The organism is Rhodobacter ferrooxidans (genome assembly GCF_000176015.1).
Lineage (GTDB): Bacteria > Pseudomonadota > Alphaproteobacteria > Rhodobacterales > Rhodobacteraceae > Pseudorhodobacter_B > Pseudorhodobacter_B ferrooxidans.
Window position 1 is genome coordinate 1 of record NZ_ACYY01000011.1, and the last position, 111211, is coordinate 111211.

104 protein-coding genes and 1 pseudogene (1 of these 105 cut by a window edge) are annotated in these 111211 nt (G+C 66.4%); 48 read left to right on the forward strand and 57 right to left on the reverse strand.

What is annotated here, in order from left to right:
- The 16 genes from RSW2DRAFT_RS09315 to RSW2DRAFT_RS09385 form a co-directional block, all read right to left on the reverse strand.
- Positions 1-573: lipid-A-disaccharide synthase (locus RSW2DRAFT_RS09315; protein ID WP_008030283.1), on the reverse strand; the 573-nt coding region annotated here is incomplete at its 3' end.
- A complete protein-coding gene (locus tag RSW2DRAFT_RS09320) occupies positions 570-1376 on the reverse strand; it encodes an LpxI family protein (protein WP_008030285.1) in 807 nt (268 codons plus the stop codon). The genes RSW2DRAFT_RS09315 and RSW2DRAFT_RS09320, both read right to left, overlap by 4 nt.
- A complete protein-coding gene (lpxA, locus tag RSW2DRAFT_RS09325) occupies positions 1373-2155 on the reverse strand; it encodes an acyl-ACP--UDP-N-acetylglucosamine O-acyltransferase (protein ID WP_040671932.1) in 783 nt (260 codons plus the stop codon). The genes RSW2DRAFT_RS09320 and lpxA overlap by 4 nt, the downstream gene beginning before the upstream one ends.
- 3 nt (positions 2156-2158) lie before the next feature.
- Entirely contained in the window at positions 2159-2626 is a 468-nt protein-coding gene (fabZ, locus tag RSW2DRAFT_RS09330; RefSeq protein WP_008030292.1) for a 3-hydroxyacyl-ACP dehydratase FabZ, read from the reverse strand.
- 87 nt (positions 2627-2713) lie between these two features.
- Positions 2714-3535, reverse strand: coding sequence for an OmpH family outer membrane protein (locus tag RSW2DRAFT_RS18690; RefSeq protein ID WP_008030294.1), 822 nt, complete (start codon positions 3533-3535; stop codon positions 2714-2716).
- Positions 3535-5928: an outer membrane protein assembly factor BamA gene (bamA, locus tag RSW2DRAFT_RS09340; RefSeq protein WP_008030295.1), complete on the reverse strand. Its 2394-nt coding sequence runs from the start codon at positions 5926-5928 to the stop codon at positions 3535-3537. Before bamA ends, RSW2DRAFT_RS18690 begins: the two co-directional genes overlap by 1 nt.
- Positions 5929-6076: 148 nt before the next feature.
- A complete protein-coding gene (locus RSW2DRAFT_RS18290; protein ID WP_008030298.1) occupies positions 6077-6214 on the reverse strand; it encodes a hypothetical protein in 138 nt (45 codons plus the stop codon).
- An 83-nt stretch (positions 6215-6297) separates the two neighbouring features.
- A complete protein-coding gene (gene rseP / locus RSW2DRAFT_RS09345) occupies positions 6298-7638 on the reverse strand; it encodes an RIP metalloprotease RseP (protein WP_040671922.1) in 1341 nt (446 codons plus the stop codon).
- Between the two features lie 29 nt (positions 7639-7667).
- Positions 7668-8846, reverse strand: coding sequence for a 1-deoxy-D-xylulose-5-phosphate reductoisomerase (gene dxr, locus RSW2DRAFT_RS09350; RefSeq protein WP_008030301.1), 1179 nt, complete (start codon positions 8844-8846; stop codon positions 7668-7670).
- Positions 8847-8849: 3 nt separating this feature from the next.
- The gene (locus tag RSW2DRAFT_RS09355; protein ID WP_008030302.1) at positions 8850-9650 is read right to left on the reverse strand and encodes a phosphatidate cytidylyltransferase; all 801 of its coding nucleotides are present in this window, start codon (positions 9648-9650) and stop codon (positions 8850-8852) included.
- Complete coding sequence (gene uppS, locus RSW2DRAFT_RS09360) at positions 9650-10393, reverse strand: polyprenyl diphosphate synthase (RefSeq protein ID WP_040671935.1); 744 nt, start codon at positions 10391-10393, stop codon at positions 9650-9652. Before uppS ends, RSW2DRAFT_RS09355 begins: the two co-directional genes overlap by 1 nt.
- A gap of 32 nt (positions 10394-10425) precedes the next feature.
- A complete protein-coding gene (frr, locus tag RSW2DRAFT_RS09365; RefSeq protein ID WP_008030306.1) occupies positions 10426-10992 on the reverse strand; it encodes a ribosome recycling factor in 567 nt (188 codons plus the stop codon).
- A gap of 73 nt (positions 10993-11065) precedes the next feature.
- Positions 11066-11800, reverse strand: a complete 735-nt coding sequence (gene pyrH, locus RSW2DRAFT_RS09370; RefSeq protein WP_008030307.1) for a UMP kinase — start codon at positions 11798-11800, stop codon at positions 11066-11068.
- 127 nt (positions 11801-11927) lie between these two features.
- On the reverse strand, positions 11928-12335 hold the full coding sequence (locus tag RSW2DRAFT_RS09375; protein ID WP_008030309.1) for a cytochrome c family protein: 408 nt from the start codon (positions 12333-12335) through the stop codon (positions 11928-11930).
- A 69-nt stretch (positions 12336-12404) separates the two neighbouring features.
- Positions 12405-13082, reverse strand: coding sequence for an ABC transporter ATP-binding protein (locus RSW2DRAFT_RS09380; protein ID WP_008030310.1), 678 nt, complete (start codon positions 13080-13082; stop codon positions 12405-12407).
- Complete coding sequence (locus tag RSW2DRAFT_RS09385; protein ID WP_040671937.1) at positions 13075-14358, reverse strand: lipoprotein-releasing ABC transporter permease subunit; 1284 nt, start codon at positions 14356-14358, stop codon at positions 13075-13077. The genes RSW2DRAFT_RS09380 and RSW2DRAFT_RS09385 overlap by 8 nt, the downstream gene beginning before the upstream one ends.
- Before the next feature lie 155 nt (positions 14359-14513).
- Between RSW2DRAFT_RS09385 and RSW2DRAFT_RS17160 the strand changes: the two genes are divergently transcribed.
- The gene (locus tag RSW2DRAFT_RS17160; RefSeq protein ID WP_008030314.1) at positions 14514-14780 is read left to right on the forward strand and encodes an alcohol dehydrogenase catalytic domain-containing protein; all 267 of its coding nucleotides are present in this window, start codon (positions 14514-14516) and stop codon (positions 14778-14780) included.
- On the forward strand, positions 14777-15031 hold the full coding sequence (locus RSW2DRAFT_RS17165) for an MDR/zinc-dependent alcohol dehydrogenase-like family protein (protein WP_050786796.1): 255 nt from the start codon (positions 14777-14779) through the stop codon (positions 15029-15031). Before RSW2DRAFT_RS17160 ends, RSW2DRAFT_RS17165 begins: the two co-directional genes overlap by 4 nt.
- 135 nt (positions 15032-15166) lie before the next feature.
- Here RSW2DRAFT_RS17165 and proS read toward each other — a convergent pair whose 3' ends face one another.
- On the reverse strand, positions 15167-16504 hold the full coding sequence (proS, locus tag RSW2DRAFT_RS09395) for a proline--tRNA ligase (RefSeq protein ID WP_008030319.1): 1338 nt from the start codon (positions 16502-16504) through the stop codon (positions 15167-15169).
- Between the two features lie 125 nt (positions 16505-16629).
- Between proS and RSW2DRAFT_RS17170 the strand changes: the two genes are divergently transcribed.
- From RSW2DRAFT_RS17170 to RSW2DRAFT_RS09445, 10 genes are all read left to right on the forward strand, one after another.
- Positions 16630-18513, forward strand: coding sequence for a pentapeptide repeat-containing protein (locus RSW2DRAFT_RS17170; RefSeq protein WP_008030320.1), 1884 nt, complete (start codon positions 16630-16632; stop codon positions 18511-18513).
- A 70-nt stretch (positions 18514-18583) separates the two neighbouring features.
- Positions 18584-19678: an AI-2E family transporter gene (locus RSW2DRAFT_RS09405; RefSeq protein ID WP_008030321.1), complete on the forward strand. Its 1095-nt coding sequence runs from the start codon at positions 18584-18586 to the stop codon at positions 19676-19678.
- On the forward strand, positions 19675-20379 hold the full coding sequence (locus tag RSW2DRAFT_RS09410) for a P-loop NTPase family protein (RefSeq protein WP_040671923.1): 705 nt from the start codon (positions 19675-19677) through the stop codon (positions 20377-20379). Before RSW2DRAFT_RS09405 ends, RSW2DRAFT_RS09410 begins: the two co-directional genes overlap by 4 nt.
- An 18-nt stretch (positions 20380-20397) precedes the next feature.
- Positions 20398-22584, forward strand: coding sequence for an RNA degradosome polyphosphate kinase (locus RSW2DRAFT_RS09415; protein WP_008030326.1), 2187 nt, complete (start codon positions 20398-20400; stop codon positions 22582-22584).
- Between the two features lie 69 nt (positions 22585-22653).
- The gene (locus RSW2DRAFT_RS09420; RefSeq protein WP_008030328.1) at positions 22654-24207 is read left to right on the forward strand and encodes a Ppx/GppA family phosphatase; all 1554 of its coding nucleotides are present in this window, start codon (positions 22654-22656) and stop codon (positions 24205-24207) included.
- Complete coding sequence (locus RSW2DRAFT_RS09425) at positions 24207-24821, forward strand: VOC family protein (RefSeq protein WP_008030329.1); 615 nt, start codon at positions 24207-24209, stop codon at positions 24819-24821. Before RSW2DRAFT_RS09420 ends, RSW2DRAFT_RS09425 begins: the two co-directional genes overlap by 1 nt.
- Positions 24818-25306, forward strand: coding sequence for a GNAT family N-acetyltransferase (locus tag RSW2DRAFT_RS09430; protein WP_008030331.1), 489 nt, complete (start codon positions 24818-24820; stop codon positions 25304-25306). The genes RSW2DRAFT_RS09425 and RSW2DRAFT_RS09430 overlap by 4 nt, the downstream gene beginning before the upstream one ends.
- Before the next feature lie 31 nt (positions 25307-25337).
- Complete coding sequence (locus RSW2DRAFT_RS09435) at positions 25338-26021, forward strand: molecular chaperone DjiA (RefSeq protein ID WP_008030333.1); 684 nt, start codon at positions 25338-25340, stop codon at positions 26019-26021.
- Entirely contained in the window at positions 26021-27082 is a 1062-nt protein-coding gene (locus tag RSW2DRAFT_RS09440) for an endonuclease/exonuclease/phosphatase family protein (protein ID WP_008030335.1), read from the forward strand. The genes RSW2DRAFT_RS09435 and RSW2DRAFT_RS09440 overlap by 1 nt, the downstream gene beginning before the upstream one ends.
- Before the next feature lie 37 nt (positions 27083-27119).
- Positions 27120-27458 (forward strand): hypothetical protein, encoded by a 339-nt coding sequence (locus RSW2DRAFT_RS09445; protein WP_008030338.1) that lies wholly within the window; start codon positions 27120-27122, stop codon positions 27456-27458.
- Positions 27459-27673: 215 nt separating this feature from the next.
- Here the strand turns inward: RSW2DRAFT_RS09445 and scpA are convergent, their stop codons facing one another.
- Positions 27674-29803, reverse strand: a complete 2130-nt coding sequence (scpA, locus tag RSW2DRAFT_RS09450) for a methylmalonyl-CoA mutase (RefSeq protein WP_008030340.1) — start codon at positions 29801-29803, stop codon at positions 27674-27676.
- A gap of 92 nt (positions 29804-29895) precedes the next feature.
- On the opposite strand from scpA, the gene RSW2DRAFT_RS09455 reads away from it, so the two are divergent.
- Complete coding sequence (locus tag RSW2DRAFT_RS09455; RefSeq protein ID WP_008030341.1) at positions 29896-30324, forward strand: DUF4174 domain-containing protein; 429 nt, start codon at positions 29896-29898, stop codon at positions 30322-30324.
- Positions 30325-30390: 66 nt separating this feature from the next.
- Here the strand turns inward: RSW2DRAFT_RS09455 and RSW2DRAFT_RS09460 are convergent, their stop codons facing one another.
- The 6 genes from RSW2DRAFT_RS09460 to RSW2DRAFT_RS09485 form a co-directional block, all read right to left on the reverse strand.
- The gene (locus RSW2DRAFT_RS09460) at positions 30391-32394 is read right to left on the reverse strand and encodes an acetyl-CoA carboxylase biotin carboxylase subunit (protein ID WP_008030343.1); all 2004 of its coding nucleotides are present in this window, start codon (positions 32392-32394) and stop codon (positions 30391-30393) included.
- Between the two features lie 138 nt (positions 32395-32532).
- A complete protein-coding gene (locus RSW2DRAFT_RS09465) occupies positions 32533-32739 on the reverse strand; it encodes a hypothetical protein (protein WP_008030345.1) in 207 nt (68 codons plus the stop codon).
- A 343-nt stretch (positions 32740-33082) separates the two neighbouring features.
- Entirely contained in the window at positions 33083-33484 is a 402-nt protein-coding gene (locus RSW2DRAFT_RS09470; protein WP_008030347.1) for a hypothetical protein, read from the reverse strand.
- Between the two features lie 75 nt (positions 33485-33559).
- Entirely contained in the window at positions 33560-33700 is a 141-nt protein-coding gene (locus tag RSW2DRAFT_RS18295) for a hypothetical protein (protein ID WP_008030348.1), read from the reverse strand.
- 214 nt (positions 33701-33914) lie between these two features.
- Entirely contained in the window at positions 33915-34328 is a 414-nt protein-coding gene (locus RSW2DRAFT_RS09480) for a DUF6497 family protein (protein WP_008030350.1), read from the reverse strand.
- Positions 34329-34376: 48 nt separating this feature from the next.
- Positions 34377-35909: an acyl-CoA carboxylase subunit beta gene (locus RSW2DRAFT_RS09485; RefSeq protein WP_008030352.1), complete on the reverse strand. Its 1533-nt coding sequence runs from the start codon at positions 35907-35909 to the stop codon at positions 34377-34379.
- A 174-nt stretch (positions 35910-36083) separates the two neighbouring features.
- On the opposite strand from RSW2DRAFT_RS09485, the gene RSW2DRAFT_RS09490 reads away from it, so the two are divergent.
- Complete coding sequence (locus tag RSW2DRAFT_RS09490) at positions 36084-36437, forward strand: DMT family protein (RefSeq protein ID WP_008030356.1); 354 nt, start codon at positions 36084-36086, stop codon at positions 36435-36437.
- Between the two features lie 80 nt (positions 36438-36517).
- A complete protein-coding gene (locus RSW2DRAFT_RS09495; protein ID WP_008030358.1) occupies positions 36518-37915 on the forward strand; it encodes a helix-turn-helix domain-containing protein in 1398 nt (465 codons plus the stop codon).
- On the opposite strand, the gene RSW2DRAFT_RS09500 is transcribed toward RSW2DRAFT_RS09495, so the two are convergent.
- From RSW2DRAFT_RS09500 to betI, 5 genes are all read right to left on the reverse strand, one after another.
- Positions 37916-38155: a YdcH family protein gene (locus RSW2DRAFT_RS09500; RefSeq protein ID WP_008030360.1), complete on the reverse strand. Its 240-nt coding sequence runs from the start codon at positions 38153-38155 to the stop codon at positions 37916-37918.
- A gap of 88 nt (positions 38156-38243) precedes the next feature.
- A complete protein-coding gene (locus RSW2DRAFT_RS09505) occupies positions 38244-38897 on the reverse strand; it encodes a thermonuclease family protein (protein ID WP_008030361.1) in 654 nt (217 codons plus the stop codon).
- A gap of 63 nt (positions 38898-38960) precedes the next feature.
- On the reverse strand, positions 38961-40610 hold the full coding sequence (gene betA, locus RSW2DRAFT_RS09510; protein ID WP_008030362.1) for a choline dehydrogenase: 1650 nt from the start codon (positions 40608-40610) through the stop codon (positions 38961-38963).
- Positions 40611-40634: 24 nt separating this feature from the next.
- Positions 40635-42080 (reverse strand): betaine-aldehyde dehydrogenase, encoded by a 1446-nt coding sequence (betB, locus tag RSW2DRAFT_RS09515; protein ID WP_008030364.1) that lies wholly within the window; start codon positions 42078-42080, stop codon positions 40635-40637.
- Positions 42080-42661: a transcriptional regulator BetI gene (betI, locus tag RSW2DRAFT_RS09520; RefSeq protein ID WP_008030366.1), complete on the reverse strand. Its 582-nt coding sequence runs from the start codon at positions 42659-42661 to the stop codon at positions 42080-42082. The genes betB and betI overlap by 1 nt, the downstream gene beginning before the upstream one ends.
- Positions 42662-42745: 84 nt before the next feature.
- Here betI and RSW2DRAFT_RS09525 point away from each other — a divergent pair, with 84 nt between their 5' ends.
- From RSW2DRAFT_RS09525 to choV, 3 genes are all read left to right on the forward strand, one after another.
- Positions 42746-43678 carry a choline ABC transporter substrate-binding protein gene (locus tag RSW2DRAFT_RS09525; protein ID WP_008030368.1) on the forward strand — a complete coding sequence of 311 codons (933 nt, stop codon included), beginning with the start codon at positions 42746-42748 and terminating at the stop codon, positions 43676-43678.
- 281 nt (positions 43679-43959) lie between these two features.
- Entirely contained in the window at positions 43960-44790 is an 831-nt protein-coding gene (gene choW / locus RSW2DRAFT_RS09530; RefSeq protein WP_040671927.1) for a choline ABC transporter permease subunit, read from the forward strand.
- Complete coding sequence (gene choV, locus RSW2DRAFT_RS09535; RefSeq protein ID WP_008030371.1) at positions 44787-45827, forward strand: choline ABC transporter ATP-binding protein; 1041 nt, start codon at positions 44787-44789, stop codon at positions 45825-45827. Before choW ends, choV begins: the two co-directional genes overlap by 4 nt.
- Here choV and RSW2DRAFT_RS09540 read toward each other — a convergent pair whose 3' ends face one another.
- The 3 genes and pseudogenes from RSW2DRAFT_RS09540 to dprA all read right to left on the reverse strand — a co-directional run bounded on the left by RSW2DRAFT_RS09540 (position 45828) and on the right by dprA (position 50434).
- Entirely contained in the window at positions 45828-46502 is a 675-nt protein-coding gene (locus tag RSW2DRAFT_RS09540; RefSeq protein ID WP_008030374.1) for a hypothetical protein, read from the reverse strand.
- A gap of 76 nt (positions 46503-46578) precedes the next feature.
- Positions 46579-49214: pseudogene (gene topA, locus RSW2DRAFT_RS09545) on the reverse strand (type I DNA topoisomerase).
- A 113-nt stretch (positions 49215-49327) separates the two neighbouring features.
- Positions 49328-50434, reverse strand: a complete 1107-nt coding sequence (gene dprA / locus RSW2DRAFT_RS09550; RefSeq protein ID WP_040671929.1) for a DNA-processing protein DprA — start codon at positions 50432-50434, stop codon at positions 49328-49330.
- 262 nt (positions 50435-50696) lie between these two features.
- Between dprA and RSW2DRAFT_RS09555 the strand changes: the two genes are divergently transcribed.
- Positions 50697-51185, forward strand: a complete 489-nt coding sequence (locus RSW2DRAFT_RS09555; RefSeq protein ID WP_008030382.1) for a hypothetical protein — start codon at positions 50697-50699, stop codon at positions 51183-51185.
- A 178-nt stretch (positions 51186-51363) separates the two neighbouring features.
- Positions 51364-52641 (forward strand): 4-aminobutyrate--2-oxoglutarate transaminase, encoded by a 1278-nt coding sequence (locus RSW2DRAFT_RS09560; RefSeq protein ID WP_008030384.1) that lies wholly within the window; start codon positions 51364-51366, stop codon positions 52639-52641.
- A gap of 43 nt (positions 52642-52684) precedes the next feature.
- On the opposite strand, the gene nhaA is transcribed toward RSW2DRAFT_RS09560, so the two are convergent.
- A complete protein-coding gene (gene nhaA / locus RSW2DRAFT_RS09565) occupies positions 52685-53869 on the reverse strand; it encodes a Na+/H+ antiporter NhaA (RefSeq protein WP_008030386.1) in 1185 nt (394 codons plus the stop codon).
- A 276-nt stretch (positions 53870-54145) separates the two neighbouring features.
- Between nhaA and RSW2DRAFT_RS09570 the strand changes: the two genes are divergently transcribed.
- The 6 genes from RSW2DRAFT_RS09570 (at position 54146) to RSW2DRAFT_RS09595 (ending at position 61593) form a co-directional block, all read left to right on the forward strand.
- The gene (locus tag RSW2DRAFT_RS09570; protein WP_008030389.1) at positions 54146-54877 is read left to right on the forward strand and encodes an energy-coupling factor ABC transporter ATP-binding protein; all 732 of its coding nucleotides are present in this window, start codon (positions 54146-54148) and stop codon (positions 54875-54877) included.
- Positions 54852-55448, forward strand: coding sequence for an energy-coupling factor transporter transmembrane component T (locus RSW2DRAFT_RS09575; RefSeq protein WP_008030391.1), 597 nt, complete (start codon positions 54852-54854; stop codon positions 55446-55448). Before RSW2DRAFT_RS09570 ends, RSW2DRAFT_RS09575 begins: the two co-directional genes overlap by 26 nt.
- Before the next feature lie 31 nt (positions 55449-55479).
- A complete protein-coding gene (locus tag RSW2DRAFT_RS09580; RefSeq protein WP_008030393.1) occupies positions 55480-56022 on the forward strand; it encodes a biotin transporter BioY in 543 nt (180 codons plus the stop codon).
- Positions 56023-56160: 138 nt separating this feature from the next.
- Positions 56161-58797 (forward strand): beta strand repeat-containing protein, encoded by a 2637-nt coding sequence (locus RSW2DRAFT_RS17940; protein ID WP_008030394.1) that lies wholly within the window; start codon positions 56161-56163, stop codon positions 58795-58797.
- A gap of 80 nt (positions 58798-58877) precedes the next feature.
- Positions 58878-59471 (forward strand): Hint domain-containing protein, encoded by a 594-nt coding sequence (locus tag RSW2DRAFT_RS09590; protein ID WP_050786797.1) that lies wholly within the window; start codon positions 58878-58880, stop codon positions 59469-59471.
- 355 nt (positions 59472-59826) lie between these two features.
- Complete coding sequence (locus RSW2DRAFT_RS09595; protein ID WP_008030398.1) at positions 59827-61593, forward strand: acetolactate synthase 3 large subunit; 1767 nt, start codon at positions 59827-59829, stop codon at positions 61591-61593.
- Between the two features lie 140 nt (positions 61594-61733).
- Here RSW2DRAFT_RS09595 and RSW2DRAFT_RS09600 read toward each other — a convergent pair whose 3' ends face one another.
- Positions 61734-63488, reverse strand: coding sequence for an EF-hand domain-containing protein (locus tag RSW2DRAFT_RS09600; protein WP_008030399.1), 1755 nt, complete (start codon positions 63486-63488; stop codon positions 61734-61736).
- Positions 63489-63655: 167 nt separating this feature from the next.
- Between RSW2DRAFT_RS09600 and ilvN the strand changes: the two genes are divergently transcribed.
- From ilvN to RSW2DRAFT_RS09615, 3 genes are all read left to right on the forward strand, one after another.
- Positions 63656-64216: an acetolactate synthase small subunit gene (gene ilvN / locus RSW2DRAFT_RS09605; protein ID WP_040671947.1), complete on the forward strand. Its 561-nt coding sequence runs from the start codon at positions 63656-63658 to the stop codon at positions 64214-64216.
- 154 nt (positions 64217-64370) lie between these two features.
- Positions 64371-65243, forward strand: coding sequence for an S-methyl-5'-thioadenosine phosphorylase (locus tag RSW2DRAFT_RS09610; RefSeq protein ID WP_008030402.1), 873 nt, complete (start codon positions 64371-64373; stop codon positions 65241-65243).
- A gap of 3 nt (positions 65244-65246) precedes the next feature.
- Entirely contained in the window at positions 65247-65780 is a 534-nt protein-coding gene (locus RSW2DRAFT_RS09615; protein ID WP_008030404.1) for an adenine phosphoribosyltransferase, read from the forward strand.
- A gap of 528 nt (positions 65781-66308) precedes the next feature.
- Here RSW2DRAFT_RS09615 and RSW2DRAFT_RS09620 read toward each other — a convergent pair.
- The 4 genes from RSW2DRAFT_RS09620 to RSW2DRAFT_RS09635 all read right to left on the reverse strand — a co-directional run bounded on the left by RSW2DRAFT_RS09620 (position 66309) and on the right by RSW2DRAFT_RS09635 (position 69919).
- Positions 66309-66917: a nucleoside triphosphate hydrolase gene (locus tag RSW2DRAFT_RS09620; RefSeq protein WP_008030406.1), complete on the reverse strand. Its 609-nt coding sequence runs from the start codon at positions 66915-66917 to the stop codon at positions 66309-66311.
- The gene (locus tag RSW2DRAFT_RS09625) at positions 66914-67690 is read right to left on the reverse strand and encodes an ATP-binding cassette domain-containing protein (protein ID WP_008030407.1); all 777 of its coding nucleotides are present in this window, start codon (positions 67688-67690) and stop codon (positions 66914-66916) included. Before RSW2DRAFT_RS09625 ends, RSW2DRAFT_RS09620 begins: the two co-directional genes overlap by 4 nt.
- Complete coding sequence (locus tag RSW2DRAFT_RS09630; RefSeq protein ID WP_008030408.1) at positions 67690-68763, reverse strand: ABC transporter permease; 1074 nt, start codon at positions 68761-68763, stop codon at positions 67690-67692. The genes RSW2DRAFT_RS09625 and RSW2DRAFT_RS09630 overlap by 1 nt, the downstream gene beginning before the upstream one ends.
- Positions 68764-68902: 139 nt before the next feature.
- Entirely contained in the window at positions 68903-69919 is a 1017-nt protein-coding gene (locus tag RSW2DRAFT_RS09635) for a sugar ABC transporter substrate-binding protein (protein ID WP_008030409.1), read from the reverse strand.
- A 240-nt stretch (positions 69920-70159) separates the two neighbouring features.
- Between RSW2DRAFT_RS09635 and RSW2DRAFT_RS09640 the strand changes: the two genes are divergently transcribed.
- The gene (locus RSW2DRAFT_RS09640) at positions 70160-70591 is read left to right on the forward strand and encodes an RbsD/FucU family protein (RefSeq protein ID WP_008030410.1); all 432 of its coding nucleotides are present in this window, start codon (positions 70160-70162) and stop codon (positions 70589-70591) included.
- A 96-nt stretch (positions 70592-70687) separates the two neighbouring features.
- The gene (locus RSW2DRAFT_RS09645; protein WP_083800667.1) at positions 70688-71836 is read left to right on the forward strand and encodes an ROK family transcriptional regulator; all 1149 of its coding nucleotides are present in this window, start codon (positions 70688-70690) and stop codon (positions 71834-71836) included.
- Positions 71837-71841: 5 nt separating this feature from the next.
- On the opposite strand, the gene nhaD is transcribed toward RSW2DRAFT_RS09645, so the two are convergent.
- Entirely contained in the window at positions 71842-73146 is a 1305-nt protein-coding gene (nhaD, locus tag RSW2DRAFT_RS09650) for a sodium:proton antiporter NhaD (RefSeq protein ID WP_008030412.1), read from the reverse strand.
- 183 nt (positions 73147-73329) lie between these two features.
- Between nhaD and deoC the strand changes: the two genes are divergently transcribed.
- Positions 73330-74319, forward strand: coding sequence for a deoxyribose-phosphate aldolase (gene deoC, locus RSW2DRAFT_RS09655; protein ID WP_008030413.1), 990 nt, complete (start codon positions 73330-73332; stop codon positions 74317-74319).
- 4 nt (positions 74320-74323) lie between these two features.
- Positions 74324-76669 carry an aldehyde dehydrogenase family protein gene (locus RSW2DRAFT_RS09660; RefSeq protein WP_008030414.1) on the forward strand — a complete coding sequence of 782 codons (2346 nt, stop codon included), beginning with the start codon at positions 74324-74326 and terminating at the stop codon, positions 76667-76669.
- A gap of 171 nt (positions 76670-76840) precedes the next feature.
- On the opposite strand, the gene RSW2DRAFT_RS09665 is transcribed toward RSW2DRAFT_RS09660, so the two are convergent.
- Positions 76841-77395 (reverse strand): YqgE/AlgH family protein, encoded by a 555-nt coding sequence (locus RSW2DRAFT_RS09665; protein ID WP_008030415.1) that lies wholly within the window; start codon positions 77393-77395, stop codon positions 76841-76843.
- A 117-nt stretch (positions 77396-77512) separates the two neighbouring features.
- Here RSW2DRAFT_RS09665 and RSW2DRAFT_RS09670 point away from each other — a divergent pair, with 117 nt between their 5' ends.
- Entirely contained in the window at positions 77513-78325 is an 813-nt protein-coding gene (locus RSW2DRAFT_RS09670; RefSeq protein ID WP_040671950.1) for a protein-disulfide reductase DsbD domain-containing protein, read from the forward strand.
- Between the two features lie 69 nt (positions 78326-78394).
- Here the strand turns inward: RSW2DRAFT_RS09670 and RSW2DRAFT_RS09675 are convergent, their stop codons facing one another.
- The 3 genes from RSW2DRAFT_RS09675 to RSW2DRAFT_RS09685 all read right to left on the reverse strand — a co-directional run bounded on the left by RSW2DRAFT_RS09675 (position 78395) and on the right by RSW2DRAFT_RS09685 (position 84200).
- Positions 78395-81724: an efflux RND transporter permease subunit gene (locus RSW2DRAFT_RS09675; protein WP_008030417.1), complete on the reverse strand. Its 3330-nt coding sequence runs from the start codon at positions 81722-81724 to the stop codon at positions 78395-78397.
- Positions 81725-81727: 3 nt separating this feature from the next.
- The gene (locus RSW2DRAFT_RS09680; RefSeq protein WP_008030418.1) at positions 81728-83197 is read right to left on the reverse strand and encodes an efflux RND transporter periplasmic adaptor subunit; all 1470 of its coding nucleotides are present in this window, start codon (positions 83195-83197) and stop codon (positions 81728-81730) included.
- Between the two features lie 214 nt (positions 83198-83411).
- On the reverse strand, positions 83412-84200 hold the full coding sequence (locus RSW2DRAFT_RS09685; RefSeq protein ID WP_008030419.1) for a uracil-DNA glycosylase: 789 nt from the start codon (positions 84198-84200) through the stop codon (positions 83412-83414).
- A gap of 54 nt (positions 84201-84254) precedes the next feature.
- Between RSW2DRAFT_RS09685 and RSW2DRAFT_RS09690 the strand changes: the two genes are divergently transcribed.
- Genes RSW2DRAFT_RS09690 through plsY form a run of 6 tightly spaced genes read left to right on the forward strand, consistent with a single transcriptional unit; the run spans position 84255 to position 89362 of the window.
- Entirely contained in the window at positions 84255-85016 is a 762-nt protein-coding gene (locus RSW2DRAFT_RS09690; RefSeq protein ID WP_008030421.1) for a hypothetical protein, read from the forward strand.
- A 57-nt stretch (positions 85017-85073) separates the two neighbouring features.
- Positions 85074-86036, forward strand: coding sequence for an aspartate carbamoyltransferase catalytic subunit (locus RSW2DRAFT_RS09695; RefSeq protein ID WP_008030422.1), 963 nt, complete (start codon positions 85074-85076; stop codon positions 86034-86036).
- Positions 86029-86490 (forward strand): hypothetical protein, encoded by a 462-nt coding sequence (locus tag RSW2DRAFT_RS17945; RefSeq protein WP_008030424.1) that lies wholly within the window; start codon positions 86029-86031, stop codon positions 86488-86490. Before RSW2DRAFT_RS09695 ends, RSW2DRAFT_RS17945 begins: the two co-directional genes overlap by 8 nt.
- Positions 86487-87482: a DUF4268 domain-containing protein gene (locus tag RSW2DRAFT_RS09705; RefSeq protein WP_008030425.1), complete on the forward strand. Its 996-nt coding sequence runs from the start codon at positions 86487-86489 to the stop codon at positions 87480-87482. The genes RSW2DRAFT_RS17945 and RSW2DRAFT_RS09705 overlap by 4 nt, the downstream gene beginning before the upstream one ends.
- The gene (gene pyrC, locus RSW2DRAFT_RS09710) at positions 87479-88753 is read left to right on the forward strand and encodes a dihydroorotase (RefSeq protein ID WP_008030427.1); all 1275 of its coding nucleotides are present in this window, start codon (positions 87479-87481) and stop codon (positions 88751-88753) included. Before RSW2DRAFT_RS09705 ends, pyrC begins: the two co-directional genes overlap by 4 nt.
- A 3-nt stretch (positions 88754-88756) precedes the next feature.
- Entirely contained in the window at positions 88757-89362 is a 606-nt protein-coding gene (plsY, locus tag RSW2DRAFT_RS09715; RefSeq protein WP_008030429.1) for a glycerol-3-phosphate 1-O-acyltransferase PlsY, read from the forward strand.
- Between the two features lie 77 nt (positions 89363-89439).
- Here the strand turns inward: plsY and RSW2DRAFT_RS09720 are convergent, their stop codons facing one another.
- From RSW2DRAFT_RS09720 to RSW2DRAFT_RS09735, 4 genes are read right to left on the reverse strand one after another with little or no spacing between them, the layout of a single operon-like run.
- Positions 89440-90786 (reverse strand): glutamate--cysteine ligase, encoded by a 1347-nt coding sequence (locus RSW2DRAFT_RS09720; protein WP_008030431.1) that lies wholly within the window; start codon positions 90784-90786, stop codon positions 89440-89442.
- Between the two features lie 48 nt (positions 90787-90834).
- Positions 90835-91416, reverse strand: coding sequence for a hypothetical protein (locus RSW2DRAFT_RS09725; protein ID WP_008030434.1), 582 nt, complete (start codon positions 91414-91416; stop codon positions 90835-90837).
- Positions 91417-91419: 3 nt separating this feature from the next.
- Complete coding sequence (locus RSW2DRAFT_RS09730) at positions 91420-92133, reverse strand: endonuclease NucS domain-containing protein (protein WP_008030436.1); 714 nt, start codon at positions 92131-92133, stop codon at positions 91420-91422.
- On the reverse strand, positions 92130-92867 hold the full coding sequence (locus RSW2DRAFT_RS09735; RefSeq protein ID WP_008030438.1) for a 16S rRNA (uracil(1498)-N(3))-methyltransferase: 738 nt from the start codon (positions 92865-92867) through the stop codon (positions 92130-92132). Before RSW2DRAFT_RS09735 ends, RSW2DRAFT_RS09730 begins: the two co-directional genes overlap by 4 nt.
- Before the next feature lie 12 nt (positions 92868-92879).
- On the opposite strand from RSW2DRAFT_RS09735, the gene ubiA reads away from it, so the two are divergent.
- The 4 genes from ubiA (at position 92880) to RSW2DRAFT_RS09755 (ending at position 96866) form a co-directional block, all read left to right on the forward strand.
- Positions 92880-93854: a 4-hydroxybenzoate octaprenyltransferase gene (gene ubiA / locus RSW2DRAFT_RS09740; protein ID WP_008030440.1), complete on the forward strand. Its 975-nt coding sequence runs from the start codon at positions 92880-92882 to the stop codon at positions 93852-93854.
- Positions 93855-93912: 58 nt separating this feature from the next.
- Positions 93913-95865 (forward strand): OmpA family protein, encoded by a 1953-nt coding sequence (locus tag RSW2DRAFT_RS09745; protein ID WP_008030442.1) that lies wholly within the window; start codon positions 93913-93915, stop codon positions 95863-95865.
- Positions 95866-95891: 26 nt separating this feature from the next.
- On the forward strand, positions 95892-96221 hold the full coding sequence (locus RSW2DRAFT_RS09750; RefSeq protein WP_008030444.1) for a hypothetical protein: 330 nt from the start codon (positions 95892-95894) through the stop codon (positions 96219-96221).
- Between the two features lie 84 nt (positions 96222-96305).
- The gene (locus RSW2DRAFT_RS09755) at positions 96306-96866 is read left to right on the forward strand and encodes a hypothetical protein (protein WP_008030445.1); all 561 of its coding nucleotides are present in this window, start codon (positions 96306-96308) and stop codon (positions 96864-96866) included.
- Here RSW2DRAFT_RS09755 and RSW2DRAFT_RS09760 read toward each other — a convergent pair.
- Positions 96861-97631, reverse strand: coding sequence for an alpha/beta hydrolase (locus RSW2DRAFT_RS09760; protein ID WP_008030446.1), 771 nt, complete (start codon positions 97629-97631; stop codon positions 96861-96863). The genes RSW2DRAFT_RS09755 and RSW2DRAFT_RS09760 overlap by 6 nt on opposite strands.
- A 117-nt stretch (positions 97632-97748) precedes the next feature.
- Between RSW2DRAFT_RS09760 and RSW2DRAFT_RS09765 the strand changes: the two genes are divergently transcribed.
- Complete coding sequence (locus RSW2DRAFT_RS09765; RefSeq protein ID WP_008030448.1) at positions 97749-99227, forward strand: NAD-dependent succinate-semialdehyde dehydrogenase; 1479 nt, start codon at positions 97749-97751, stop codon at positions 99225-99227.
- A gap of 82 nt (positions 99228-99309) precedes the next feature.
- Here RSW2DRAFT_RS09765 and RSW2DRAFT_RS09770 read toward each other — a convergent pair whose 3' ends face one another.
- Positions 99310-100098: a HalD/BesD family halogenase gene (locus RSW2DRAFT_RS09770; RefSeq protein WP_008030450.1), complete on the reverse strand. Its 789-nt coding sequence runs from the start codon at positions 100096-100098 to the stop codon at positions 99310-99312.
- A 250-nt stretch (positions 100099-100348) separates the two neighbouring features.
- Between RSW2DRAFT_RS09770 and RSW2DRAFT_RS09775 the strand changes: the two genes are divergently transcribed.
- Complete coding sequence (locus RSW2DRAFT_RS09775; RefSeq protein WP_008030453.1) at positions 100349-100885, forward strand: RNA polymerase sigma factor; 537 nt, start codon at positions 100349-100351, stop codon at positions 100883-100885.
- Positions 100882-102894 carry a vWA domain-containing protein gene (locus tag RSW2DRAFT_RS09780; RefSeq protein ID WP_008030455.1) on the forward strand — a complete coding sequence of 671 codons (2013 nt, stop codon included), beginning with the start codon at positions 100882-100884 and terminating at the stop codon, positions 102892-102894. Before RSW2DRAFT_RS09775 ends, RSW2DRAFT_RS09780 begins: the two co-directional genes overlap by 4 nt.
- Before the next feature lie 127 nt (positions 102895-103021).
- Here RSW2DRAFT_RS09780 and RSW2DRAFT_RS09785 read toward each other — a convergent pair whose 3' ends face one another.
- From RSW2DRAFT_RS09785 to RSW2DRAFT_RS09815, 7 genes are all read right to left on the reverse strand, one after another.
- Positions 103022-103480: an Hsp20 family protein gene (locus RSW2DRAFT_RS09785; protein ID WP_008030457.1), complete on the reverse strand. Its 459-nt coding sequence runs from the start codon at positions 103478-103480 to the stop codon at positions 103022-103024.
- 116 nt (positions 103481-103596) lie between these two features.
- Positions 103597-104406, reverse strand: coding sequence for a trypsin-like serine peptidase (locus tag RSW2DRAFT_RS09790; protein ID WP_008030459.1), 810 nt, complete (start codon positions 104404-104406; stop codon positions 103597-103599).
- Entirely contained in the window at positions 104403-105203 is an 801-nt protein-coding gene (locus RSW2DRAFT_RS09795) for a trypsin-like serine peptidase (RefSeq protein WP_008030462.1), read from the reverse strand. The genes RSW2DRAFT_RS09790 and RSW2DRAFT_RS09795 overlap by 4 nt, the downstream gene beginning before the upstream one ends.
- 47 nt (positions 105204-105250) lie before the next feature.
- On the reverse strand, positions 105251-106552 hold the full coding sequence (glcF, locus tag RSW2DRAFT_RS09800) for a glycolate oxidase subunit GlcF (protein ID WP_008030464.1): 1302 nt from the start codon (positions 106550-106552) through the stop codon (positions 105251-105253).
- Between the two features lies 1 nt (position 106553).
- Complete coding sequence (locus RSW2DRAFT_RS09805; RefSeq protein WP_008030466.1) at positions 106554-106880, reverse strand: hypothetical protein; 327 nt, start codon at positions 106878-106880, stop codon at positions 106554-106556.
- Between the two features lie 7 nt (positions 106881-106887).
- Complete coding sequence (locus RSW2DRAFT_RS09810) at positions 106888-107982, reverse strand: FAD-binding protein (RefSeq protein WP_008030468.1); 1095 nt, start codon at positions 107980-107982, stop codon at positions 106888-106890.
- Positions 107983-108043: 61 nt separating this feature from the next.
- Entirely contained in the window at positions 108044-109477 is a 1434-nt protein-coding gene (locus RSW2DRAFT_RS09815) for an FAD-linked oxidase C-terminal domain-containing protein (RefSeq protein ID WP_008030469.1), read from the reverse strand.
- Positions 109478-109557: 80 nt separating this feature from the next.
- On the opposite strand from RSW2DRAFT_RS09815, the gene RSW2DRAFT_RS09820 reads away from it, so the two are divergent.
- On the forward strand, positions 109558-110256 hold the full coding sequence (locus RSW2DRAFT_RS09820; protein WP_008030472.1) for a DUF599 domain-containing protein: 699 nt from the start codon (positions 109558-109560) through the stop codon (positions 110254-110256).
- Here the strand turns inward: RSW2DRAFT_RS09820 and RSW2DRAFT_RS09825 are convergent.
- On the reverse strand, positions 110251-111211 hold the 3' portion of the coding sequence (locus RSW2DRAFT_RS09825) for a glutamine amidotransferase (RefSeq protein ID WP_008030473.1). The gene runs 1121 nt beyond the window's last position; the window shows 961 of its 2082 coding nt (coding positions 1122-2082); its start codon lies off the right edge, out of view; its stop codon occupies positions 110251-110253. The genes RSW2DRAFT_RS09820 and RSW2DRAFT_RS09825 overlap by 6 nt on opposite strands.

A 111211-nucleotide genomic window follows, 5' to 3' on the forward strand; every position in this document is an offset into this window, starting at 1 on the left:
GCCGGGCAGCATCAGGATCACCGGCCCGGTGCCCAGGCGCAGCGCCCGCGAGGCCGAGCGCGAGGCCAGCGGTTCAGCCACCACCGGATGCCCGACGAAATCGCAGGTCATCCCCGCGGCGGTCATGTAGGGCGGCTCGAACGGCAACAGCGCCAGCACGTGGTTGATCACCCGGCCCATCTTCAGCGCCCGCCCGGGCCGCCAGGCCCAGACCGAGGGCGCGACATAGTGCATGGTGCGCAGCCGCGGGTTGCCGCGCTTGACCAGCGCCGCCACCCGCAGGCAGAAATCCGGGCTGTCGATGGTGATCAGTGCCGCCGGGCCATAATCCAGCGCCGCCTTGGCCGCCTGGCTGATCCGGCGTTTCAGTGCGAAATATTTGGGCAGCACCTCGGCGATGCCCATCACCGACAATTCCTGCATCGGGAACAGGCTTTGCAGCCCCTCGGCCTGCATCGCGGGGCCACCGACCCCGGCAAATTGCACCCCCGGTGACAGCGCCTTCAGCCCGGCCATCAGCGCCGCCCCCAAGCGGTCCCCGGACGGCTCGCCTGCGATCAGAAAGAATTTCATGGCCGCGCCCACAGAAAAAGCCCCGCCGCTTCGGCAGCGGCCTGCATTGCTGCGGGTTGCAGCACGATGACGCCGCCCGCCTGCCAGACGATCCCCGCCAGCCCCGCCGCCGCCGCCTTTTGCACGGTCTGCACGCCCAGCGTCGGCAGGTCGATGCGCAAATCCTGACCGGGCTTCGGGGCCTTGTAAAGCAGGCCCTTGGCCGCAGCCGGGTTGGGCCGCTGCGCGGTGGCCGCCACAAACTCCAGCATGGCATCGGTGCCGGGCAGGCTTTCCACCGCCAGACACAGGCCCTGCGCCACCACGGCGCCCTGCCCCACGTCCACCGCGCCCAGAGCCGCCACGATCTGCGCCGCCCGTGCGGCATCGCGTTCGTCGGCAGGCGTGGGCTGACCGCAGATCACCCCGGCCCCCGGCACCAGAGCGGGGGCGATATCCGCGGCCCCCAGCACCTGAAACCCGGCCTCCTCGAACACCCCGACCACCGCCCGAAGTGCTGCATCATCGCCGCCCTGCATCGCGCCCAGCAGCCGCGGCACCATCTGCGCCGTCGCCGCATCGAACAGCGCCGGGTCCAGCCTTGGCCGCTGCACGGCTCCGGCAAACACCACCCGCGTCACACCGCTGTCTTCCAGATGCCGCAGCAACGGCACCAGACGCTCCAGCCGGAACACCAGGTCCGGCTCCAGCCCCTCGGGCAGGAAACCGTCCAGCGAGGCCACCAGCGGCGCCTCGTCCAGCGCCGCCACCAGGGCCGCAGGCAGCAAGCCGCGCCCGGCTATGATCGCCAGCCGCCCGGTCATTTCGGCGTCAGGAACGAGCGGTCCGAGGCGGCAAGGATGAAATCGGTCATCTCGCGCACCATCGGGCTGTCGCTTTCCTCGGCCAGCTTGCGGGCGCGGTCCAGAAAGCTGCCCTCGCCCTGCGCCAGCGCCTGATAGGCGGCACGCAACGCGGTGATCTCGGCCCGGCCAACGCCACGCCGCTTCAAGCCGACCAGGTTCAGCCCGTCCAGCTCGCCGCGCGGCGCCTGCACCAACCCATGCGGCATAACGTCATTGGTCACCATGGTGACGGCACCGATGATCGCCCCATGGCCGATCCGCACGAACTGGTGGATGCCGGACAGCCCGCCGATGATCACGTCGTCACCGATCTGGCAATGCCCGGCGATGGCCACCTGATTGGCCAGGATCACCCGGTTGCCCAGGGTGGCATCATGGCCGACATGGGCGCCGGTCATCAGAAGACAGTCATCCCCCACCCGGGTCACGCCGCCGCCACCCTCGGTGCCGATGTTCAGCGTGGCGCCCTCGCGGATGCGGCAACGGGCGCCGATGATCAGCCGCGTGCGCTCGCCCCGGTATTTCAGATCCTGCGGCACCTCGCCAACGCAGGCGAAGGGGAAGATCACCGTGCCGGTCCCGACCTCGGTCCAGCCGGTGACGATGGCATGGCTTTTCACCACCACCCCGGCGGCCAGCGTCACCTCGGGGCCGATCACCGCGAAGGCGCCGATCTTGCAACCGTCCCCGATCACCGCACCGGGCTCCACCAGCGCCGAAGGATGAATTTCGCTCATCATCTATGCCTTCGGAAGGTCCATCATTGCGGTAAATTCACATTCGGCGGCCAACTCGCCCTCGACCGTGGCGCGGGCGTCGAATTTCCACACCTTGCCGCCGCCGCGCTTGACGCTGACATGCAGCTCCAGCACATCGCCCGGCACCACCTTGCGGCGGAACTTTGCGCCGTCGATCGCCATGAAATACACCAGCATGTTGCGATCAGCGAGGTTCATCGACACCCCCGCCACCACCGCGGCAGTCTGCGCCAGCGCCTCGATGATCTGCACGCCGGGGAACACCGGGTTGCCGGGAAAATGGCCCTGGAACTGCGGCTCGTTGAAGGTGACGTTCTTGATGCCGACGCCGCCCTTGCCGGGTTCGATGTCGCGCACCTTGTCCACCAGCAGGAACGGATAGCGGTGCGGAATGATCCGCATGATCAGGTGCAGATCGGCTTGGATCAGCGGGGTGGTCTGGTCGGTCATCCGGAAATTCTCCCACAGCCGGGCATGCGACCCCGGCTTTGGCCCTGACTAGCAACTTGGGCGGCTGCCGACAAGCGTCGGGGCGGTTCAGGGCCTGCGGGCGGGCCGTGGCGCCGGCCGCAGCAGCGGCTCCACCGGTGCCAGAGGCGAGGGGGTCGCGGCAGGCACCGGGAGCGGTGTCGGTTCCGGCGCGGGGGGCGGCGCTGGGGTCGGCGCGGGCGTTGGCGCTGGGGTCGGCGCGACGTTGGCGGTCGGTTCTACGGTCTGCTCGACGGACGGGGTCGCCGCAGGTGTCGGGTCAGGTTCAGGCACTGGCGCAGGCATCACCGGCGTCGGCACCAGAACAGGCGCCGGGACCCGCGGTTTTGTGCCATCGCCCAGCACCGCGTCGATGCGGGCAATTGCGGCATCGGTGATGTCGATCCGGTCGAACGACAGCACGATGGCGGTCTTGTCGAGAATGGCCACCGCACCCTGTTCGGTCATCAGCGCCGCCAGCACCGGCACGGCGGTTTCGAAAAACCGCTTGCGCTCTTCCTCGGTCTTGCGGGTCAGGTCGCGCGCCTTGGCGTCCTGTGCCGATCGGATGCCTTCCACCTTGCGATCGAAGGCATCGGCCAGCGGCCGGAAGTCATCCGGCGCCAGACTGGGGCGGCGCGCGGTCAGGGCCTGCTCCTCCGCCTCCAGATCGGCCTCGATCTGGCGGTTCTCGGCCTGCAACTCCTTGATCAGCGCATCGGCCCGCGCCTGCACCGCCTTGCCAAACAGACTTTCGGCAAACAGCCGGTCTTGCGTCAGGGTCAGCACCGGACTGACCGGCCTTGGCGCATCCTGCGCCACGGCCGCTTGCGACAGCAAACCTGCCAGCACCAAGGCAAGCCAGAGGCTGTCTGCCCGCCGCAACCGCATCAGAACTTGGTCGAGATCGTCAGATCGAAGTTCTGCTCCTGGTCATAGGATTCCTTTTGCAGCGCCTTCGAGAAGTTGAACCGCAGCGGCCCGATCGGGGTTTCCCAGAACAACGAGGCACCGATCGCCGACCGCAACTGCATCGAATCGTCCACCGTGCCACCGCCCGAGCCTGCCACGTTGTCCAGCCCCCAGACCGAGCCGATATCCGCGAACAAACCGCCCCGGATATTGTATTCCTCGGGCAATCCCAGCGGGAAATCGGCCTCGAAACGGGCGACGGCAAAGTAATTGCCGCCCAGCGCATCTTCGTTGTCCGCCAGCAGGTCGCGTGGGCCCAGGCCGTTCGGCTCGAATCCACGGATCTTGCCGGTGCCGAAGAACCGGTTGGTTACCCGGCTGCTGCCGCCGTTGAAGGTGTTCACGGCACCGCCTTCGAAGATCGCCCGCAAGGTGATGTCATCATGATAGACCTTGGTTTCGGCCATGGCCAACGCCGTGGTGGTCATCGAACGCACATCACCGCCGGCACCTGCAAAATCCTGGCTGAACCGCAGCAGATAGCCGCCCTTGGGATTGAGACCGGATTTGCGGCTGTCGAAGGAATAGGTATAGCCAAACGCGCTGGCAATCGGCTTGCCCATGTCTTCTTCGGCCCAAAGGATCTCGGACGACCCGTTGCTGGCTTCGTTTTCCGGTGTGGTCGGGTCGTCGGCGGTCACCCGTTCCACATTGCGGATCTGGTCCTGACGCAGCGAATAGCGCAGTTCCAGCGTGCCATTCTGGCTGACGGGGAATTCGATCGCCGGGCTGATGCCGATCAACTGGGTGTCATACAGCGCGTATTGGTTCGACGTCCGGGTATAGAAGGCGTTGAACTTGAACTTCAGATCCCGCCCCAGGAAGGCCGGTTCGATGAAGGTGACCGACGAGTTCACGTCGGCCGTGCCAGTGGAAAAACTGACGCTGACGTATTGCCCGCGCCCGAGGAAGTTGCTTTCCGACAGGCTGGCGGTGGCGCCAAAACCGGCCGCCACGCCATAGGTCGCACCGAAGCTGAGCGAGCCGGTGGGCTTTTCCTCGACGCCGACCTTGACGACCACCTGATCGGGGCCGCTACCCGGTTGCGCCTCGACCGAGGCGTTGTCAAAGAACCCCAGCGCCCGGATGCGCTCGGCCGATTGGCGGATCTCGCGCGGGTTGAAGGGGTCGCCTTCGACCGTGCGGAATTGCCGCCGCACCACCTGATCCAGCGTGGTGGTGTTGCCTTCGATGTCGATGCGCTCGACAAAGATCTTCTCGCCGCGCGTCAGGGCAAATTCGATATCCAACGTCATGTCGCGCTCGTTGCGGGTGACACGCGGGTCGATGCGAACGAAATTCAGCCCCTTGCGCAGCGCCAGCGCTTCCAGCCGGGCGATGTTGTTTTCGATGATGGCCGGCGAATAGGTGACCCCGGGCCGGATCTTCAGCAGCGCCTGAAATTCCGCGATATCGACGCCTTCAACCTCGCTGACCGCCGAAATCTTGCCAAAGCTGAACTTCTGGCCTTCCTGCACGGTGAAGGTCACGAATTGCGCATCGCGCTCGCGCACGGTTTCGGCGCTGGCGTCCAGCACCTGCATGTCGATATAGCCGCGTGACAGGTAGAAATCGCGCAGCACCTGCTTGTCGGTGTCCAGCCGCTCGGGCACCAGGGTGTCGCGCTGCACCAACTGGCGGAACAGACCGGCCTGCTTGGTTTCCAGCACCTGCCGCAGACGCCGGTCCGAGAACGCCCGGTTGCCGACGAAGGACAGCCGCTCGATCTCGACCACACGGCCTTCGGTCACCTCGAACACCAGATCGACCCGGTTGTCGCTGCGGCGGATGATGCGCGGATCGACGGTGACGGCCAGCCGACCGGACTGGCGATAGGCTTCGGTGATGGCGGCGGCATCGGCCTCGGCCTGCGACGGCGAATAGGCGCGGCGCGACTGCGACTTGGCAATATCGGCCAGCACCTCGTCCTTCAGCTTCTTGTTGCCCTCGAAGTTCACGATGTTGATCATCGGGTATTCCTTGACCCGGATCAAAAGCGTGCCGCCCTGTGGCGAGATTGCCACTTCTTCGAACAGGCCAGAGTTCACGATGCGCTGATAGGCGTCGTTCAACTCGCCCGCAGTGACCGTCTGACCGCGACCGATTCCGGCAAAGCCCAGAATCGATGGCGCATCGACCCGCTGGTTGCCTTCAACCGTGACCTGCGAAAAGCTGTAACTCTGGGCTTCAGCCCGCGTGAGCATCGGGCCGCAAAGCGCCGAAGTCGCAAGAAAAAACGACAATGCGGTGGCACGCAGCAGCGTGTTTCCCGATCCGCCTTGCGCCAAATGCGCGCCTGTCGCCTGATCCATCTCGCCGCCCCGTCAAATACCTGTCAGCAATCTGACTACCGGGAATGGCAGGCCTTGTCAAAAGGCAGAAAAGCAACATTTGCGATGCGGTGCAAAAATCCCCGCAAGGGCTTGTGGATACATTGGAAATCCGGGCCCAGGCCAAGCCTCAGTAGGTCACCAGAACCGAGCCGAGGAACGCCCCGGCCAGCAGGCCGACAACGATGGTTCCAGCACTGAACAGCCAGTCCCAGTTCAGCCCCACCAGCAGCGACAAGCCGCGATATCCGTTCACCATTGTCTGCATGACCACACCCGCCCGATTTTAACACTTTCTTCGGTATAGCGGGCGAATGTGGCAGCAGTTTGGCACTGCCTGGCTGGTTGTTCTCAGGGGCAGAACAGATCGTTCGTGACCGCGAACACCATCAGCAGCAGCAACAGCACCAGACCAGTGGTCATCAGGATGCGCATGGCGCCATCGGACGGCGGCTTGCCGGTGACGGCTTCCCAGACGTGGAACACCAGATGACCGCCATCCAGCACCGGAATCGGAAAGAGGTTCATCAACCCGATGCCAAGCGAGAACATCGCCAGCGTCTGCACGAACATCTCCAGCCCGCCGCGCGCCGCATCGCCCATCGCTTCGGCCATGCCGATCGGGCCGGCCATGTTGCACGAGCTGATGGCGCCGGTGATCATGCTCCAGATCGAGGCCAGCGACACCTTGACGATATACCACACCCGATCGACGGCCAGTGTCAGGGTCTCCCACGGGCCGGGGGTTCTGATCTCGGGGGTGAACATGCCGCCGCCGCCCGACAGGCCGATCAGCCAGCGCGTCTCGAAACCGCCCGCCTCCAGCGGCAGGTCGGCGCGGCGTGGCGTCAGGTCGGCCTCGATTGTGGTGCCATCGCGCCAGATCTGCAGATGCAGGGTCTTGCCGCCCGATTCCCCCACCATGTCGCGCAACTGCTGGAACGCCACCACCGGCGTGCCATCCACCGTTGTCACCACATCACCGACCTTGATGCCCGCCTCCATCGCCGCCGAGCGCGGTTGCACCGCATCGGCAATCGGCGGGAACGGGTGCGGCCCGGTCAGCGTCGTCTCGACGCCCGCCCGCTCGATGCGATAGTCAAAGCTGGCCTGATGCGGCAGCTTTTCTCCCACCGCGACATAGGTTTCAAGGTCAGGCGTCGCCTGCCCGTCCACCGCCAGGATCAGATCGCCCGGTTGCAGGCTTTGCGTGGCCTCGGGCATCGGTTTCAGCGCCCCGACCACCGGCCGGTCGGTGGCGACGCCGTAGGCCAGAAAGAACCCGGCAAACACCAGAATGGCGAAGATGAAGTTGAAGGCCGGCCCCGCCGCCACCGTCGCCGCCCGCGCCCAGAGCGGCGCGCCATGCATGGTGTGGCGGCGTTCCTCGGGCGAAAGCTGGCTGATCAGCGCGCCGTCCTTGCCCGAGGCCGCACTGGAATCGCCCAGAAACCGCACATAGCCGCCGAACGGCAGCGCCGCCAGTTGCCAACGGGTGCCGCGCTTGTCGATGCGTGACCAGATCACCGGGCCAAAACCGATGGAAAACACCTCGGCATGGATGCCGGACCAGCGACCGACGATGTAATGGCCGTATTCATGCACCGCCACGATCACCAGAATTGCGACGATAAAGGCGATGATGGTCCATGCCATTCCGCCAAAACTCGGGACCAGGCCGATAATATCCAACTGCTCACCCTTTTTCTTTGCGTCAGGCTTCAGGCCCGCCGGGCCTGCACCGAGGCCGCAGCCTCTGTCCTTGCCAGATGGTCGGTTTCGAGCACATCCTCAAGGGCTGTCGGGGCATTTCCAAGGCAATTGCGGTGCAAAAGTCGGTCAAGCGTGTCCTCAACCACCACCGCCATGTCGCAAAAGCCGATTGTGCCCGCGATGAAGTGGTCCAGCGCCACTTCCTTGGCGGCATTGAAGGCGGCCCCCGCCATGCCGCGCAGCTCCATCACCTCGCGCGACAGCCGCAGAGCGGGGAACAGCGTCTCATCCGGCGCCCGGAAGGTCAGGCTGCCGATTTTCGCCAGATCAATCCGCTGCACCGGCACCTCGCCACGCCGGGGCCAGTTCAGCGCATAGCCGATGGCGTGGCGCATGTCGGCCGGCCCCAGATGCGCCATGATGCCGCCGTCGCAAAACCCGACCATGGCATGCACGATGGATTGCGGATGCACCAGCACCTCGATCTGTGAAGGCTCAAAGCCGAAGAACTCGCGCGCCTCGATCAGTTCCAGCGCCTTGTTGAACATCGACGCCGAGTCGATGGAAATCCGCTGCCCCATCGACCAGTTGGGATGCGCCACCGCCTGCGCCAGCGTCGCGGCGGCGATCTGCTGGGCATTCCAGTCGCGGAACGGCCCCCCCGAGGCGGTGATGATCACCCGTTCGACCGCGCTGCGTTCCTCGCCCGCAAGCGCCTGAAACACCGCCGAATGTTCGCTGTCCACCGGCACGATGCTGGCGCCATGCCTGGCGGCAGTGGCCATCAGCAGCGGCCCCGCCGTCACCAGACTTTCCTTGTTGGCCAAGGCCAGCGTCGTGCCATGGGCGAGGGCCCGCATCCCCGGCACCAGCCCCGCCGCCCCGACGATGGCCGACATCACCCAGTCGGCAGGCCGGTCGGCAGCCTCGGCAATCGCCTGCGGGCCTGCGGCCACAGCCACGCCGCTGCCCGCCAAGGCCTCGCGCAGCGCGGGCAGGCAGTCTTCATAGGCCGTCACCGCCAGATCGGCGCGCAAGGCCCGCGCCATCTCGGCCAGCCGCGCCACATTGCGCCCGCCGGTCAGCGCCACGGTGTGAAAGGCCTCCGGCCCACCCTGCCGCAGCAAAAGATCAAAGGTCGACTCACCGATCGAGCCGGTGGCCCCGAAAACCGAAATCCGCCGCATGCGTTATTGTCCCCCTATCGGCAGCACCAGCAGCAGGGATGCCGCCAATACCGCCACCACCGCGCCCGCCAGCGCGTCGAACCGGTCCATGAAGCCGCCATGGCCGGGGATCAGGTTCGAGCTGTCCTTGACCCCGGCCCGCCGCTTGATCCAGCTTTCACCGATATCGCCCATCTGCCCGGCAAAGGCCACCAGCGGCGACAGCCACAAAAGGCCCCAGCCGCCCTGCCCCGCCAGCACGAAGCCCAGCCCCACCACCACGGCGCAAAGCCATCCGGCAGCGGTGCCCGACCAGGTTTTCTTCGGGCTGATGCGCGGCCAGAACTTCGGCCCGCCAAGGATGCGCCCGGCGAAATAGCCCGCAAGGTCGGACGCCACCACCACCAGCAGCAGCCACAGGATGATGGCAAGGCCATGGTCGTGGTGCAGCGTCACCAGCCCATAGCCGGTCAGCATCACCACAAAGGCATAGACCACATAGACCGCCTGATCGCGCCGCCCGGACCCGGCTCCCACCAGCGACGGTGCCGCCAGAAACACCAGTGCCGCCAACCCCATGCCGTAATAGAACACCAGCGCCAGACACAGCGCTGCCAAGGCCGCCAGCGGCACCGACACATCCGGCACCTGCAAGGGCCGGGTCATCCGCGCCAGTTCCCAGATCATCAGCGCCGCAATGGCCACCACCAGCGCCTGAAACGCCAGCCCGCCCTGCCAAAGCGCTGCCGCCCCCACCGCAACCATCAGGGTGGCCGAGATCACCCGGGGCCGCAAATCCGCCCAGCGATTTGGTGCGGGGTCCATCATGCGCCCTGCGCCGCGCCGAAACGCCGCTCGCGCTGACCAAAACTGCCGACGATGCGCGCCAGTTCGGCGGGCAGGAAATCCGGCCACATGGTCTGGGTGAATTCGTATTCGGCATAGGCCGCCTGCCAGGGCAGGAAATTCGAGGTCCGGGTCTCGCCGGAGGTGCGGATCACCAGATCGGGGTCGGGGATGCCTGCGGTGTCCAGCCGGGCGGTCAGTTCGGCCTCGTCCACATCGTCGGGGTGCAACCGGCCTGCCGCCACATCAAGCGCCAGACGCGCCGCCGCCCGCACCAACTCGTCGCGCCCGCCGTAGTTGATGGCGATGGTCAGGTTCAGCCGCTTCAGCGGCGCGGTGCGGGTCTCGATGCCCGCCATCAGGCTGCGCAACTTGGGGTCCAGCCGGCTGCGGTCACCGATGAAGCGCATCCGCACGCCTTCGGCGGCCAGCCGGTCGGCCTCGCGCTCGATGTAGCGCGCGAAGATCGACATCAGGCCCAGCACTTCCTCGGTCGAGCGTTTCCAGTTCTCGGTGGAAAAGGCGTAAAGCGTCAGCCAGCTGATCCCCAGATCGGGGGCGCAGCGCACGATCTGCTTGACGCGCTCGGCCCCCTTGCGGTGACCCACCAGCCGCGGCCAGCCGCGTTCGGTGGCCCAGCGGCCGTTGCCATCCATGATGATGGCGACATGATCCGCCACCCTTTGGGGCTGTCCGGAAGTGCGGTTATCCTTGGCGGCCAATTCCTGCCCCTTTAGCACCGGCTGCGCGCAGCCTAGACCTGCATGATTTCCTGCTGCTTCAATTCCAGAGTGCGATCGACGTTGGCAATCGCCTTATCAGTCAAATCCTGCACTTCTTCCGACCACATCTTCTGGTCGTCCTCGGCCATGCCGGCGGCCTTGGCCTTCTTGATCTGGTCCATGCCGTCGCGCCGCACATTGCGGATGGCGACGCGGGCGGTTTCGGCATAATGCGCCGCGACCTTGCTCAGTTGCGCGCGGCGTTCCTCGTTCAGTTCGGGGATCGGCAGGCGGATCAGCGGGCCGTCCACCACCGGGTTGATGCCGATGCCGCTGTCGCGGATCGCGCGTTCGACCTTTTGCACCATCGCCTTGTCCCAGACGTTGATCACCACCATCCGCGGCTCGGGGACGTTGACGGTGCCAAGCTGGTTGATCGGGGTCATCTGACCGTAGGCGTCGACATGGATCGGCTCCAGGATCGAGGCCGAGGCGCGGCCGGTGCGCAAAGACCCGAATTCGGTGCGCAGCGCGTGCAGGGCGCCGTCCATCCGGCGCTGGATCGCGTCAAGGTCGATCGAAAGTTCATCGTGCGACATGGGTGGTCCTCATCATTTCGGCACGGGTGTTTTGCCGCTCTATAGCAGCAAGCCCGCGGGTGTGCATAGGGTGTCAGCCGTGAACCCGGGTATAGGTGCCCTCGCCGCGCAGGATGCCGCGGAAGCCGCCGGGCTCGTCCAGGCTGAAGACGATGATCGGCAGATCGTTGTCGCGGGCCAGAGCGATGGCGCTGGCATCCATCACGCCCAGATGCTTTTGCAGCACTTCGTCATAGCTTACGGTGTCATAACGCTTGGCATCGGGGTGTTTCTTGGGGTCTTTGTCGTAAACCCCATCCACCTTGGTGCCCTTGAAGATCGCCTGACAGGCCATCTCGTTGGCGCGCAGGGTGGCCGCCGTGTCGGTGGTGAAATAGGGGTTGCCGGTGCCTGCGGCAAAGATGCACACCCGCTTTTTCTCCAGGTGGCGCACGGCGCGGCGGCGGATGTAGGGCTCGCAGACCTGATCCATCGGGATGGCAGAGATCACCCGGGTAAACACCCCAAGGCTCTCCAGCGCCGCCTGCATGGCAAGGGCGTTCATCACCGTGGCCAGCATCCCCATATAGTCGGCGGTGGTGCGCTCCATCCCCTGCGCCGAGCCTTGCAGCCCGCGGAAGATGTTGCCACCGCCGATCACCATGCAGATCTCGACCCCCAGATCATGCACCGATTTCACTTCTTCCGCGATGCGCTGCACGGTGGGCGGGTGCAGCCCGTAGCCCTGATCGCCCATCAGCGCCTCGCCCGAGATTTTCAGCATGACGCGGGTATAGGTCACGGCCGTGGGGGTGGCGCTGCTGGTCATGGAAAGCTCCCGCTTCTGGATTTTGCGTGTTTTATCTGCTGCGCCGCAAAATGTCGCAAAACGCGGGCAGGTTCAACGGGGAAGCTTGGGTCTGTTGCCGCATTTTCGGCGGGGCGGCCGCGACGGGCTATTTCTGCAGGGTCTTGAGGTGTTCGGCCAGTTGCACCAGCCGCAGCGGCGTCGGCGTCTGGATGCCGTCACCGGAATCGAACAGCACGAGGTCGGAATCGAGCAGCGGGCTGAACTGCGGCATCACCACGCCGTCCTTCTGCGCATAGCCCCAGATCTTGCTCATCACCCGCGCCATCGGGAATTGGCCACCATTGCGGGCGGCAATCCGGGTCAGGTTGGCGGGGGGTTTGGGCATGGTCGCCGCCACCTCGCCATCGCCCACACCGGTTGTGCCATGGCAGGCGGCACAATAGGCCACGAAATCCTCGGCCCCGGTCGGCAGCGGCGGTTTGGTGCCGGGCAGCACGCAGGCGGCCAGCGCGCCGGTCAGGGCAAGGGCGATAAGCGGATAAATCGGACGCATGGCAGCCTCCTTAAAGTTGAACTCAGCAAACCACGCCGCAATGCGCCGCGCAATGACGCAGCGCAAGGATCAGACGACGCGCCCTGCCGCCAGCCGCACCACCCGGTCCATCCTTGCGGCCAGTTCCATGTTGTGGGTGACGATCAGCGCCGAAAGCCCGGTTTCGCGCACCAGATCCATCAGGGCGGCAAACACCTGATCCGAGGTGGCGGGGTCAAGGTTGCCGGTCGGCTCGTCGGCCAGCAGCAGCCGCGGGCGGTTGGCCAGCGCCCGACAGAACGCCACCCGCTGCTGCTCGCCACCCGAAAGGGCCGCCGGGCGATGCTCGGCCCGGTCACTGATGCCGACACGCGCCAGCAGGTCCATGGCGCGCGCCTTTGCCACGCTGGCACTGGAGCCATTGGCCAGTTGCGGCAGCACGATGTTTTCCAGCGCGCTGAACTCGGGCAGCAGGTGGTGGAACTGGTAGATGAAGCCCACATCGGCCCGCCGCGCCTCGGTGCGGGCACGGTCGCCAAGGCCGACCATATTCACCCCGCCCAGCGCCACGCTGCCGGCATCTGGCGTATCCAGCAGCCCGGCGATATGCAGCAGCGTCGATTTGCCCGCCCCCGAAGGCGCCACCAGCGCCACCACCTCGCCACGCCCCACCGACAGCGTGGCGCCACGCAACACCGTCACCTCGCTCGGCTGGCCGCGGTTGTAGGTCTTCTCGATCCCCGCAAGATCCAGCATCGGGCTATTCATAGCGCAACGCCTCGACCGGGTTCATCCGCGCCGCCCGCCGCGCCGGGAACAGCGTCACGATGAACGACAGCCCCAGCGACAGCGCCACCGCCGAGAATACATCGCCCGGCATCAGCTTGGCGGGAAGATTGTAGATGCCGCGGATCGACGGATCCCAGACCCCGCCGCCCGCGACGTAGTTCACGAAGGAAAAGATCGGGTCGATGTAGATGGCGAACAGGCAGCCCAGCACCACGCCGCACAGCGTGCCGATCAGCCCCGTGGATGCGCCGCAGATGAAGAACACCCGCAGGATCGAGCCCTCGGTCAGCCCCATGGTGCGCAGGATGCCGATGTCGCGGCCCTTGTTCTTCACCAGCATGATCAGCCCCGAGATGATGTTCATCGCGGCAATCAGCACCAGGATCGACAGGATGATGAACATCACGTTGTCCTCGATGCTGAGTGCGCGCAGGAACGACCCCGCACTGTCGCGCCAGGTCCACAGCAGCGCCCCTGCCCCGCCCGCCGCCATCAGCGCCGGGGCATAGCTGTCGGCCGCCTCGGGGTCGGTCAGCATCACCTCGATCTCGTCGGCCATGCCTTCACGGTTGAAATAGCTCTGCGCCTCGGCCAGCGGCATGTAGATGCGGGTGCGGTCGATGTCATAGCGCCCGGCGGTGAAGACATAGACCACCTCGTAGGCGTTGACCCGCGGCGAGGTGCCAAAGGCGGTCTTCACCCCGTTGGGAGAGATCAGCCGCAGCTTGTCGCCCACCATCAGCCCCAGTTCGCGGGCAATGCCCGAGCCTATGGCGATGCCGTGGTCATAGTTGCCCAGATCGCCGTAGGCATCGGCGCCAATGCCGACCCGCGGGATGGTTTTCACATCCTCGAGCCGCATGCCGTAAACCTCGACCCCCAGATTGACGCCATTGGCGGTGGCCATAACCTGCCCCTTGATGATCGGGGCGGCCCGGGTGACACCGGGAATTTCGCGCACCCTGGCGGCCACGGCATCAAAGTCGGCAAAGCCGCGCTGGGTGACGCCCGCGTCATCGACCCTTGCCGCGGAATAGACCGTGACATGGGCGTTGGCGCCCAGAATGGTATCGACAAACTCTGCCCGGAACCCGGCCCGCACCGACAGGGTGGCGATCAGCGCGAACACCGCAAGAGTGATGCCGACAAGGCTGATCCAGGTCATCACCGACACGCCACCCTCGGCGCGGCGGGCGCGCAGATAGCGCCAGGCGATCATCCATTCGAAACCGGCAAAGGGCGGGGTATTGGCCAAGGGCTGCTCTTTCGTTTTGCCCGCGACTCTGCGGTTCCGCGCCGGGAAGGTCAAGGCCACGTGGCAGGGGTGCTGCGTCTTGAACACGGGCCGGTGAGGACCCACGTCTGCCCGACGCCGTTGCAAGGACCGAAACCCTTACAAGGAAAGCCCGGATGCAAGCCGCGATCCTGACGCAGTATGGCACCAGCGGGAATATCCGAATTGTCGAACGTCCCGACCCGGTGCCCGCCGCGGGCGAAGTGCTGGTGCGATTGCACGCGACATCAGTCAATTCCGGCGATGCGCGGATGCGGGCGCTGGACGTGCCGCGCGGCATGGCGCTGGCGATGGGCTGGTCGGCCCCGCGCCAGCCTGTGCTGGGGGGCGAAGGTGCGGGCGTGGTGGTGGGGCCAGCCGGTTCGCGCTGGGCCAACAGGTGATCGTGTTTCCCGGCATCAAGATGGGCTGCCATGCCGAACTGCTGGCCATCGCGGAAACCGGTCGGATCATCGCCAAACCCGCCGCGCTGACCATGGCCGAGGCAGGCTGCATGATGTTCGGTGGCCTGACCGCGCTGGATTTCCTGCGCCGTCAGGCCGGGCTGGCGCAGGGCGAGCGGTTGCCGGTCAACGGCGCTTCCGGCACGGTGGGTTCCGCCGCGGTGCAGGTGGGGCGGCTGCTGGGGGCGTGACCAAAATCCTTCGAAGGATTTTGCAAAAGTTTTCGAAAACTTTTGCGCTCAGACCCCGGAAATCCGCCCGGCTGCATCAGCCGCGCCAAAATCCTTCAAAAGGATTTTGCGAAAAATCTTCTGAAGATTTTTCGCTTAGACCCCGGCGTAGATTTCGACGACCCGCGCCACCGCGTCTTCGGCGCTCATCTCCTCCGACACGCCGCTGCGCCGCGAGGTCAGCTCCACCTTGCCATTGGCCAGCCCGCGCGGCCCGACGGTGATCCGCCAGGGCAGCCCGATCAGGTCCATGGTGGCGAACTTCGCCCCGGCCCGCTCGTCGCGGTCGTCATAAAGCGGGTCCAGCCCACGGGCCTTCAGCGCCTTGTAGATCGCCTCGCAGGCCGCGTCGGTGCCGTTGTCGCCCTGCTTGAGGTTGACGATGCCCACATGGAACGGCGTCACCCCTTCGGGCCAGATGATGCCCTTGTCATCATGGCTGGCCTCGATGATCGCGCCCAGCAGGCGGGAAACCCCGATGCCGTGCGAGCCCATCTGCACCGGCACGCGGGAGCCATCCGGCGTCACCACCGTGGCCCCCATCGCCTCGGAATATTTGGTGCCGAAGAAGAAGATCTGCCCGACCTCGATGCCGCGGGCCGAGCGGCGGCGCTCCTCGGGGATCGCGTTGAACAGGCTTTCGTCATGCGTTTCGTCGGTGCGGGCATAGAGCGAGGTGAACTCCTGCATCACCGCCGCGCATTGCGCCTTGTCGTCATAGTCGATCTCGCGCGCCCCCAGCCGGATGTCGGTCACCGCCGAGTCATAGAACACCTCGGACTCGCCGGTGGCGGCCAGCACCAGAAACTCATGCGTGTCGTCGCCGCCGATCGGCCCGCTATCCGCCCGCATCGGAATCGCCTGCAACCCCATGCGTTCATAGGTGCGCAGATAGCTGACCAGATGCCGGTTGTAGGCGTGCAGCGCGTCTTCCTTGGTCAGATCGAAGTTGTAGCCGTCCTTCATCAGGAACTCGCGCCCCCGCATCACCCCGAAGCGCGGCCGCATCTCGTCGCGGAACTTCCACTGGATGTGATACAGCGTCAGCGGCAGGTCCTTGTAGCTGGTCACATGGCTGCGGAAAATGTCGGTGATCATCTCCTCGTTGGTCGGACCATACAGCAGCTCGCGCTTCTGCCGGTCGGTGATGCGCAGCATTTCCTCGCCGTAGTCGTCATATCGACCGGACTCGCGCCACAGGTCGGCGGGTTGCAGCGTCGGCATCAGCAGGGGGATGTGCCCGGCGCGCTGCTGTTCCTCGTGCACGATCTGCTCGATCCGCCGCAGCACCTTGAACCCCAGCGGCAGCCAGGAATAGATCCCCGCCGCCTGCTGCTTGATCATCCCCGCCCGCAGCATGTAGCGATGCGACACGATCTGCGCCTCGGCGGGGTTTTCCTTCAGGACGGGCAGGAAATAGCGGGTCAGACGCATGGCATTGGCCTCGATGATGTTTCGGCCCCGTAACTAGCGGGTCCATCGGTACCGGGCAAGGTGCGCGCGGCCCCCTTTCCAACTTCCCGCCGAAGTTGCAGGGTGGGGCAAAGAACGAGTGACCCATGACCCCTGATGCAGTGACCGCCATGCCCTTGCCGACCGAGACCGTTGTGGTCGTTATCCTTCTTGTGCTGGCGGTGCTGCTGGCCTTGCCGCTGATCGCCGGGTTTATTGGCGACAAGCGGAAGGCGTGGCGGGACAAGCTACCCGACCGAGTGGTCGATTACATCGGAATCGTCATCGCCGTGTTCTTTGTGGCCGCGTTGGTTGCTGCGGGCTTGGTGCTGGTCGACACCATTAGCAACGCGGTGCCACAACCAAAGGGCGCGACCCCCGGCCCCAACCTCGGCGCCGGGGCGCTGATCGCGGCGCTGCTGGGGGCGCCGTTCGTGATCTGGGCCACAGTGATCAAGCACCGCACCCTGACCGCCGAGATGGACGGCCAGATCACCGACCGCATCTCGAAGGCGGTCGAGCAGTTGGGCGCGGAAAAGGTGGTCAGCTACATCGCGCGCAACGTCACCCGGCAGGCACGCCCACTCGAGCAGCGAGAAGGCGATGACGACGATTGGGTCGATCAACTACAGAAACTTGACCGGGAATCATTAACCCACGACCGGACTATCGAAAAAGGAACAGAATACGCCGAGTGGAAGGTGTTCTCCGAAACGGTCCCCAACATCGAGGTCCGCATCGGCGGCATCCTGTCGCTGGAACGCATCGCTCAGGATTCAGTGCGCCACGATCAGGGCCGCGACCATGTGCGGGTGATGGAAATCCTCTGCGCCTACATCCGCGAGAACGCCCCGGCGAGTGGGGCAAAGGATCATCCGTATGGTGAGTGGGAGCCGCTGATGGACGACCCGACCGAGGAAGAACGCGCTGCGCATCTGGTGAAGCGCAAGAAGCGGTTTGGAGATGTCACTCTCGGCACTGGCCTTGTTCGCAAATGGGCCGAAACGCTGCCAAAGCCTCGCGCCGATATCGCCATTGCCTTGCATGTGATCGGGCGGCGTGGCGCCGATCAACGGGTGGTCGAGGCTCGATGGGGCAAGGACGCCTTAGCCGGGGCAGCGTGGGTTTTCGATGACCCCACCCCTACTTCCCCCGAAACGGGGGGTGATGCCGTTATCCCGCAAGCGCAAATTGACCGCTACCTTGCCGAAGTGAATACTTGGAAAGTGAAGATAGCCACTTATCGCGGCTATCGCCTTGATCTGCGCAATACCAATTTGCAAGGCGCCGACCTGTCGGGACATGTTCTTTCCGGCGTGCGACTGAACGCTGCGCGGATGGAGGGTGCGGACCTCGGACAGGTTCGGATGGAGGCAGCAACCCTTGAAAAGGCGCGGATGGAGGGGGCAATTCTCGTCTATGCCGCGCTGGATGGGGCATTCCTAAGAGAAGTGCGGCTGGAAGGGGCCGACCTCATGTCGGCGCGGATGGAGGGGGCCAAACTCCCGCTGGCACGAATGGAGGGGGCAAACCTTATGATGGCAAAATTGGAGGGAGCGCAACTACTGTGGGCGCGGCTGGAAAAGGCAGAACTCGGGTTTGCGCATATGGAGGGGGCAGACCTCAGGCGGGCGCGGCTGGACGGGGCATTTCTCGGGCTGGCGCGACTGGAGGGGGGGATTCTCGAGTTGGCCCGGTTGGATGGGGCAGACCTAAGGCAGACGCGGATGAATGCCCGCACTAAGCTTTCGAAAGCTGCCCTCTCAGGTGCCGTATTTCGGGAGGTGGACTATTCCACGGTGCTGATTTCGCAAGATCAGATCAACGCCACCTTTGGTGATGGTTCAGTAGTCCTGCCCGCACCCCTAACCCGCCCAGCGCATTGGCCTCAGCAGGCACTGGACTTCGGCGGCTTCGACACCGAATACCAAAAGTGGCAATCCGACCCCGCCGCCTACACCCCTCCCCCCGAACCCGCTTCCCAACCCTGACCCTGAACCAGCAGGGCTTGCCCCGGGTCGCTGCCTGCGGCACAACACCGGGGTGAGATGGAGTTTCAACATGGCTTTGCCGGTGCGGGATCAGTTGAAATACTGGGGCGTCGCTGCTCTGGTGTTTTTCGTGCTGCTCTGGGTGCTGGGCTCGGTGATCCTGCCCTTCGTGCTGGGCGGGGCGGTGGCGTATTTCCTTGACCCCATCGCCGACCGGTTGCAGCGGCTGGGCCTCAGCCGGGTGGCGGCGACGGCGACGATCTCGATTGCGATGATGCTGATCGTGGTGCTCTTGGTGCTGGCGGTGATCCCGACGCTGTTCAACCAGTTGACGGCGTTGATCAATTCGGCCCCCGACATCGTGCGCAAGATGCAGGCCTTCCTGACCGAGCGCTTCCCCGAATTGAACGACCGCACCTCGACCATCCGCCAGACCCTGCAATCCATCGGTGACACCATCAAGGCGCAGGGCGGGCAACTGGCCAACACGCTGATCGGCTCGGCGCTGGGCGTGGTGAATGCGGTGGTGTTCATCGTGGTGGTGCCGGTGGTGGCGTTCTATCTGCTGCTGGACTGGGACCGCATGGTGGCGCGGATCGACGCGGTGCTGCCGCGCGACCACGCGCCGGTGGTGCGGCAACTGGCCCGCGATATCGACCGGGTGCTGGCGGCCTTCGTGCGCGGACAGCTCAGCGTCTGCCTGGCGCTGGGCACGTTCTATTCGGTGGCGCTGATGGCGGCGGGGCTGCAATTCGGGCTGGTGGTGGGGGTGATCGCCGGGGCCATCACCTTCATTCCTTATGTCGGGGCGCTGATCGGCGGGATGCTGGCCATTGGCCTCGCGCTGTTCCAGTTCTGGGGCGACTGGGTGTCGATCGGCATCGTCGGCGGCATCTTCGCGCTGGGGCAGTTTCTGGAAGGCAACGTCATCACGCCGCGCATTGTCGGCAACTCCATCGGGCTGCATCCGGTATGGCTGCTGTTCGCGCTGTCGGCCTTTGGCAGCCTGTTCGGCTTTGTCGGCATGCTGGTGGCGGTGCCGGTGGCGGCCTCCTTGGGCGTGCTGGCGCGGTTCGCGGTGGCGCAATATCAGGAAAGCCTGCTGTTCACCGGGCTGGCCGGCAAAACCGCCGAAAAGCCGCCCGAGGACGGCGACGCCGCGTGAGCGGCCAGTTGGCCTTTGACCTGCCGACCTCCGAGGCGTTGGGGCGGGCGGATTTCTGTGTCTCGCCAGCCAATGCGCTGGCTTTGGCGGCGCTGGATGGCTGGCGCGACTGGCCGGGGGGCAAGATGCTGCTGGTGGGGCCTGCGGGGGCGGGCAAGACGCATCTGGCGCATATCTGGGCCAGCGATGCCGGGGCTGGGCTGATCGCGGGCAGCGCACTGGCCGGGGCCGACCTGCCAGCGCTTGCGCAAACCGCGCTCTGCGTCGAGGATGCGGAAAGCGTGGCAGGCAACCCTGCCGCTGAAGCCGCCCTGTTCCATCTGCACAATCTGGCGGCCGAGCGGGGGATGCCACTGCTGTTGACCGCCGCCACCCCGCCGCGCGACTGGGGCCTTGGCCTGCCCGATCTGGCCAGCCGGATGCAGGCCACGCCGCTGACCAGGCTGGATGCCCCCGACGACGCGCTGCTGTCGGCGCTGCTGGTCAAGCTGTTTGCCGACCGCCAGATCAGCGTGCCGCCCAACCTGATCCCGTATCTGGTCAGCCGGATGGACCGCTCTTTCGCTGCCGCCCGGGCGCTGGTGGCGGCGCTGGATGCCCGGGCATTGGCGCTGGGGCGGCCGATTACCCGCCAACTGGCCGCCGATGTTATCGACAGGCCCGACGACTCGGCGGATACTGTCATTCCAACGTCACAATAATCACCGAAAACCGCAGGCATGACCCAGGCAGATTTCCTCAAGGCCCCGTTTCCCGATCCGGTTGCACTGGACGCCCACGAAACCACCGGCCCGCACCGCTTTTTCAACCGCGAGCTCAGCTGGCTGGCCTTCAACTGGCGGGTGCTGGACGAGGCCTCGAACCCCGCGGTGCCGCTGCTGGAGCGGCTGCGGTTCCTGTCGATCTCGGCCACCAACCTCGACGAGTTCTACACCGTGCGGGTGGCGGGGCTGCGCGCGCTGGTGCGCAACGGCAATGCGGCGCCTTCCGAGGATGGCCGCAGCCCGGCGGAGCAGTTGAACCTGATCAACGAAGACGCCCGCAAGCTGATGAAAATGCAGCAGATCGTCTTCAAGAAGCTGAAGCGCGAGATGGAAGGCCGCGGCATCAGCCTGCTGACCCGCTCCAAGCTGACCGCCAGCGACCTCAAGCATCTGGAGGCGCATTTCCTGCACAAGGTGTTCCCGGTGCTGTCGCCGCTGGCGATCGACCCCGCGCACCCCTTCCCGTTCATCCCCAACACCGGCTTCTGCCTGGGGCTGGAACTGGAGCGGATCACCGACCGCCGCCCGCTGCTGGCGCTGCTGCCGATCCCGCAGCAGATTGCCCGCTTTGTGGCGCTGCCTGCGAAACACGGCGAGCACCGGTTCCTGCCGCTGGAAGAACTGCTGCTGCTGCATCTGAACATGCTGTTCCCCGGCTATACCGACCGCGGCCATTGCACCTTCCGAGTGCTGCGCGACAGCGATCTGGAGGTCGAGGACGAGGCCGAAGATCTGGTGCGCGAATTCGAGACCGCGCTGAAGCGTCGCCGCCGTGGCGAGGTGATCCGCATGAAGATCAGCTCTGGCGCGCCGGACGAATTGCGCAGCCTGATCATGGAAGAACTCGGCGTGACCGAGGAAGAAGTGGTGCAGGTGCGCGGCCTGCTGGGCATTTCCGACCTGAAGGAGATGGTGATCAGCAGCCGCGGCGATCTGCTGTGGCCACCCTTCCAGCCCCGCGTGCCCGAACGGGTGCTGGACAATGACGGCGACATGTTCGCCGCCATCAAGCAGAAGGACATGCTGCTGCATCACCCCTATGAGACCTTCGACATGGTGATCCGGTTTCTGGAACAGGCGGCGCGCGACCCGCATGTGCTGGCGATCAAGCAGACGCTTTACCGCACCAGCCATGACAGCCCGGTGGTGGCGGCGCTGTGCGAAGCCGCCGAGGCCGGGAAATCCGTCACCGCCCTGGTGGAGTTGAAAGCCCGGTTCGACGAGGCCGCCAACATCCGCCAAAGCCGCCGGCTGGAACGGTCTGGCGCGCATGTGGTTTACGGCTTTATCCACTACAAGACCCACGCCAAGATCAGCACCGTGGTGCGGCGCGAGGGCGACAATCTGGTGACCTACACCCATTACGGCACCGGCAATTACCACCCGATCACCGCCCGCATCTATACCGACCTCAGCTTTTTCACCTGCGACCCGGCGCTCGGGCGTGATGCCACCAAGGTGTTCAACTACCTGTCGGGCTATGTGCAGCCCGAGGGGCTGGAAAATCTGGCCATCGCCCCGATCAACCTGAAATCGCGGCTGCTGGAACTGATCGCCGCCGAGGCCGCCCATGCCCGCGCCGGACGCCCCGGCGAGATCTGGATCAAGGTCAACAGCCTGATCGAACCCGACGTGATCGACGCGCTTTACGCGGCCTCTGGCGATGGTGTGAAGATCAGCCTGATCGTGCGCGGCATCTGCGGCCTGCGTCCCGGCATCAAGGGCCTGTCGGAAAACATCCGGGTGAAATCGGTGGTGGGGCGGTTTCTGGAACATTCCCGCATCGTCTGTTTCGGCAATGGCCACGGCCTGCCGTCGCCGCAGGCGCGGGTGTTCCTGTCTTCGGCCGACTGGATGGGCCGCAACCTGACCCGCCGGGTGGAAACCCTGGTCGAGGCGCACAACCCCACCGTCAAGAACCAGATCGTCAGCCAGATCATGGCCGCCAACCTGGCGGACGAGGCGCAAAGCTGGGTGCTGCAACCCAACGGGCGCTACGAGCGGCAACTGGCCTGCGGCGATGGCGAATTGTTCTCGTGCCACAACTTTTTCATGGAAAATCCGTCGCTTTCGGGGCGTGGCACGGCGGGTGCCAAGGATGTGCCACGGCTGGCCCACCCGCAAAACACCCCCTCCACTTAAGCGGAATCGTTGACCCCCGCGCTGTCCGGCGGCATGGTCCGGGCGACCCGTGATAACCGGAGGACCTTGATGTCCGATACCGCAGACATGTCTCATCCCGCGCTGGAAACCGGTGGCCCGTTCGGGCGGCCGTTGTTCGAAGACCCTTCCGCCCGGGCGCTCAGCCGGGTCGGCGTGGTCGATGTGGGCTCCAACTCGGTGCGGATGGTGGTGTTCGACGGCGCCGCGCGATCCCCTGCCTATTTCTACAACGAAAAGGTGATGGCGGGCTTGGGGCAAGGGCTGGCGGAAACCGGCATGCTGAACCCGCGGGGCCGCGAACGCGCGCTGGTGGCGCTGAAACGCTTTGCCCTGCTGGCCGAGGCGATGGGCATCTCGCCCCTGACCGTGGTGGCCACGGCGGCGGTGCGCGAGGCCAAGGATGGGCCGGAGTTTCAGGCGCAGGTGCTGGCGGAAACCGGGCTGAAGATCTGGGTGATCGACGGCGCCGAAGAAGCGCGGCTGTCGGCGCAGGGCGTGCTGCTGGGCTGGCCCGAGGCCCGCGGCATCGTCTGCGACATCGGCGGCAACTCGATGGAACTGGCGCGGATCGCTGATGGCAAGGTGGGCAAGCGCGCCACCACGCCGCTGGGGCCGTTCCGGTTGCAACTGATCGCGCCGAACAAGCGCGCGGCCCACATCGCCCGCTATCTGACCGAATTGCGCGACCTGCTGAAATCCGAAGGCGAGCGGATCTATCTGGTTGGCGGCTCGTGGCGGGTGATCGCGCGGCTGGACATGGAGCGGCGCAATTACCCGCTGACCGTGCTGCACGAATACCGCATGCAGCCGCGCGGGCTGATCGACACGCTGGACTGGATCGCGGCCAGTGATCTGGCCTTGCTGCGCGCCCGCACCGGCACTGGCGCCGAGCGAATGGAACTGGTGCCGCTGGCCTGCGAAGTGCTGCGCGAGGTGGTGCGGGTGTTCAAACCCTCCGAGATCGACATCTCGGCCTACGGCATCCGCGAGGGGCTGCTGTATGAACAGATGCCCGCCAAGCTGCGCGCCCGCGACCCGCTGATCGAGGCCGCCCGGATGTCCGAGGCAACGCAGGCGCGGATACCGGGCTTTGGCAAGAAGCTTTTCGAATTTCTTGAGCCGCTGTTCCCCAGCGTGCCGCCGTCGCGGGTGCGGCTGATCAAGGCGGCGTGTCTTTTGCACGACACCACCTGGCGCGCCCACCCCGACTACCGCGCCGAGGCCTGTTTCGACAACGCCACCCGTGCCAACCTTGGCGGGCTTGACCATCCGGGCCGGGTGTTTCTGGGGCTATCGTTGCTGCACCGCTACAAGAACAGCCGCGCCGGCTCGCGGATGGAACCGCTGTTCCGACTGCTGACCGAGGACGAGATTCAGGACGCCGAAGTGCTGGGCAAGGCGATGCGGTTCGGCGCGATGTTCTCGATCGCCGATCCGGCTTCGGCCGGGTCGTTGCACTGGCTGGCGAAAAAGCGGGTGCTGGAGTTGCGGCTGACCCCGCGGGGGCGTGGCTTGCTGGGCGAGGTGGCGGTGGCGCGGTTCAACGCGCTGGCGCTGTCGATGAAGGCCAAGGGCGTGATCCTTGACGCCAAGGCCGGCTGATGCTGGCGCTGGACCATCTGGCGGTGTCGGCGGGCACGCTGGCCGAAGGCGTGGCGGCGGTGGAGGATGCCTTGGGCGTGGCGCTGGCGGGGGGTGGCGTGCATCCGCATATGGCCACCCATAACCGGCTGCTGGGGATGGGCGATCTTTACCTTGAGGTGATCGCCGCCGACCCCGCCGCCCCTGCCCCGGCCTGGCCGCGCTGGTTCGATCTGGACCATTTCAGCGGCCCGCCACGGCTGACCAACTGGGTGGCGCGCTGCGACGATCTGGCGGCGGCGGTGGCGGCAAGCCCGGAGGGCGTGGGGGTGCCGGTTCAGCTTTCGCGCGGCGATTACCGCTGGCAGATGGCGGTGCCCGCCGATGGTTGTTTGCCGTTTGACGGGTGTTTCCCGGCGCTGATCCGGTGGCAGGGGGCGGCGCATCCGGCGCAAGCGCTGCCCGATGTGGGGGTGCGGCTGATCCGGCTGGAGGTGGCGCATCCGCAAGCGGATGCGTTGGCCGCCCTTCTGGCAGGGCGGCTGGCCGACCCGCGGCTGGTGATCGTGCCGGGGCCGCAAAAGGCGCTGCGCGCCAGCTTTGCCACCCCGCACGGGCTGCGGTGGTTGCAATGATCAGGGCTGCGGTAGCGGCTGATCTGCCCGCGATCCTGGGGTTCTGGAACCCGCTGATCCGCGATACTCTGGTCACCTTCAGCTCGGCGCAGAAGTCCTTGGCCGACATGCAGAAAATGCTGGACGACAAGGCCGCCGAGGGCCGGGCCTTTCTGGTGGCCGAAGCGGCGGGCGCGGTGGTGGGCTTTTGCAGCTACGGCCAGTTTCGCGCCGGAAACGGCTACGCGCACACCATGGAACACACCATCATTCTGGACCCTGTCGCGCATGGCCGTGGCCTTGGCCGGGCGCTGCTGACCGGCATCGAGGCCGACGCCCGCACCAAGGGCGCCCATTCGATCCTCGCCGGGGTCAGTGGCGGCAACCCCGAAAGCCGGGCGTTTCATGCCGCCATGGGTTACGGCGACCCGATCATCGTGCCACAGGCGGGGTGGAAGTTCGGCCGCTGGTGGGACTTGTGGCTGATGCAGAAAATCCTCTCCTGACAGCGGCTTGCCGGGGGGCTATGCTGGGCCCATGTCGATCTGGAACCGCATCACCGCCGCCCTGTCCGCGCTTGCCGCGGGCGAACCGCTTTCGGCGGTGTTCGACCATCTGCGCAGCCCGCCCGAACGCTCGGTCGGCTTCACCATCGCCATCATCGCGTTGGGGGCCAAGATGGCCAAGGCCGACGGCACGGTGACGCGCGACGAGGTGGCGGCGTTCCGGCAGATTTTCGTGGTGCCGAAGGAGGACGAGGCCGCCGCCGCCCGGGTGTTCAATCTGGCGCGGCAGGATGTGGCGGGGTTTGACGCCTACGCCGGCAAGATCGCGTCGATGTTTGCCCGCGAACCCGGTGTGCTGCTGGATTTGCTGGAGGGCCTCTTTCAGATCTCGCTGGCGGATGGGCATTTCCACCCGCAGGAGGACCGCTTTCTGGCCGAGGTGGCACGGATTTTCGGCGTGGGTGACCGGGCGTTCCGGGCGCTGCGGGCGCGCTTTGTGCAGGATGCGCCGCGCGACCCCTGGGATGTGCTGGGCCTGCCGCATGGTGCCAGCCTGGATGACGCCCGCGCGGCCTGGAAACAGGCGGTGCGCGATTGCCACCCTGACCGGATGATCGCCCGCGGCGTGCCGCCCGAGGCGGTGCAACTGGCCACCCGCCGCCTGCTCGCCATCAACGCCGCCTGGGCCGAGATCAGCGGCGCAAAGGTGGCGTGATGGACACCGCCGCCCCCGCCCCGCAACGGCTGCGCATCGCCACCTACAATGTCGAATGGTTCAACGGCCTCTTTGACAACCACGGGCATCTGCTGGAGGATGCCGAGCCCTCGGCCCGCTATCAGGTCACGCGCGGCGAGCAACTGACTGCCATTGCCATCGTGATGACGGCGATGGATGCCGATGCGGTGATGGTGATCGAGGCGCCCGATACCAACGGCAAACGCAGTTCGGTGAAGGCGCTGGAACGCTTTGCCGCCCACTATGGCTTGCGCACCAGCCGCGCCGTGACCGGCTTTCCCAGCGAGACCGAGCAGGAGATCACCCTGCTTTATGACCCCGCGCGGCTGACCCCCCGGCATGATCCGATGGGCGAGCCGCCGGGGCATAATCCGGTGACCGACGAGCCGCGCTTCGACGGGGTGTTCCGCTATGATCTGGACACCGATGCGACCCCCGAAACCATCCGGTTTTCCAAGCCGCCGCTGGAACTGGCGGTGACGCTGGCGAATGGCCGGGCGCTGCGGCTGATCGGGGTGCATATCAAGTCGAAATCGCCCTATGGCGCGCGGGGCGAGGCGGCGATCACCCGTCTGGCCATTGAAAACCGCCGCAAGCAACTGGCGCAATGCGTCTGGCTGCGCCGCAGGGTCGAGGGGCATCTGGGTGCTGGCGAAAGCCTGATCGTGCTGGGTGATTTCAACGACGGGCCGGGGCTGGACGAGTATGAACGGCTGTTCGGCCATTCCGGCATCGAGGTGGTTTTGGGCCATGATGCCGACCCGGCACTGCAGCTTTACGACCCGCATGCGCGGATGGCGCTGACGCAGCGCATGGGCATGGCCGCCACCACCGCGCGGTTCTATCTGGCGCCGCAAAAGCGCTATTTCGAGGCTTTGCTGGATTTCATCATGGTCTCGCCCGATCTGGTGGCGGCGGGGCCGGACTGGCGGATCTGGCATCCGCTGAACGATCCGGGCTGTCTGAAGGTGCCGGAATTGCGCGAGGCGCTGCTGGCGGCGTCGGATCATTTTCCGGTGACGCTGGATTTACCGCTGTGATCTGGAAATTTCGCGCGGGATCGACTATGTTGGTAGGATGAAAGCCCTGTTGGCCCCTGTTGTGCTGTGCCTGTGCCTGACCCCGGTCTGGGCGCAGCAGGTTGAACCAGCGCCGAAGGCCGACGAGGGCTTCAGTCTGATGGAGGAAGGCGCCAAGCTGTTGTTCCGCGGTCTGATGGACGAGATGGAACCGGCGCTGGACGACATGGCGAAGGCCATGGCCGAGGCCGAGCCGGTGATGCGCGAGATGTTGCGACTGATGGGCGATATCCGCAATTACCATGCGCCGGAGATGCAGCCGAATGGCGATATTCTGATCCGCCGCAAGACGCCTGCGGAACTGGCAATGCCGGACGGGCCGGAGATCGAGCTTTAATCTTTTGTTTTTTCGCGTGTCGGGCGGCAAAACCGGTGTCCACTTTTGCCTGACACGCTTCAAGGCCGAAAATCCTTGAAGAAAGGATTTTCGGGGGGCTGTCTGCCCCCCGTGCCGCCCCGGGAGGGGCGTTCGCCGCTGAAATCCTTCCACTGGAAGGATTTCCGGGCGCGGCTCACCCCGAGGATATTTTTGCAAAGGTGAAGCCCGAAGGCTCAGGCCTTGGTGGCGCGGATCAGTGCCAGGATATCGCGGGCGGCGGCGGGGATGTTGGTGCCGGGGCCGAAGATCGCCTTGACGCCGGCGTCGTAGAGGAACTGGTAATCCTGCTGCGGGATGACGCCGCCGCAGATCACCAGAATGTCGCCGGCCCCTGCATCCTTCAGCGCCTGCACCAGTTTCGGCGCGAGGGTCTTGTGGCCTGCCGCCTGCGACGAGATGCCGACCACATGCACGTCATTGTCGATGGCGTCTTGGGCGGCCTCGGCCGGGGTCTGGAACAGCGGGCCCACGTCCACGTCGAAACCGATGTCGGCGAAGGCGGTGGCGATCACCTTGGCGCCGCGGTCGTGGCCGTCCTGACCCATCTTCACCACCAGCATGCGCGGGCGGCGGCCTTCTTCTTCGGCAAAGGTCTCGACATCGCGCTGAATCGCGGCGAAACCGTCGTCGCCTTCGTAGGCGGCGCCATAGACACCGGCCAGGGTTTTCACCTCGGCGCGGTGGCGACCGAAAATCTTCTCCATGGCCATGCTGATTTCTCCGACACTGGCGCGGGCGCGGGCGGCATCGACCGCCGCGGCCAGCAGGTTGCCGCCATGTTCGGCGCGGCGGGTGAGTTCGGCGAGGGTGGCTTCGACTTTGGCACCGTCACGGGCGGCGCGGATGGTTTGCAGCCGGGCAATCTGGCCGTCGCGCACGGCGATGTTGTCGATATCGAGGATGTCGATGGCGTCTTCCTGCGCCAGCCGGTATTTGTTGACGCCAACGATCACGTCGCTGCCGCGGTCGATGGCGGCTTGGCGGCGAGCGGCGGATTCCTCGATGCGCAGCTTGGGCATGCCGGTGGCGACGGCCTTGGTCATGCCGCCCATCTCCTCGACTTCCTGCATCAAGGCCCAGGCCTTGTCGGCCAGTTCCGCGGTCAGGCTTTCGACGTAATAGCTGCCCGCAAGTGGATCGACCACATGGGTGATGCCGGTTTCTTCCTGCAGGATCAGTTGGGTATTGCGGGCGATGCGCGACGAGAACGCGGTGGGCAGGCCCATCGCCTCGTCCAGCGCGTTGGTGTGCAAACTTTGCGTGCCACCCAAAGCGGCGGCCAGCGCCTCGTAGGCGGTGCGGACCACGTTGTTGTAGGGGTCGGCCTCTTGCAGGCTGACTCCGCTTGTCTGGCAATGGGTGCGCAGCATCAGGCTTTCGGGTTTCTTGGCACCGAATTCGGTCATGATGCGGTGCCACAACAGGCGGGCGGCGCGCAGTTTGGCGGCCTCCATGAAGAAGTTCATGCCGATGGCGAAGAAGAACGACAGGCGCCCGGCGAAGGCATCGACATCCATGCCGCGGGCGATGGCGGCGCGGACGTATTCGCGCCCATCGGCCAGGGTGAAGGCCAGCTCCTGCACCAGGTTCGCCCCGGCCTCTTGCATGTGGTAGCCCGAGATCGAGATCGAGTTGAATTTCGGCATCTCGGCGGCGGTGTATTCGATGATGTCGGCAATGATCCGCATCGAGGGTTCGGGCGGATAAATGTAGGTGTTCCGCACCATGAATTCCTTGAGGATATCATTCTGGATGGTGCCGGACAGCAGTTTGCGGTCCACCCCCTGTTCCTCGCCGGTGACGATGAAATTGGCCAGAATCGGGATCACCGCACCATTCATCGTCATGGAAACAGAGACTTTTTCCAAGGGGATGCCGTCGAACAGGATCTTCATGTCCTCGACCGAGTCGATCGCCACACCGGCCTTGCCGACATCGCCTTCGACGCGCGGATGGTCGCTGTCATAGCCGCGGTGGGTGGCCAGATCGAAGGCAACCGAGACGCCCTGCTGACCCGCCGCCAGCGCCTTGCGGTAGAAGGCGTTGGATTCCTCGGCGGTGGAAAAGCCCGCATATTGCCGGATGGTCCAGGGCCGACCGGCATACATCGTGGCGCGGACACCGCGGGTAAAGGGGGCCAGCCCCGGGGTGCTGCCCATGTGTGGCAGGCTTGCGGTATCGGCGGCGGTGTAAAGCGGCTTGACCGCGATGCCTTCCAGCGTATCCCAGGTCAGGGCATCGGGGCTGCGGCCCTTCAGTTCCTTCTCTGCCAGTTTGCGCCAGCCATCCAGGTTCTCGGTCATCGGGCTTCCCCTGCCTAGGGCCAGGGTAAATACCCCGGCATTGATCCTTTGGTTTCGGCCCGCCCTGCCTTATATCAGACGGGGGAGGAGCCATGAAACCGCTTCACATCTTTGTTCTTGCAGCATTTCTGCCGCTGGTTGCCGTAGCGCAGCCGGTGTTGGCACCCGTGCCCGCCGAACAGGCGGTGCTGGCCGACATGATCTGGCGGCAGCGCCCGCTGGTGGTGTTTGCCGACAGCCCCGACGACCCCGATTTCATCCGCCAGATGCAGCTTCTGGCCCGCGATCCGGCGGCCCTTGCGTTGCGCGACGTGGTGGTGATCACCGATACCGACCCCGCCAACCCCAGCGCCATCCGGCTGAAGCTGCGGCCGCGCGGGTTTTCGCTGGTGCTGCTGGACAAGGACGGCGAGCCGAAGATGCGCAAGCCGCTGCCCTGGGACGTGCGCGAGATCACCCGCGCCATCGACAAGTTTCCCGACGCAAGGCAGGAACTGCTGGACCGGTATCCGGGGCGGTAGGGCGGCGCAGACCGGCGCTGCGGCAAGACCGCTGCGACCGGAAAGGAGATGCGCCGCCCTTGCACCTTATTCGAACTCCATGATCACATCATCGACCCGCAGGCTGGAACCGGCCTTGGCCTTGATGCTTTTCACCACCGCAGTGCGCTCGGCTTTCAGGATGTTTTCCATCTTCATCGCCTCGACCGTGGCCAGCGCCTGACCTTCCTGCACTTCCTGACCGACCTCGACCGCGATGTTCACGATCAGGCCGGGCATCGGGCACAACAGGAAGCGCGAGGTGTCGGGGGCTACCTTTTCCAGCATCAGCGCCCCAAGTTCGGCCTGCCGCGGTGTGCGCACCAGCACCTTCAGATCGGCGCCGCGCAGCCGCAGCCGGAAGCCCGAGGGGATCTTGCCGACCTTCATCACCAAAGGCTCGCCATCCACCGAGATGCGCGCCAGATGGCCGCCCGGCGTCCAGTCCGAGGTCACCCGATGCGGCGCGCCATCGGCAAAGCTGATGGTCGAGCCGTCGCGGTCGGCGGCCACGATCACCGGGTAGGACTGGCCTTGCAGGCTGACCACCCAATGATCGCCGACCTTGCGCTCGTGGTTGTCCATGGTGCCGGAAATCCGGGTGCGCCTGATCTCGGCCACCCGGTTCATCGCGGCGGCGGCAGCGGCAACCCGGCGCAGCAAGGCCTCGTCCAGCGTGGCGCCCTTGAAACCATCGGGATATTCTTCCTCGATGAAGGCGGTGGTAATCGCCCCCGACACAAAGCGCGGATGGTCCATCACGGCGGCAACGAAGGGCAGGTTGTGGCCGATGCCTTCAACCTCGAAGGTGTCGAGTGCGGTGCGCATTTCCTCGATGGCTTGCGTCCGGGTCGGTGCCCAGGTGCACAGCTTGGCGATCATCGGGTCGTAATACATGCTGATCTCGCCGCCCTCGAACACGCCGGTATCGTTGCGCACGATGCCGCCGGTAACGGTGGGGCCTTCGACCGGCGGGCGATAGCGCGACAGGCGGCCGATCGACGGCAGGAACTTGCGATAGGGGTCTTCGGCGTAAAGCCGGCTTTCCATCGCCCAGCCGTTGATCTTCAGATCGTCCTGGGTGAAGGGCAGCTTCTCGCCATTGGCGACGCGGATCATCTGTTCCACCAGATCGATACCGGTGATCAGCTCGGTCACCGGATGTTCGACCTGCAGCCGGGTGTTCATTTCCAGGAAGTAGAAGTTGCGCTTGTCATCGACGATGAATTCCACGGTGCCTGCGCTGGTATAGCCCACGGCTCGCGCGAGGGCGCAGGCCTGTTCGCCCATCGCCTTGCGGGTGGCGGGGTCCAGGAAGGAACTCGGCGCTTCCTCGATGACCTTCTGGTTGCGGCGCTGGATCGAACATTCGCGCTCGTGCAGATAGACGCAGTTGCCATGGCTGTCGGCCAGCACCTGAATTTCGATATGGCGCGGTTGCGTCACGAACTTCTCGATGAAGATGCGGTCATCGCCAAAGCTGGCCGCCGCCTCGTTCTTCGACGACTGGAAACCCTCGCGGGCTTCGGCGTCGTTCCAGGCAATGCGCATGCCCTTGCCGCCACCGCCGGCGCTGGCCTTGATCATCACCGGATAGCCGACCTTGGTGGCGATCTTCACCGCCTCGTCGGCATCGGCGATCAGCCCCATGTGGCCGGGAACGGTGGAGACATTGGCCTCTTGCGCGATCTTTTTCGAGGTGATCTTGTCGCCCATCGCCTCGATGGCGGGCGACGGCGGGCCGATGAACACCACGCCGATGGCTTCCAGAGCCGCGGCGAACACCCGGTTTTCGCTCAGGAAACCGTAGCCCGGATGCACCGCCTCGGCGCCGGTCTGGCGCACGGCGTCCAAGATCTTGTCGATCACGATATAGGATTGCGCCGCCGGGCTGGCACCGATGTAAACCGCCTCGTCGGCCATCTTCACATGCAGCGCGTGGCGGTCGGCATCGGAATAGACGGCGACCGTCTTGATGCCCATGCGCTTGGCCGACTTGATGACCCGGCAGGCAATCTCGCCCCGGTTCGCGATCAGGATCTTCTTGAACATCTCGGTCCCTTCCGAAGCTGCGCCGGGTTTTCTTCCGGTCGCACAGATATGAAAAAGCCACCGGAGCACGCGGCTCCGGTGGCGATAGTGCAGTTCAGGCGGTTACGGGTCGTGACGCAGGGTCGCGCCCCGCAGGGGTTACTTGCAGCCCGGGACGTTGAGGTCGTCGCAGAACACGCCCGCAGCCCCACCGATGAGCGCGCCGGTAAGCGCATGGCCGCCGGTGGCATCGGCCACGACTGCGCCCGTGGCCGCCCCGGCAAGCCCGCGTTCGGCATCGCCTTGCAGGCAACCCGCCAGCGAGGACAGCACGGCTGCTGCGGCAACCCATTTGACAATCTGCATACTACTCGGCCTCCATTTGGAATTGTTGTGAAACCGGACACTATCGCAATCAATGCCGGATCAAAGGGAAAACCGTGCAAACCGACCTTGGTCGGATGCCGATCGGCAAAGCCATGCCGATGAAAGCCGCCCGCAAACGGCAAAAGCGGTCTGACCCGAGTAGGGTCAGACCGAAGGGAAGGGGAAGGGGTAACATCTTGACAGGTCAGGGCAAAAGACCGCACGGCCCCTGCCCTGCCATCACGATGCAGCGGTTGCCGATCTGTGGCAAAGCCAAATAATCCTGCCGCCGCGGGTTGCGCGGTTTCACGCCGGATCGCCCATGGGGTGCGCGGAAACATGCTCAATCGTCCCCGTCTTCGTCGTCCCAGTCGCCGCTTGGCACGGGCGGGGCGTTGGCGGCGAACACTTCGGGAAACGCCGCCTTGGCGCGGCGCAGATCAATGCGCAGCAATGCCTCGTAGCTTTCGGGATCGAAGGGGTCGGTGGCGGGCACCACCTCGCGGCCAAACAGCCAAGACAGCCGGCCCGCATCCAGATTGCCGCGCTCGAACGGGTCTTCCCCGAAATGCGCCCAGAGGGCGGCCATGAAGGCGCGGTCAGCGGCACGGTCCGGTGCCTTGCGGTCACGAAACCGCTCGCGCTTGATGATCTTCGCCGGGCCGGTCTTCATGTTGGCCCGGCGGATCACGAACTGGAAATCCGTGCCCATCAGCCGCCCGGGAAAGCCGCGATGCTTCAGCATGACGCGGCCCCCCGGCAGGCAGCAAGATCAAGGCAGGGCCGGGACAACCGAACTCCGGCACCCCGGCCTGACCCCTCAGTTGCCGTATTTGCCGTGGAACACCGGCTCGGTGGTAAGCGGCTCGTCAACCATGACAACCGGGTCGGGTTTCGGCGCACAGGCTGCCACAAAGGCAACCAGACAAAGGGCCACAAGGGCGCGTGTGCTGTTCGACATCCTCTGCTCCGTTCATTCCGGGGGGTCGTTGGTGCGGCATCGCTGCCGCTGCGCCCCCGTTGGGTGTGACGGGCCGCGACATCGCGACCCAAGGAAACAATACCCCATTCCGCAGCCGATTGACACGATTTCGCGGCCAATCCCGGCCGCTGTGACCCGGCTACATCAATCGCCCCCTGCGCAGGCCGGTCTTTGGCAACATGTTGTGGCAGCATCAGAAAGCTTCCCATATGCAGACACCATCCCGCAGCGAGAACGCCTCGAAGAACTGCGTAGCCTCGGGGGCCGTCTCGCCGAACGGCACCGCAGTATCCGAAAGCGAAATCACGATCTGCTCGGGCAGCGGCCCCAGGTCGGCCAGCCACGGCAGCGCGAAGCTTTCGCACAGCACACGCATGTCCTCGGTCGCGGTTCCGGGCGGGATGCTGCCGCCATTCCGTGCAATCTGTGGTGCCAGAAACCGGAACCGCAAGGTTGTCCCGGCGGTTCCCGGCGCGTTCAGAATCACGTCCTGCAAGGTCACAAGCTGCCCCGAGGGCACGGCAATCGGCTGGGCGCTGCCCACCAGCAGCACCTCGCCTTCCGCCTGCACTGTCCAGAGGCGCTCTGCCCCGGTCAGCCCCGCCATGGCCCTGCTCCCTCGCCATCCCGCAACCGCATCCCCGTTTCCCAGCCGTCAAAGCGGGATATTGTCGTGTTTTTTCCACGGGTTCTTCAGTTGCTTGCCACGCAACGACGCAAAAGCCCGCGCCACCCGCCGCCGGGTCGAACGCGGCGCAATCACCTCGTCGATGAAGCCCTTTTCGGCGGCCACGAACGGGTTGGCAAAGCGGTCCTCATAGTCCTTGGTGCGGGCGGCGATCTTGTCCTTGTCGGCCAGTTCGGCGCGATACAGGATTTCCACCGCGCCCTTGGCCCCCATCACCGCGATTTCCGCCGTGGGCCAGGCATAGTTGAAATCGCCGCGCAGGTGCTTGGACGACATCACGTCATAAGCGCCGCCGTAGGCCTTGCGGGTGATCACCGTCACCTTCGGCACCGTCGCCTCGCCATAGGCGAACAGCAGTTTCGCGCCATGCTTGATCACGCCGCCGAACTCCTGGCTGGTGCCAGGCAGGAAGCCCGGCACATCGACCAGCGTCAGGATCGGAATTTCAAAGGCATCGCAGAACCGCACGAAGCGCGCGGCCTTGCGCGAGCTGTCGATATCCAGACAGCCCGCCAGCACCATCGGCTGGTTGGCCACCACGCCGACCGACTGGCCTTCCAGACGGATGAAGCCGGTGATGATGTTGGCGGCGAAATCCTTCTGGATTTCAAAGAAATCGCCCTCGTCGGCCACCTTCTGGATCAGCTCTTTCATGTCATAGGGCTGGTTCGGGTTGGCCGGGATCAGCGTGTCGAGACTCGGCTCGATCCGGTCGGGCGCATCAAAGAACGGCCGGGTCGGCGCGCGGTCGCGGTTCGACATTGGCAGAAAGTCGATCAGGCGGCGAATCTCGTAAAGCGCCTCGACATCGTTTTCAAAGGCGCCGTCAGCGACCGAGGATTTCTTGGTGTGGGTGCTGGCACCCCCCAGTTCCTCGGCAGTCACCACCTCGTTGGTCACGGTCTTGACCACGTCGGGGCCGGTGACGAACATGTAGGAACTGTCCTTCACCATGAAGATGAAGTCGGTCATGGCAGGGCTGTAAACCGCGCCACCGGCGCAAGGCCCCATGATCAGGCTGATCTGCGGCACCACGCCCGAGGCCATGATGTTGCGCTGAAACACCTCGGCGTAACCGGCAAGGCTGGCCACACCTTCCTGAATCCGCGCGCCGCCCGAATCGTTCATCCCGATGACCGGCGCGCCGTTCTGCATGGCCATGTCCATGATCTTGCAGATCTTTTGCGCGTGGGTTTCCGACAGCGAGCCGCCGAACACCGTGAAATCCTGGCTGAACACATAGACCATGCGGCCGTTCACCGTGCCCCAGCCGGTCACCACGCCGTCGCCCGCCGGGCGATCCTGCTCCATGCCGAAATCGGTGCAGCGATGCCGCACGAACATGTCGAGTTCCTCGAAGGAATCCTCGTCCAGCAGCAATTCGATCCGCTCGCGCGCGGTCAGCTTGCCCTTGCCATGCTGGGCCTGCACCCGGCGCTCGCCGCCCCCGGCCCGGGCAATCGCGCGACGGTCCTCAAGTTCCTGCAGAATATCCTTCATGGCATCCCCCTCCGAATTTTGCCGCACCATAGCGCCAAGGCACGGGGCCAGAAAGCGGAAATCGGATAATTTGCAAACTATTGCCAAGGTCACGTCTGCAAATTGCAAATACGCAAATCATTGCAATTTCCGCGCCCTCGCGGCACAGAACTGCGATCCAATCGCGAGTGCAAGATGCCCCAGATTCCCGTGCCGGTCCTGACCGTGCTTTTGCTGCTGGCCTCCAATATTTTCATGACTTTCGCCTGGTATGGCCACCTGAAATTCAAGTCGGAACCGCTGTTCGTGGTGATCCTGGTCAGTTGGGGCATCGCGTTTTTCGAGTATGTTCTGCAGGTGCCCGCCAACCGCATCGGCAGCGGCCACTATTCGGCAGCGGAACTGAAAACCATTCAGGAGGTGATCACCCTGCTGGTTTTCGCCGTTTTTTCCGTGACATACCTGAAAGAGCCGCTGGCGTGGAACCATCTGCTCGGCTTTGCCTTCATCGCCTGCGGCGCGTTTTTCATCTTTCACAAGTGGGCCTGAACGCGGGACAGGCTTGCGGTATCGTTGCTTGACACCAGGGATTTGCAAATCCAGAATCCGCTTTGCAAAACAGGTGATCCATGGCCACGCAGAAACTATATGCCGGGGTGAAACTGCGCGAGATTCGCGCGCGGCTTGGGCTGACCCAGAAGGCCTTTGCCGACAAGCTGGGGGTGTCGCTGCCCTATCTGAACCAGATGGAGAACAACCACCGCCCGGTTTCGGCCTCGGTGGTGCTGGCGCTGGCGCAGGAGTTTGGCACTGACGTCACCGAACTGACCACCAACGACGCCGAGCGCATCGTGTCGGACATGCGCGAGGCGCTGGCCGACCCGGTGTTTGCCGCCGTGCCACCGCCGCTGGCCGACCTGCGGCTGGCCGCCTCCAACGCTCCGGCGCTGGCGAGGGCGTTTCTGGACCTGCACCGCGCCTATCGGCAAAGCCATGAACGGCTGGCCTCGCTTGACGAGGCTTTGGGCCGCGAAGACACCTCGCTGCGGCCCTCGCCGTGGGAGGAGGTGCGGGACTTCTTTCACTATTGCGACAATTACCTGGATGCGATCGACCGGGCAGCAGAGCATTTCGCTTGCCCCTCAGGTATCCGAAAAGACGTGGTAAAATCGGCATCCGAGGCCTTGCGGAAGCTTGGCATCGACTTGCACTATTCGGACAATTCCGTCTTGCGCCAGTTCGACCCGGCGACCGCGACGCTGACGCTGTCTGCCCGCGCCGATCCCGCGACACAGCGGTTTCAACTGCTGTATCAGGTGGCGCTGGCCACCCAGGGCGACCTGCTGGAAGCGACGCTCGATCTTGCGCGGTTCCAGACCCCCGAGGCGCGCGACATCGCCAAGATCGGGCTGGCCAACTATTTCGCCGCCGCCGCCCTGCTGCCCTACCGGGTGTTTCAGGCCGCCGCCATGGAAACCCGTCACGATCTGGAACGGCTGGCCGACATCTTCGGCGCCTCGATCGAGCAGGTGGCGCACCGGCTATCGACCCTGCAACGCCCGGGCGCCAAGGGTATTCCGTTCTTTTTCGTGCGGGTCGATCAGGCTGGAACCATCACCAAGCGTCACTCCGCCACCAGGTTGCACTTCGCCCGCTTCGGCGGTGCCTGCCCGCTTTGGAATGTGCACCGCGCCTTCGAGACGCCGGGGCAGTTTCTGCGGCAACTGGCCGAAACCCCGGATGGGGTGCGCTATCTTTGCCTGGCGCGCGACGTCTCCAAACCCGGCGGCTCGTTTCAGGCACCGGTGCGGCGCTATGCCATCGGTCTGGGCTGCGAGGTACAGCACGCCAGCGCCCTGGTTTACGCCGACGGGCTGGACCTGCGTGGGAGGTTCGAGCCGATCGGGATTTCCTGCCGGATCTGCGAGCGGCCCGACTGCCACCAGCGTTCAGTGCCACCGCTTGAACGGCGCCTTCGCGTCAACCCCGACCGGCGCGGGTTCCTGCCCTACGAGATCGCCGATTGATCAGGCAGCCCGCAGCGCCGCCCAGATCTGGTCCTTCAGCCGCAACCGCAGTTTGCGCAGGTCATGTTCATGGTCGGTCGCGGTGGGTTCCAGCAGCGATTCGGCGCGGAAGACCTTCTCGTTGACCGCCGCATACTCGGCCATCAGCTTGGCAAATTGGCTGTCCTTTTCCTTCAGCGCATGGATCCTGGCCGCTTCGGCCGGAAAATCATCAACCAGATCATGGGGAATATGCGACATGCCGTTTGTCCTTTTGGTGTTGCGTTGCCCCATTGGTAACAGCCGCAGCCCGCCGCACTTTGACACCGATCAAATCAGCGGCGGCAAATCAGCGGCGGACCGGGCGAAAACCGGCGGCCCTCGCCGCGGATTCCGTACAGAAAAACGCCTCGCCCCGCGCCAGGTTGATTCGGGTCACGGCATAGTCGCGTTGGCCCGGGCGGTGATAAATCCGGCCCGAGGCGCTGATATTGGCCTTGATGGCACAGCCCTCCACCACCGCAGGCGCCCTGTCCGCGCCCGCATGGCGAAACGCTTCAGGGGACTGCATCACCGCCGACCAGATGCCCAGCTTCCGACGCTCGGCCCCGGCTTCCGCCCGGGCATAGCGGTCAGAATAGCGCCGGTAGGCACCGGCCGCCCCGGCCTCGACCAGCAATTGCCCAAGATCGCGGCCCGCAGCGGTGCAGATCGCCACCGAGCGGCCGTATTTGTCGCGGTCCTGAACCGTGCAGCTTACGGCGGCGCCCTGCACGGCCTGCGCGAGTTCCTCGCGCGCCCAGTGACCGCAGGCCCAAGCCTGACCGCCACGGGTGCAGGTTTGCTGCAATTCCGGCGCATCAATGCCGAAAAGCCGAACGGCATGGCCAGCAACATCCAGAGTATCGCCATCGACAACATGGGCATCCCCCTCCAGCGTCAGCGCCCAGGCAGGCGCCGCTGAGGCAAGAATAAGAACGATCAACGAACGAATGATTAACATCTGCCCGAAATGCCGCCATTTCTGCCGCGAAATCAAGGGCAGTTCTTGCCAAATGGTTAACAGCTAGCGCTGGCTGCTGGCCCAGGCCGGGTTGATCCACGGCTCCAGGCTGGCCGCAGGCAGCGGCACCCTTCCCAACAGATGATCGGCGGCCTTCTCGCCCACCATGATCGACGGCCCGTTCAGGTTGCCGTTGGTCACCCGCGGGAAGATCGAGCTGTCGGCCACCCGCAGCCCCTCGACCCCGATCACCCGACATTCCGGGTCCACCACCGCCAGCGGATCGTCGCTGCGCCCCAACCGCGCCGTGCCGCAGGGGTGATAGGCGCTTTCGGCATGTTCGCGAATGAAATCATCCAGTTGCGCGTCGCTTTGCACCCCCTCGCCGGGCTGGATCTCGCCTTTCACGAAAGGCGCAAAGGCCGCCTGGCCGAATATCTCGCGGGTCAGACGGATGCAGCGGCGAAAATCGTCCCAATCCGCGGGATGCGACATGTAGTTGAACAGGATGCGCGGCGCCGCTGCCGGATCGGCCGAACGCAGCGTCACCGAGCCACGCGATTTCGACCGCATCGGCCCGACATGCGCCTGAAATCCGTGGCCCGCCGCCGCAGCCTTGCCGTCGTAGCGCACCGCTATGGGAATGAAATGATATTGAATATCAGGGTATTCCACCCCGATCTTCGAGCGGATGAAGGCGCAGGCCTCGAACTGATTCGACGCGCCCAGCCCCTTGCCGGTCATCAGCCATTGCGCGCCAACCGTGGCCTTGCCCCACAGGTTCCAGTGCTTGAACAGCGTGATCGGCTGCGACGCCGCATACTGCATGTAGATTTCCATGTGGTCTTGCAGGTTGGCGCCAACGCCGGGCCGGTCGGCCAGAACCGGAATACCGTGCTCTGCCAGATGCGCCGCGGGACCGATGCCGGAAAGCATCAGCAATTTCGGGGTGTTGAGCGACGAAGCTGCCAGAACAACCTCGCGCCGTGCCCGCAGCACTTCGATCTTGCCGCCGCGATCCACCTCGACGCCGACCGCCCGCCCGGCTTCGAACACCACGCGGCGGGCGAAGGCGCGGGTCAGCCGCACGTTGCCCGCCTTCATCGCCGGGCGCAGATAGGCGTTGGCCGCCGACCAGCGCCGCCCCTGCCAGATCGTCGCCTCCATCGGGCCGAAGCCCTCCTGCTGCTGGCCGTTGTAGTCCTGCGTCAACGGGTAGCCGGCCTGCGCGCCGGAACGGATGAAGGCATCGAACAGCGGGTTCTTGCGCGGGCCGCGGGTGATGTGCAGCGGGCCGTCGCTACCGCGCCATTCCGAACCCTCGCCGCCATGCCAGCTTTCCATCCGGCGGAAATACGGCAGCACATCGGCATAGGACCAGCCGCTGGCACCCTGCTCGGCCCAATGGTCGAAATCGCGGGCGTGGCCGCGCACATAGACCATGCCGTTGATCGAGGAGGAGCCGCCGATCACCTTGCCGCGCGGGGTGACCAGCGACCTGCCCCCCAGATATGGTTCCGGCTCGGTGTGATAGCCCCAGTCATAGCGGCCCATGTTCATCGGATAGCTGAGCGCGCCGGGCATCTGGATGAATGGCCCGGCGTCCGATCCGCCATGTTCGATGACCAGAACCGAGGCGCCGGCCTGCCCCAGACGGTAGGCCATGGCGCAACCGGCCGAGCCTGCGCCGACGATGACGAAATCGGCGGTCATGCCGAAATCCGGGTTTTGCAGCGGTCAATACGGCGCATCGACCGGCCCCATTCCGACATAGACGGACTTGATCTGGGTGTAATGCGCCACCGCCGCATGGCCGTTTTCGCGACCCACACCCGACAGTTTCGAGCCGCCGAACGGCATTTCCACCGGCGTCAGGTTGTAGGCGTTGATCCAACAGGTGCCAGCTTGCAGGGCGGCAATCACCCGATGCGCGCGGGTCAGATCGGCGGTGAAAACGCCCGCGGCAAGGCCGAATTGCGTGGCATTGGCGCGGGTAACCACTTCATTTTCCGTGGAAAAATCCAAGACTGCCATCACCGGGCCGAACACCTCCTCGCGCGCCAGTTCCATGGCGTCGGTGACATCGGCGAACACCGTGGGGGCCACGAAATTGCCTTGGGTCCGCGTGCCGCCACAAACCAGCCGCGCGCCCTCGGCCACCGCACGGGTCACATAGCCCATCACCTTGTCGGCTTGCAGGCCCGAGATCAGCGGCCCCATTTGCGTGTCGACATCCAGCGGGTCGCCCAGCCGGATCGCCGCGGTGCGCGCCGCCAGCCGGTCGAGAAACCGCGCCTTGATGCCCGCTTGCACGAATACCCTTGTGCCGTTGGAACAGACCTGCCCGGCGGAATAGAAATTCGCCAGCATCGCCGCCCCGACCGCACTTTCCAGATCGGCATCGTCGAAGATGATCAGCGGCGACTTGCCTCCCAGTTCCATCGTTACATGCCGCACGCCCTCGGCCGCCATGGCGTAAACCTTGCGCCCCGTAGGCACCGAGCCGGTCAGCGACACCTTGGCGACGCGGCCATCACTGACCAGCGAGGCCCCCACCGCACCACGCCCCTGCACCACGTTGAACAGGCCCGGCGGCAGACCGGCTTCTGCCAGAATCTCGGCCAGTTGCAGCGCCCCCAAAGGCGTCAGTTCCGAGGGTTTGAACACCATCGCATTACCCAGCGCCAGCGCCGGGGCGGCCTTCCAGCAGGCGATCTGGCTGGGGTAGTTCCAGGCGCCGATGCCGACGCAGACCCCCAACGGCTCGCGCAGAGTATAGGCGAAATCGCGGCCCAGCGGGATGGTTTCGCCGGTCACGCTTGGGGCCAATCCGGCAAAGAATTCAATAGCATCCGCCCCCGAAGGCCAGTCGGCCACCAGGGTTTCCTGGATAGGCTTGCCGGTGTCCAGCGTCTCAAGCTGCGCCAGATCCGGGTTGCGCTCGCGGATCAGATCGGCGGCGCGGCGCAGGATGCGGGCGCGTTCCACCGGGCGCAGTGCTGCCCAGGCACCTTGCGCCGCCGAGGCCGCAGCCAAAGCCGCCTCGATCACCGCAGGCGTGGCCTCGTGCAACAGCGCGATCACCTCGCCGGTGGCGGGATACAGCACCTCCAGCGGTGCCCCGGCGGCATCTTCCAGATAGGCACCGTTCACGAAATGGCTGGCAATCGGTTGCGCGCGCATCAGCTTTTCCCCTGCAATTGCGCATCGAGTTGCGCCAACACCGTCTGCATTGCCGCCGCCCCGTCGGGCGCGCCTTCCCGCAGCGCCTGCCGCAGGTAAACCCCGTCGATCAGCGCCCCCAGACCTTCGGCCACAGCCTCGGCCCGCGCCCCGGCCAAGGGCCGCAGACACACCAGCAGGTTGGACCGCAGCCGCCGCTGATAGACCGACAACAGCCGCCGCGCCTCGGGCACGGTCTGCGCCAGCACGTAGAAGTTCAGCCAGGCCCCCACCACCTCGCGGCGGAAATTGGCCGGGCTGAACGAGGCACACAGAATCGCCCGCAGCCGCGCTTCCGGCCCCTGCACCACCGCCAGCGCCCCGCGCACCTCGGCGCCGTAAAGCGACAGCACATGCCGCATCGCCGCCAGGAAAATCGCCTCTTTTGACCCGTAATAGTGGTGCGCCAGCGCCGAAGACATGCCTGCGCGCTTGGCGATCTGGCTGACCGTCACGTCAAGGCTGCCGCTGCGGCCAATTTCCACAATCGTGGCTTTGACCAGCGCCGCCTTTCGGATAGGTTCCATTCCAAGTTTCGGCATTGGCAGCCCTCAAACCTCTTGCCAAGCCGAGGTAGCGTGAAGTTTATTGACTCGTCAATCAACAAAAAACCACGGGGAGCTGACATGACCAGACTGCGTTCCACCCTTCTTGCCACCGCCACCGCCGTTGCGCTGGCCGGACCCGCCGCCGCCGCCGGTTGCGACAAGGTCACCTTCTCGGATGTCGGCTGGACCGATATCACCGCCACCACCGCCGCCACCTCGCTGGTGCTGGAGGCCTTGGGCTATGAGACCGAGACCAAGCTCTTGTCGGTGCCGGTGACCTATGTCGGCCTGTCGGAAGGCGATGTCGATGTGTTCCTCGGCAACTGGATGCCGACGATGGAGGCCGATATCGCCCCCTACCGCGATGCGGGCACCGTTGAAACCGTGCGCACCAACCTGGAAGGTGCGAAATACACGCTGGCCACCAATGCCGCGGGTGCGGCGCTTGGCATCAAGGATTTCGCCGACATTGCCGCCCACAAGGACGCGCTGGAAGGCAAGATCTACGGCATCGAGCCGGGCAATGACGGCAACCGGCTGATCCTGTCGATGATCGAAGGCGGGGCTTTCGGCCTGACCGGCTTCGAGGTGGTGGAATCCTCGGAACAGGGGATGCTGGCCGAAGTGGCGCGCTCGGGCGAGGAAAAGCCGATCATTTTCCTTGGCTGGGAGCCGCATCCGATGAACGCCAATTTCAAGATGACCTACCTGACGGGTGGGGATGAATTCTTCGGGCCGAACCTGGGCGGGGCGGTGGTCGCCACCAACACCCGCAAGGGCTATGTCGCCGAATGTCCGAACCAGGGGGCGCTGCTGACCAACCTGTCGTTCAGCCTGGCGATGGAAAACGAGATCATGGGCGCCATCCTGAACGACGGCGCCGACCCGAAGGAAGCCGCGAAAGCCTGGCTGGCCGCCCACCCGGAAGTGATCGAGCCCTGGCTGGCCGGCGTCACCACCAAGGACGGTGGCGATGCGCTGGCGGCGGTCAAGGCCGCGATCGGCCTGTGATCTGAGCCTGACGAAAGTGCCCTCCTCCGCCCGCGCGGGGGAGGGGTTTTGTTACCCAAGTCCGCCGTGGCCGCCGTGCTGCACCAAGCTGAAAGAACAGGCCCGCCCAACTCGGTCGGGGTGCGCGTCTTTCGCAGATCGTTCTAGATGAGCCTAGCGACAAGGGAGCGCTCATGCCTTTCATAATCGTTGCTGCTGTCCTTGCGCTGGTTCTTGTCCTGCTTCTGAACCCGTTCAGCAGAACTGCATTGGTTCTTTCTGGTTTTGGCGACCCATGGGACATGCTTATGGGTCGGGAAAAAATCCCGGTCGGCAAGCTGGCCAAGACGGTGTTCGACTGGCTGAAAGCCAATGCCGCACCGCTGTTCGACACGCTCAGCGCCTGGATGGAGGCGCTGATCACCGCGATCCTGTGGCTGCTGCAAACGCCGCCGCCGCTGGTGATCATCGCGCTGGCGGTCGGGCTGACCTACGGGCTGCAACGGTCGTGGAAAACAGCACTGCTGGTGTTTGCCGGGTTTCTGTTCATCCTCAATCAGGGCTATTGGGAAGAGACCACCGAAAGCCTGACGCTGGTGCTTTCGGCCTGCGTGGTCTGCATGGGGCTGGGGGTGCCGATCGGCATCGCCGCCGCACATCGGCCGCGGCTTTACGCCTGGATGGTGCCGGTGCTGGACCTGATGCAGACCCTGCCGACCTTCGTCTATCTTATTCCGGCCATTGTGTTTTTCGGCATCGGCATGGTGCCGGGGCTGATTGCCACGGTGATTTTCGTCCTTCCCGCGCCGATCCGGCTGACCCATCTTGGCATCTCGACCACGCCGCAACCGCTGCTCGAGGCCGCCACCGCCTTTGGTGCCACACCGCGGCAACGGCTGTGGAAAGTGGAGCTGCCCTATGCCTTTCCGCAGATCATGGCCGGGCTGAACCAGACCATCATGCTGTCGCTTTCCATGGTGGTGATCGCCGCCCTGGTCGGCGCCAACGGGCTGGGCGTGCCGGTGGTGCGGGCGCTGAACTCGGTCAACACCGCGCTTGGATTTGAATCCGGCATGATCATCGTGGTGGTCGCCATCATTCTGGACCGCATGCTGAGGGTGACCCGCAAATGACCCAGCCTCGCGCCATCGCCGTCGAATTCGACCGGGTTTCCATCGTCTTCGGCGACCACCCCGACCGCGCCCTGCCGCTGATGGACCGTGGCATGACCCGGGCCGAAGTGCAGGAACAAACCGCGCAGATCCTTGGCGTGCATGATTGCAGCCTGACGGTGTATGAGGGCGAGATTCTGGTGCTGATGGGCCTGTCCGGTTCCGGCAAATCGACGCTGCTGCGCGGGGTCAACGGCCTCAACCCGGTGGTGCGCGGCGAGGTGCGGGTGTCGGATGGCGACAAGATGGTCTCCGTCACCCACGCCGACCGCGACACCCTGCGCCGCCTGCGGCTTTCCCGGATTGCCATGGTATTTCAGGCCTTTGGCCTGCTGCCCTGGCGCACGGTGCGCGAGAATATCGGCCTGGGGCTGGAGCTTGCGGGCAAATCTCTGGCCGAGCGCAAGGGCCCGGTGGACGAGCAGTTGACGCTGGTGAACCTCAGCGGGTGGGCCGACCGCAAGGTGGGCGAGTTGTCCGGCGGCATGCAGCAGCGCGTCGGCCTCGCCCGCGCATTCGTGACGCAAGCGCCGATTCTCTTGATGGACGAGCCGTTTTCGGCACTGGACCCGCTGATCCGGGCGCGGTTGCAGGATGAGTTGCTGGACTTGCAAGCCAAGCTGCAACGCACCATCGTTTTCGTCAGCCATGACCTTGATGAGGCCTTCAAGATCGGCAACCGCATCGCGCTGATGGACGGCGGCCGCATCGTGCAATGTGGCACCGCGCGCGAGATCATCGCCAATCCGGTGTCGGAATACGTTGCCGAATTCGTGGCCCACATGAACCCGCTGTCGGTGCTGACCGCGCGCGACGTGATGGTTGACGGCACCGGTGGATCAGTGACGGTGGATGCCGAATTCCCGGTGCTGAAGGTGATGGAAATGCTGCGCGACGGCGTGGCGGAAATCGGCGTCACCCAGGACGGCACGCCCTGCGGCATCATCCGCGCCAGTGATGTGATGGCGAAACTGATCAACCCGCGCGGTTCGGCCTGACTATTTCCGATTGAAAATCAGCGTGTTGCCACGACCAACGTAGGAAAGCTCCATCCGGTCCGGCGTCAGCGACACGATGTAGAAACACGGCACATCCATCGGATCGCCGCCCATCATCTGCTTGGTGATCACCGGCCCCACACCCTCCGGCCCGTCCGGGCATTGGTCGGCAAAGGTCAGAACATCGGTTTCCACGATGTCACCGGCATAGAAATTGACCTCCTCGGACCCCAGCACCTGCAGTTCGTTCTGCGGGTCGGTGGCGTCGATCCAGCCGCCCTGCATCATGTCGCGCAGCGGGGCGAAAGCGTCGGGCGAGATCACCGCCATGCTGCTGATCGCCGCCTCGATGGTGATGTCGCCCTGCGAGATGATATCGCCTTTCACCTCGATGGGCGTGTTGACCGGCAGGTCTTCCAGCAGCTTCAGCGTCGCCGGATTGGTGGCGGTTTCGCTGCCATACCAGCGCCAGCCCTCGGCGTAAAAGGCGCAGAACGGCGCGTTGTCGATCAGCGTGCAGCCCTGCACCAGCCCCTGCACGATGAACGGCTCGCCATGGCTGCCCGGCGCGAAAGCCGGCTTGGCGGCCAGACCCAGATCGGTTTTCGAAACCTCGGCCAAGGCCACGGATGCCGGGGCAAGGCTCAAGGCAGCCGCGAGAACGAACTTGTGCATATCAAAGCCCTTTCAACATGTTGCCGACAGGCTAACACGGTAGCAGCACCACTGTCGCGGGCAATGGCGCCGCAGCTCAGGCCTTGGCAACCTTGGGTTTCGCCGCGGCCTTCGGCTTGGCAACCGCCTTCGGTTTCGCCGCCGCCTTGGGTTTTGCCGCAGCTTTCGGCGTGGCCGCAGCCTTCGGTTTCGCCGCAGCTTTCGGTTTCGCCGCAGCTTTCGGTTTCGCCGCAGCCTTCTTGACCTTGCCGCCCTTGGCCGCCTTTTCCGCCAGCAACGCCAGCGCCTCGTCCAGCGTCACCGCCTCGGGCGCCAGTTCCTTCGGCAGCGTGGCATTGACCTTGGCCCATTTCACATAGGGCCCGTATTTCCCCGGCATCACCGACACCGCGCCGCCATCCGGGTGCTCGCCCAGCTCGCGCAACGGCCCGGCGGCAACCCGACCGCCACGGCTGAACTTCTGCGCCAGCACTTCCACGGCGCGGTTCATGCCGATGGTGAAAACCTCCTCGACATCCGCGACATTGGCATAAGTGCTGCCGTGCTTGACGTAAGGCCCGAACCGCCCGATCGCCGCCTCGACCGGCAGGCCATCCTCGGGATGCGGGCCGATCTGCCGCGGCAGATTGAGCAGCATCAGCGCCCGCTCCAGCGTCAGGCTTTCCGGCGTCCAGCCCTTCGGCAGGCTGGCGCGCGGCGGCTTCGGCACCGCTTCGGTGGCCTCGCCGCGCTGCACATAGGGGCCAAACCGCCCCGAGCGCAGGCTGATCGCCACGCCATTCTCATCCATCCCCAGCACCTGCCCATCGGGCGAGATGCCGTTCTCCTCGGCCCCCGAGATCGGGCGGGTATAGCGACATTCGGGATAGTTGCCGCAGCCGATGAAGGCCCCCCCGAACGGGCGGTTTTCAGGTGCAGCCGACCTGTGCCACAAACCTGACAGATGCGCGGATCGCTGCCATCCTCGCGCAGCGGATAAAGATGCGGCGCCAGAAATTCGTCAATCTTCGTCAGCACTTCACCGATGCGCAGATCGGCGGTTTCCGCAATCGCCGCCGAGAAATCACGCCAGAACCGCGCCAGCACTTCCTTGTAATCGCGGCTGCCGGCCGAGACATCGTCAAGCTGGGTTTCCAGATCGGCGGTGAAATCATATTCCACATAGCGGCGGAAATAGTTCGACAGAAACGCCGTGACCAGCCGCCCCTTGTCTTCGGGAATCAGCCGGTTCTTGTCCTTTTTCACATATTCGCGGTCCACGATGGTGGTCAGGATCGAGGCATAGGTCGAGGGCCGCCCGATGCCCAACTCCTCCATCCGCTTCACCAGGGTCGCCTCGGTATAGCGCGGCGGCGGCTGGGTAAAATGCTGCTCGGGCAAGACCTTGCGCTTGTCCACCGCCTCGCCCTGCATGATCTGCGGCAGGCGGCCCTCGTCGCCTTCCTCGTCGTCGCGGCCTTCTTCGTAGATTTTCAGAAAGCCGTCGAACAGCACCACCTGGCCGGTGGCGCGCAGCACCACCTGACCATCCGGGCTGGCCACATCGACCGTGGTCCGCTCCAGCCGCGCCGCTGCCATCTGGCTGGCGATGGTGCGTTTCCAGATCAGATCGTAAAGCTTGCGCTGGTCGGCCTCGGTCAGCCGCAGCTTTTCCGGCCCCGCCGCCATGTCGGTAGGGCGGATACATTCGTGGGCTTCCTGGGCGTTCTTGGCCTTGTTCTTATACATCCGGGGGCTGTCCGGCACATAGGCCGCCCCGAACCGATCCTTGATTTCCGCCCGCGCCGCCATCACCGCCTCGGGTGCCATGTCGATGCCGTCGGTGCGCATGTAGGTGATGTGCCCGGCCTCATACAGCCGCTGCGCCGCGTTCATGCATTGCTTGGCGCCCATGCCGAACTTGCGGCTGGCTTCTTGTTGCAGGGTCGAGGTCATGAAGGGGGCATAGGGGTTGCGCGCCGCAGGCTTGGCTTCGACCGATTGCACCGTAAATGTTCGATTTTGAACAGAATGGACCGCAAGTTCCGCCGCTTCAGCAGTCGGAATGTCGAATTTGTCCAGTTTCCTGCCGCCCAGCACGGTCAGCCGCGCCTCGAATTCCTGGCCGCGCGGGGTGGCCAGCGTCGCCCCGACCGTCCAGAACTCCTTCGCCCGGAAGGCCTCGATCTCCATCTCGCGCTCGACGATCAGCCGCAGGCAGACCGACTGCACCCTTCCTGCCGATTTCGCCCCCGGCAGCTTGCGCCACAGCACCGGCGACAGGGTGAAGCCCACCAGATAGTCCAGCGCCCGGCGTGCCAGATAGGCATCGACCAGCGGCACATCGACCTGCCGCGGGTTCTTCATCGCCTCGGTCACCGCCGCCTTGGTGATGGCGTTGAAGGTGACACGGGAAACCTTCTTGCCCTTCTTCAGACTGGAGGCGAGGGCCTCTTGCAGATGCCAGGAGATTGCCTCGCCCTCGCGGTCGGGGTCGGTCGCCAGAATCAGTTCGTCATCGGTTTTCAACGCCTCGGCAATGGCGCGCACATGCTTTTTGCTTTCGGCGGCCACTTCCCAAAGCATGGCGAAATCATGCTCGGGGTCCACCGAGCCGTCCTTGGCCGGCAGGTCGCGCACATGGCCATAAGAGGCCAGAACCGTATAGCCCGGCCCGAGATATTTGTTGATTGTCTTGGCCTTGGCCGGAGATTCAACGACAACGACGACCATGAAACCCTCTTTCGGCCAGACCTGAAGCGGTGGCGCGGCAAGATGGGAGCGAACCGGCGCGGTTGTCAATGGAGCCTGTGCGCCCATCGGGACACAAGGCCGTAAGGCCCGCCTCAGGCGGTGCGCGACAGCAACCCGCCCGCCTGGCGCAGCAGTTTGCCCTCCAGTTCCAGCGACAACAGTTCCGGCACCACCAGCGCCGCGGGCACCGCCAGATCGCGGATCAACTGATCCTCGGCCAGCGGGCTTGGCCCCAGCCGCGCCAATATCTGGCCGTGCAGCGCCGCCACTTCCGAAAGGCTGCGGGGCGCCGGAACCGGGCCAGGCAGCACCTCGGGTGCCGCGTCAACCTCGACATGCACCATATGCCCGCCCAGCGCCTCGATCACATCGGCGGCAGAGCGGATCAGCGTCGCCCCGTCGCGGATCAGCATGTTGCAGCCCGCCGCCCGCGCGTCGAACGGATGGCCCGGCACCACCAGCACCTCGCGCCCCTGATCCAGTGCATTGCGCGCGGTGATCAGACTGCCCGAACGCGCCGCCGCCTCGACCACGATGACCGCCTGCGCCAGCCCCGAGATGATGCGGTTGCGCAGCGGGAAATGCCGCGCCTGTGGCTGCAATCCCGGCGGCTGTTCGGAAATCCGGCAGCCTTTGGCGGCAATTTCCGCAGCCAGCGCCGCATTTTCCACCGGATAGATCACATCCACCCCGCCCGCCTGCACCGCCACGGTGCCGCGCGCCAATGCCGCCGCATGCGCCTCGGCATCAATGCCGCGCGCCAGACCGGAAACCACCACGAACCCCGCTTCGCCCAGTGTCTCGGCCAGCCGCCGCGCCATCCTCAGGCCAAGGGACGAGGCATTGCGTGCCCCCACCAGCGCCACCATCGGCCGCGCCAGCAGGCCAATGTCGCCCTGCGCCCACAAGACCGGCGGCGCATCCGGCAAATCCATCAGCGCGGCCGGATAGTCCGCATCGCCAAAACACACCAGCCGCGCCCCCGCGGCCCGGCCCTGCGCCATCTCGTGCCGCGCCACCTCCAGCGGGCAAAGCGCGTAATTATCCACCCCCGCCGCGGCGGCGATCTGCGGCAGGGCCGCCAGCGCCGCCTGAACCGAGCCGTGATCGGCGATCAGCCGGTGATAGGTCACCGGCCCGACCCGCCGCGACCGCGACAGTTGCAGGACCAGCAGCGGGTCCTGCGCCACCTCACCCATTTTCCGGGCCAAACCTGATCCTGTCGCCATCGTCTTTTCCCATCTGCGACCTCACTCTGCCCGCCAGATAGTTAACGACTGATGAATCGCGCCATGGTTCGCGCAACTTTCCCAGCACCCCCGCCCACAAGGGCACATCCACAGGCTGACAAAGGTTAGTGCACCCCGGCCAGCAAAGGCGCACACCCCGCCGATGCAGCGCCCGCCCACGCCGTCCGGCATCCGCCGAACCGCAGGGCGCCCAGCAATCAAGGAGAACTCCATGTTCAAGACCCTGCTTTCTTCCGCCGCCCTGATCCTCGCCCTGACCCCGGCCAGCTTTGCCGCCCCGCTCATGGTGCAGGACATCGACGTGCAGATCGACATGATGGCCCTGTCCAATGCCGAGGCCGCCACCCGCTTTGCCACCATGGAGGGCGACCTGGAAAACGCCCTGACCGCGCGTCTGATTGATCGCATCGCCGAAAAAGGCGTGCACATCATCGTCGATGTCTCCGAGGTCGAACTGTCGAATTCCTACACCGAAAAGATGAGCCTGGCCGACACCCGTCTGGTCGCCAACGTCAAGATCACGGACGACACCGACAATTCGAACTTCAACGCCTATGAACTGTCGGTCGATATCAATGCCGCGAAAGTGTTCTTTCCCGAAGGCACCGACGTGATGACGCTGCCCGCCACCAGCGAGGTCTATTACACCTCGCTGATCGCCGCCTTTGCCGATGCGGTTGTGTCCAAACTGGACGAGTAAACCCGGCCCTGCCTGCCGCCGATACTGCCCGGCGGCGGGCCCCTTCCCATTCACCTTTGCCTAAATATCCCCGCGCGGCGCGCATCCGCCCGCAATCGCGATTGATCCCGCCCGGAAAGTTTGATCAAATGTCTGGCGCAAGCTGCCCCACCGGGGGGCGCGAAGACGGAGTCCTCCCATGCTGAATGTCGAAGTGAACCAACGCCGCAGCGACGCGATCTCGCGCGGGGTCGGGTTGCAGACCCAGATCTACGCCCACAAGGCGCTGAACGCCGAGGTCTGGGATATCGAGGGCAACCGCTACATCGACTTCGCCGCCGGCATCGCCGTGGTCAACACCGGCCATTGCCACCCGCGCGTCATGGCCGCCGTTACCGAACAACTGGGCCGTTTCACCCACACCTGCCATCAGGTCATGGCCTACGAGCCTTATGTGCGGCTGGCCGAACGCCTGAACGCCGCCGTCCCCGGCCCCGGTGCCAAGAAGACCATCTTCGTCACCACCGGCGCCGAAGCCGTTGAAAACGCCATCAAGGTCGCCCGCATCGCCACCGGCCGCCCCGGCGTCATCGCCTTTGGCGGCGCCTTCCATGGCCGCACCTTCATGGGCATGTCGCTGACCGGCAAGGTCGAGCCCTACAAGCGCGGCTTCGGTGCGATGATGCCCGACGTCTGGCATGTGCCCTTCCCGCAAGACATCCACGGCATCTCGACCGCCGATGCGCTGGAAGGCATCACCAAGCTGTTCAAGAACGATCTCGACCCCGGTCGCGTCGCCGCCATCATCTTTGAACCGGTGCAGGGCGAGGGTGGCTTTTACCCCGCCCCGGCAGACCTGGTGCGCGGCATCCGCAAGCTGTGCGATACCCACGGCATCGTGATGATCGCAGACGAGGTGCAGACCGGTTTCGCCCGCACCGGCCATCTGTTCGCCATGGAAGCCTATGACGTGGCCGCCGACATCACCACCATGGCCAAGGGTCTGGCCGGTGGCCTGCCGCTGGCCGCCGTCACCGGCCGCGCGGAACTGATGGACGCCGCCCACCCCGGCGGCCTGGGCGGCACCTATGGCGGCAACCCCCTGGGCATCGCCGCAGGCAATGCCGTGCTGGACGTGATCGAGGATGAAAAGCTCTGCGCCCGCGCCAACGAGTTGGGCAGCCGGTTGAAACAGCGGCTGGAACAGATCCGCGCCACCACCCCCGAGATTGCCGACATCCGCGGCCCCGGCTTCATGGTGGCGGTGGAATTTGCCAACCCCGGCACCCACGAGCCCGACGCCGGTTTCACCAACCGGGTGCGGCTGGAGGCGCAGGCCCGCGGCCTGATCCTGCTGACCTGCGGCGTCTATGGCAACGTCGTGCGCTTTCTGGCGCCGATCACCATCCCCGATGCGCATTTCGCGGAAGCGATGGATATCCTGGAAGCCGCCGTCGCCGCCGCCCGCAAGGGCTGACCCCTGTCAAATACCTGAAAAGGCGGGGGAAACCCCGCCTTTTTCATGCGCGTCCCGACCGCCACAGCACCGCCGCCCCCAGCACGCCCGCCAGCAGCGACCCGGCCAGAATCCCGATCTTCACCCGGTCCTGCAAGGCGGCATCGTCAAAAGCCAGAAGGCCGATGAACAGGCTCATGGTAAAGCCGATACCGCACAGCAGCGCCACGCCCAGCACCTGCGTCCAGCCCGCCCCCTCCGGCAGCTTCGCCAGCCCCGACCGCACCAGCAGCGTCACCGCGCCAAACACCCCCAAGAGCTTGCCGATCAGCAACCCCCCGGCAATACCCAGCGTCAAAGGCTCGGTCAGTACCGCAGGCGTCAGCCCGGCAAACGACACCCCGGCATTGGCAAAGCCGAACAAGGGCACCACGAAAAACCCCACCGGCTTGTGCAACAACCGCTCCAGCCGGTGCAGCGGCGAGGCGGGGGCCTCGACGGCGCTGGTGCTTTCATCGGCCAGATGCCGCACCGGGATGGTCAGCGCCAGCACCACCCCCGCCAGCGTCGCATGCAGGCCCGAGCGCCAGACAAAGACCCACAGCACCACCCCCAGCAGCAGATAAGGCAGCAACCGGCTGACCCCCAGCCGGTTCATCGCCACCAGCGCCACCACCACCAACGCAGCCAGCCCCAGGTCGATCCCCGACAGCCCGCCGCTGTAGAACAGCGCGATCACGATCACCGCCCCCAGATCGTCGATGATCGCCAAGGCCGCCAGAAACACCTTCAGCGCCACCGGCACCCGCGGCCCCAGCAGCGCCAGCACCCCCAGCGCAAAGGCAATGTCGGTGGCGGTGGGAATCGCCCAGCCGCGCGAAAGCTCGGGCGAGCCGCGGTTGAAGGCCAGAAACACCAGCGCCGGCAGCGCCATGCCGCCCAAGGCCGCCACACCGGGAAGCAGCCGCGCGGGCCAGGTGGCCAGATGGCCCTCGGTCATCTCGCGCTTGATCTCCAGCCCGACCATCAGGAAGAACGTGGCCATCAGCGCGTCGTTGATCCAGTGCTGCAGGCTCATCGGCCCGATATAGACGTGCAGGGCGTGGAAATAGGCCGCGGCCAGCGGCGAATTGGCGGTGATGATCGCCAGCGCCGCCACCGCCATCAGCACGATGCCGCCCGCAGCCTCGCTGTTCAGAAACTGCCACAGGGTCGTTTCGCCCTGCGGCGACGGGGAATGGGTCTGCATACTGCTGCTCTCCTCAATACAAAGGTCCGGCAACCAAAGGTCCGGTTCGTCTCCGTTGCGGGAAAGCCCCGAAAGCGCACGCAGCACACGCCGTAAGCAGCGTCCGATATGGGGTTTTTCGCGGCGATTTCCAGCCCCTGCCGGCCAAAATCGCCAAATGCGGCGGCGAAATCAACCGCTTGCCCGCCCCGCGCCATGCCGGAACCCACCCCACAGCCCCCTTCCCCCGCCCCGCCGCAGCCGCTACAACCCCGCAATCGCAACCCCGAGGCCCCGATGCCCCACCCTTTCCCCGGCATCACCCTGACCGACGCCAGCTACAGCGTTGCGGGCAAGACCATCCTGCCCGGCCTGACCCTGAGCCTGACCGAGCCTCGGATCGGCATCGTCGGGCGCAATGGCTCGGGCAAGACCACGCTGCTGCGGCTGCTGGCCGGGCTGGTCGCGCCAACGTCGGGCACGGTGCGGCTGGGCGGCTTTGACCCCGCCAAGGACCGCAAGGCGGCGTTGGCAGCGCTTGGCATCCTGTTCCAGAACCCCGATCACCAGATCATCTTCCCCACGGTTGAAGAAGAACTGGCCTTCGGTCTGCGCCAGCAGGGCCGCAGCGATGCCGAGGCCCGTGCGATGGCCCGCGAGACGCTGACCCAGCATGGCCGCCTGCACTGGGCGCCAGCCTCGGTCGCCACGCTGAGCCAGGGCCAGCGGCATTACCTGTGCCTGATGGCGGTGCTGGCGATGCAGCCCGCCACCATCCTGCTGGACGAGCCCTTCGCCGGGCTTGATCTGCCAACGCAAACCCGGCTGATCCGTGCCTTGCAGGGCCTGCCGCAGCGGCTGATCACCATCAGCCACGACCCGGCGCTGCTGCAAGGCTATGACCGGGTGATCTGGCTGGAGGATGGCCATGTCCGGCAAGATGGCCCGGCGGCTGCCGTTTTACCGGAGTTCCACGCCGAGATGGCGCGGCTGGGGGGGCTGGATGCTGACGCTGACCTCACCGGTTGAAACGCCGCTGCACCGCCTGCCTGCCGGGGGGAAACTGGCGGCGCTGGCCGTGGCGACGCTGCTGCTGATGCCGCAGACCAGCCTTGTCGTGCTGGCGGCGGCAGGCCTCGCCACGGCGGCGCTGTATCTGGCGCAAGGCACCGCCTTCGCCGCCCACGGCGCGCGGATGCTGCGGCCGTTGTGGCCGTTCCTCTTGATCCTGGCGCTGTGGCATGGCTGGACCGGCGACTACGCCCTTGGCCTGCGCATCGGGCTGAAGATGCTCACCGCGGTGGCGCTGGCCAATCTGGTGACAATGACCACGCGGCTGGATGACCTGCTGGCGGTGCTGGAAAGGCTGGCCGCCCCCCTCGCCCGCATCGGCCTGAACCCCCGCCTTCTGGCGCTGTCGGTGGCGCTGGTGATCCGCTTCACCCCGGTCTTGCTGGACAAGACCGCCGCATTGATGCAGGCATGGCGGGCGCGCAGTCTGGGGCGTCCGGGCTGGCAGGTGGTGATCCCCGCAGTTCTGGTGGCCTTGGACGACGCCGACCATGTGGCCGAAGCCCTGCGGGCGCGCGGCGGACTATGACCCGGGCATCCGCCCCTTGCTGGAGACGACAATGGAACGCAGCGTGACCCATATCGCCCTGTTCGCCGCCCTGATCGCGGTGCTGGGGCTGGTGCCGCAGATCACGCTGATCACCGGCGTGCCGATCACCGCGCAATCGCTGGGCATCATGCTTTGCGGCACGGTGCTGGGGGCAAAACGCGGCGCGCTGGCGGTGCTGCTGTTCCTCTTGCTGGTGGCACTGGGGCTGCCGCTGCTGTCGGGTGGCCGCGGCGGGTTGGGCGTGTTCGCCGGGCCGACGGTCGGCTTTCTGATCGGCTTCCCGATTGCCGCCTTCGTGGCCGGGCTGGTGGTCGAGCGTAGCCGGATCAACATCTTCGCAGCCTCGGTGATCGGCACCACGCTGGGCGGCATCGTGCTGCTTTACGGCTTCGGCATCGTCGGCATGTCGGTGGTGCTGGGCAAGACCCTGCCCGAGGCCGCAGCTCTGGCGCTGGTCTATCTGCCGGGCGACCTGATCAAGGTGGTGCTGGCCGGGCTGATCACCCAGACCCTTGCCCGGGTGCGCCCCGCCGCCCTGCTGTCGCGGCCCTGAGCCGAAAGGCAACGCCGCTGCGGTCTCATGGCCTTTTGGACCATCGTGACAAAGTTTTGCCACATTTAAGTCTCATTTGATCTGGTCAGAGCAATTCGCATTCGGGCCAACCCGAAGCGCCAGACGAACAGGCATATCGTGGCAAACATCACCGGCACCACGGGGAACGATTCCCTGCGCGGCACCACCTCGGCCGATACCATCACCGGCCTTGCGGGCAATGACACGCTGAATGCCCGCGATGGTAATGACTCGCTGCTGGCCGGCACCGGCAATGACCTGCTTTACGGCGGCACCGGCAACGACTCGATGTATGGCGGCGACGACAACGACACGCTGGAGGGCGGCACCGGCAGCGATATCCTGTCGGGCGATGCCGGGATCGACACTGCCAGCTATGCGGCCTCGACTGCGGCGGTCAGTGTCAACCTGACCACCGGCACCGGCAGCGGCGGCGATGCGGCGGGCGACACCCTGAGCGGCATCGAGAATCTGCTCGGCTCGGACTACAACGACACCCTCACCGGCGATGCGGGGGCCAACGTCCTCAGCGGCGGCCTTGGCAACGACAGCCTGACCGGCGGCGGCGGGGCCGACACGCTGGACGGCGGCACCGGCACCGACACGGCGGATTATTCGCTGTCGCTGGCGGCGGTGAACGTCAACCTGACCACCGGCACCGGGTCTGGTGGCGATGCGGCAGGCGATGTTCTGACGGCAATCGAGAACCTGACCGGCTCGGGCCTTGCCGACACGCTGACCGGCGACACCGCGGCCAACGTGCTGACCGGCAATGCAGGCAACGACTGGCTTTCGGGCGGCAGCGGCATCGATTCGCTTTATGGCGGCGACAATGACGACACCCTGCTGGGCGGCAGCGGCAGCGATGTGCTGTCGGGCGGGGCGGGTATCGACACCGCCGACTATACCGGCTCGACCGCGGCGGTGAACGTCAGTCTGGCCTCTGGCACAGGCACCGGCGGCGACGCGGCGGGCGACACCCTGACCGGCATCGAGAACCTGACCGGCTCGGCGCTGAACGACACGCTGACCGGCGATGCGGCAAACAACCTTCTTTCCGGCGGCGCCGGCAACGACAGCCTGTCGGGCGGCGATAGCAATGACACGCTGGCGGGCGGCACCGGGGCCGACCTGCTGTCGGGCGGCACGGGCACGGATTCGCTTTACGGCGGCGACGACAACGACACCCTGCTGGGCGGCACCGGCGCCGACCTGCTGGATGGTGGCGCGGGCATCGACACCGCCGACTATACCGCCTCCAGCATTGCGGTGAACGTCAACCTCGGCACCGGAGCGACCTCGGGCGGCGATGCGGCGGGTGACACGCTGTCGGGGATCGAGAACCTGATCGGCTCGGCCTTCAACGACAGCCTGACCGGTGACGCCGGTGCCAACTCGATCAGCGGCGGCACCGGCAACGACAGCCTGATTGGCGGCGGCGGGGCCGACACGCTGGATGGCGGCACCGGCACCGACACGGTGGATTACGCGCTGTCGCTGGCGGGGGTGAACGTCAACCTGACCACCGGTGCCGGTTCGGGCGGCGATGCCGACGGCGACCTGCTGACCGCGATCGAGAACCTGATCGGCTCGGGGCTTGCCGATACGCTGACCGGCAACACCGCAGCCAACGCGCTGACCGGTGGTGCCGGGAATGACCTGCTGTCGGGCGGCAGCGGCAACGATTCCCTCTATGGCGGCGATGACAACGACACCCTGCTGGGCGGCAGCGGCAGCGATGTGCTGTCGGGCGGGGCGGGCATCGACACCGCCGACTATACCGGCTCGACATCGGCGGTGAACGTCAGTCTGACCTCCGGTTCCGGCTCTGGCGGCGACGCGGCAGGCGACAGCCTGACCGGCATCGAGAACCTGACCGGCACCGCGCTGAACGACACACTGACCGGCAGCGCCGGTGCCAACATCCTTGCGGGCGGTGCGGGCAACGACAACCTGTCGGGCGGCGATGGCGACGACACGCTGGTGGGCGGCACCGGGGCCGACACGCTGAGCGGTGGCCAGGGCATGGACTATGCCGACTATTCCGGCTCGGCCACGGCGGTGAACATCAACCTCGGCACCTGGACGGTGACCGGCGGCGATGCCACCGGCGACGTGCTGACCGGGATTGATGGCATTTTCGGCTCTGCCTTCAACGACACGATCATCGGCTTCAATGATCAGGGCCTGGTGGGCGACGTCTATACCAACGTGTTCTACGGCGGTGGTGGCAACGACTATATCGACGGCGCCGGATCGGACGACGTGCTGTATGGCGGCGACGACAACGACACCATGCTGGGTGGTGCCGGCAACGACGTGCTGTCGGGCGACGCGGGCAACGACTCGCTGTCGGGCGGCACCGGCAACGACACCGCCTCGGGCGGCACCGGCAATGACAGCATCAGCGGTGATGCCGGGGCGGATGTGCTGTCCGGCGGCGATGGCAACGACAGTCTGGATGGCGGCGCCGATGCCGACACGCTGTCGGGCGATCTGGGCGACGACCTGCTGTCGGGCGGCACTGGCGATGACGTGCTGCTGGGCGGCGACGGCAGCGACACACTTTATGGCGGGGATGGCAACGACACCCTGTCGGGTGGCGCGGGTGGCGATCTGCTGGTGGGGGGGCCGGATCGGACTCGTTCGTCGTTGGCGCAAACGACACCATCGACGGCGGCGAAAGCCTGGGCGATCTGGACGTCATCGACCTGTCCGGCCTTGGCCCGCACCGCATCATCCGCGATCCGCTGAACCCGGAAAACGGCATCATCCAGTTTCTGGACATCTACGGCAACGTCAACGGCACGCTGAGCTATTCCAACATCGAGACGGTGATCTCGTGCTTTACCCCGGGCACCCGCATCACCACCCGCCACGGACAGGTATTGGTCGAGGCGCTGGTGCCCGGCGATCTCGTGCTGACCCGCGATCACGGCTTGCAGCCGGTGCGCTGGGTCGGGGCCAAGCGGCTGGACACGGCGGTGCTGGCCGCCGACCCGCGCCTGCAACCGATCCTGATCGAGAAAGGCGCGCTGGGGGCTGGCCTGCCGGAACGCGACATGATGGTGTCGCGCCAGCACCGGATGCTGGTTTGTGGCCCCAAGGCGGAACTGCTGTTCGGCAGCGACGAGGTGCTGGTGCGCGCGGCCCATCTGACGGTGCTACCGGGGGTGCGGGCGCTGGCCCTGCCCGACGTGACCTATCTGCACATCCTGTTCGACCGTCACGAGGTGGTGCTGGCCGATGGTGCCTGGAGCGAAAGCTTCCAGCCCGGCGACCGCAGCCTTGGGGCGATGGACGCCGACCAGCGCGCCGAGTTGCAGGCGATCTTCCCCGAAATGGCCGCGCCCGAGATGCCGGTGCAGTTCGAATCCGCCCGCATCACCCTGAAATCCTTCGAGGCCAAGGTGCTGCTGGCCGCCTGAGGCGCTGCGGGCGTGGCACCGCCAGGCAGGCGACTCGGGTGCCACAAAGCGAAAGCCGCCGGTTGGCTTTCGCGTTATTGCGACTGATCGCCTTCCGGCGAAATATTTGTTCGTTGAAATGCTCTCCTGCGACACTTTCTGCGCTGATTTGCGGTTGACGCCCGGTTTCCCCCGCCATAGTTTCCGCGGCGAAGCATCAGGGGGCCGCCATGCGTGTCGTTCTAGTCCGGGTCGGAAAAAGGCGCATGGGCCGGTAACGGCAAACCATCAGGTTCCCCATGCGCCCCCGATTGACCCCCGGGGGCTTTTTGTTGTGCGAAGCGCCACGCGGCTGTGGCAGCAGAGGAAGTGACAGATGAACAAGGCACAGACCGGCACGATGACCGGCGCGCAGATGGTGGTTCAGGCGCTGAAGGATCAGGGCGTCGAGGTGGTGTTCGGCTACCCCGGCGGGGCTGTGCTGCCGATCTATGACGCGATCTTTCAGCAGAACGACATCAAGCACATTCTGGTGCGGCACGAGCAGGGCGCGGTGCACATGGCCGAGGGCTATGCCCGTTCCACCGGCAAGCCCGGCGTGGTGGTGGTGACCTCTGGCCCCGGCGCCACCAATGCGGTGACCGGGTTGACCGACGCGCTCTTGGACAGCATCCCGCTGGTGGTGCTGTCGGGCCAGGTACCCACCTTCATGATCGGCACTGACGGCTTTCAGGAGGCCGATACCGTCGGTATCACCCGGCCCTGCACCAAGATGAACTGGCTGGTGAAGGACACTGCCAAGCTGTCGGAAGTGATCCATCTGGGCTTTCATGTCGCCACCCATGGCCGCCCCGGCCCGGTGCTGATCGACATCCCGAAAGACGTGCAATTCGCCACCGCCGAATATACCCCAAAGCCGAAGGCCAAGGTTTCGCATTACCAGCCGCAACTGAAGGGCGATCTGGCGCAGATCACCCGGATGGTGGAGCTGATCGAAACCGCCGAGCGGCCGGTGTTCTATACCGGCGGCGGCGTGATCAACTCCGGCCCCGGCGCCAGCCAGCTTTTGCGCGAACTGGTGGATGCCACCGGCTTTCCGATCACCTCGACCCTGATGGGGCTGGGGGCTTATCCGGCGTCGGGCAAGGCCTGGCTGGGGATGCTGGGGATGCACGGGCTTTACGAGGCCAATCTGGCGATGCACGGCTGCGATCTGATGATCAACATCGGCGCGCGGTTTGATGACCGCATCACCGGGCGGATCAAGGATTTCAGCCCCGAGTCCACCAAGGTGCATGTCGATATCGACCCCTCGTCGATCAACAAGGTGATCCGCGTCGATGTGCCGATCATCGGTGACGTGGGGCATGTGCTGGAAGACGCGCTGCGGCTGTGGAAGGCGCGCGGCCGCAAGGTCAACAAGGCCGGGCTGGCGAAATGGTGGGCGCAGATCGCTGAATGGCGGGCGGTGAACTGTCTGGACTACAAAGGCTCGACCAAGCTGATCAAGCCACAATACGCGCTGCAGCGGCTGGAGGCCCTGACCAAGGGCATGGACCGCTATATCACCACCGAAGTGGGCCAGCACCAGATGTGGGCGGCGCAGTTCCTGGGCTTCGAGGCGCCGAACCGCTGGATGACCTCCGGTGGCCTTGGCACCATGGGGTATGGCCTGCCCGCCAGCATCGGCGTGCAGGTGGCACATCCCGAGGCTTTGGTGATCAACGTGGCGGGCGATGCAAGCTGGCTGATGAACATGCAGGAAATGGGCACCGCCGTGCAGTTCCGCGCACCCGTCAAGCAGTTCATCCTGAACAACGAACGGCTGGGCATGGTGCGGCAGTGGCAGCAGTTGCTGCATGGCGAGCGTTACAGCCAAAGCTGGTCGGAAAGCCTGCCGGATTTCGTGAAACTGGCCGATGCCTTCGGCTGCAAGGGCATCCAGTGTTCCGACCCCGCCGATCTGGACGACGCCATCATGGAGATGATCCGCTATGACGGGCCGTTCATCTTCGACTGCCTGGTGGAAAAGCACGAGAACTGCTTTCCGATGATCCCGTCCGGCAAGCCGCACAACGAGATGCTGCTGGGCGATGCCGAGACCGAAGGCGCGATTGGCGCCAAGGGGGCCGTGCTGGTGTGACGGGCGGAGCCGGGGGGCTGTCTGCCCCCCCGGCGTCGCCACGGGCGACGCGTTCCCCGCTGAAAACAGTCCACCGGACTGTTTTCCGGGCGCGTGTCACCCCGAGGATATTTGCGCAAAGGTGAATGAGGGCACGAGGATCAGCCTGCCGGGCGGATTTTCGAATGGCCGGGGTTGCCTTTGGGCATCGGCACGCCGTCGGGCAGCAGGAAGATCGCGGCATGGCTGCCTTCCATCGCATCCGGCAGGGTGATTTCGCGCCTCACCACATATTCGATCGGTTTGCGGCCGATCCATTTCAGCGGCGCTTCCTCGGTGTAGGACAGGCCGTTGCGGTCGATCCGGTCATCGCCGCGGCCGGGGAAGAATTCCTTGCCCTGAATCGTCACCCGGCCGCCGAGTTCTTCCATCACCATGTCCTCGACCTCGGGGCGCGGCTGCGGGATCAGCGCCCCGGCCTCGACCAGTTGCGCCAGACCGGCCTCTTGCGGCAGCACCGGATAGGGGGTGGTTTCAGACAGGCTGACCACGTCGGTGGCGGCGATGTCGATCAGCCCGCCGGGATTCAGCCGCAGCATTTCGGCCCAGATCGGGGCTGACGGGCCGGTGGTCGGCAAGGTGCGGGCACCGGGCAAGGGGGCCAGCGGGGCAATGGTGCCGCGGCCCAGATCGAGCGTGCCGAAGGTGGTGCCGGTGATGATCGCCAGTGGTGGCTTGCCAATGGCGGCGGTCAGGAAGTCTTCGTTCGACGGCTTGCCGGCCTCGGCCTTGTTCAGGAAATTCCGCGCGCAGGCCGCAGGGGCATTGCCGGCAACCTTGAGCTGGCGGCGTTGCAGCCCGATGGTGGCGACCATGCCATCCAGGCTGAGCAGGCCGTTGATGCGGTCCACCGCGCCGGAAAACCGCAGGATGATCGAGGGATCCAAGGACGTGATCAGCATGAGCTTGCCCTGCCCTTCCGGCACCACCACATCCGCCACCTGGGTCAGCGTGCCTTCGGGGCCGATCCGCAAGGTGGACAGCGCCGCGCCCTCGTAGCCCGCGATCACCACCACATCGGCGCCATCCGGCACCGGGCGCAGCGCGCAGGCTGGACGAAGGCTGTCCAGCAGCAGCACCCCGGGGTCCACCGGCCGCGCCCGCGCTGCAGGCTGGTTCCGCGCCAGCAAGTGTTGCAAAAACGCGGTGCGTTCGGCGTCCGACAGCAATCCGTCACCATTGGCATCCAGCCCCGTGATGCCTTTCGCCAGCCCGGCCATGTGTTCGGGCAGCGTCAGCACGCCATCGCCATCGGCATCCAGCAGCGGGAGAAAGCCGAAAACGCCGCGGTTGCGAGAGGAACCCTGCAAGGCCGGATCAGGCGGCGTGCCAAGCTCCGCCGGGTCCAGTTGGCCATTGCCATCGGCATCGCGCACCATCTGCTCGGCGATGAAGGCGGCGATGATCTGCTGTTTTTGCGGCTCGGATGGCTCCAGTTCGGCATTGCCCGCGCGCAGCGGCCGGTTGGCCTGCTGCACGGCGAAGGGGCGCAATTCGTCAACGGCGATGGTGAAATCGCCGTTCAGGTCATAGGCCAGCACGCGGCTCATTTCCTGCGCCCGGTGGGCCGCGAGATCCATGGCATCGGCCAGTTCGCTGTCCTTCGGCCCCAGCCCGGGCGCGCCGTCGCGTTCCCCGGCGTAGAACAGTTGCGCCCATTCCGCCTGCAACGCCTTCAGGGTGTCGGCGCGACTGACGATATGGCTGATGGTGCGGTCGCGCAGCAGTTCGGCGCCGCGGATGACTTCCGGCTGCGCCGCAGTTGGCTGCGGTGGCGCGGGCAGGACGCCTTCGGCCTGCGCCGCCCCCGCCACCGCAAGGGTGAGTGCTGCCGCCATTGCCAGATGCCGCGCCATGGATGGTCTCCGCTGCCGAACCTGCCTTCCCCGCACGCGTAAAAGTTGAAAGCGGCGAAACCATGACACAGGGCAGCAGCGGATATCCTCTGGCGATGGCGGCGGGCATCTTGTATTGCTGGGAAAACGGGCTGCGATTGCAGCGCAGATGGGTGAAGGAGACTGCGGTGTCGGCACTGAACATCAAGAAAGGCTCGACCAGCCACTCGGCCTACGAGTTGCGCGACCCCAATGCCGAGGCGATCGAGACCCATACTCTGGCGGTGCTGGTCGATAACGAAAGCGGTGTGCTGGCGCGGGTGATCGGGCTGTTTTCCGGTCGTGGCTACAACATCGACAGCCTGACCGTGGCCGAGGTTGACCATCTGGGCCACCGCTCGCGCATCACCGTGGTGACCACCGGCACGCCGCTGGTGATCGACCAGATCAAGGCGCAACTGGCCCGCATGGTGCCGGTACACGAGGTGCATGACCTGACGGTGGAAGGCCCGGCGGTGTTGCGGGAACTGGCGCTTTTCAAGGTCGCGGGCAAGGGCGAGGCGCGGATCGAGGCGCTGCGGCTGTGCGAGATTTTCCGCGCCAAGGTGGTGGACAGCACGCTGGAAAGCTTTGTGTTCGAAATGACCGGCACGCCGGAAAAGGTGGACGCCTTTGCCGATCTGATGCGGCCCCTGGGCCTGCGCGAAATGGCGCGCACCGGGGTTGCGGCGCTGTCGCGCGGCGCCTGAGCGGCCAGAAACGCTGGTCGCCGGGGTGCGGCAAATACGTGCAGCGGCGCCACGCATCCGGTGCCGCGCCGCTTGCCCCCTTTCCCCCGGCGCCGCCTGCCCCTAGTCTGGCGACGGTTTTGCAGAGACCGGGGTTTCGCAGGGGAGTAACCGCATGAAAACCATGATCGGCGTCATTGGCGGCTCTGGCATCTACCAGATCGACGGGCTGGAGGGCGCAAGCTGGGTCAAGGTCAAGACCCCCTGGGGCGCGCCCTCGGATCAGGTGCTGGTGGGCCGGCTGGACGGCGTGCCGATGGCGTTTCTGCCCCGGCATGGCCGCGGCCATGTGCATTCGCCCACCACCGTGCCCTACCGCGCCAACATCGACGCGCTGAAGCGGCTGGGGGTCACCGACGTGATCGCGGTGTCCGCCTGCGGCAGCTTGCGCGAGGACATGGCGCCGGGTGATTTCGTCATCGTCGATCAATACATCGACCGCACCTTCGGACGCGAGAAATCGTTCTTCGGCACCGGCTGCGTGGCGCATGTCTCGGTGGCGCACCCCACCTGCCCGCGGCTGTCTTCGGCCTGTGCGCAAGCGGCCCGCGCCGGGGGCATCAAGGTGCACGAGGGCGGCACCTATCTGGCGATGGAGGGGCCGCAGTTTTCCACCCTGGCGGAATCGAAGCTCTATCGAAGCTGGGGCTGCGACGTGATCGGCATGACTGGCATGCCCGAGGCCAAACTGGCCCGCGAGGCCGAGCTTTGCTATGCCTCGGTTGCCATGGTCACCGATTACGACTGCTGGCACGAAAGCCATGGCGCGGTGGATGTGGCCACGGTGATCGCCACGCTGACCGCCAATTCCTCGCAGGGGCGCAGCATGGTTTCGCGGCTGCCCGGCCTGCTGGGGACCGACCGCGCGCCTTGCCCGCATGGCTGCGACCGCGCACTGGACAACGCCATCATGACCGCGCCCGAGATGCGCGACCCCGAAGTTCTGGCACGGCTTGACGCCATTGCCGGCCGCATCCTGAAGGTTTGAAAGATGAAGAAGAACGTCAAGGACTACATCCGCACCATCGTCGATTTCCCGCATGAGGGGATCCTGTTCCGCGATGTCACCACCCTCTTTGCCGATGCCCGCGGCTTTCGCATGGCAATCGACCAGTTGCTGACCCCCTATGCCGGCACGCGGATCGACAAGGTGGCGGGGCTGGAGGCGCGCGGCTTCATCCTGGGCGGGGCGGTGGCGCATCAGCTTTCCACCGGCTTCGTGCCGATCCGCAAGAAGGGCAAGCTGCCGGGGCAGACCATCAGCCAGGCCTATACGCTGGAATATGGCGAGGCGGTGGTCGAGGTGCATGACGACGCCTTTCAGCCGGGCGAGAAGATCCTGCTGGTCGATGACCTGCTGGCCACCGGCGGCACTGCCGAAGCGGGCATCAAGCTGATCGAGCGGCTGGGCGCCGAGGTGGTGGGTTGTGCCTTCGTGATCGACCTGCCCGAACTTGGCGGGCGCAAGAAGCTGGAGGCGATGGGCATGGATGTCTATGCGCTGTGCGAATTCGAAGGCCTTTGAAAGAGATTGAGGACGTTCACCTTTTGGTAAGGGAATCAGTCTAAATCTTGCCTTGTCCGGGCAAGTGGCTCGGCAAGGGCGCTGCTTGCAACACGTGACCCAACCTACCCCAACCCCAGCCCCGCCGGTTCACCCCGGTGGGGCAGCGGTTTTTATGGGGCCGCTTCTCCGCCGTTCCCGGCGTCCGCGCTGATGCGGCACTTGCGCGAAACAGGCATCCCGCGTCCGCTTGGTGGCGGCCACCCAGAGGCCTGCCTGATGCGCGCAGCCGGGTTGCGCGACGTCCCGCCAGCATCTCGCCAGCGCAGGCAATCTTCGGGCCGCTGGGATCTCACAGGGTCGCGCCCAGAAGACCCGCCATCCAGCTTTGGCGGCACATGTTCGGTGCCTTGGCGGCTGTTCCTCCGACGCGGCGCAATCGCATCGCGCGTCTTGAGCTTGCCGCAGCCATTCCTGCACCGCGCTCGTGCACAAAGCCCCACCCCCCGGATCAGCGCGGAGCAACCGCAAGGGCGCGACAAGCGGCGGTCAGGTTTGGGAAATCACCAGGTCCGCCGGACGCGACTGGCGCTGCACCCGGCGGATGTTGGGCAGGTCGTTGCCGTCGATCCAGGCCCGCGCTTGCGCCGGGGTCTTGCCGTGATGCGCCCAGCGCGCCAGCAGGCGGCGGTCCAGTTCGGCCTCGGGCACCTCGATCCACACCGTCAGGTCGAACAGCGGGGCGGCCTCGGTCCAGGGGGCCTCGTTCAGCAGCAGATAGTTGCCCTCGACCACCAGCAGCCGGTCGGCGGCGGTGATGATCTCGGCCCCGGCGCGGCTGATTTCCAGATCGCGGTCGAACAGCGGAATCGCCACCTCGTCCTCGGCGCGCAACCGGCGCAGCAGGTGCAGAAAGCCCTGCACGTCGAACGTATCGGGTGCCCCCTTGCGGTCGCGGGCACCGCGGGCGATCAGCACCCGGTCGTCGAAGTGAAAGCCGTCCATCGGCACGGCCTTCGCCCCCGGCCCCAGCGCCCGCACAAGGTCTGCCGCCAGGGTCGATTTCCCCGACCCCGGCGGTCCGGCAAGGGCTGTCAGAAAACGCCCCGGCCCGACAGCACGCGCCTTGATCTCGCGGGCCAGATCCTGCGGGGTCATGCGGCTTCGGTCACGCCTTCGGGCAGCTTGGCGCCGGTCATGAAGGCCACCGCATCCGACATCGTGTAATCCTTCGGATTGATGACGCACAGCCGCTTGCCCAGCCGGTGAATGTGGATGCGGTCGGCCACCTCGAACACATGCGGCATGTTGTGGCTGATCAGGATGATCGGGATGCCACGGCTGCGCACGTCGCGGATCAGTTCCAGCACCCGCCGGCTTTCCTTGACGCCAAGTGCCGCTGTCGGCTCGTCCAGGATCACCACCTTCGACCCGAACGCCGCCGCCCGCGCCACCGCCACGCCTTGCCGCTGGCCACCCGACAGGGTTTCCACCGCCTGGTTGATGTTCTGGATCGTCATCAGCCCCAACTCGTTCAGCTTGGCGCGGGCAAACTTTTCCATCGCCGCGCGGTCAAGCTGGCGGAACACCGACCCCATGATCCCGGGTTTGCGCAACTCGCGCCCCATGAAGATGTTGTCGGCAATGCTCAGCGCGGGCGACATGGCGAGGGTCTGATACACCGTCTCGATCCCGGCCTGCCGCGCCTCGATCGGATTGGTGAAGCGGATCTTGCGACCCTCCAGCGTGATCTCGCCCTCGTCGGGGATCACCGCGCCAGAGACCGCCTTGATCAGGGTCGATTTGCCCGCGCCGTTGTCACCGATCACCGCCAGAATTTCGCCGGGGTAAAGGTCGAAGTCGCAGTTATCCAGCGCCGTGACCTTGCCATACCGCTTTACCAGATTGCGGCCCGTAAGAATGGGTTCCATCAGCCTGCTACCTTTCTGATCCACTGGTCCACCGCCACGGCGAAGATGATCAAGACGCCGATCAGGAAGAAGGTCCATTGCGGGTCGGTGCCGACAAGGCGCAGACCCATCTCGAACACGCCGACGATCAGCGCGCCAAAGAACATGCCGACGATGCTGCCGCGGCCGCCGAACAGCGAGATGCCGCCAATCACCACGGCGGTGATCGACTGGATGTTGCCCAACTGCCCGGTCGAGGCGGTGGGCGACACCGAACCGAACCGCCCGATCATCACCCAACCGGCGATGGCACAGAAGAACCCGGCCAGCGCATAGACCTGGATCAGCACATTCTTCGTCGGCACGCCCGCCAGTTCCGCCGCCTGCGGGTCGTCGCCGGTGGCATAGACATGGCGCCCCCAGGCGGTCGAGCGCAACACATAGGACATGATCGCCACCAGCACGATCATCAGAAACACCGCATAAAGGATCTTCACGCCGCCGGGCTGGATCGAGCCGCCCCAGAACTGCAGCGCGCGGGCCTTTTCCTCGATGTCGGACGAGCGGATGGTTTCGTTGGCCGAAAAGATGAAGTTGGACGCCAGCAAAATCTGCCAGGTGCCAAGCGTGGCGATGAACGGCGGCAGTTTCATCTTGGCGATCAGCAGGCCGTTGACCGCCCCCATGGCGGTGCCAAGGATCAGCCCGATGACGATGGAAAGCTCGGCCGGTATGCCATAGCGGAAGGTTGCCTGCCCCATCAGCACCGACGAGAACACCGCAATCGCCCCCACCGACAGATCAATGCCCGCGGTCAGCACCACCAGCGTCTGCGCACAGCCCAGGATGCCGACGATGGCGATCTGTTGCAGGATGGTGGACAGGGTGCCCGCCTTGAAGAAATTCTCGGACAGGAAACCGAAGATGATGATGGCCACGATCAGCACGATCATCGGCACCGCCGAGGGCGTCTGATGCAGCCAGTGCTGCACCCGCTTCAGCGGGCTGCGGTCTTCCCTGAACTCGGCCACCTTTTCCGAGGCGCCCTTCAGGCCCTCTTCATAGCTGGTCGCCGCTTTGGCGTCGGTTGCCATGGTGCTTTTCCCTCCCCTTTTGCCCGGTCCCCGTCCGGGCGGCAGTTATGCCAAGGGCGGCGCGATGGCCGCCCTTGGTGTCAGCATGGGGTCAAGACCCGCCGCAAAGCAACTGTTGCCTGCGGGCGGCCTGCCTGGGTCAGCCCCAGCACAGCTCCGCGCCCTTGGCGGTGTCGAGCGAGGTCACGCCCTCCACCGGCTTGTCGGTGATCAGCGCCACGCCGGTGTCGAAGAAGGCCTTGCCTTCGGTCGGGGCCGGTTTGGTGCCGTCAGCGGCGAACTTGGCGATGGCTTCGACGCCAAGCGCCGCCATTTGCAGCGGGTATTGCTGCGAGGTGGCACCGATCACGCCGTCTTTCACGTCGGCCACGCCCGGGCAGCCGCCGTCAACCGACACGATCAGCGCGGTCTTGCCCGCGGCCTTCAGCGCCTCGAACGCGCCGGCCGCCGCCGGTTCGTTGATGGTATAGACCACGTTGATGTCGGGGTCTTTGGCCAGCAGGGCTTCCATCGCCTTCAACCCGCCCTCTTCGTTGCCGGCGGTAACTTCGTTGCCGACAATGCGCGGGTCGGTTTCGTCGCCCCATTTTGCGATGTCGGCGGTGTCGATGCCCATGCCGGTCAGGAAGCCCTGGTCGCGCAGCACGTCCACCGACGGCTGGCTGATCGCCAGGTCGAGCATGGCGATCTTGGCGGTGGCAGCAGCGTCGCCCAGTTGCGCCTTGGCCCATTGGCCGATCAGCAGACCGGCCTGGAAGTTGTCGGTGGCAAAGGTCGCGTCGGCGGCGTCGATCGGGTCAAGCGGCGTGTCCAGCGCAATCACCACCAGACCGGCCTCGCGGGCAGCTTTCACCGAATCGACGATGGCCTTGGTGTCCGAGGCGGTGATCAGGATGCCCTTGGCACCATCAGCGATGCAGGCCTCGATCGCGGCAACCTGGCTTTCGTGGTCGCCGTCGATCTTGCCGGCATAGGACTTCAGCGTAATGCCCAGTTCGGCGGCCTTGGCGGTGGCGCCTTCCTTCATCTTGACGAAGAAGGGGTTGGTGTCGGTTTTGGTGATCAGGCAGGCCGAAACGCCTTCGGCCATCGCCGGAACCGCCGAGACCAGCGCAATGGCCGCCGCGCCAAGCAGTGCTTTTGCTTTGAAATTCATGTAGTTACCCTCCCAGGTATTGCACGGGGCTTGCCCCATTGTCGAAAACCTTCCGCAGTCTTCCTCCACCGCGATGTCCGCATGAAAAGCCTAATCCGCCGATTCCGTCAAGTTAAATAAATCACTGTGATTTATTATTGACAGACTCCGGCTTCCTGCGCAGGTTGAGGTCTGTGCCGGGCTTCGCGGTCTAGCACGTCCTTCAACTGCGCAGACCACCCTTACAAAGAGACCAGACCCATGTTGATCGGCATCCCCTGCATCCTCGGGCCGGACCTGCTTTACACGCTGCGCTCGATGGGGCACGGCGACGAAATCGCTGTGGTGGACGGCAATTACCCGGCGCAAGAGCACGCGCGGCGGCTGTTGCGGGCGGACGGCCATGGCGTGCTGGCGCTGCTGGAGGCGATCCTGACGGTGCTGCCGCTGGACCATTGCGCTTCGGCGGTCTTTCGCGCGGCGCTGAACAACGACCCGGCACAATCGGGGGCGATCCATGCTGCCATCGACGCCACCTGCGCCCGGCTGGCCCCGGGTTTCGCCGTGGTGCCGCTGGCGGGTGCCGATCTTTATCCGCGCATCCGGGCGGCGCACACCATCGTCGCCACCTCGGAGCGCGCGCTTTTTGCCAATGTGATCCTGCGCAAGGGCGTGATAACCGCGCCGCTCTGACCCTTTTAGGAACGCCAAGTGCCGCAGGATATCGACCCCAGCCCCGACCGCCCGACCGCCGACCCCGGCGGCTTGCGCGGCTCGAACCAGTCGGGGATGCGGGCGCATAATGAGCGGCTGGTGCTGTCGCTGCTGCGGCAGCACGGCGCGCTGGCGAAATCCGATATCGCCCGGATCACCGGCCTGTCGGCGCAGACGGTTTCGGTGATCATGCGCAGTCTGGAGCAGGACGGGCTTTTGCTGCGCGGCACGCCGCAACGGGGAAAGATCGGCCAACCCTCGGTGCCGATGTCGCTTTCCCCGGAGGGTGCCTATTTTCTGGGGCTGAAGATCGGGCGGCGCTCGGTCGATCTGACGCTGGTGGATTTTCTGGGCCGGGCGCAGGCCACCCGGCGGCGCACCTATCGCTATCCCACCCCCGGTGCCGTGGTGGCCTTTGTGGCCGAGGCGCTGCCGCAACTGGTGGCGACGCTTCCACCCGCGCTGCGCGCCCGCATTGCGGGCCTTGGCATCGCCATGCCGTTCCAGCTTTGGGCCTGGGTGGAATACATCGGCGCGCCGCAAGCCGAGATGGACGAATGGCGCACGCGCGACATTCAGGCCGAGATTGCCGCCATCGCCGGGATGCCGGTTCATGTGCAGAACGACGCCACCGCCGCCTGTGGCGCCGAGCTGACCTTCGGCACCGGCGAAAAACCCAAGGATTTTCTGTATTTCTTCTTTGCCTATTTCATCGGCGGCGGGCTGGTGCTGAACGGCCAGTTGTTCACCGGCCGCAGCGGCAATGCCGCCGGTGTCGGCCCGATGCCGGTGCCGGGGCCGGATGGCACGGTGCGCCGCCTGCTGACCGTGGCCTCGGTGTCGGTGCTGGCCGAGGCGATGGAGGCGGCGGGGCAGGACGCGGCGCAACTGTGGGAGAACCCCGATGCCTGGCAGGTCAGCGACGCCGTGCTGACCCCCTGGATCGCCAGCGCCGCCGAGGGGCTGGCCAGTGCCGCCCTGAGTGCCGCGGCCCTGCTGGAGATCGAGGCGGTGCTGATCGACGGCTGGATGCCGGCACCCGTGCGCGCCGAGATCACCCGCCAGACCCATGCCGCCCTGCACCGGCTGGACCTGGCCGGGGTCACGCCGCCTGCTATCCGCGAAGGCACGGTGGGGCCGCAGGCGCGCTCCCTCGGGGCCGCCGCCATCCCGCTGTCGCAACGCTATATGGTCGATCAGAACAGCTTTCTGAAAGAGGTCTAGCCCCGTCAGAAATGGCTGGCGTTGATCAGCAGATGCGCGCCAATGCTGGCGAAATACCCCAGCGCAATCGCCCAGGTCCATTTCAGGTGGCCAAAGAAGGTATAGGCCCCCTTGGCCTGCCCCATCAGCGCCACCCCGGCCGCCGAGCCGATCGACAGCATCGACCCGCCCACACCGCAGGTCAGGGTGATCAAGAGCCACTGGCCGTGGCTCATTTCCGGGTCCATGGTCAGCACCGCGAACATCAGCGGAATGTTGTCCACCACCGCCGACAGCGCGCCGATGATCACGTTGGCCCAGGTCGGCCCCATGCCGACGTAAAGCAGTTCGGACGACAGCGCGAGGTATCCCAGAACCCCAAGCCCGCCCACCGCAAAAATGATGCCGAAGAAGAACAGCAGGGTATCCCACTCCACCCGCTCGATCTGGCGAAACGAATCCAGCACCATCTCGTCATCGCCGCGCCTTGTGCCGGTGGTTTTCAGGAAATACGACCAGACCTGCAGGTAGCCCAGGCCCAGCATCATCCCCATCGCGGGCGGCAGTTGCAGGAAGTTCTTGAAGCTGACCGAGGTGACGATGGTCAGCGCAAACAGGATCGCCACCCCCAGCGTGCCCGGCTTGGCGCGGATGCGCTCGGCATGCGGCTCGGGGCTGCCCGCGGGCACGGCAAAAAACATGATCGCCGCGGGCACCGCCCAGTTCAGCAGCGCCGGGATGAACAGCGCGAAGAACTCGAAGAATTCGACCTTGCCCTTCTGCCAGACCATCAGCGTGGTGATGTCGCCAAACGGCGTGAAGGCACCGCCCGCGTTGGCCGCGACCACGATGGAAATGCAACCCACCGCCACGAACCGCGGCGAGGCCGAACCCAGCGCCATCACCACCGCCCCCATCACCAGCGCCGTGGTCAGGTTGTCCAAGACGCCCGACAAAAGGAAGGCCAGAAACCCGGTCAGCAGGAACAGCTTGCGATAGGTCAGCCCAAGGCTGACCAGCCAGCCGCGCAGCACTTCAAAACCGCGGCGCTCTTCCAGCGTGTTGACATAGGTGATCGCCACCAGCAGAAACAGGAACAATTCGCCATATTCGCCAATGATCTGAATGGCATGCTCATGCGCCACCGCCGATTGCCCGGCCTGGGCGAAGGCGATGCCGATCAGCGCCCAGATCAGCCCCGCCGCCATCATCACGGGTTTGGATTTTCGCATGTGGGTGGCTTCTTCGAAGATCACCAGCAGATAGGCGATCAGGAAGATCGCCACCGAAAGCAGCCCCGCCCAATGGGTCGTGAAGGTCAGATCGGTCATGGTCGATTCGCATCCCCTTGCGCCACAGCGCGTTATGGCCACCACGCACCAAGACGCCGGGGGGGTCAAGGGCCGGGGGCGGAGCCTTCGACCGTTTGATCAAATACCAGCCGCCGCACCGCTTGCACCGCATGGCCCCGGCGTGCAAACCTGCGGCGTCCTTCCCGACCGGAGTTTGCGCCCTTGCACACCGACCTTGCCCGCCGCGCCAGCCTGCTGCCGCAGCTTGCCCATGCCCGCAACCCCGGCATGGCGCTGGATCTGGATTGGGTGGCGAGCGTGCAGGCCAACACCTCGGCGATCGAGCGGCGGGCGGCCAGCCTTCCCGGTCGGCGCTCGGTGAAAAAGGACTGGCAGGCGGCGTGGCTCTGCAAGGCCGTCAGCCTGATCGACCTGACCACGCTGTCGGGCGATGACACGCCGGGCCGGGTGCAGCGGCTTTGCGCCAAGGCCCGCCAGCCGGTGCGCGCCGACCTGCTGGCGGCGCTGGGGATGGAAGGCCTGACCACCGGGGCGGTCTGCGTCTATCACGAGATGGTCGAAGTGGCGGTGCGGGCGCTGGAAGGTTCCAGCATCCCGGTCGCCGCGGTGTCCACCGGCTTTCCGGCGGGCCTGTCGTCCTATCGCACCCGTCTGGCCGAGATCGGCGATTCGGTGGCGGCAGGGGCGGCTGAAATCGACATCGTGATCTCGCGCCGTCATGTGCTGACCGGCAACTGGCAGGCGCTGTATGACGAAACCGCCGAGATGCGGGCAGCCTGTGGCGCGGCGCATATGAAAACCATCCTGGCCACAGGCGAGTTGGGCAGCCTGCGCAACGTCGCCCGGGCGTCCCTTGTCTGCATGATGGCGGGGGCGGATTTCATCAAGACCTCCACCGGCAAGGAATCGGTGAATGCCACGCTGCCGGTCAGCCTGGTGATGATCCGGGCCTTGCGCGACTACCACGCCCGCACCGCGTTCCGCATCGGCTACAAGCCCGCGGGGGGCATTTCCAAGGCCAAGGACGCGCTGGTTTACCTCAGCCTGATGAAGGACGAGTTGGGCCACCCCTGGCTGCAACCCGACCTGTTCCGCTTTGGTGCCTCCAGCCTGCTGGGCGATATCGAGCGGCAGCTTGAACACCATCTGACCGGTGCCTACAGCGCCGCCAACCGCCATCCGATAGGGTAAGCCAATGACCGTGCGCGATATTTTCAACGACATGAGCTATGGCCCCGCCCCGGAATCCGCCGCCGAGGTGCTGGAATGGATCGCCAGCCACGGCGGCCGCTTTGGCCACTGGATCGACGGCGGCTTTGCCGACCTTGGCGACCGTGGCTTCACCAGCTTCAACCCGGCCACCGGTCAGCCGCTGGCCGAAGTGGCGCAAGGCACCGACGCCTCGCTGGATGTCGCCATCGCCGCCGCCCGCCGGGCGCAGCCGAAATGGGCGAAGCTTTCGGGCCACCAACGCGCCAAACACCTTTATGCGCTGGCCCGGCTGGTGCAGAAACACGCGCGCCTGCTGGCGGTATTGGAAACCCTCGACAATGGCAAGCCGATCCGCGAATCCCGCGACATTGATGTGCCGCTGGTGGCGCGGCATTTCTACTACCATGCCGGCCTCGCGCAGCTTCTGGCCAGCGAACAGCCCGGCATGGCCCCCCTGGGCGTCTGCGGTGCGGTGATCCCGTGGAACTTCCCGCTGCTGATGCTGGCCTGGAAGGTCGCGCCCGCCTTGGCCGCAGGCAATACCGTGGTGCTGAAACCCGCCGAGTTCACCCCGCTGACCGCCCTGCTGTTCGCCGAGATCAGCCGCGAGGCGGGCCTGCCCAAAGGTGTTCTGAACATCGTCACCGGCGACGGCGACACCGGGGCGGCGCTGGTGGCGCATCCGGGGGTGGACAAGATCGCCTTCACCGGCTCGACCGCCGTCGGGCGGAAAATCCGCGCTGCCACCGCAGGCAGCGGCAAGGCGCTGACGCTGGAGCTGGGCGGCAAGTCGCCCTACATCGTGTTCGACGACGCCGATCTCGACAGCGCCATCGAGGGCCTCGTCGATGCGATCTGGTTCAATCAGGGTCAGGTCTGCTGTGCCGGCTCGCGGCTCTTGGTGCAGGAGGGCGTGGCCGAGCGCTTCCATGCCAAGCTGAAAACCCGGATGGACGGGCTGCGGCTGGGCGACCCGTTGGACAAATGCATCGACATCGGCGCGATCATCGACCCCAGTCAGTTGGCCAGCATCACCGCGATGGTCGATGCCTGCCGCGAAGGCGAGACCTATCGCGCCGCCTGCCCGCTGCCCGCAGGCTGCTTCTATCCGCCGACGCTGATCACCGGCCTGACCGCCGCCTCGCCGCTGATGCAGGAGGAAATCTTTGGCCCGGTGCTGGTGTCGATGACCTTCCGCACGCCCGCCGAGGCGGTAGAACTGGCCAACAACTGCCGCTACGGCCTGGCGGCGACGGTCTGGACCGAGAATATCAATCTCGCGCTGGACGTGGCGCCGAAACTGAAAGCCGGGGTGGTCTGGGTCAACGCCACCAACCTGTTCGATGCCGCTGCCGGTTTCGGCGGGGTGCGCGAAAGCGGCTTTGGCCGCGAGGGCGGATGGGAAGGCCTGCTGGCCTACCTCAAACCCGCCGCTACCCCGAAACCGCTGAAACCCACCCTCGCCAGCCCCGCGCCGAGAGCGCCCGAAACCCCCGAGATCGACCGCACCGCCAAGCACTATATCGGCGGCAAGCAGGCCCGCCCCGACGGCGGCTATTCCCGCGCCATCTGGTCGCCCCGCGGCAAACTGCTGGGCCATGCGGGCATCGGCAACCGCAAGGACATCCGCAACGCCGTCGAGGCCGCCCATGCCGCCAAAGGCTGGGCCCGCAGCACCGCCCACAGCCGCGCCCAGATCCTGTTCTACATCGCTGAAAACCTGTCGGCCCGCGCCGCCGAATTCGCCGCCCGCCTGCGCGATCTGACCGGCAAACCGGGGGAGGCGGAAGTCGAGGCCGCCATCGCCCGCCTGTTCACCTACGCCGCCTGGGCCGACAAGTTCGACGGCGCGGTGAAATCGGTGCCGATCCGCGGCGTGGCGATGGCGATGAACGAACCCTGCGGCGTGATCGCAGCCCTTTGTCCCGACGAGGCGCCGCTGCTGGGGCTGATCAGCCTGATGGCCCCCGCCATTGCCTTGGGCAACACCTGCGTGCTGGTGCCCTCCGAGCCGCACCCGCTGGCCGCCACCGATTTCATGCAGGTGCTGGAATGTTCTGACCTGCCAGGCGGCGTGGTCAATATCGTGACAGGCTCCCACGCCGAACTCGCCAAGCCCTTGGCCAGCCACATGGATGTCGATGCGGTCTGGAGCTTCTCATCCACCCCGCTGTCGGCGCTGGTGGAACGCGAGGCGGCGGGCAACCTCAAGCGCGCTTGGGTCAACCACGCCCGCGCCCGCGACTGGTTCGGCCCCGAGGGCGAAGGCCGCGGCTTCCTGCGCGCCGCCACCGAGGTGAAAACCGTTTGGGTGCCCTACGGCGAATGACGGCAAAGGGGCAGCCGGGGTCAGCGGCATCGAGCCGCCGCCCCCGGCGCTGACGCATCCCAACCTGAAACATGGCTTTCTTCTCTGCAAAAATATCCCCGCCGGAGGCTCCTGCGGCAAGGCCGGGTGCCTCCGGCGGGGATATTTGACCAAAGGAGAAACCAGTGAGCCTCAGGCCCGCCCGGCAGTGGCCGACAGCGACAGCGGGTCGATGCCCATATGCTTCAGCGCGCCACCCCACTTGCCGCCATCGTCGGCGGCGAACACCAGATCGGCCTCGGCCCCCGAGGTCAGCCAGTCGTTGCGCAGGATCTCGGATTCCAGTTGCCCCGGCCCCCAGCCAGCATAGCCCAGCGCCAGCAGCGCCTGTGCCGGCCCCGCGCCGCGGGCCAGCGCCTGCAGGATATCCACCGTCGCCGTCATCCCGAAGCCCCCCGGCACCGCCATGGTCGAGGCGCCGCCCGCATAATCGGGCGAGTGCAGCACGAAGCCGCGCCCGCGTTCCACCGGCCCACCGAAATGGGCGCAGATATCGCGGCCTTCCGGCGCGCGCGGAATGTCGAGTTGCTCCAGCAGTCCGGCAAAGCTGAGGTCGGGCAGCGGCTTGTTGACGATCAGCCCCATGGCCCCCTCGGGCGAATGGGCGCAGATCAGAATCACGCTTTTCTCGAAGCGCGGGTCGCCCATGCCGGGCATCGCAATCAGGATCGAGCCGCCAAGCTGCATCAGCACCTCCCGTTGCTCAAGATATGGCGCGACGGGTGCCGCACCTCAAGGGGCCATCACCGGATCGTCGCCTGAATGTGACTTTCCATCCGGCGCGGGCTGGCTATGGTGCGGCTCATGCTGAACGCTCGCCTCCGCCCCGCCGCCCTTGCCGCCCTGCTGGCCCTTGCCCCGCTGGCCGCGGCTGCCGAGCCCCAGTCCGACGTGCTGGCCGCCGAGATTCTGCCCGGCTGGCGCAGCGCTGGCGGCAGCCATTTCGCGGCGCTGCATCTGCAACTGGCGCCCGACTGGAAGACCTACTGGCGCAGCCCCGGCGAGGCCGGTATCCCGCCCGAGTTCGACTGGACCGGCTCGCAGAACCTGAAATCGGTGCATCTGCACTGGCCGCGGCCGCAGGTGTTCCGGCTGAACGGCATGCAGACCATCGGCTACCTGCGCGATCTGGTGCTGCCGATCGAGGTGACCGCCATCGACCCCGGCCAGCCGATCCACCTGCGCGCCCGCATCGACCTTGGGGTGTGCCACGAGATCTGCATGCCCGCCGTGCTGGACCTTGCCGCTGACCTGCCCGCCCCCGGCATGCCGGATGCCAGCATCAAGGCGGCGCTGCGGTCCCGTCCCGACACCGGGCGCGAGGCCGGGCTGACCGAGATCACCTGCGATGTCGAACCGATTGCCGATGGCCTGCGGCTGACTGCCCGGGTCAGGCTGCCCGCCACCGGCGGAACCGAGGTCGTGGTGCTGGAGCCGGGGCAGGCGCAGGTCTGGGCCTCGGAAGCCACGTCGCTGCGGCAGGGCGGCGCGCTGGTGGCCAGTGCCGATCTGGTGGCCACCTCTGGCCAACCCTTCGCGCTGGACCGCTCGGCGGTGGTGGTCACTGTGCTGGGGTCGGATCGGGCGGTGGAAATCCACGGCTGTCCGGCACCGTAAGCACCGCCCGCCGCGACTGCGGCCGGCAGCAGGGGGGCTCGATGCCCCCCAAGGCCGTCCCCCCCCCTGTTACCGCACAGGCCGCCAGAACCGACCGGCGGCATAGGCCGCGAGGCTGATCAGCCCGCACCCGGCCGCGAACCACAGGAACGCCCGGCCCGTGCCTTCCCCGGCCATCAGGCTGGCCCCCAGCGTCGCCGCAAACAGCAGCACCATCGCCGCCGCCGCCGCCGCCAGCAGCCCACGCGCCCGCACCGGCCCGCGCCGTGCCATCCGCCGCAGCGCCACCACCTGCCGCCCGATATCGGCCTCGACGGCCAGCACCGCCGGCACCACCAGCAGCACCAGCACCATGCCGAAGCCCAACCCATAGACCAGCGTGATCACCGTCGGCATCAGAAACTCGGCCTGCGAGCTGCGTTCATACAGCAGTGGCGCCAGCCCCAGCACCGTGGTCGCCGTGGTCAGGAACACCGGCCGCAGCCGGTCGGCCACCCCATCGACAATCGCCGCATGCAACCCGCGCTTTTTCGCATAGTCGTCGATGGTCGAGACCAGCACGATGGCGTCGTTGATGATGATGCCGCTCATGCCGATCATCCCCACCACCGAGAACAGCGACATCGGCACCCCCCACCAGGAATGTCCCCAGACCGCCCCAACCAGCCCGAACGGGATCACCGACATCACCACCAGGGGCCGTGTCCAACTGGCAAACACCCAGGCCAGCACCAAGTATATCCCCAGCAGCGCCGCCAGCAGCCCGATCCACGCATCGCCAAAGAATTCCTCCTGCTGCGCCGCCATGCCGGAAAGCGCCGTGGCCACCCCGAAATCGGCAGACACTTTCGGCAGGATCTCGGTCTCCAACTGCCGCTGGATCTCGGCGGCCCGCGCCGGGTCGTCCTCGGCCAGATCGCCGGTCACCGTCACCACCCGCAACCCGTTCTCGCGCAGGATGCTGGAAAATCCCTCGCTTTGCGTCACCGTCGCAATGTCGGCCAGCGGCACATACTGGCCGTCAGGGCTGCGCAGCAGCATCCGCTCCAGAAAGTCGGCGTTCTGTTCGGCCTCGGGCAGTTCCACCCGGATGGTGGCAGACCGCGGCCCGTCGGGAAAGCTTGCCGCCTCGATCCCGCTCAGTCTTGCGCGCAACTCGTGCCCCAGCGTGTCGATGGAAAAGCCCAGCGCCTGACCCTGCGGTGTCAGGTTCAGCACCAGTTCCGCCTTGTCATAGGCCAGAGTATCCTCCAGCCCCGACACTTCGGGATAGGGGGCCAGTGCTGTTTTCACCGCTTCGGCCGCCGCCTTCAGCACGCCCGCCTCGGCGCCATAAAGATCGACCGACAGCCCCGAGCCGCCGGGGCCATAGCGCCCGCCGCGAAAGCTCAACTCCTCCAGCAGCGGATGCGGGCGCACCTCGGCTTGCAGATCGGCCACGAAACTCGACGAGGTCCAGGGCCGCAGATCGCGGTCGATCAACTCGATCGAGATGCCACCCAGAAGGTCGGCGTCCTTGGTCTCGGCCCCGGCCAGCCCGCGGCCCGATCCGCCCCCGGCCGCGGCAATCACATGCGTCATCGGGGCAGCCCCATGTTCGGCAGCGTAACGCGCCGCCACCGCCTCGGTCGCCCGCTGCAACTCGCGCATCATCGCCAGGGTGTCGTCGCGTGTGGCCCCCGGCACCATGGCGAAATTGCCGGTGACGGTGGTCTGCTCCGGCCCGTTGAAGAAGCGGAACTGCACGTCGCCGCGGATATAGGACGCGGCCTGCGAGGCCAGCGCCAGCACGGTCAGCGCCAGCACCAGATAGCGCGCCCGCACCACCCAGACCATCGCCGGGCGCACCAGTTTCGCCACCATCCAGTCGAACCCGCGCATCACGAAGCGCGACGGCGCGTCATACCATTTCACCTGCTCGACATGCGCCAGCGCCCGCGCCATGTGGTTGGGCAGGATCAAAAGGCACTCGATGCTGGAGGCCAGCAGCACCAGGATCACCACCGCCGGAATGTCGTGGATCATGTGGCCGAACGACCCGCCCACCACCAAGAGCCCGGCAAAGGCGATCATCGTGGTGACGCTGGAGGCCAGCACCGGCGCCACCATCCGCCCCACACCGTTGATCGCGGCAATCTCGGCCGGCTCGCCCAGGGTGCGGGCACGGAAATCGGCGTGCTCGCCCACCACGATGCCGTCATCGACCACGATCCCCACCATCAGGATCAGCGCGAACAGCGAGATCATGTTCAGCGTCATGCCCAGGGCATACATCGCCGCCAGCGCCCCCAGCATCGCCACCGGGATGCCCATCGCCACCCAAAGGGCTGTGCGGGCGTTCAGAAACAGGAACAGCAGGCCCAGCACCAGCCCAAGGCCCATGATGCCGTTGTCCAGCAAAAGGTTCAGCCGGTCGGTGATCTGCTCGGCCCTTGTGCGCACCAGATCGACCTGCACCCCGGCGGGCAGGGTCGGCTGCATCCTTGCCACCACGTCGGCCACGTCGGCCTGCATGCGGATGGCGTCACCAGCGTCGTTGCGGTCCACCCGCAGGGTCATCGCGGGCTGATCACCGACAAAGAACACCCGGTCGCGGTCGGCGCCTGTCGCCCGCACCTTTGCCACATCGCCCACCGTCAGCGTGCTGCCATCCGCGCCCGCGCGCAGCACAATGGCGGCGATCTGCTCCGGGCCGCGGGTTTCGGTGCCGGTGCGCAACCGCGCAGCCCCTCCCACATCGCCCGCAGGCGTGGTGTTGACTGCGGCGCCAATGGCCTGCGCCACCGCCTCCATCGTCACGTCATGCCGGATCAGCGCACCCGAGGACACCTCGACCACCGTCTGCCCCGCCGCCAGCCCCTGAATGGTGGTGCGGGTGATGCCTTGGGCAAACAGCCGCCCCACCAGCTCGTCGGCAAAGCGGCCCAGTTGCTGCACCGACACCGGGCCGGTGATCACCACATCGGTGACCTGATCGCGCCAGGCGCCGCGCCGCACCACCGGGTCATCGGCGCCCTCGGGCAGATCGCGCACCGCATCGACCGCCGCCTGCACATCCTCGGTGGCGCGCGCAAGGTCTCGCCCGGCCTCGAATTCCAGCGTGATGCGGGCCGAGCCTTCACTGGCGCGCGAGGTGGCATCCGCCACCCCCTCGACCGCCAGCAGCGCCGGTTCCAGCACCTGCACGATGCCGCGATCGACATCCTCGGCCCCCGCCCCTTCCCAGGCGACCGAGACGGTGACCTCGGCAATCACGATATCGGGGAAATACTGCGCCCGGATGCGGGTGGCAGCCAGCAACCCCGCAGCGATCAGCGCCACCAGCAGCAGGTTGGCCAGCGTGCGATGCCGCACGAAATAGGCGACAAGGCCTTGAATACGCTCGGGGGTCTGCGCCAAGGCCTAGCCCCCCATCCGCTGTTCCAGCCGTTCCACCACCTGCACCGGCACCTGATCCTGCGCCAGTTGTTCCAGCATCCGCGCCTTGGCCTCGGCGGGCATCCGGCTGTTGGCCTCGACAAAAGCCACCAGCTTGGCGCGCCGCTCAGGCGTCAGCGCCACCACCGGCTCGGGGTCAACCGCCGCCGTATCGCCGCGCGTGGGCCGGATGCGGATCCCCGCCCCCAGTAAGGGCGAACGGGCCGAGACCACCTCGCGCCCGGCCAGCGCCTCGGCGCGCAGGATCACGCTGTCGCCTTGGCGCAGCACCACCTGCACCGGATGCTCCTCCAGCCGGTCCTCGGGCCCCAGCACCAGCACCCGGTCGCCGGTGCCCAAGGCGGCGGCGGGCAGCGCGAACACCCCCTCCAGCGCCGGTTCGGCAATGATCACACTGACGAAATCGCCCGGCAGCAGATCGCCGCTTCCCGCGCCGGGGTTTGCGTCAAGGGCGGCATAGACCAGCCGCCCGGTCTGGCCCTCCCCCACCGCCGCGCCGACCCGGCTCAGGTGCCCGCGGGCCACCACCTTGCTGCCCGACGCATCCAGCGCGATCTGCACCGGGGCGGCCAGCAACCCGCCCGTGGCGTCGGAAAGCCTGGCATATTGCGCGGTGGACAGCCGGAAAGACACCTCCAGCGCCGCCAGGTCGATCAGATCGGCCAGCCGCTCGTTGGGGCTGACCAGCCCGCCGGTCGTCACTGCAACACCACTCAGCCGCCCGGCGAAACCGGCACGTATCTCGGTTTCGGCCAGCGCCCGCTCGGCTTCGGCCAGGGTGATGCGCTGCCGCGAGACGGCGGTGGCCGCCAGATCGACCCGGGTTTCGGCCTGCGACAGCGCCTGCCGCGCCGACAACACCGCCTGATCGGCACTGGACGCCGCCAGCGCCGCCGCCTCGACATCCGCCTCGGAGCCCAGACCGCGACTGCGCAGGTCATTCTGCCGCGCCAAAGCCAGCGCCCGCAACGCCGCCTGTGCCTGCACGGCGGCCAGCGCATCGCGCGCCAGAACCAGCGCCCGGTCAGCCTCGCCCACCTCGGCCTCGACCTTCGCCAGATCGCTTTGCGCCAGATCGCGGGCGGTGGTGGCCTCTGCCGGGTCCAGCCGCACCAGCGCCTGCCCAGCCGCAACCGCGGCGCCGTCCTCGAACCCCTCGGCCAGCCAGATCACCCGGCCACCGCCGGGCGCGCGCAATTCCAGCATCCGCCGCGCCTTGACCTCGCCGAACACCGTCAGTTCCGGCACCACGACACCCGGCTGCACCGTGACCACCGCCGCGGTGAACTCGCGCTCGCGTGCTGCCCCCCCCGGCCCGGCATCAGCCAGCCGCGCCTGAAACGCCCCGACCACGGTTTGCCCGGCCAGCGCCAGCACCCCCAGCGTCAGCGCCAGCAACAACAGTCCGATCAGGCTGCGTCCGAAAAATCGCATGTCTCAGGCCTACTCCCGCGCCGGTGCCCCTGCCGCCGATGATATATGCGGAAGCTTTGCCGCGGCTACCCTACAACGACCTGAACGCCTCACATCTGCGTTTCCGTCGTGAAAACCGGCGGATGGGCTTCATCTGTTCTCAAATATCCCCCGCGGAGCGTCTGTGCTGGCAGCGGGTGCCTCCGGCGGGGATATTTGAGAACAGATGAAAGCCTCAGCCACCGGTGCGCAGCCGGGCTTTCAGCGCCAGCAGGTCGGCCCAGCTGTCGCGCTTGGCGGCGGGGGTGCGCAGCAGGTAAGCCGGGTGCAGCATCGGCAGCGCCGGGTGGCCGAAAGCCTCGGTCCATTGGCCGCGCAGCCGGGTGATGCCGCGCTGTCCCAGCACCGCCTGACACGAGATATTGCCCATCAGCACGATCAGCTCGGGGGCGGCGAGTTCGACGTGCCGGGCCAGGAACGGCTGCATCATCGCGATCTCGTCCGGCGCGGGGTCGCGGTTCTGCGGTGGCCGCCAGGGCAGCACATTGGTGATATAGACCGCCGCTGCCGGATCTGGGCTTTGCCGCGACAGGCCGATGGCGGCCAGCATGCGGTCCAGCAACTGCCCGGCGCGGCCGACGAAGGGGCGGCCCTCGGCATCCTCGTCACGGCCCGGCGCCTCACCGATCAGCATGACGCGGGCATTTGGATTGCCATCGGCGAACACCGTGTTGCGGGCACCGCGTTTCAGGTCGCACAGATCGAAGGCTTCCATCGCCGCCCGCAATTCGGCCAGGGTGCCCGCGCCCGCCGCCGCAGCACGGGCCACCGCCACCGGATCGGCATAAGGGGCTGCGACCACGGGTGCCGACTGCACCTTGGCAACCGCCACGGCATCTGGCATTTCATAGCGGTTCACCGGCGCATCGCCGATCGCCTCTGTCGCGCCCAGATCGACCTGCCAGGCCAGCGCCGCCAGCGCCACCTGCCCGTCCATCCCGTCGATATCTGGCGCGATTCCCATGGGCGTCAGCCTAGGACATTGCCGGGGCCGGGGCCAGTCGGTAGAACCGGGCTGATGGAAGCCCCGCCGAGCCCGCCCCTTGCCGGATTGGTCCTGCCCGCGCGCCATGCGCTGCGGCTGGGCGCGCTGGGGGTCATCGCACTGATGACCTTTGCCGTCTATGGCAATGCAGCCTACCATCAGGGCGCGGGTTATGCGCTGGGCGTCGCGATGGTTGGCACCTTCTTCGCGCTGGTCTTCGGAGCCATTGTTGCGGGTCTGATTGCCAGCGGGCTGTGGCAGGCCTGGCATGGCAATTGGCCGGCTGCGGCCGATCCTGCCATGCCCCCGGCGTTGGACAACCTGCTGATTGCCGTTGCCATGGTGGTCCCGGCGGGGATTGCAGCACTGGCCCTTGGGTCGGCTCTGGCCGGCAACGCGCACCCGCTGGCGGTACATCTGGGGCTGCTGGCTGCCCTTGCGACCTTGGCGCTGGTGACCACTTTCGGGTTGCACGGGCTGGTGCGGGCGGCGGCGCTGGGCTTTTGCCTGTGGCTGGCCGTGATCGTGGCGGATTCCATGCGGCTGGAAGGTCAGCTGCTTGCCGATGCCGCCCGCATCAAGCCGGACCTGCCGCGCTGCATGGCGATCGGCCCGCAGGGCATGCCGCTTGCACAAGTGCCGCCGCTGATGGGCCTGACCGCGCCAAAGCCGATCCTGCTGCACATCGCCGACCCCACTCGCCCGCGCTTTCTGCGCTGGTCGTTCCGCTGGCATGGCTTTGTTCGCGGTGGCATCCGGGCCGAGGATCTGCGCTGCACGCCCGCGCTGCTCTGACGCTTGCCCCCCGGCGCCCTTCTTGCGATAGAGGGACAAAAGACAGGGACTATGCCCATGACCTTTCGCGCGCGCCATCTGCTTGGCATCGAACACCTGGCCCCCGACGAGATCAGGACCGTGCTGGATCTGGCCGACCGCTATGTCGATCTGAACCGGCGCACCGTCAAGCAGGCCGATGTGCTGGCCGGCATGACCCAGATCAACATGTTCTTCGAAAACTCCACCCGCACCCAGGCCAGTTTCGAACTGGCGGGCAAGCGGCTGGGGGCGGATGTGATGAACATGTCGGTGGCGCAGTCGTCGGTGAAAAAGGGCGAGACGCTGATCGACACCGCGCTGACGCTGAACGCCATGCACCCCGACCTGCTGGTGGTGCGGCATCCCAGTTCGGGGGCGGTCAACCTGCTGGCGTCAAAGGTGAATTGCGCCGTGCTGAACGCCGGTGACGGGCGGCACGAGCATCCGACCCAGGCCTTGCTGGATGCGCTGACCATCCGCCGCGCCAAGGGCCGCATCCAGCGGCTGACCGTGGCAATCTGTGGTGATATTGCTCACAGCCGGGTGGCGCGTTCCAACCTGCTGCTGCTGGGCAAGATGGAAAACCGCATCCGGCTGATCGCCCCACCGACCCTGATGCCCCCCGGCGTCGCCGAATTCGGCTGCGAGGTGTATGACGACATGGCCGCGGGGCTGGAGGGCGCCGACGTGGTGATGATGCTGCGCCTGCAACGCGAACGGATGGACGGCGGCTTCATCCCCTCGGAACGCGAGTATTACCACCGCTTCGGGCTGGATGCCGACAAGCTGGCGCATGCCAAGCCCGATGCCATCGTCATGCACCCCGGCCCGATGAACCGCGGGGTCGAGATCGACGGCACGCTGGCCGACGACATCAACCGCAGCGTCATTCAGGATCAGGTCGAGATGGGCGTGGCAGTTCGGATGGCCTGCATGGACCTCTTGGCGCGCAACCTGCGGGCGGAACGCGGCCGGAAAGCAGTGGAAACCTATGCCTGAGATCAAGCGCGATACGCTCTTCGGCTCCAACATCCCGACGCCCTTGGCCGAGGGCGAAACCCTGCTGCAAAGCTGGACCTCGGACCGGGCCAGCTATTGGCGCGGCCACGCCATACTGGCGCTGGTGGGGGGCGTGATCGCCGGTATCGTGCTGGTGGCACGGGGCGACCCGGCGCCCTGGGTCGGGCCGGTGGCGGCGGTGCTGGCCATCGGCGCGCGGGCGGCTTATCTGGCCTCGGAAGCGCTGGTGCTGAACTGGCGGCTGACCAACCGCCGCCTGCTGGGGCCTGCGGGGCGCAACATCCCGCTGGGCGATATTTCCAAGGCCAGGCCGTTCTTTGGTGACGTGCAGATCGTCACGCATGGCGGCGACAAGCACCTGATGAAATATCTGGCCGACGCTCCCGCCGTGATCACCGCCATCGACGCCGCCCGGCAGGGCCGCCGCAAATGAGTGCGTTGGGTCGGCTGCAGCGGATCGCCTCGTTGCGCCAGATCTGGCAGGACGAGGCGCGCGATTTCACCCCCTGGCTGGCCCAGCCCGACAATCTGGCAATTCTGGCCGAAACGCTGGGGTTCGGTGCCGATGGCTGGGAACTGGAGGCCGTCGAGATGGCGCTGCCCGGTGGCGGCTATCGCGCCGATATCCTGTGCCGTGACACCGGCAGCCCGGAAAGTGACCGGGTGCTGATCGAAAACCAGTTTGGCAAGTCCGATCACGACCATCTGGGCAAGCTGTTGACCTATGCCTCGGGGCTGCAGGCGCGCACCGTCGTGCTGATCGGCGAGGCCATCCGCCCCGAACACCGCGCGGCACTGGACTGGCTGAACAGCATCACCAGCGAAGACCACCGCTTCTTTGCCTGTGAACTGGAGCTTTGGCACATTGGCGACAGCCTGCCCGCTCCGCGCTTCAACGTGGTCGTTGAACCCAACGACTGGGCGCGGCGCGTCATCGGCAAGGTGACGCCCCCCGGCGAGTTGTCGGACCGGCGGCAGTTGCAACTGGCGTTCTGGGAAGCTTTCGAGACGCATCTGGGCGAAGTGCAGCAGCGCATCCGCCCGGTCAAGGCGCTGGCGCAGAACTGGATCGTGCATGGCCTTGGCAAGACCGGGGTCAACCTCAATGCGGTGGTCGGTTTCAAGGAAAACTGGCTGCGGGCGGAAGTCTATCTGACCGGACCCAACGCCGACGCGCATTTCCAGCAGCTTGCCGCCCAGCGCAGCGCCATCGAGACCGACTTTGGCCAGCCGCTGATCTGGGATGATACCGCCAGCAAGGACCGCCGCATCGCGATCACCCGCAACGTTGCAGCACTTGCAGATCAGACCACCTGGCCCGCGCAGCACCGATGGCTGGCCGAAACCCTGGGCGCCTTGCACCGCACCTTCCATGCCCGTGTCAAAGCCCTGCAATCCCCCAGCCAAGGGCCGGAGTTGCCATGACCCTGCATTTCACCAACGCCCGCCTGATCAACCCCGAAACCGGCAGCGATGCCTTGGGCAGCCTGACGGTGGCGGGTGGCCTGATAACGGCGCTGGACGGCCCGGCGCCCGAAGGCGCGCGGATCATCGACTGTGGCGGCAAGTGTCTGGCCCCCGGCATCGTCGATCTGGGCGTCAAGATTGGCGAGCCGGGCGAGCGGCACCGCGAATCCTTCCGCTCGGCCGGGTTGGCGGCAGCGGCGGGCGGCGTGACCACCATCATCGCCCGCCCCGATACCGCCCCCGCCATCGACACGCCGGAGACGCTGGAATTCGTCACCCGCCGCGCCCGCGATGCCAGCCCCGTGCGCATCCACCACATGGCGGCGCTGACCAAGGGCCGCGCGGGCCGCGAGATGACCGAGATCGGTTTCCTGCTGGACGCGGGCGCGCTTGCCTTCACCGATTGCGACCATGTCACCACCGACAGCAAGGTGCTGTCGCGCGCCTTCACCTATGCCCGCAGCCTTGGCGCGCTGGTGATCGGCCACCCGCAAGACCCCGGCCTTTCCGCCGGTGCCGCCGTCACCTCGGGCAAGTTCGCGTCATTGCGCGGCCTGCCCGGCGTGCACCCCTTGGCCGAGCGGCTGGGGCTGGAGCGTGATCTGGCCTTGGTGGAAATGACCGGTGTGCGCTACCACGCCGACCAGATCACCTGCGCCCAGTCGCTGCCCGCCCTTGCCCGCGCCAAGGATGCCGGGCTGGATGTCACCGCAGGCATCTCGATCCACCACCTGACGCTGAATGACCTCGACGTGGGCGACTATCGCACCTTCTTCAAGCTGACCCCGCCGCTGCGAGCCGAGGCCGACCGGCTGGCGATGGTGCAGGCGGTGGCGGATGGGCTGATTGACGTGATCTGCTCGATGCACACGCCGCAAGACGAGGAATCCAAGCGCCTGCCGTTCGAGGAAGCCGCTTCCGGTGCCGTGGGCCTGCAGACCCTGCTGCCCGCGGCGATGCGGCTTTACCATGCCGGCGCCATCGACCTGCCCGGCCTGTTCCGGGCGCTGGCCTTGAACCCCGCCCGCCGCCTTGGCCTGCCGCAGGGTCGCCTTGCCACCGGCGCGCCAGCCGATCTGGTGCTGTTCGACCCCGACACCCCCTTCGTGCTCGATCGCGCCACCCTGCTGTCGAAATCGCGCAACACGCCCTTTGACGGCGAGCGGCTGGAGGGCAAGGTGCTGGCCACCTATCTCGGCGGCGCCTCGGTCTTTGGCCCACAGGAGTAAGCCATGCCCCTTCTCACCTCTGCCCCCTGGCTTCTGGTTCTGACAGGCCTGATGGCCTACCTTCTGGGTTCGATCCCCTTCGGCATCGTCATCACCCGCGCCATGGGTCTGGGCGACCTGCGCAGCATCGGCTCGGGCAATATCGGGGCCACCAACGTGCTGCGCACCGGCAACAAGGGCGCGGCACTGGCGACGCTGATCCTTGATGCGGCCAAGGGCGGCATCGCCGTGCTGATCGCCCGCTATGCGGTGGGCGAGGATGCAGCCCAACTGGCGGCCCTGACCTCGTTCATCGGCCATATCTTCCCGGTCTGGCTGCGCTTCAAGGGCGGCAAGGGCGTCGCCACCTTCATCGGCACGCTGCTGGCGCTGGCCTGGCCGGTGGGCCTTGCGGTCTGCGCCACCTGGGCGGTCACCGCCGCGCTCAGCCGGATCTCGTCGCTGTCGGCACTGGTGGCGGCGGGTTCCTCGACGCTGTGGATGCTCGGCCTCGGCCAGGGCCGGATGTTCCTGCTGGGCGTGCTGCTGACGCTGCTGATCTACTGGCGCCACGCCGCCAACATCGCCCGCCTGCGCGCCGGAACCGAGCCGAAGATCGGCAAGAAGTAAAGCCTCTCGCCTTTCATCTGTTCTTAAATATCCCGGGGGAATTCGGGCCAACGGCACGAATGGGGGCAGCGCCCCCCTTACAGACTCACCGCCTGATAAACCCGCCCCAGATCGCCGCCCCATTGCCCGTGATACAGCGCCAGCAGCCGGTCGGCCTGCACGCCGCCGCTCGCCAGACTGTCCTGCAACGGCGCCAGCAAAGCCTCCTCGCCCAAGCCCCGCGCCACCATCCCGGCATGGCTCAGCTCCACCGCCGCCCGCGCAAGCGCCATAAGCTTCACGCCCCCCGCCTCGCCCTGCAAGGCGGAAACCGAGGCCGCCACCCGCAGCCCCTCGCGGGTTTCGGCGTCGAGGCCCTTCACCAGATCCCAGGCCGCATCCAGCGCCGACTGGTCATACATCAGCCCGACCCAGAACGCCGGCAGCGCCACCATATGACCGCGATCCCCGGCATCGGCGCCGCGCATCTCGATGTATTTCTTCACCCGCGCCTCGGGGAATACCGTGGTCATGTGGTCGGCCCAGTCGCTCAGCGTCGGCAATTCGCCGGGCAGCGCGGGCAGGCGCCCCTTCAGGAAATCGCGGAAGCTCTGGCCCAGGGCATTGATATACTTGCCGTCGCGGTAGACGAAATACATCGGCACATCCAGCACCCAGTCGACGTAGGCCTGGAACCCCATGCCGTCCTCGAACGCGAACGGCAGCATGCCGGTGCGGCTGTCATCCAGCCCCCGCCAGATGCGCGAGCGCCAGCTTTTGTGGCCGTTCAGCCGCCCGTCGAAGAACGGGCTGGAGGCGAACAGCGCCGTCGCCACCGGCTGCAACGCCAGCGACACCCGCAGCTTTTTCACCATGTCGGCTTCGCTGGAATAATCCAGGTTCACCTGCACCGTGCAGGTGCGATACATCATCTCGGTGCCATGGCTGCCCACCCGGCCCATGTAGTCGGTCATCAAGCGGTAACGGCCCTTCGGCATCACCGGCATGGCCTCGTGCCGCCATTCCGGCGCCGCCCCGATCCCCATGAACTTAACGCCCATCGGACCGGCAAGGGCCGCCACTTCCGCCATGTGGCTGTCAAACTCGGCCGCGGTTTCATGCACCGACATCAGCGGCGCGCCCGACAGTTCGAACTGCCCGCCCGGTTCCAGCGACACGTTGGCGCCGTTGCGGGTCAGGCCGATGATATGCTCCTGCTCCAGCACCGGGGTCCAGCCGAAGCGGTCGCGCAGGCCTTCCAGCAGCGCCCGCACCGAGGCCGCGCCTTCATAGGGCAAGGGCGCATGCGTGGCGGTCAGATAGCCGAACTTCTCGTGCTCGGTGCCGATGCGCCAATCGGCTTTCGGCTTGCAGCCGTCTTCCATCGCCGCCGCAAGCTGCGCGAAATCCTCGATCGGCCCGCCGCCGGACTGGGGAATGGACATGGGGGGCTCTCCGATCTTCGGTTTGTTCAGGCGAACACAGGTGTCGCGTCACGGCGCGCGAGTCAAGGCCGCCCGCGCGGCGCGGCGCCAGATCACCGGGCCGATGCTGGCGGTATCCGACACCATCGCCAGCCCCCGTGCCCCGGAAACCGCCCCCGCCGCCCCCGGCGCCAAAGCCGCCACCAGCGCCTGACTGTCCATCCCCGGCAATTCGGCAAAGGCGTCAAACAGCAGCGCCGCCCCCGCCGCTGCCACCGGGATCAGCAGCGCCTGCCCGTCGGCCTGTTTCAACCGCCAGAACTGCCGCCCCTGCAGGCGAACCAGCCGCAGCTCCACCAGATCGGGCAGCGCCACGAAGCCGCCCGCCTCGGGGCCGAAATAGCTGATCTGCGCCTCGTCCACCTCGACCACGCCGGGTGCATCAACCCCCTGCCAGAACCGCATCCGCCGCCAGGCCAGCAGCCCCAGCCCCAAGGCCAGCCCCACCAGCGCCGCCCCCAGCGGGATCAGCAACCAGCCCCCAAGGCGCATCAGCCACAGCCCGCCAGCCGCCACCAGAGCCGCCGCAATCACCTCGCGCCAACGCCGCAGCAGCGCCAGCACCTCGGGGCGGAAGAGGGCACCGGCCATCGCCTAGCCCTCGGGGAAAAAGCTGAACGCCACGGCATAGCGCACCAGCGTCAGGTTTGGCACCGCCCGCGCCGCCGAGCGGGTGCGTTGGTCGAAATCATGCGCCACGATGATGCCGCGCACCGCCGCCGCCGCATCCTCGGCGGCGATGTCGCCCATGTAGCCCAGCACCTGCCCGATCACCCGCGCATCGGTCTTGCCCGCCTTCAACTCGATCACCACCACAGCCCCCGCCGCATCCCGCGCCAGAATGTCGATGAAGCCCGACAGCACCACCCGTTCCGCCCCATCGTCGATGATCACCAGCCCCGGCTCCAGCCGCGCCAGATCCTCGCGCAGCGCCGTCTGCATGTCGCGCTCCAACGACAGGCGCTGCTTTTCCATGGTGTCCGCGGGCGGCAGCACCGATGGCTCCACCACCTCGCCCGGTGCCGCGCCCAGAAACCGGGCATAGCGCGCCAGCGCGTTCTTGTAAGAGGCCAGCGAGTTGCGCAGGTTGCCGTCGATGCCAATCTTCGACGGGTTTGGCCGGTTGCGCCGCTCGTCCTCGGATGAATAGGTCAGTTCGGCAAACAGCGCGTCATAGCCGCCATTCGACAGGATATCTTCGATCGGGCCATAGTTGGTCTCGATCCGCGCCGCCTGCGACAACTGGGTGCTGATGGTCTTGTCGGAATAGCCCTCGGCCTTCAGCCAGTCGCGATAGTCACCCCTCATTGCCAATCCCCCAGCGCCGCCTGCCACAGCACCAGCGCCGCCACCGCCGCGGTATCGGCGCGCAGGATGCGCGGGCCAAGGCTGATCGGCACGACCTGCGGCAGCCCCCGCAGCCGCGCCTGTTCGCTTTCGGCAAACCCACCCTCCGGCCCGATCAGGATCGCCCAAGGCCCACCGCGCGCCGTTGCGAGGAGGCCTGTCAGGGCCGAGGAGCCGCCCACCATATGCTCGTCGCACCACAAAAGCCGCCGCTCGGCGGGCCAGGTGTCCAGCACCTTGTCCAGACCTTGCAGATCGCAGACCTCGGGCACGAAGGTGCCGCCGCATTGCTCTGCCGCCTCGACCGCATGGGCCTGCAAGCGGTCCTGCCGGATGCGCTCGGCATTGGTGAAGCGGGTCTGCACCGGCAGGATGCGTGACGCCCCAAGCTCCGCTGCCTTTTCCACGATGAAATCGGTGCGCGCCTTCTTGATCGGCGCGAACAGCAGCCACAGATCGGGCGGCATCTGCAAGGGCCTGGTCTGCGCGTCGCAAACCAGCACGCCACCGCGCTTTCCCGCCTCGGCCACCACCCCGCGCCACTCGCCGTCGCGGCCATTGAACAGCAGCACCGCGTCGCCCCGCCCCAGCCGCATCACCGCAAACAGGTAATTCGCCTGATCGGCGTTCAGCGGAACCGGTTGCCCCACCCCAAGCGGTTGATCTACATAGAGCCTGATCTTTGCATCTGCCATGAGGGCAAACCTATGTCCGTCCCGCCCGAATTGCCAGAGCCTGTCGCCCCGCAAGGCAGCGTTGCCGATGCGCCGCGCGGCAACTGGGTCGATACCCTCGCCCCTGCCGCAACCCGCCCCTACCTGCGCCTCAGCCGCGCCGACCGTCCCATCGGCACCTGGCTTTTGCTGATCCCCTGCCTCTGGGGCGTGGCGCTGGCCGCCGCCCGCGACGGCTTTCGCCTGTTCGATCTGTGGATCATCCTCGGCTGCGCTTTGGGGGCCTTCCTGATGCGCGGCGCGGGTTGCACCTGGAACGACATCACCGACCGCGAGTTCGATGCCGCCGTCACCCGCACCCGCTCGCGCCCCATCCCCTCGGGGCAAGTGACCGTCAAACAGGCGCTGGTCTGGATGGTGGGGCAAAGCTTGGCTGGCGCGCTTATTCTGTTCAGCTTCAACTGGGTGGCCATCGGGCTAGGCGTCGGCTCGCTGGCGCTGGTGGCGGTTTACCCGTTTGCCAAGCGGTTCACCTGGTGGCCGCAGGTGTTCCTTGGCCTTGCGTTCAACTGGGGGGCGCTGCTGGCCTATACCGCCCATGCCGGACGGCTGGAAGCGCCCGCCGTGCTGCTGTGGATGGGCGGCATCACCTGGACGCTGTTCTACGACACCATCTATGCGCATCAGGACAAGGACGACGACGCGCTGATCGGGGTGAAATCCACCGCCCGGCTGTTCGGCGCGGCGACAAAACCCTGGCTGCGGGGGTTTCTGGTGGCAACGCTGGTGCTGCTGATGCTGGCCTGCGGGCTGGCGCTGGTGGATACTGCCGGAATTGCCGCGCTGGCGCTAGCGCTGGCCGGGGTCTGGGCCTTTGGCTGGCATCTGGCCTGGCAACTGTCGCGGCTGGATACCGAAGACCCGGCGCGCTGCCTGCACCTCTTCCGCACCAACCGCGACGCCGGCCTGATCCTTGCGCTGTTTCTTGCCGCAGCGGCGCTGGCTTGATTGAACCCGGGGCGGCATCCGCCTAGACAGTCTGCAACACCCCGACCAAAGGCCCCCGATGCAGTTGACCGAGACGCGAATCGCCGCCGCTGCCTTTGCCTCGGCGGGCCTGTTTTCCGTGCTGGTGGCCTTTGCCGCCAATGCGGTGATCGAGAACCGCTCGGCTGCCGCCATCACCTCGCGGCTGCTGGCCGAGGGCATCACCTGGGCGCAGGCGGTGCCGGACGGCTTGCAGGTGCATCTGGTCGGCACCGCCCCGAACGAGGCCGCTAGGTTCAGCGTGATCAACATGGCCGGTGGGGTGATCGACGCGGCAAGGGTGCGCGATGATCTGGAAGTCACGCCCCTGATGGCGATCGAGGCGCCGCGATTCTCGGTGGAAATGCTGCGCAATGATGACGGCATCTCGCTGATCGGGCTGCTGCCCGAGGCGGCGGAGAACACCACCGGGCAGGATGCGCTGCTGGCCGATGCCACGGCGTTGGCAAATGGGTTGTCGGTGTCGGACATGCTGGAAACCGCCGCCTTCCCGGCGCCCGCGGGCTGGGATGCGGCGCTGGATTACGGGCTGGCGGCGCTGAAAATGCTGCCACGGTCGAAGATTTCGGTCGCCGCCGACCTCGTGGCGATCACCGCCATTTCCGGCTCGGACGCTGAAAAGCGCACCTGGGAGGCCGCTCTGGCCAAGGCCAAGCCCGAGGGGCTGGCGGTGACGATGGACATCTCGGCGCCCCGGCCGGTGCTGACGCCCTTCACCCTGCGCTTCGTGCGCGATGCCGAAGGCGCGCGGTTCGACGCCTGCTCTGCCGATACCGAACGCGCCCGCAGCCGGATTCTGGCCGCCGCCACCGCCGCCGGGGCCGATGCGAAATCGGCCTGCACCATCGGCCTTGGCGTGCCCACCCCGTCCTGGGCCGAAGCCGCCGAGGCGGGGATCAACGCGCTGACCGCCATTGGCAAGGGCAGCCTGACGTTCTCGGACGCCGATGTGACGCTGCTGGCCGACCCCGAAACCCCGCAGGCGACATTCGACCGGGTGGTGGGGGAATTGCAGGCCGCCTTGCCGCCGGTGTTCTCGCTGCAAGCCACCTTGCCGCCCAAGCCCAGCGCCGAACTGGCGGGCCCCGCCGAATTCACCGCCACGCTGGCCGAGGATGGTCAGGTGCAACTGCGCGGACGGCTGACCGACGAGGTGCTGCGCGATGCGGTGGACAGCTTTGCCCGCGCCAATTTCGGTGCAGGCAAGGTCTATACCGCCACGCGGTTCGACCCTGAACTTCCCGATGGCTGGCCGGTGCGGGTGTTGGCGGGGCTGCAAAGTCTGGCGGTGCTGCATCACGGCAGCCTGATGGTGCGCAGCGATACCGTCGAGGTGAAGGGCGTCACCGGCAACCAGGGGGCGCGCGCCCGCATCACCCAGGTGCTGTCGGGGCAGCTTGGGCAGGGCAAAAGCTTCAAGGTCGATGTGACCTATGACGAGGCGCTGGACCCGCTGGCCGCGCTGCCGACGCCCGCGGAATGTCTGGCCGACATCAACACGGCCCTCGCGGTGCAGAAGATCACCTTCGCCCCCGGCTCGGCCGAGATTGCCGCCTCGGCCGGCAAGACGCTGGATGCGCTGGCCGAAGTGCTGATCAAATGCCCTGACCTGCGGCTGGAAATCGGCGGCCATACCGATGCCCAAGGCAGCACCGAGGGCAACCGCGCGCTGTCACAGGCGCGGGCCGAAGCGGTGCTGCTGGGCCTGCAGGGCCGCCGCGCGCCGGTGGCCGGACTGACCGCGGTGGGTTATGGCGAGGACAAGCCCCTGGCCGACAACGGCACCGACGAAGGCCGCGAGGCCAACCGGCGGATCGAGTTCACTCCGGTGGACATGCCCGCCGCCGCTGCCCCCGACACACCTGCCGATGACGCCGTGGTGGCGGCTGCCGATCCAACCGTCTCTTACGCCCCCACCGAAAAGACCCGCCGCGCCAAGCGCCGCCCCGCCAACGCCGCAACCAGCCCCTGACCCTTTGAACCGCCAAGGCACCCGACATGAACCGCACCGAATTCATCATCGCCACGGCCATCATCCTGATGCTGGCCTTTGCCTTGGGCTGGTTTTCCTACTGGCTGTTGCACCGCTTTCGTCGCATCGCCGGGGCTGACATGGGCGAGTTGGACCGGCTGGCGCAATCGCTGCACGAGGCCGAGGAAACCCGCGATCAGGCGCTGTTGTATCTGGAGGACCGCGAGGCCGAACTGACCAACCGGATCTCGCAGACCGAGGCGGAACTGCGCGCGGCAATGGAAGGCCTGCGCGACGCCCGCACCGAGGCCGAGGAAATGCGCGCCTATATCGAACGGATGCACGCCACGCCGTAACCCGTGCGGCAGTTCCGCCTACCCGGCTTGCGACAACCGTCCCGGCGTCTTACGCTGCGGCTAGTTTTCACCGGGAGGTTTCACATGCGCATTGCCATCGCCTTTGCCTCAGCCCTGCTGCTGGCCACCCCTGCGGCCCGGGCCGACGAGATTGCCGATACCATCAAAAGCGCGCTGGACGCCTATACTGCGGGCGACGTGGCCTTTGCCACGGACGAGCTGGCCTTTGCCCAGCAGTTGCTGCAAGCCCGCAAGGCCGACAATCTGACCACCTTCCTGCCCGCCGCCCCCGATGGCTGGACCCGCACCGTCAACTCCGACATGAACGACGCTTTCGCCATGATGGGCGGCGGTTCCGGCATCGAGGCGCAGTATGAAATGGGCGAGCAAAGCTTCAAGATCACCCTGATGGCCGACAACCCGATGGTGGCCTCGATGGGGGCCATGCTGGGCAATGCCACGATGATGGCGCAGATGGGCAAGGTGGTGCGGGTGGGGCGGCAGAAGTTTCTGGATCAGGAGGGCAATCTGTCGGCGCTGATCGGCAACCGGGTGCTGGTGCAGGCCGAGGGCGCGCCGACCGAGGTGATGCTGCCGCTGCTGGAACAGATCGACTTCGACGGGCTGGAGAAGTTCGGCTCATAAACCGCCGAGCAGGGTCTGCATCAGCAGGCTTTCAGGGTCGGCCAGATCGTCGATCACGTCGAAATGGTGCCGCCCCGGGGCCACGGTCCAGGGGCAGGCCCAGTTTTCCGACAAGAGGCGCGCCTGCCAAAGGAAGGCCGGACGCTCCTGCCCGCCAACCCAGACATGGGCGCTGCAATCCGGCCGCAGCACCAGCCGCGCCGGGCTTTGCGCCGCCACCTCGGCCGCATCCAGATGCAGATCGCCGTTCATGCTGTTGTCCAGCATCGGCGCCAGTTCGGCCACCGGCGAGATCGGCACCACCCGCGCGGCACCACTGGCCACCACCCCCATCATCGCCGCCAGATGCCCGCCCGCCGAATGGCCTGTCACCACCAGCGGCCCCGGCACCAAAGCCGCCACCGCCTGCACCGCCGCCGCAATCTCGGCCACCATGGCGGTGATCCGCGCCGAAGGGGCGAGGGTGTAGGACGGCAGCGCACAAGCCCAGCCCCGCGCCAGCGCCCCGGCGGCAAGGTGGGAATAATATTCCCGCCCACCCTCCAGCCAGTAGCCGCCATGCACGAAGATCAGCGCCCCGCGCGGCACGGCTTCCGGCAAAAACAGATCAAACCGCTGCGCCGCACCCGGCCCGTAGGCCAGCCCCAGCCGCCCGCGCGCCCCGACCGCGGCACGAAACGAAGCCGCGTCCCGCGCCCAGCGCGCCGGATACTCGGCCCCGCCCGCAATGAAGGCCGCATTGGCATAGGCCAGATCGCTGCGCATGTTTCCCCCCGCAATTTGATCAAAACCCCGTGGACGTGGCGAAAACCAATGCCGCAGACCTAGACATTGCCCCGCCTGCCATGCTTTGCATGATGCAAACCGAAAGTGGAGACCAAGATGCTCGATTCCGTCACCGATCTGCGCGCGCTGCTGAAAGACCCGACGCTGCTGGCCACCAAGGCCTATGTCGCAGGGCAATGGATCGACGCCGATGACCGCACCACCTTCCCGGTGACCAACCCGGCGCGCGGCGACGTGATCTGCCAGGTGCCCAACCTTGGCCGCGCCGAGACCGCCCGCGCCATTGCCGCCGCAGCCGTGGCGCAAAAGGAATGGGCCGGCCGCACCGCCAAGGAACGCGCCAACATCCTGCGGGCCTGGTTCAACCTGATGATGGCCAATCAGGATGACCTTGGCCTGATCCTGACCGCCGAAATGGGTAAGCCGCTGGCCGAGGCCAAGGGCGAGATCGCCTATGGCGCGTCGTTCATCGAATGGTTTGCCGAAGAGGCCAAGCGGGTTTACGGCGAAACCATCCCTGGCCATCAGCGCGACAAGCGCATCACCGTGATCAAGCAGCCGATCGGCGTGGTCGGCTCGATCACGCCGTGGAACTTTCCCAACGCCATGATCACCCGCAAATGCGCACCCGCGCTGGCGGTGGGCTGTGGCTTCGTGGCGCGGCCTGCGGCGGAAACCCCGCTGTCGGCGCTGGCGCTTGCGGTGCTGGCCGAACGCGCCGGGCTGCCGGGCGGGATTTTCTCGGTCATCACCTCGAAACGCTCCTCCGACATCGGCAAGGAGTTCTGCGAGAACCCGATCGTGCGCAAGCTGACCTTCACCGGCAGCACCGAAGTCGGCCGCATCCTGCTGCGCCAGGCCGCCGATCAGGTGATGAAATGCTCGATGGAATTGGGCGGCAACGCGCCCTTCATCGTGTTCGACGATGCCGATCTGGATGCGGCGGTGGCCGGTGCGATGATGTCGAAATTCCGCAACAACGGCCAGACCTGCGTCTGCGCCAACCGGATTTATGTGCAGGCCGGGGTCTATGACGCCTTCGCCGCCAAGCTGGAGGCGGCGCTGGCCAAGACCCGCGTTGGCGACGGGCTGTCCGAGGCGGTGGAGTTCGGGCCGCTGGTCAACATGGACGCGGTGCTGAAGATGGAAGAGCACATTGCCGACGCCACCGCCAAGGGCGCGAAGATCGCCATGGGCGGCAAGCGGCATGCGCTGGGCGGGTCGTTCTTCGAGCCGACGATCCTGACCGGCGTCACCGAGCAGATGATGGTGACCAACGAGGAAACCTTCGGCCCGCTGGCGCCCTTGTTCAAGTTCGACACCGAGGAGGAAGTGGTGGCCAAGGCCAATGACACGATCTTTGGTCTGGCCAGCTACTTCTACGCCCGCGACATCGGCCGCATCACCCGGGTGCAGGAAGGGCTGGAATACGGCATCGTCGGGGTGAACACCGGCATCATCTCCACCGAAGTCGCACCGTTTGGCGGGGTGAAGCAGTCGGGGCTGGGCCGCGAGGGCAGCCATCACGGCATGGAAGACTATCTGGAGATGAAATACATCTGCCTGTCGATCTGACCAGGCGCTCCTCAAGCCGGAACGGCTTTCCTCGCTTGGGTTTCAGCGAGGAAAGCCGCCAAGGCTTGAGGAGCGGCGGGGTTTAGCCGGTGCGACCGTAGAACCCGATCTGCTCCTCGCGCGAAAACTCGACGCCGGGCCGCGGGAAATAGGAAAACACCGCGATCACCCGCGAGCGTTCCCCCTGCACCGGTGCCACCCGATGCGGGGTGTCGCGGCCGAAGAACACGTTCAGCGTGCCGGGCGCCAGCGTCAGGCTTTGCACATCCGGGTCTTGCCCCCGCAGCAGCCGCGCCACGCCGTCGTAATTCGGGTCATCCGCCGTGCGCAGGCCGGTGCGGTAGATGAACTCGCCGCCCACCGCGGGCGCTTGCAACAGCAGGGTGGTGGTGAACACGCTGCGGTCGAAATGCCAGTTCAGCCCCTCGCCGTCGCGGTATTCCATCACGTTCGCCCGCGCCAGCGCATCGCGCATCGGGTAAAGCACCGGCTGGTCCATCGCCGCCGCCAGAAACCAGATGAACGGCGCCCATTCATAGACCCACAGCAGCACCGATTGCGCGATCTGGTCGGCGCAGACGGTGTGGTTGACGGTGGCCACCTGCCGCAAGGCCGGATGATCCTCGGGCAGGCCGGGCACGGTCTTGCTGAAGTAGATGTTGTGCAGGCGGCGGTGGGTGAAGGACAGGGTCTGCATCACCGGCATCACCTCGGCCAGCGCCTTTTCAATGGCCGCGGGGCGCAGCAGCCCGTCCAGATTGAACATGCCGTCGCGCGCGAGATCGGCGCGGCAGCGATCGACCAGCGCCTGCCATTCGGGGCTGCCGGGCTGGTCCAGCGGATAGCGGTCCAGATCGAGAATATCGCGCATCGCAATCTCCTGTGGTTGCCACGCCAGACTGCCGGAATCCGGGTAATTAACAACGAAAATATTTCCGGCGGGGCGAAAATCGGTCTGCATTACCGGGTGCGACACCTTGAGCCGAAGGCCGCCGTGCCGCACCCCACAGGAAACCCCCGCGATTCCGGGGCTTTGGCAGATATCCCCCGTCACCCGCAAATATTCCTGCCACAGCACCAAGGATTGCCCTGCCCCCCGCGTCTCACTTATCGTGATGTGCATGGACACGACCGATGAAACCCTGGCCACAGCCGCCGCCGCGGGCGACCGCGCGGCGTTTGCCACGCTGCTGCAACGGCATTACGACCGGGTGTTTGCGCTGGCCTGGCGGATGACCGGCAGCCGGACCGAGGCGCAGGACCTGACGCAGGACATCTGCGCCGCCCTGCCCGCCAAGCTGCGCGGCTGGCGCGGCGACGCACGCTTTACCACCTGGCTTTACCGGGTCACGGTGAACGCCGCCCACGACCTGCGCCGCCGTCAGGCTACCCATTCCCGCGCCGCCAACGGCTGGGGCGATTGGGAACTGGCGCGGCAGGACGGCATCGCCGAGGACCGCGCGGCGTTGGACTGGTTGCAGGCGGCAATGACCCGGTTGCCACCGGAATTGCGCGACACCCTGGCGCTGGTGCTGGGGCAAGACCTCAGCCAGGCCGAGGCCGGGCAGGTGCTGGGGCTTTCCGAGGGCACCATCGCCTGGCGGATGTCGGAAGTGAAAAAACGCCTGCGCGTCATCGCAGCCGAGGAGGCAAGATGATGGACGAATTCGACAGATTGCAGGCCGCGCTGCGGCAAGCCCCCGCCCCTGAAGCCACGGCCAAGGCCGAGGCCATCGCGCTGGCGATGAAAAATTTCGATCACCTCCAAGGATCGCCCTCGGCGGCACGTCCTAACTCCGACCGCCCCGAACCGGCGGGTTTCCTGAACGGAGTGTTTGACATGCTGAAATCCCTTGGAACGACTCGTGTGCTGGCCGCCACCACCTCGGTTGCGGCGATCTGTGTGGGGCTGGTGGTGGTGCTGCCGTTGATCGGCGATCTGAATCTGCCAGTGCCGAAACCGGCGGTGCAACAGGCGGCCCCGGTGGCGCCGCTGGCCGAAACCCCAGTGCAGCCGCCCGCCGAACCGGGCCGCGTCCGGCAGGATGTGGATGCACTGACCGCAGCGCCGCAGACCCCCGTGCTGCCTGAACTGACGCCCGAATTGATCACCGAACCGATGGCCGATACCGCCGCCGCCCCCGAGCCGGCGATGGAAAGCGCCGATGCAATGGCGGCACCGATGGCTGGTGCGCCGGCCCCTGCCTTCAAGACCGCTCCGGGCGGTATGGTGGGCCTCGCGATGCCCGAAATGGCGCCGATGCCGCTGGAGAATACCGAGGAATTTTCCTCCGCCCCGGTCAATCCGGTCAAGGTGACCGCCGAGGAGCCGGTCTCCACATTCTCGATCGACGTCGATACCGCGTCCTATGCCGTGGTCCGCTCCAGCCTGAACGCGGGCTACCTGCCCGAGGCCGAAGCGGTGCGGGTCGAGGAGATGGTGAACTATTTCCCCTATGCCTACGCCGCCCCGGTGGCGGGCGAGGCGCCGTTCCGTACGGCGGTGACGGTGATGCAGACGCCGTGGAACCCCGGCACGCGGCTGGTGCGTATCGGCCTGCAGGGCCGCTTGCCGGCGCTGGACGACCGGCCGCCGCTGAACCTGGTGTTCCTGATCGACACCTCGGGCAGCATGGAGGATGCCAACAAGCTGCCGCTGCTGAAACAGTCGCTGCGGCTGATGTTGGCCGAACTGCGCCCCGAGGATCAGGTGGCCATCGTCGCCTATGCCGGGTCGGCGGGTGAAATTCTGCCGCCCACCAAGGCCGAAAACGCCGACGAGATTCTGGCGGCGCTGGACCGGCTGGGGGCTGGCGGCTCGACCGCCGGGGCCGAGGGGCTGGCGCTGGCCTATCAGGTGGCGCGCAAGATGGCCGGGGCGGGCGAGGTGTCCCGCGTGCTGCTGGCCACCGACGGCGATTTCAACGTCGGCATCGACGACCCGGAAGGCCTGACGAAATACATTGCCAAACAACGCGATACCGGGGTCTATCTGTCGGTGCTGGGCTTTGGCCGCGGCAACCTGGACGATGCCACCATGCAGGCGCTGGCGCAGAACGGCAACGGCACCGCCGCCTATATCGACACGCTGAACGAGGCGCGCAAGGTGCTGGTCGATCAACTGACCGGCGCGCTGTTCCCGATTGCCGATGACGTGAAGATCCAGGTCGAATGGAACCCCGCCGCGGTGGCCGAATACCGGCTGATCGGCTATGAAACCCGGGCGCTGCGGCGCGAGGATTTCAACAACGACAAGGTCGATGCGGGCGAGATTGGCGCGGGCACGGCGGTGACGGCGCTTTACGAGGTCACCGCCCCCGGCTCGGCGGCGCTGCGCAACGATCCGCTGCGCTATGGCACCGCGCAACCGCTGGCGCAGGCCGACGAGCTGGGCTTCCTGCGGCTGCGCTACAAGGCACCGGGCGAGGATGTCTCGGCGTTGATCGAGACGCCGATCCAGCCCGCCACCTCTGAGCCCGACGCCGATGCCCGCTTTGCCGTGGCGATTGCTGGCTTTGGCCAGTTGCTGACCGGTTCGACCTATCTGGGCGACTGGGGCTGGGATCAGGCGATCGAACTGGCGTTGGGGGCGCGGGGCGACGACCCCTATGGCTACCGGATCGAGGCGGTGAACCTGATGCGGATGGCGCAGACCCTGGCGCAATAGCCGCTCGTCAAGCCTGACAGCTTTCCTCGCTGCAAACCCAGCGAAGACGGCTGTCAGGCCGGATGAGCGACGCCAACAAAAAGGGGCGCACCCTGCGATGCGCCCCTTCTTCATGTGCGGCAAAGGCTCAGGCCGCCGGGGCTTCCAGCGCGGTGGCGCCGTTGGTATGGGCGATCTCGATCCGGCGGGGCTTCAGCGCCTCGGGGATCTCGCGCACCAGATCAATGTGCAGCATGCCATGTTCGTGCAGCGCGTTGGTCACCCGAACGTGATCGGCCAGCGCAAAGCGGCGCTCGAAGGCGCGGGTGGCGATGCCGCGGTGCAGATAGGCGCGGCTGGCCTCCTCGGGGGCCTTGCGGGCGGCCACGTGCAGCGTGCCGTCCTTGACCTCGACGGAAAGGTCATCAGGCGCGAAGCCGGCCACGGCCACCGAAATCCGGTAGGCGTTTTCTGCCGTCTTTTCAATGTTGTAAGGCGGGTAGGTCGGTTGGGTTCCGTCACTCGTCAGCGCGCGATCCATCAGGTCTGCGATGCGATCAAAGCCCACGGTGGCGCGGTAAAGCGGCGAGAAGTCGAAATTGCGCATGTCATCCTCATCAGGCAATCATTGCCCCCCGGTAACCGGGCGGGCGGGTTGACCGGGCCCGTCATGGCACCCGGTTGACACTGATTTGGGAAAGCCCGGCGACAGTTTCAAGACCCTCAGGGCCGCAGGAAATGCGCGCCTGACGCCCGCGTGCCTGACCCGGCACCGATCCTGCGGATGCCCGGTGCCGCCACCGCCGCCTGCACCACGCCGCGCCCGGCCCGCAGCGCCGCCTTCAGATCGGCCAGCACATCCGGCAGGTCCATGCCGAAGGAAATCGTGCCCGCCTCGTCGCGCCGCCCGGCCGAGATGATCGACACGATGCGCGCCCGGCCCAGCGAGGTGTCGAACACCGGCGCGCCGGACGAGCCGAAATACACGTCGCAATCAAAGGCCAGCAGCCCGTCCATCCGGCCCTTGACGCCGCAGACCTTCTGCCAGGACAGCGCGTCTTCACGGTCGCGGGCGTAGGACACCACCGACACCTCGCGCCCCGCGCCTAACCTTTGCACGGCGAAAGGGGCCGCCACAGCCGCCGGGATCGGGCTGGCCAATTGCAGCAGCGCCGCGTCGTGGCGGATGCTTGCCGCACCGGTCGCGGCCAGCGGGTCATAGGAGGGATGCGCCACCACGCGCGCCACCGGCACTTCGGCAATCGCCTCGCCATCGCGCAGCCCGGCGCGGAACCGCATCGACGCCACATCCACCGGCTGACCGGTTGCCTGATCGTAAACGCAATGCCCGGCAGTCAGCACCAGATCGGTGGCAATCAGCGTGCCGGTGCAGAAGCCGCCACCGACCTCGACCCGGCCCACCGCCTCCCATCCCAGCACCTGATCGCGCCGGGTCAGCCGGTCCAGCCCGGTGTTGGCGGTTTCGGCCAGCCCGGCACTGGCCCACAGCAACAGCAGAACCGCCAGCCTCATGGTGTCACGAATTTTGCGCCGCCCGTGGCCCCGGACAGCGAATGGACCGCTGGGGCGATACGGTGAAACACCCCGTCCTCGCTGGCCATCTCGGCGCGCAACTCCTCCAGCGGTTCTTCCAGCGAGGTGCCCAGCGCCACCTGCTGGCCGTCCACCTCGGCCTTGGCCGACACCACCGAAACCAGCCGCGCCACCCCGCCCTTCACCGAAAAGATCGGCGCACCCGAGGATCCGAAATCGACGTTGCACGACAGCACCAGCACGCCGGGCTGGCGGCCCAGCACATGACAGACCTCTTGCAGGCTGGCCGCCTCGGCCCGGCCCTGCGCATAGGACACCACGCCAACCTCGTCGCCTTTCAAGGGGCGGTCGTCGGTGGCAAACGGCTCGATCGAGGGCAGGCGGATCGGCTGATCCAGCTCCAGCAGCGCCAGATCATAGGCCACCCGCGCCAGCTTGCCATCGCCGGAATAGACGTAATCGGGATGCGCCACCGCCCGGCGCACGCCGCGGTAAGCTTCGGCCCGGCCATTGCGCCAACCAGCCAGAAACTCGATTGTCGCGGGGTCGATGCGGGCACCGCTGTCCTTGTCGAACAGGCAATGCGCCGCCGTCAGCACCAGTTGCGGCGCGATCAGCGCCCCGGTGCAAAAGCCGCGGCTGCCCAGATTGATCCGCCCCACCGCATTCCAGCCGCGGCTGTCATCGGCGGTCTGCAAGGCGCGCAGCGGGCTTTCCTGGGCGGCAAGTGGTGCGGCCAGCGCCAGCAGCAGCGGGATCAGCAGGGAAAGGCGCATGGTTCCTCCGGGCATTTCCCTGCCGTTACGGGCAATCTTGGGCGGATTTAAGGCCGCATGTCCGCCAATTGCAAGCCGCGCGGTTGCGGCCCGCCGGTGGCCCAATCCAGCAGTTCCACCGTATGCAGCACCGGCACCCCGGCACCCGGGCCAAGCTGCATCATGCAGCCGATGTTGCCGGTGGCGATCACCTGCGGCCCGGTGGCGGCCAATGTGGCCAGCTTGCGCGCCTTCAACTGCCCGGACAGTTCCGGCTGCAACAGGTTGTAGGTGCCCGCCGAGCCGCAGCACAGGTGGCTGTCGGCAGGCTCGACCACGGTAAAGCCAACCCGCCGCAGCAGGTCTTTCGGTGCCGCCTTCACCTTCTGCCCATGCTGCAACGAACAGGCCGCGTGATAGGCCACCCGCAGCCCCTTCGCCGCGCCTTCCGGCAACCCGATCTTCTCCAGCAGTTCGGTAATATCCAGCGCCAGCGCCGAAACCGCCGCCGCATCCGCCGCCAGTGGGCCATCGCGGAACATGTGGCCATAATCCTTCACCGTGGTGCCGCAGCCCGAGGCGTTGATCACCACCGCATCCAGCCCCGCGCCGCGCGCCTCGGCCATCCACGCGGCAATGTTGGCCGAGGCCGAGGCATGCGCCTCAGCCTCCTTGCCCATGTGATGGGTCAACGCCCCGCAACAGCCCGCCCCGCGCGCCACCACCACCTCGCAGCCCAGCCGCCGCAAGAGCCGGATGGTGGCGTCGTTGATGTCGGGGTTCAGCACCTTCTGCGCACAGCCGGTCAGCAAGGCCACCCGCAGCTTGCACGGCCCCACAGCGGCAAACACCTGCGGCCGGTCGCTGTCACTGGCCACAGGCAAAGCCGCAGGTGCCATCGCCAGCATCGCCCGCAGCCGCGCATCCGGCATCAGGCTTGCAAACGGTCGACCCCACCGCGCCGCCCGCAACGCCAGCCGGAACCGCGCCGGATGCGGGATCACCCGCGCCAGCAGCCAGCGCAACGCCCGGTCAGGCCAGGGCCGCCGATAGGTGCGCTCGATGTGCAGGCGGGCGTGATCGACCAGATGCATGTAATGCACGCCCGAGGGGCAGGTGGTCATGCAGGCCAGACAACTCAGGCAACGGTCGATGTGCTTGACGGTGCGGGCATCGGCGGGACGGCCAGTTTCCAGCATGTCCTTGATCAGGTAAATCCGCCCCCGCGGGCTGTCGGCCTCGTCGCCCAGCAGTTGATAGGTCGGGCAGGTGGCGGTGCAAAAGCCGCAATGCACGCAGGCCCGCAGGATCTGGTTGGCGCGGGCAATCCCGGGGTCGCGCAACTGTTCGGGGGTGAAGGCGGTTTGCACGTCACATCCCCAGCATGTGAACCGCGGGCGAGCCGCCCTCGGCCATCGCCAGCACCACCAGCGCCGGGTAAATCCAGCGCGGCGGCTTCGCCCCCAACTGGGTGCGCAACCATTGCAGCAAGGCGGCCAGCGCGATGGCGGCAAACATCACCTTGATCAGCGCCAGGCGGTCCCCCACCACCTCGACCCCGACCCCGGCCAGCCAGAACCCCGCCGCCACCACGGCGGCCAGACTCACCCCAATCGCCGCCACCCGGCCCTTCGGCAAGGCGCACAGCGCCAGATAGCTGCAGATCGGCAGGCCGAAATAGATCGCATCGCCGCTCATTGTGCCCTCACATCAAGCCGGGGTTCAGAATGCCGCGCGGGTCGAACCGCGCCCGCAATGCCGCGGTGATCGCCGCCACCGGTGGTGCCTCGGGCTGGAAGGTGGCCAGCCGGGCATGGGTTTCCGCCGCCGCCCGCACCAGCGTGGCATGGCCGGAAAACCCGCCCAAAGCCGCCCGCAAATCCGCGCCTTCCGGCATCAAGAGCCAGACCAGCCCGCCGCCCCAGTCATAAAGCACCGCCTGCGCCCCGCTGCGCGCCACCAGCCCCGGCGCGTCGGATGGCTTGACCGACAGCCGCCACACATCGCCCGCGCAGCCTGCAAAGGCCGTCACATCGCGGATCGCCTGCCAGCGCGCCACCCCGTCCACCCGTTCCGCCGCGCCAAAGCCCGCCAGCACTTCCGCCAGCCGCCCGGCGCGATAGTCCACCGAACCCGAGAACCCCTCCAGCCGCAGATAGGTGCCCTGCCCCGGCCAATGCGCCGCCCCGGTCACCTCGTAGGGCGTGCCCAAGGCCGCCGCCAGCGCCGCCACCGCGCGGGCATCGTCCAGCCCCGGCAACCGCAGCGTCACCGACGCCTCGGGCACCGGCAACAGCTTGAACGCCACCTCGGTCAGCACGCCCAAAGTGCCCCAGGACCCCGCCATCAGCTTGACCAGATCAAGGCCGGTGACGTTCTTCATCACCCGGCCGCCGTTCTTCACCACCAGCCCCGCACCATCGACAAACCGCACCCCGATCAGCGCGTCGCGGCACGCCCCCGCCTGCACCCGCCGCGGCCCCGAGGCATTGGCGGCCACCACCCCGCCCAAGGTCGAGACCCCGCGCCGCCCCAACAGCGCGCGGAAATCCGGCACCTCGAAGGCCAGCCGCTGCCCGGCCCGCGCCAGCACCGCCTCCACCTCGGCCAAGGGCGTGCCCGCCCCCGCCACCAGCGTCAGCGCCCCCGGCTCATAAAGCGAAATCCCCGCCAGCCCGCCGGTCTCCAGCACCTCGCCCCGCGTCCCGCCGATGCCGCGGGTGCCCCCGCCCACGATGCGCAACGGCCCCGACGCCGCCGCCAGACACTCCACCACCTCTGCCTCAGTCGCAGGCTTCATCCTTCACCTTTGCACAAATATCCTCGGGGGGTCCGGGGGGCAGACAGCCCCCCGGCTCTCGTCACGCCGCCCGCCGCCCGGCGGTCAGCACCAGCGGAAACACCTTGGCGGGGTTCATCAGCCATCTCGGGTCGAACACATCCTTCAGCCGCAACTGCGCCTCCATATCCACATCCGAAAACTGCACCCCCATCAGATCGCGCTTCTCCACCCCCACGCCATGCTCGCCGGTCAGACAACCGCCGACCTCGACACACAGCTTCAGGATCGCCGCACCGAATTCCTCGCACAACTCCAGATCGCCGGGCTTGTTGGCGTCATACAGGATCAGCGGATGCAGGTTGCCGTCGCCTGCATGGAACACATTGGCCACATCCAGCCCGTATTCGCGGCTCATCTCGCCGATCCGCCGCAGCACCAGCCCAAGGTCCGACACCGGTATCACCCCGTCCAGACAAAGGTAATCGTTGATGTTGCCCATCGCCCCGAAGGCGGATTTGCGCCCCAGCCAGATCCGCGCCGATTCCGCCTCGGACCGGCTTTCGCGGATCTCCACCGGGTTGTGCCGCCGGGCCACCGCGATGATCCGCGCCAACTGCTCGTCGATCTCGGCAGGGCTGCCCTCGACCTCGACGATCAGCAAGGCTTCGCAATCGGGGTAGCCGGCATGGGCAAAGGCCTCGGTCGCCTCGATGCAGGGGCGGTCCATGAACTCGATCGCCACCGGCAACACGCCAGAGCGGATGATGTCGGACACGCATTGCCCCGCCACCTCGTTGGCGTCAAAGCCGATCAGCACCGGGCGCGCGCCCTCGGGCTTGGGCAGGATGCGCAAGGTGGCCTCGGTCACCACACCCAACTGGCCTTCGGATCCGCAGATCACCCCCAGCAGGTCCAGCCCCGGCGCATCCAGAAAGCCGCCGCCGATTTCCAGCACCGTGCCGTCCATCTGCACCAGCGTCACCCCCAGCAGATTGTTGGTGGTCACCCCGTATTTCAGGCAATGCGCCCCGCCCGAGTTCATCGCGATGTTGCCGGCAATCGCACAGGCCAACTGGCTGGAGGGGTCGGGGGCATAAAAGAACCCCTGCGCCTCGACAGCACCAGTCACGCTCAGGTTGGTACGCCCGGCCTGCACCCGCACGAAACGGTTGGGATAATCCACCTCCAGCAGCCCATTCATCCGCGCCACCCCCAGCAGCACGCAATCGGCGGTGGGCAAGGCGCCCCCGGCAAGGCTGGTGCCCGCCCCGCGCGGCACCACCGGCACGCCTTCTTCGTGGCAGATGCGCAGCACCGCAGACACCTCGGCGGTGGTGCGCGGCAGCACGGCGCACAGCGGCGCACAGCGGTAAGCCACCAGCGCGTCACATTCATAGGCGCGGGTATCGGCGGGGTCATGCACCACGGCGTCGGCGGGCAGCACCGACTGCAAGCGCCGCACGATCTGCGCCTTGCGCGCCAGGATCGCCGGGTTCGGCACGGGCATCTGCATGGCAATCCTCCAATCCTTGCATGGACTATAACCCGCGCCGCCGCACTGGCAAGGACAGCCGTTCCCGGTTAGGCTGCGGCATGGACCTTATGTCGCTTTCCCGATTGTTCACCCCGCTGGACGGCATCGCCGCCGCCTATGCCGTGCTGGCCTCGCTGTTGCTGGGCCGTCTGGTCGATCGGCCCGGCTTTCGCTACCCTTCGGTGTCGGTGCTGATGATGACCTACCGGCGCGAGTGGATGCGGGAATTCATCACCCGCGACCCGCGCATCTTCGATTCCGGCGTGCTGGACGGGCTGCGGCAGGGCATCACCTTCTACGCCTCGGCCTGCATCATCGCCATCGGCAGCGGGCTGGCGCTGGTGGGCAATACCACACCGTTGCAGGGCCTGGCCCAGGAACTGACGCTGGAGACCGCCTCGGCGCTGGTGCTGAAGGTCAAGATATTGTTCGTGCTGGCATTTCTGGTCAACGCCTTCCTGAAATTCGTCTGGTCGCACCGGCTGTTCGGCTATTGCTCGATCATGATGGCGGCGGTTCCGAATGACATTTCGAACCCCGAATGTCTGCCCCGCGCAGCCCAGGCGGCCGAATTGAACATCACCGCCGCCCGCGCCTACAATCGCGGCCTGCGCTCGGTGTATTTTGCCCTGGGGGCGCTGGGGTGGTTCCTGGGGCCGGAGGTCTTGCTAGCCACCATCACCCTGACTCTGGCGCAGGGGCTGCGGCGCGAGTTCGCCTCGCAGTCGCGGGCGGTGATGCTGAACCGCGGGTTATGAGTTGGGTCTGCGCTTGCCGAACCGGCCCTCGCGCAGCCAGGCCGCCAGTGCCAAGGCCACCGCCAGCAACAGATACGCCCAGCCCGGCAGCAAAGCCGCCACCCGGATATCCTGCGTGACATAGGCGCCGCGCGGGGTGATGCCGATCCAGCCGCGCCCCGCCGCCACCCGGCCCTCGCGCACCGCCCGTATATCCGGCGCGCCATCTTGCAGCCGCAGGATGCCGCCATTGGCCGCCGTCACCGCAGGGGCCAGCTTGTCGCCAGTGGCGATGGTTTCCTCGAACTCCTTCGGCGCCGAGGGGCCGACCGCCACCACCGCCGTCAGATCGCCCTGCGCCAGCCGGTAAAGCCCGACGCCGGGGGCCAGCCAGTCGGCGGCGAAATGGCCCGGCTCGACCTGCGGCAGCGCCAGCTTGACCTCCGATCCATCCGGGGCGGTGATCGTCACCTCGCCCGGCGGCGTTTCGGCCACGCTGCGGCGGGTGATGGTCAGAAGCTGATCCTTGGCCAGCGCGGTCAGCGCCTCCTCCTCCAGCTCCGGTTCCTTCAGCATCCAGTGCGCCAGCCGCCGCAGCAGTTCCAGTTGCGGCCCGCCGCCCTCGTAGCCGCGGCCCCACAGCCAGGCCTGATCCGAGGCCAGCACCGCCACCCGGCCCTCGCCTTCACGCGCCAGCACCAGCAGCGGCTGATCCTGCGCCCCCTGCATCACCACCTGCGCGCCGGGCTTGGCGGAAATCTCGATCTGGCGGAACCAGCGGCCCCAGCCACCTTCCGGCGCCAAAGCCTCCAACCCTTGGGTCACCGGATGCCTGCGCCCCAGATCGGTCAGCGCCGGGACAAAGCCGCCCTCGATCACCCGGCTGGTGGTCAGCACCGGCAAAATCTCGGCCAGCGGCGAGCGCCACAGGCTGTCCACCGCCCCGAATTCCGGCCCCGCCGACACCAGCACCGTG

What these genes read in the sequence shown, in the direction of transcription:
- RSW2DRAFT_RS09320 (WP_008030285.1), bottom strand. Translation starts at nt 1,376, where the DNA reads ATGACCGGGCGGCTGGCGATCATAGCCGGGCGCGGCTTGCTGCCTGCG.
- lpxA (WP_040671932.1), bottom strand. Translation starts at nt 2,155, where the DNA reads ATGAGCGAAATTCATCCTTCGGCGCTGGTGGAGCCCGGTGCGGTGATC.
- fabZ (WP_008030292.1), bottom strand. Translation starts at nt 2,626, where the DNA reads ATGACCGACCAGACCACCCCGCTGATCCAAGCCGATCTGCACCTGATC.
- RSW2DRAFT_RS18690 (WP_008030294.1), bottom strand. Translation starts at nt 3,535, where the DNA reads ATGCGGTTGCGGCGGGCAGACAGCCTCTGGCTTGCCTTGGTGCTGGCA.
- bamA (WP_008030295.1), bottom strand. Translation starts at nt 5,928, where the DNA reads ATGGATCAGGCGACAGGCGCGCATTTGGCGCAAGGCGGATCGGGAAAC.
- RSW2DRAFT_RS18290 (WP_008030298.1), bottom strand. Translation starts at nt 6,214, where the DNA reads ATGCAGACAATGGTGAACGGATATCGCGGCTTGTCGCTGCTGGTGGGG.
- dxr (WP_008030301.1), bottom strand. Translation starts at nt 8,846, where the DNA reads ATGCGGCGGATTTCGGTTTTCGGGGCCACCGGCTCGATCGGTGAGTCG.
- RSW2DRAFT_RS09355 (WP_008030302.1), bottom strand. Translation starts at nt 9,650, where the DNA reads ATGGACCCCGCACCAAATCGCTGGGCGGATTTGCGGCCCCGGGTGATC.
- frr (WP_008030306.1), bottom strand. Translation starts at nt 10,992, where the DNA reads ATGTCGCACGATGAACTTTCGATCGACCTTGACGCGATCCAGCGCCGG.
- pyrH (WP_008030307.1), bottom strand. Translation starts at nt 11,800, where the DNA reads ATGACCAGCAGCGCCACCCCCACGGCCGTGACCTATACCCGCGTCATG.
- RSW2DRAFT_RS09375 (WP_008030309.1), bottom strand. Translation starts at nt 12,335, where the DNA reads ATGCGTCCGATTTATCCGCTTATCGCCCTTGCCCTGACCGGCGCGCTG.
- RSW2DRAFT_RS09380 (WP_008030310.1), bottom strand. Translation starts at nt 13,082, where the DNA reads ATGAATAGCCCGATGCTGGATCTTGCGGGGATCGAGAAGACCTACAAC.
- RSW2DRAFT_RS17160 (WP_008030314.1), top strand. Translation starts at nt 14,514, where the DNA reads ATGCAAGCCGCGATCCTGACGCAGTATGGCACCAGCGGGAATATCCGA.
- proS (WP_008030319.1), bottom strand. Translation starts at nt 16,504, where the DNA reads ATGCGTCTGACCCGCTATTTCCTGCCCGTCCTGAAGGAAAACCCCGCC.
- RSW2DRAFT_RS17170 (WP_008030320.1), top strand. Translation starts at nt 16,630, where the DNA reads ATGACCCCTGATGCAGTGACCGCCATGCCCTTGCCGACCGAGACCGTT.
- RSW2DRAFT_RS09405 (WP_008030321.1), top strand. Translation starts at nt 18,584, where the DNA reads ATGGCTTTGCCGGTGCGGGATCAGTTGAAATACTGGGGCGTCGCTGCT.
- RSW2DRAFT_RS09415 (WP_008030326.1), top strand. Translation starts at nt 20,398, where the DNA reads ATGACCCAGGCAGATTTCCTCAAGGCCCCGTTTCCCGATCCGGTTGCA.
- RSW2DRAFT_RS09420 (WP_008030328.1), top strand. Translation starts at nt 22,654, where the DNA reads ATGTCCGATACCGCAGACATGTCTCATCCCGCGCTGGAAACCGGTGGC.
- RSW2DRAFT_RS09425 (WP_008030329.1), top strand. Translation starts at nt 24,207, where the DNA reads ATGCTGGCGCTGGACCATCTGGCGGTGTCGGCGGGCACGCTGGCCGAA.
- RSW2DRAFT_RS09430 (WP_008030331.1), top strand. Translation starts at nt 24,818, where the DNA reads ATGATCAGGGCTGCGGTAGCGGCTGATCTGCCCGCGATCCTGGGGTTC.
- RSW2DRAFT_RS09435 (WP_008030333.1), top strand. Translation starts at nt 25,338, where the DNA reads ATGTCGATCTGGAACCGCATCACCGCCGCCCTGTCCGCGCTTGCCGCG.
- RSW2DRAFT_RS09440 (WP_008030335.1), top strand. Translation starts at nt 26,021, where the DNA reads ATGGACACCGCCGCCCCCGCCCCGCAACGGCTGCGCATCGCCACCTAC.
- RSW2DRAFT_RS09445 (WP_008030338.1), top strand. Translation starts at nt 27,120, where the DNA reads ATGAAAGCCCTGTTGGCCCCTGTTGTGCTGTGCCTGTGCCTGACCCCG.
- scpA (WP_008030340.1), bottom strand. Translation starts at nt 29,803, where the DNA reads ATGACCGAGAACCTGGATGGCTGGCGCAAACTGGCAGAGAAGGAACTG.
- RSW2DRAFT_RS09455 (WP_008030341.1), top strand. Translation starts at nt 29,896, where the DNA reads ATGAAACCGCTTCACATCTTTGTTCTTGCAGCATTTCTGCCGCTGGTT.
- RSW2DRAFT_RS09460 (WP_008030343.1), bottom strand. Translation starts at nt 32,394, where the DNA reads ATGTTCAAGAAGATCCTGATCGCGAACCGGGGCGAGATTGCCTGCCGG.
- RSW2DRAFT_RS09465 (WP_008030345.1), bottom strand. Translation starts at nt 32,739, where the DNA reads ATGCAGATTGTCAAATGGGTTGCCGCAGCAGCCGTGCTGTCCTCGCTG.
- RSW2DRAFT_RS09470 (WP_008030347.1), bottom strand. Translation starts at nt 33,484, where the DNA reads ATGCTGAAGCATCGCGGCTTTCCCGGGCGGCTGATGGGCACGGATTTC.
- RSW2DRAFT_RS18295 (WP_008030348.1), bottom strand. Translation starts at nt 33,700, where the DNA reads ATGTCGAACAGCACACGCGCCCTTGTGGCCCTTTGTCTGGTTGCCTTT.
- RSW2DRAFT_RS09480 (WP_008030350.1), bottom strand. Translation starts at nt 34,328, where the DNA reads ATGGCGGGGCTGACCGGGGCAGAGCGCCTCTGGACAGTGCAGGCGGAA.
- RSW2DRAFT_RS09485 (WP_008030352.1), bottom strand. Translation starts at nt 35,909, where the DNA reads ATGAAGGATATTCTGCAGGAACTTGAGGACCGTCGCGCGATTGCCCGG.
- RSW2DRAFT_RS09490 (WP_008030356.1), top strand. Translation starts at nt 36,084, where the DNA reads ATGCCCCAGATTCCCGTGCCGGTCCTGACCGTGCTTTTGCTGCTGGCC.
- RSW2DRAFT_RS09495 (WP_008030358.1), top strand. Translation starts at nt 36,518, where the DNA reads ATGGCCACGCAGAAACTATATGCCGGGGTGAAACTGCGCGAGATTCGC.
- RSW2DRAFT_RS09500 (WP_008030360.1), bottom strand. Translation starts at nt 38,155, where the DNA reads ATGTCGCATATTCCCCATGATCTGGTTGATGATTTTCCGGCCGAAGCG.
- RSW2DRAFT_RS09505 (WP_008030361.1), bottom strand. Translation starts at nt 38,897, where the DNA reads ATGTTAATCATTCGTTCGTTGATCGTTCTTATTCTTGCCTCAGCGGCG.
- betA (WP_008030362.1), bottom strand. Translation starts at nt 40,610, where the DNA reads ATGACCGCCGATTTCGTCATCGTCGGCGCAGGCTCGGCCGGTTGCGCC.
- betB (WP_008030364.1), bottom strand. Translation starts at nt 42,080, where the DNA reads ATGCGCGCGCAACCGATTGCCAGCCATTTCGTGAACGGTGCCTATCTG.
- betI (WP_008030366.1), bottom strand. Translation starts at nt 42,661, where the DNA reads ATGCCGAAACTTGGAATGGAACCTATCCGAAAGGCGGCGCTGGTCAAA.
- RSW2DRAFT_RS09525 (WP_008030368.1), top strand. Translation starts at nt 42,746, where the DNA reads ATGACCAGACTGCGTTCCACCCTTCTTGCCACCGCCACCGCCGTTGCG.
- choW (WP_040671927.1), top strand. Translation starts at nt 43,960, where the DNA reads ATGCTTATGGGTCGGGAAAAAATCCCGGTCGGCAAGCTGGCCAAGACG.
- choV (WP_008030371.1), top strand. Translation starts at nt 44,787, where the DNA reads ATGACCCAGCCTCGCGCCATCGCCGTCGAATTCGACCGGGTTTCCATC.
- RSW2DRAFT_RS09540 (WP_008030374.1), bottom strand. Translation starts at nt 46,502, where the DNA reads ATGCACAAGTTCGTTCTCGCGGCTGCCTTGAGCCTTGCCCCGGCATCC.
- dprA (WP_040671929.1), bottom strand. Translation starts at nt 50,434, where the DNA reads ATGGGTGAGGTGGCGCAGGACCCGCTGCTGGTCCTGCAACTGTCGCGG.
- RSW2DRAFT_RS09555 (WP_008030382.1), top strand. Translation starts at nt 50,697, where the DNA reads ATGTTCAAGACCCTGCTTTCTTCCGCCGCCCTGATCCTCGCCCTGACC.
- RSW2DRAFT_RS09560 (WP_008030384.1), top strand. Translation starts at nt 51,364, where the DNA reads ATGCTGAATGTCGAAGTGAACCAACGCCGCAGCGACGCGATCTCGCGC.
- nhaA (WP_008030386.1), bottom strand. Translation starts at nt 53,869, where the DNA reads ATGCAGACCCATTCCCCGTCGCCGCAGGGCGAAACGACCCTGTGGCAG.
- RSW2DRAFT_RS09570 (WP_008030389.1), top strand. Translation starts at nt 54,146, where the DNA reads ATGCCCCACCCTTTCCCCGGCATCACCCTGACCGACGCCAGCTACAGC.
- RSW2DRAFT_RS09575 (WP_008030391.1), top strand. Translation starts at nt 54,852, where the DNA reads ATGCTGACGCTGACCTCACCGGTTGAAACGCCGCTGCACCGCCTGCCT.
- RSW2DRAFT_RS09580 (WP_008030393.1), top strand. Translation starts at nt 55,480, where the DNA reads ATGGAACGCAGCGTGACCCATATCGCCCTGTTCGCCGCCCTGATCGCG.
- RSW2DRAFT_RS09595 (WP_008030398.1), top strand. Translation starts at nt 59,827, where the DNA reads ATGAACAAGGCACAGACCGGCACGATGACCGGCGCGCAGATGGTGGTT.
- RSW2DRAFT_RS09600 (WP_008030399.1), bottom strand. Translation starts at nt 63,488, where the DNA reads ATGGCGCGGCATCTGGCAATGGCGGCAGCACTCACCCTTGCGGTGGCG.
- RSW2DRAFT_RS09610 (WP_008030402.1), top strand. Translation starts at nt 64,371, where the DNA reads ATGAAAACCATGATCGGCGTCATTGGCGGCTCTGGCATCTACCAGATC.
- RSW2DRAFT_RS09615 (WP_008030404.1), top strand. Translation starts at nt 65,247, where the DNA reads ATGAAGAAGAACGTCAAGGACTACATCCGCACCATCGTCGATTTCCCG.
- RSW2DRAFT_RS09620 (WP_008030406.1), bottom strand. Translation starts at nt 66,917, where the DNA reads ATGACCCCGCAGGATCTGGCCCGCGAGATCAAGGCGCGTGCTGTCGGG.
- RSW2DRAFT_RS09625 (WP_008030407.1), bottom strand. Translation starts at nt 67,690, where the DNA reads ATGGAACCCATTCTTACGGGCCGCAATCTGGTAAAGCGGTATGGCAAG.
- RSW2DRAFT_RS09630 (WP_008030408.1), bottom strand. Translation starts at nt 68,763, where the DNA reads ATGGCAACCGACGCCAAAGCGGCGACCAGCTATGAAGAGGGCCTGAAG.
- RSW2DRAFT_RS09635 (WP_008030409.1), bottom strand. Translation starts at nt 69,919, where the DNA reads ATGAATTTCAAAGCAAAAGCACTGCTTGGCGCGGCGGCCATTGCGCTG.
- RSW2DRAFT_RS09640 (WP_008030410.1), top strand. Translation starts at nt 70,160, where the DNA reads ATGTTGATCGGCATCCCCTGCATCCTCGGGCCGGACCTGCTTTACACG.
- RSW2DRAFT_RS09645 (WP_083800667.1), top strand. Translation starts at nt 70,688, where the DNA reads ATGCGGGCGCATAATGAGCGGCTGGTGCTGTCGCTGCTGCGGCAGCAC.
- nhaD (WP_008030412.1), bottom strand. Translation starts at nt 73,146, where the DNA reads ATGACCGATCTGACCTTCACGACCCATTGGGCGGGGCTGCTTTCGGTG.
- RSW2DRAFT_RS09660 (WP_008030414.1), top strand. Translation starts at nt 74,324, where the DNA reads ATGACCGTGCGCGATATTTTCAACGACATGAGCTATGGCCCCGCCCCG.
- RSW2DRAFT_RS09665 (WP_008030415.1), bottom strand. Translation starts at nt 77,395, where the DNA reads ATGCAGCTTGGCGGCTCGATCCTGATTGCGATGCCCGGCATGGGCGAC.
- RSW2DRAFT_RS09670 (WP_040671950.1), top strand. Translation starts at nt 77,513, where the DNA reads ATGCTGAACGCTCGCCTCCGCCCCGCCGCCCTTGCCGCCCTGCTGGCC.
- RSW2DRAFT_RS09680 (WP_008030418.1), bottom strand. Translation starts at nt 83,197, where the DNA reads ATGCGATTTTTCGGACGCAGCCTGATCGGACTGTTGTTGCTGGCGCTG.
- RSW2DRAFT_RS09685 (WP_008030419.1), bottom strand. Translation starts at nt 84,200, where the DNA reads ATGGGAATCGCGCCAGATATCGACGGGATGGACGGGCAGGTGGCGCTG.
- RSW2DRAFT_RS09690 (WP_008030421.1), top strand. Translation starts at nt 84,255, where the DNA reads ATGGAAGCCCCGCCGAGCCCGCCCCTTGCCGGATTGGTCCTGCCCGCG.
- RSW2DRAFT_RS09695 (WP_008030422.1), top strand. Translation starts at nt 85,074, where the DNA reads ATGACCTTTCGCGCGCGCCATCTGCTTGGCATCGAACACCTGGCCCCC.
- RSW2DRAFT_RS17945 (WP_008030424.1), top strand. Translation starts at nt 86,029, where the DNA reads ATGCCTGAGATCAAGCGCGATACGCTCTTCGGCTCCAACATCCCGACG.
- RSW2DRAFT_RS09705 (WP_008030425.1), top strand. Translation starts at nt 86,487, where the DNA reads ATGAGTGCGTTGGGTCGGCTGCAGCGGATCGCCTCGTTGCGCCAGATC.
- pyrC (WP_008030427.1), top strand. Translation starts at nt 87,479, where the DNA reads ATGACCCTGCATTTCACCAACGCCCGCCTGATCAACCCCGAAACCGGC.
- plsY (WP_008030429.1), top strand. Translation starts at nt 88,757, where the DNA reads ATGCCCCTTCTCACCTCTGCCCCCTGGCTTCTGGTTCTGACAGGCCTG.
- RSW2DRAFT_RS09720 (WP_008030431.1), bottom strand. Translation starts at nt 90,786, where the DNA reads ATGTCCATTCCCCAGTCCGGCGGCGGGCCGATCGAGGATTTCGCGCAG.
- RSW2DRAFT_RS09725 (WP_008030434.1), bottom strand. Translation starts at nt 91,416, where the DNA reads ATGGCCGGTGCCCTCTTCCGCCCCGAGGTGCTGGCGCTGCTGCGGCGT.
- RSW2DRAFT_RS09730 (WP_008030436.1), bottom strand. Translation starts at nt 92,133, where the DNA reads ATGAGGGGTGACTATCGCGACTGGCTGAAGGCCGAGGGCTATTCCGAC.
- RSW2DRAFT_RS09735 (WP_008030438.1), bottom strand. Translation starts at nt 92,867, where the DNA reads ATGGCAGATGCAAAGATCAGGCTCTATGTAGATCAACCGCTTGGGGTG.
- ubiA (WP_008030440.1), top strand. Translation starts at nt 92,880, where the DNA reads ATGTCCGTCCCGCCCGAATTGCCAGAGCCTGTCGCCCCGCAAGGCAGC.
- RSW2DRAFT_RS09745 (WP_008030442.1), top strand. Translation starts at nt 93,913, where the DNA reads ATGCAGTTGACCGAGACGCGAATCGCCGCCGCTGCCTTTGCCTCGGCG.
- RSW2DRAFT_RS09750 (WP_008030444.1), top strand. Translation starts at nt 95,892, where the DNA reads ATGAACCGCACCGAATTCATCATCGCCACGGCCATCATCCTGATGCTG.
- RSW2DRAFT_RS09755 (WP_008030445.1), top strand. Translation starts at nt 96,306, where the DNA reads ATGCGCATTGCCATCGCCTTTGCCTCAGCCCTGCTGCTGGCCACCCCT.
- RSW2DRAFT_RS09760 (WP_008030446.1), bottom strand. Translation starts at nt 97,631, where the DNA reads ATGCGCAGCGATCTGGCCTATGCCAATGCGGCCTTCATTGCGGGCGGG.
- RSW2DRAFT_RS09765 (WP_008030448.1), top strand. Translation starts at nt 97,749, where the DNA reads ATGCTCGATTCCGTCACCGATCTGCGCGCGCTGCTGAAAGACCCGACG.
- RSW2DRAFT_RS09770 (WP_008030450.1), bottom strand. Translation starts at nt 100,098, where the DNA reads ATGCGCGATATTCTCGATCTGGACCGCTATCCGCTGGACCAGCCCGGC.
- RSW2DRAFT_RS09775 (WP_008030453.1), top strand. Translation starts at nt 100,349, where the DNA reads ATGGACACGACCGATGAAACCCTGGCCACAGCCGCCGCCGCGGGCGAC.
- RSW2DRAFT_RS09780 (WP_008030455.1), top strand. Translation starts at nt 100,882, where the DNA reads ATGATGGACGAATTCGACAGATTGCAGGCCGCGCTGCGGCAAGCCCCC.
- RSW2DRAFT_RS09785 (WP_008030457.1), bottom strand. Translation starts at nt 103,480, where the DNA reads ATGCGCAATTTCGACTTCTCGCCGCTTTACCGCGCCACCGTGGGCTTT.
- RSW2DRAFT_RS09790 (WP_008030459.1), bottom strand. Translation starts at nt 104,406, where the DNA reads ATGAGGCTGGCGGTTCTGCTGTTGCTGTGGGCCAGTGCCGGGCTGGCC.
- RSW2DRAFT_RS09795 (WP_008030462.1), bottom strand. Translation starts at nt 105,203, where the DNA reads ATGCGCCTTTCCCTGCTGATCCCGCTGCTGCTGGCGCTGGCCGCACCA.
- RSW2DRAFT_RS09805 (WP_008030466.1), bottom strand. Translation starts at nt 106,880, where the DNA reads ATGAGCGGCGATGCGATCTATTTCGGCCTGCCGATCTGCAGCTATCTG.
- RSW2DRAFT_RS09810 (WP_008030468.1), bottom strand. Translation starts at nt 107,982, where the DNA reads ATGAAGCCTGCGACTGAGGCAGAGGTGGTGGAGTGTCTGGCGGCGGCG.
- RSW2DRAFT_RS09815 (WP_008030469.1), bottom strand. Translation starts at nt 109,477, where the DNA reads ATGCAGATGCCCGTGCCGAACCCGGCGATCCTGGCGCGCAAGGCGCAG.
- RSW2DRAFT_RS09820 (WP_008030472.1), top strand. Translation starts at nt 109,558, where the DNA reads ATGGACCTTATGTCGCTTTCCCGATTGTTCACCCCGCTGGACGGCATC.